The following is a 114,629-nucleotide window of genomic DNA, read 5'->3' as shown; positions in this document are numbered from 1 at the left end:
ACGGGGTGACCGGTGCCGTGCGGACGCTGCCGGGGCGGGGCGGCGTCGCGGCGCTCGGGGCGGCGGCGAGCAGCTCCACCTCGGGCCGGGTGCCGTGCCGGTGCTCGCGCTCGGGACGCGGGGCGGCCCGGAACCAGGCGGCCAGCGCGGAGGACCGGCGGTGCCTCCGGTGGTCGCGGTCCAGCTCGGCGGTGCCCCGGTAGCCGGAGCCCCGGGCGATGCGGTCGAGGCCGCCGAGAGCGACGGGGGTGCTCGCCATCAGGACGGCGGCCAGCTCGAGTCGGCGGAGGGCGAGGTGCTCGTCGAGGCCGAGCCCGTAGCAGCGGCGGAACCGCAGCCGCAGCAGCAGGGCGGGCATCCGCAGCTCGGCGGCGAGGTGGTGGACGGTGAAGCGCCGATCGAGGTAGCGCTCGTTGACGAGGGCGGCCGCCGCGATGGCGACGACGTCGAGCGGCCGGCGGGAGGCGGCGAGGCGAGGGGTGGGGGTTCGGGTGTCCAGGGGAGGCATGCACAGGAGACGCGCGAGGTCCCTGTTCGTGACGCGGAGGCGCGGAATGCGTTCGGGTGGCGCAGTGATCGGTGTCGGACCGGCTCGACCGGCAGGGGCTGTGCCATCGTCGGGAGGGAGCGGAGTCCCCGCCGATCCGGAACCGACACCCAGGAGACGACCGCATGGCGCACGCCGCGCTGATCATCCACAGCGCACGGAAGGTCGACGCGGCCGGGACGGTGGAGGACCACTGGCTCCTCGCGCGGGACGGCGCGATCACGGCGACCGGCACCGGCACCGGCTGGCAGGCGCAGGCGGAGGGGGCGGAGCTGCACGACGCGCGGGGCCTCACCGCTGTCCCGGGCTTCCTCGACCTCCACGTGCACGGAGGGGGCGGTCACGGCTTCGACGGAGGAGCGGAGGCGATCCGCGCGGGCCTCGCGCTGCACCGCTCCCGTGGCACCACGCGCTCGCTGGTCAGCCTGGTCTCGGCGCCGCTGGAGCAGCTGGAGTCCTCTCTGGACGCGGTCTCGGCCCTCGCGGCCACCGACCCGCTCGTGCTCGGCGCGCACCTCGAGGGCCCGTTCCTCGCGCCCTCGCGCAGGGGAGCGCACGACCCCGCGGCTCTCGTGCACCCCTCCTCCGGCGCGGTCGGCCGGCTGCTGGACGCCGCCCGCGGACGCCTCGCGCAGATCACGCTCGCGCCCGAGCTGCCGGGAGCCCTCGCCGCGGTGGAGCGGCTCGCCGGCGCCGGCACGGTGGTCGCGGTGGGCCACACCGAGGCGGACGCCGACCAGGCGCGGGCCGCGTTCGACCGCGGAGCCCGGCTGGTCACGCACGCGTTCAACGCCATGCGCGGGATCGGCCACCGCGCCCCGGGCCCGATCCCGGTGGCCCTGGGAGACGAGCGGGTCGCGCTCGAGCTGATCCTCGACGGCCGGCACGTGGACGTCGAGGTGGTGCGGCTCGCGTTCGCGGCGGCTCCCGGGCGGATCGCGCTCGTCACCGACGCGATGGCGGCGGCCGGGGCGGGTGACGGAGTGCACCGCCTCGGCCCGCTCGACGTCGAGGTGCTCGGCGGAGTCGCCCGGCTCGCGGGCACCGCTGTGCTCGCCGGATCCACGCTCACGCAGGAGGAGGCCCTGCGGCGGGCCGTCGGGCCCGGCCGGCTCGGGCTGCAGGCGTCCGTCGCCGCCCTCACCGCCGTTCCCGCCCGCGTGCTCGGCCGTGGCGACCTCGGCCTGCTGGCCCCCGGGTACCGCGCCGACGTCGTCCTGCTCGACGCGTCGCTCCGCGTGCAGCGGGTCTGGGCCGAGGGGCGCCCGTTCCCCGACTCCGCGGCCGGCGCGTCGCGACCCCGGGTCAGGGCGTCGGCGTGACGGTCCAGGTCCCCTCGGTCTGGACGGCCATGACGCCGGGCAGGTCGGCCTCGAACACCTCGGAGAAGGCGACGGAGTCGCCGAACAGCTGCGGCTGATCGGAGGTCGTGAACACGCGGCCGGAGAACGAGTCGTCCGGACCCGCGGGCGTGTAGTCGACCGTCACGCGCGGGACGTCGTCGGAGAAGAACAGGACGGCCGGGCCGGTGCCGGACTGCGCACCGCTCACCGTCGCGAGGTCGTTCCAGCTCTGCAGGCCGAGCGTCCACGGCCCGTCGGCTCGGACGATCACCTGCTGCTCGACGGGGTCGTCGCGGAAGATCCCGGTCAGGAACGACCCCGTCATCGGGGCGGCGGCCTCGCCGAAGGGCGTCATCCGGCCCGCGGCGGTGACGATCGCCGTGCCGGTGCAGGCCGAGCAGTCCAGGCTCAGGACGACCGCGAACTCGCCCTGCCGCTGGAACGACACGTCGGCCGGGCCGGTGCCCGAGACGGTGGCGGGGACTCCCTCGCCGACCGGCCCGGCGTCGACGACGGTTCCGACCGGCTCGGCGGTCGCCGGAGCGGAGGGGGTCGGGCTCGGAGTGATCAGGTCGGTGATGGCGGGTCTCGGCGTCCGCGAGGCGGGCGCGGACGCCGTGGCGCCCGCCTCGGCCCCGCCGCCGGCGGTGCACCCGCCCAGCAGCAGGAGCCCCGCCGCAGCCGTCGTCGCCACTGCCGCTGTCGTCCCCCGAGCCCTCATGCGTCCAGACTGCCAGGGCTGGTCCGGATCGTCGTCCCCGGAGGGAGTCAGAGGAGCAGGCCGCCGAGGCCCGCGGCGGCGAGGACGACGATCCACGGGGGCACGGTCCAGCGCGTCAGCGCCACGAAGGCGCCGATCGCGAGCGTCAGAGCGCCGGTCGAGCCGATGCCCTCGGTCAGCACCGGGTCGTAGAGGGCGGCGCCGAGCAGTCCCACCACGCCGGCGTTCACGCCGGCCAGCGCCCGCTGCGCGACCGGCAGGTGCCGCAGCCGCTGCCAGAACGGGAGCACGCCGACCACGAGCAGAGCGCCCGGCAGGAAGATCGCGACCAGCGCGATCGCCGCCCCCGCGACACCGTCCGGCGTCCCCGCGCCCACCGCGCCGAGGAACGCGGAGAAGGTGAAGAGCGGGCCGGGCACCGCCTGCGCCGCCCCGTATCCGGCCAGGAACTCGCTCTGCCCGACCGTGCCGGCGCCGACCGTCTGCGCCTCCAGCAGAGGCAGCACGACGTGGCCGCCCCCGAACACCAGAGCGCCCGCGCGGTAGAAGACGGAGCCGAGACCCGCCGCTCCCTCGCCGGTGAGAGCGGCGAGCAGGGGGAGGCCGGCCAGGAGGAGCCCCCAGAGGGCGAGGGCCGAGACCGCGAGCGCCGTCGGGATCCGGACCGCGAAGACCGGGCCCTCGTCCGGAGCCGCCTCCTCGCCGCGCAGCCACAGGACGCCGGCCAGGCCCGCCGCCGCGATCACCGCCACCTGCAGCGCGGGCTCCGGGGCGAGGAGGACGGCGATAGCCGCTGCGCCGGCGATCGTCGCGCGGCGGCGGTCCGGTGCGAGCGAGCGCGCCATCCCGAGCACGGCCTGCGCGACGACCGCGGCCGCCGCCGCCTGGAGGCCCAGGAGCCAGCCGGCGGAGGCGACGTCGCCCACACCGGCGACGAGCCCGGCGACGAGGACCAGGGCGATCGCCGAGGGGAGCGTGAATCCGCACCACGCGGCGACCAGTCCGGCGAGTCCCGCGCGCTGCAGGCCGACCGCCATCCCGACCTGGCTGGACGCGGGTCCGGGGAGGAACTGGCACAGCGCGACGAGGTCGGCGTACGCGCGATCGGTCAGCCAGCCGCGGCGCACCACGAACTCCTCGCGGAAGTAGCCGAGGTGCGCGATCGGCCCGCCGAACGAGGTCAGCCCGAGGCGGAGGAACACGAGGAGCACGGGGAGGGCGCCGCCCCGCTGCAGCCGACCCGTCTCCGACACGGGGGCATCCTGCCAGACGGCGGTGTCCAGCACGCGTCGTGTCACCGGAAAAGGGACGATAAGCGGCCGGATAAGCGATTCCTTCTTCTCCGGTTGATGAAACGGTGGGTAGAAATACTGAACCCCTTCTCATCCCCTCTGTTAGCCTGATCCGGCTTCCCTTTCCTTCTCGAGGAGAAGGTGATCCGCATCAGTAGCGCGAGCGCTGCCGCTCGTTCACTGAACGCCTTCTCCTCCTCTTTCGATCGGTGTACCCGGAACGGTGACGATCGGAAAGGCTCTCTCTTCCGTGACTCCTCAGGACACTGCCGTCGGCGACTCCGCCGACTCCTCCCGCACCGGCTCCCGATCGGGCGTCAAGGCCCTCTCCGCTCTCTCCCGCCGCACGATCCTCGCCGGATCCGTCGCCGGCGCGGGCGCGATCGCCTTCGCGACGCCGGCCCTCGCGGCCGGCGACCTCACCGCGGTGCCCCGACTGCCCGGCGAGGTCTCGCGCCTGTCCACCGCCACGTCGAAGACGGGCGGGAAGCGCTACGAGATCATCGACGTCGTCGTCGCGGGGGACCGGGCGCGCCTGTTCGTGCCGCACGCGACGCCTCCGTCGCAGACCAGGGGCGCATCGATGCTCTGGTACTACCACGCCCGCAACGGCACCCACACGGCGCTCTCGAGCGCCTTCGCGTACTCGGCCGACCTCGCCGTGGACCGCGGCATCGTCAGCATCTGCCCGACCTACGGCGGCAGCATCTGGTCGAGCCCGCGGGCGATCGAGATCCAGGCCGCTGTCGTCGCCTGGGCCTCGTCGGTATGGCGGATCGACGCGAGCCTCCTCCGCTCCGACTCCGGGGGCGGGCCGCTTCTGACCTGGGCCTACGGGAAGCGGATGGTGCCGAACATCCGGGGCGCGTACCTCTGCAACAGCTCCTACGACATGGAGGAGCGGGCGGCGAGCGAACCGGACCGGATCGGCCCCGAGTACGCCGACGCCGCGGCCATCGCCGCCACCAACCCGGCGCGGCTGCCCGCGTCGGTGTGGCGCGGTGCGCGGCTGAGGATCACCGGATCGCCCGACGACAAGGTCGTGCCGTTCGCCCTGCACGGCGCCGCCCTCCACGCCGCGGCCCTGCCCCTGGCGAAGGAGGCGACGGTCCGCACCCACCCGGGGGAGGGCACCGACGGGCACAAGGTCCCGAGCTTCACCAACAAGGAGATGCTCGACACCTTCCAGCGCTGGATCACCGAGGGCCCCGTGCCGCAGACGGAGCCCGAGCCCGAGACGCCACCCGTGTCCACGCTGCCCGGCGCGGGCACCTACGAGAACGGCGCCGCGCAGATCGTCACCACCGGCACCTGGACGACGCTGAAGGCCACCGCGGACAGCGGCGGGAGCATCGCCTACTCGACCAGCTCCGGCGCCTCCGCGACGCTCGCCTTCACCGGCACGAGCATCGCCTGGATCAGCCGACTCACGTCGTCCTCCGGGATCAACGACGTCGAGCTCGACGGTGTGAAGGTCGCCTCCGTCGACCGCTACAGCGCGTCCACCCGCTCGAAGCAGACGGTGTGGAGCAGCGGACAGCTCGCCGCCGGGCCGCACACGCTGACGATCCGCCGGGGGAGCGGCCGCAATCCGGCCTCGACCGGGACCAACCTGCTGCTCGACTCCTTCGTGGTCGGCGACGCGACGCCTCCGCCGGCGACGACGCTGCCCGGAGCGGGCACCTACGAGAACGGCGCCGCCCCGATCGTCACGACCGGCACCTGGTCGACGTTGAAGGCGAGCACGGACAGCGGCGGCAGCATCGCCTACTCGACCACCGCGGGCGCCTCCGCCACCCTCGCCTTCACGGGTACCAGCGTGAGCTGGATCAGCCGCCTCACCGGCTCGTCCGGCATCAACGAGGTCGAGCTCGACGGAGTCAAGGTCGCGTCCGTCGACCGCTACAGCGCCGCGACGCGGTCGAAGCAGACGGTCTGGAGCAGCGGACAGCTCGCGGCCGGGCCGCACACGGTGACCATCCGCCGCGGGAGCGGCCGCAACCCGGCCTCGAGCGGCACCAACCTGATCCTCGACGCGTTCGTGGTCGGCGACGCCGCTCCGGTCCCCACGGTCACCGTGCCCACGCCGATCGCGGAGTGGTCCTTCGCCGAGAGCGCCGCCCCCTTCGCCTCGGCCGTCGCGGGCGCTCCGGCGCTCCGGCAGGGCGCGGGCTCCTCCGCCCGCGCCGTCGCCACGCCGTTCGGCACCGGAGTCGCCCTCAACGGGACGACGGACCACCTGGTCGTCCCCAAGGACGAGGTCGGCCCGCTCAACCTGGGCGCCTCGACCGGCCAGGTGACGATCGCGGTGTGGGTGCTCAACTCCGACGCGGACGGCGCCTGCATCGCGGGCGTCTGGGAGGAGTCGACGGTCGGGCCGCTGCGCTCCTATGCGCTGTTCAACAACCTCCCCGAGTACGGCGGCTGGGAGCGCGTGTGCATGCACGTCTCGAAGCTCGGCGGGCCGACGCCCGGCTACCCGTACTCGCGCGACTACTCGGTGGAGCCCCGCCGGATCACGCGCGGCGTGTGGCAGCTGCACGTCGGGACGTATGACGGCGCAGTCGCGGTCTCGTACCTCGACGGCGCCGCCACCGCGTATCCGGTGTACACCGACAAGCTCGGCGCGATTTACGCCAAGAACCCCTACGTCTACCCCGACGGCCTCAACGCGGCTCCGGGCGACTTCGTGGTCGGAGCGGTCGGCCGGGACGGCACGATGATCAACCGCTTCGCCGGCTCCCTCGCCCGACTGCGGGTGTGGGACCGGGCGCTGACCGCGGAGCAGGTGAAGCAGCTCTACTCGGCCGAGAAGGGCGCTCTCGGCTGACGATCCGAGGGCGGTGACACGAGTCCGAGAAGCGGATGATCCGCTTCTCGGACAAGGCCGTTCGAGCGATAGCGGGCGTCCCTCTTTCGAGGGTGGTGTTATCGGCTGAATACAGATCGGCGGGCGGCCGCTTCACGGCTGCTCCGCCGTTCTCCGCCGCCTGTATGCGCTGCGCGGAATTCCGTACTCAGGCGGACGTGCGCTCCCGGAGGGCCGTACGGCGGGGGATCATCGCCCGGCGGCCGCGCAGCCCTGTCCCGGATCTCGGAGTGCGGCCCCGCGCCAGATGCGCACCGGCGCGACCACCTCCCAGCCGAGGGTGAGGTAGAGGGCGCGGCCGTCCGTGCTGGCGATGAGGAGACCGCTCCGTGCACCCTCGGACCGGGCCCAGGCGGTGAGGGCGTCGACGACCCGCCGTCCCAGCCCGCGTCGGCGGAACCGCGCATCGGTCTCGATCCGGTCCAGAACCGCGACCGTCCCGTGCACGGCGGCGGTGCCCTGAGCGGCGACGACTCCGTCGACCAGCAGCCGGACGCTCGCCACTCCGTCGGCGGCCTCGAGCACGGCTCCCGCGAGCAGGGCACCCTCGGCGGTGCGGCCCGGGCCGAGGAGCGCCGCCATCAGGCTCTCGTCGCCCGCGACGAGCTCCAGCCCGGCGGCGGGCGCGAGGCGGGCGTCGTCGCCCAGGCCGATGACCGTCAGCCACTCCCGGGGCCCGGCCACCCGCTCGGCGCCCGCCTGCAGCGCGGAGGGCGACGGATCGACCAGGATCCGCTCCCGCGTGCGCGACTCCGCTCCGACATCGACCAACCATGCCCCGTCCTCGCGGACGCGCTGCACGCCGCGTGCCCGGCACCAGCCCTCGACCCAGTCGTCCACCCGCTCCGTCGTCGTGATCACGCCCCGAGAGCAGCCGCGACCGGACGGGCGCGATCGTGGGAAGCGGGTTCTCCCGGCGGTGGCCGTCGATCCCCAGCAGGACCGCCCTCGCGCGGATCGCACCCCGCGCACCGCGATCCGCCGGGTCCTCCCGTTGTCAACCTCAGTGCCACGGCGCCGTCCCGGCCCTACCGTCGGCGCGAGACATCCGCTGCACCGCCGGGACCCTGACGGCCGTGCCGAGAGTGAGGGGCCGATCCGATGCCCAGGCAGGACGGCGACCCGCGGAGCACCACCCGAGTGCTGCGCGAGCTGGTCGCCGCGTTCGAGGATCCGGGGGCCGTGCACCCGGCGCTGGCGCGGCAGGTGCGGAGCGCCGCCCGCGAGCTGCTCGGCGCGTCGGAGCGGGAACCGCTGCGCCTGCGCGTGCGGATGCCGACCCTGATGGTCCCGCGCTCGGTCGTGGACGAGGTGCCCGATCCGCCCCCGGTGCCGCCCGCCGCGCTCTGACCCGACGGCGCTCGTACACTCGGACGATGCGACACGGCATCGTCATCCTCCCGCAGGACCCGTGGGCCGAGGCCCGCCGGAAGTGGCAGTCGGCCGAGGGCCTGGGCTTCGACCACGCGTGGACCTACGACCACCTCTCCTGGCGCTCCCTCGCCGACCAGCCGTGGCACGCGACCGTCCCCACCCTCACCGCTGCCGCGATGGTGACCGAGACGCTCCGCCTGGGCACGTTCGTGGCCTCCCCGAACTTCCGCCATCCGGTGCCGTTCGCGAAGGAGATCGCGACGCTGGACGAGATCTCGGGCGGTCGGACCATCCTCGGGGTCGGCTCGGGCGGCACGGGCTTCGACGCGCGCGTGCTCGGGCAGCCCGACTACTCGCCCCGGCAGCGGCACGAGCGCTTCACCGAGTTCGTCACAGCCCTCGACGCGCTGCTGCGCTTCGAGGAGCCCGGCTCGGGCGGAGCGGACCTCGAGGGGGAGTGGTTCACCGCCCGCTCGGCGCGCATGGTGGGCGAGCCCGTGCAGCGCCCCCGCGTCCCGTTCGTCCTCGCCGCGAACGGGCCGAAGGGCCTCGCGCTCGTCGCCGAGCGCGGGCAGGGATGGGTCACCACCGGCCCGGAGGGAGTGTCGAGCCAGGAGTGGTGGCGGGCGGTCGCGTCCCTCTCCCGGCGGCTCGATGCGGCGCTCGAGGCGGCCGGGCGCGACCCGCGCACCGTCGAGCGCCACCTCTCGCTCGACTCCGGGAGCGACTACTCCCTCGAGAGCGTCGCCCGGTTCGAGGACATGGCCGGCCGGGCGGAGGAGCTCGGCTTCACGGACGTGATCGCGCACTGGCCGCGGCGCGACGGCGTCTACGCGGGCGACGACGAGGTCCTCTACGAGGTCGCCTCGCGATTCTGACCGGGCCTCGGGGGCTCCGGAGCGGTCCTCAGACCGCGCGGGCGCTCCCGCGGTCGACGAGACGCGCGGGCAGGAGGCGGATCGACGGCTCCTCGCCGCGGGACGGCTGCTCGATCCGCTCGACGAGCGTGTCGACCAGGTGCGCGCCGAGCTCGGCGGCACCCGTCTCGACGTAGCTGTAGGGGAGCGAGAAGTCGCGGGCGAACTCGGCCGAGTACAGGCTCACGACGGACAGCTGCCCGGGCACGGCGACAGCGCGTCGGCCCAGGATCGCGGGAAGCATCGCGATGGTCCGGTCGCTGTGGACGACCAGCGCCGTGAGACCGGGGTTGTCGTCGAGGAACGCCGTGACCATCGGCTCGACGGCGTCGGCGGCGGTGGCGGCCGGGCGCAGCACCAGCTCGATCCCGAGCCGACCGGCGGTCTCGAGAGCCGACTCGCGGAACCGGAGCCCGTAGGTCCCTCCGCGGTCGAAGACGCGCTCAGGAGGGGTGACGAGACCGATGCTCCGATGCCCGAGGGCGCCCAGGTGCTCGATCAGCAGGCGGGCCGCGTCGCCGAAGTCGAGGTCGAAGACGTCCACCCCGGAGGCGTCCGCGGGCACGCCGAGGGCGGCACCGGGCCGCCGCGAGGCGCGCAGGACGGGCAGCCGGTCGTCGTCGTCCGCGACGCTCAGGAGGATCAGTCCGTCGACCTGACCGGAGCGCGTGAGCCGGCGGACGGCAGCCGCCCCGTCGGCCTCGGTGGCCAGCAGCACGTCGTAGCCGAGCTCGCGGGCGCGGGCCGTGATGGGGAGCACGTACTCGACCATCGCGGGCGCGAACTCGTCCGGGTCGAAGTGGACGAGCAGGCCGAGCGCCATGGTGCGGCGCGTCGCGAGCGCCCGTGCTCCGGCGTTGACCGTGAAGTCGAGCTCGGCGATCGCGTCCTCGATGCGCTTGCGCGTCTCGGGGGAGATGCTGCGCTTGCCGGAGAGGACGTACGACACCGTGCTGCGCGAGACCCCTGCCGCTTTCGCGACGTCTCCGATCGTGGCCATCTCCACCCCCGCTCGAACCGTGTCGAGAGTGGCAGTGCGGCGCGGCGCACGCAACTCGGGCGCCGCGTCCCCGGAGCGAGGACCGGACGCTGCGGCTCCGGCGCTCTGCTCGTCCACGGCGCGCTCGTCCCCGTCGGGGAACGTCCGGTCCCGACGACACGCCGACGCGGCCGGGCGCACGAGGTGCCCGGCCGCGTCAGGGCGTTCTGGACGGATCAGCCGCAGCGCGCCGCACCGTAGGCCGGTGCCGTGGATCCGCTCGCCGCAGCGCCGTCGACCGTCCCCGCGATCCGCACGTCGAGAGCGCCGGCTCCGACGCTCGCAGCGCGGGTGCTGAAGGCGGCTGAGACCGTCTTGCCGGGAGCGACCCCGGTGAAGGACTTCGTGCCCCAGGCCGACCCGATCGTGACGTCAGCGGCGACCGCGCTGGTGTTGGTCGCCGTCCCCGTGATCGTGACCTTCCCCGCGGTGCAGCGCGAGGCCGCCGTGCCGCTCACCGTCAGGCCCGTGGTCCGCCCGACGAAGGGCGTGACCGAGATCCTGTCGATGTTGGGCGCGTACTGCGAGGTGAGCAGGACGCCGGGGAAGGTGTCGGAGAGGTAGGTCGTCCCGTCGAAGCCCGGGAGCTCCTTCGAGGTGATCGCGATGGTGTTCGAGCCCTTCCTGAGCGTGACCGGCACGCTCAGGTTCCACAGCTGGTTCTGGTGGAACGTGTGCGGGAAGAGCACGCGCTGCGTCACTCCGTTGACCGTGATGTCCGCGTGGCGGGCGAGCGGGTCGGGGTTGTAGTGCGTCGCGGGGGACTGCTCCTCGTTGGAGTAGCGCAGCGTGAGCGCGTACGTCCCGTCCTGCTCAGCCTTCACGTCGCCGAAGGTCAGGGTCGAGTCGCCGTCGCGTCCGCCCCCGATGTTCCCGACGGCCTTGCCGCCCGACGCGAAGGACAGGTCGCGGACCGTGGCGGGGCCGGTGATCGTGGCCGCCTCCGCCTCATAGCTCGTCGTCGCGGGCGGGTTCGCGCTCGCTCCGATGACGATCCGATCGACGAGGAGCGTGCCGCTCGTGCCGACGACCTCGATCTTGTTCACGCCGCCCGAGAGGAAGACCTGACGGGTCGAGCTCGCGCCCACCGGCCCGACCTTCACATCGTTCACGTAGAGGTCGCCGGTGCCGCCGCCCAGGGTGTCCACGGTCACGGAGGACGGCGCGTCCTTCGCGGAGTAGCCCCAGACGGTGGTGGAGGCGCCGCTGGTGAGCTTCGCCGTGCCCGAGCCGGAGACGCCGGCGCGGGAGTAGTCGGCCGTCGCTCCGTTGTCGAGCGTGCCGGTCTCGGCCTCGTGGATCGAGGTCGCGGCGGCCGCGCTGGGGAGGGAGAGCTCGATCTTGTCGACGATCGCGTCGCCCACGGTCGACTTCGTGCCGGCGAGGTTCTTCGCGGCGAGCGAGATCGTGTGGGTGCCGGCGGTCAGCTTCACCTTGGTGTCCGCGTGGTCCCAGACCACGAACTTGTAGGCCAGCGGAAGGAGGATCTCCTGCTCCGCAGCGCCGTCGACGCTCAGGAACGCGTTGATCGGACCCTGTTGGGCGTTGGCGGCGTAGGTGTTGAGGGAGTTGGCGAAGACGCTGAGGTCGTACTCGCCGTCCTTCGGGACGGTGACCGCGAAGTCGAGCTTCAGGTCGCCGCCGGTGCGGATCCCGCCGACGTTGCGTCCGCCCGAGGTGTAGAAGCCACCGACGTTGGTCGGCGAGCCCTCGGGTCCGTTGAGGTTCCGCGATCCGGTGTAGCGGGCGTCCTCGGCCTCGTACTTCTGGCGGAAGTCGACGGGCGAGGCGGACGGCGACGACGCGTTGGCGCCCGGGGTCAGGACGACCTCGTAGGCGGAGTCGACGTCGAGTGCGGGGAGGGATCCGCCGAAGTCGAGCGAGAGGGCGCCGTCCACGACGGACGCGTCGAACTCCTTGACCGTCTGCGGGGCTCCCGAGTCGCCGACCTGGCCGGTCCAGCGGATCTCGCTGACCTCCACGTGGACCTTCGAGCCGAAGGTGGCGGCCGGGATGCGCTCGAACGCGACCTTCTGCGAGCCGCCGACGCCTCCGAAGAGGGCTCTCGCCTGCTTGGCCGCGGTGTCGAGGGTCGCGACGCCCTGGAGGGTGTAGCTCTGGCCGGGCTTGGGCGGCGTGACCGCGACGGTGTCGCCGGTCATCGAGGCGTAGGCGTTGAGGAGCCACCACTGGCCGTTGGCGCGGTTGGCCTGCACCGCGGAGTCGGAGAGGTTGCCGTCGATGTTCCAGTAGGCGATGTCGCCGTCGACCTTCTTGTCCTCGAGCGCGCTGATCCACTGGACCATCTGGCCGGGCACGGAGGTGTGGTAGTTGAAGGCGTACTCGTTGAGGTTCACCGGCAGGTGCTTCCCGGCGTAGGACGTGCCCGCGTACAGCTCGTCCTCCCAGGCCCGGAAGCGGTCGACGTTGGTGCGGATCTCACCCGGGGCGCTCAGCTCGTGCCAGGTCATCACGTCGGGGACGGTGTCCTGCTCGAGCGTGTGGGTCATGAATCCGCGGACCTGGTCGTAGAGGACGCTGGTGTTCGGTCCGGCGATGCGGGCGTCGGGCATCCTGTCGCGGATCAGCGCGTAGGTGCTGTCCCAGGCCGCGAAGAACGCGGTCGGGTCCTCCAGCCAGCTCTTCCCGTCGTAGCTCCACTTCCCGTTGCCGAACATGTTGCCCTCGGGCTCGTTGAACGGCACGAACACGATGTTGTCCTGGTACTCCTCGGGGAGCGCGAGCACCTGGTCGACCTGCGTGGCGATCTTCGCCTGGTAGTCGGCCAGCTTCTCCTGGGGAGTGCTGCCCGGCCACTCGTAGGGGAAGCCGCGGTAGATGTCCGTCATGTAGATGTAGGTGTCGCCGTCCGAGGTGTCGGCGACGGCCTTCGCGACGCTCAGCGCGTCCGCGCCCGGATGCTGCGGCCCGTCCTGCGCCTTGGTCGAGACCGTGCGCAGGTCGATCCCCTCGAGGAGGTTGTCGGAGGGGAGGCCCTCGCCGTAGACCCCGTAGAGGGTGCCGGATGCGCCGCCCATGAACTCCCCGGTGCTCGTGCCGAGGTCGATGGTCATCTCGTCGAGTGCGCGCACCGTGACGGTCGCCGTGACCGCGGTGCCGAGGCCGGTGACGGTGCCCTTCACGGTGAAGGTGCCGCGCTTCGCGTACGCGGAGGCGGGGACGCTCTCCCAGGTGACCGGGGCGTCACGGTTCACGCCGTCGGAGTAGGTGGCGGGGACCCCCGGCAGGGCCGGCGCGACGCCGATGCCGGTGGTGACCGCGACGCTCGTCGAGAGAACGCCGGTGACGGCCGGCGCGGCGTCGCCCGCCAGACCCCGGACCTGAGCGGCGGTCAGAGCCCGGTTGTAGACGCGGAAGTCGTCGATCGCTCCGTCGAAGTAGGGGTGCACGTTCCAGAGCGCCCGGCCGATGTTGCCGCTCTTGGAGGCGGAGGCGGAGTAGAGCTGCTTCGCGAGGTCGACGGAGGCGGGAGCCGTCGCGACCTGCAGACCGTTGAGGTACAGGGTCACGGTCGTGCCGTCCATCGTCGCGGTGACGTTGACCCACTGGTCCTTCTGCAGCGGCGAGGAGCTGGAGACTCCGGTCTCGCCGCCGTCCTTCAGCTGCTTGATGATCGCGCGGGCGCTGCCGCCGTCGAACGACGGAGCGAAGGCCGACGCGGCGTCGGGGCTGATGCCCAGGCACCACAGCCACTGGAAGCCTCCGGTGCCGGACCACTTCGTCCAGGCGGAGACGGTGGTCTGCGTCACGCCCTGGAAGAGCCCGTTCGGCACGGTCAGGTACGGCGCGGAGGTCGAGTCCGCCGCGCCCCCGGGAAGGTCGATCGCGGTCGTACCGGCCTTCCGACCCGCGACGTACGTCGCTCTCGCGCTGTTGACGACGGTGCCGTCGAGCTTCTTCGACGAGAGGTCGGCGACCGTGGATCCGGACACCTGCCCCTGCTCGAAGTCGTACTGGAGGATGAGCGCGTCGGCGGGGACGGAGGTGTCGGCCGCGGAGGCGGACTCGGCGCTCGGGAGAGCGACGGCGAGGGCGGCGAGTGTCGCGGCACTCAGCGCGAGGGCGAGGGAGCGGGTGCCGCGCCTCGGGGAGGACATCGTTGTCACGCTGGTCACTTTCTGTGGGGACAGCCGGCCGGACGACGGCGGGCGTCGGTCCGGGGTCGGAGCAACAGTGCTTCGAACCGGTTCGACAAAACTAGGTTCCGCGCCTGCGACACGCAAGAGGACCTGAGAAGTTCCTCGTCCGGCTCGCAGGTGCCGGCGGTCGCTCGGGCTCTCGCCGGGACCCGTCAGCCCGCCGGAGCGGCCGTCGCCGCGGAGATCGGCGACCGGCCCGCAGGAGGACGTCCTGGAGGCGGTCGAGGGGAGCCGCCCGGACTGGCTGAGCCCCGACGGCGTCCTCCCGCGGTGACCCGCAGGACCGCGGCGGCCTGTGCCGCGTGCGGGAGGATGAGGGCATGACGCTCCCTCCGCCGACGCTCCTCTCCCCGCCGCTCCAGGACCGGCTGGCCCGGTGGTTCGACGGGGAGGCGCCGCCGGCCCCCTCGGTGAGCTGGGCCCTGTTCGACCGCACCGGGCTGCTCGTCCACCACGGCCGCGGCGAGCACCGCCTCGACGGCGCCGCTCCCGGGCCCGGGACCGTGCACCGCATCGCCTCCATGTCGAAGAGCTTCGAGGCGGCGGCGGTGCTGATCCTGCGCGACCGCGGGCTGCTCCGCCTCGACGACCGCGTCGCCGACCACGTGCCGGAGTTCACCGACCCGCTCGACTCCGCGGGCCGGCCGCTGCCCGTGACGGTCAGGATGCTCCTCAGCAACTGCTCGGGGCTCCCGGAGGACAACGGCTGGGCCGACGACGTCATGGCTCTGACGCGGGAGGAGTTCCTCGAGGTCGTCAGCCGCGGGCTGACCTTCACGGAGCGGCCGGGTGAGGTCTACCAGTACTCCAACATCGGCTTCTGGCTGCTCGGCGTGCTCGTCGAGAACGTGACCGGGGAGGACTTCCCGTCCTTCGCGACGCGGACGATCCTCGAGCCGCTCGGCCTCCACGACACCCGCTACGACAGCGGCGACTACCCCGACGGCACCGACCTCGCGGCCGGCTTCAGCACCTTCGACGACGGAGCGACCTGGGTGCCCCGCCCCGTCACCGGCACCGGAGCGGGCGCCTGCGCCGCGAGCATGTTCAGCACGGTCGGCGACATCGCCCGCTGGAGCGGCTGGCTCTCCTCCGCGTTCGAGGGCGAGGACGGCGCGGACGACGACCCGGTGCTGAGCCGCGCCTCCCGCCGCGAGATGCAGCGCGGCTGGACGCCGGTCCCCGCGCTGAGCCCTCGCGCCGTCGAGAGCACGCTCGACGGCTCCGCGTACGGGTTCGGCCTCGTCGTCGAGCACGACGTCCGCTTCGGCGGGATCGCCCACCACTCCGGCGGCCTGCCGGGCTGGTCGTCGAACATGCGCTGGCATCTGGAGTCGGGCCTGGGGGCCGTGGTCTTCGCGACCGCGAACGGGGCGAAGCTCGCCGCCGCCGCGACGGGACTGCTCCGCGCCGCCCTCGAGGACACCGCTCCTCCGGCGCGGACCATCACCCTCCTCCCGTCGACGCTCGCCGCGGCCTCCGCCGTCGAGGCCGCGATCGTCGCGGGAGACCTCACCCGGGCGGGGGAGGCGGGCAGCGGCGCCCTGTTCAGCCCCAACCTGCTGAGCGATGTGCCGGCCGACGTGCGCGCCCGCCGCCTCGCCACGGCGATCGCGGAGATCGGCGGGCTCGCCGAGGACCCGACCGCGAGGCCGCTGGTGGAGCGGCTGCTCTGGAGCGCCTCCGCGGCGCAGGCGGCCTTCCTCCTGCCGGGCCGCGACGGAGAGCTCGAGTGCCGGCTCGAGACCACGCCGACCGTCCCGGCCCTGATCCAGCGCCTCGAGATCGTCGTGCGCGAGGCGCCGACGGCTGCCCTCCCGGTCGTGCGCTTCTACCGTCCTCGGGCCGGCTAGCGGTCGAAGACGAGGCGCGGACGCGGCGGACCTCGACGCTCCCGCACCGAGAACGGCGGGCGGCCCTCGAGGGACCGCCCGCCGTCACGCTCCCGCGGTCAGCGGATCGTCGTGCTCGCCGTGTCCGCGTTGCTGCGGATGGACGGGTCGGGCGTCTTCGTCGAGAACGCCGCCGCCAGCGCGGTCGCCGTGCCCGAGACGGCCGCCCTCACCGTGATCTTCTCCGACACGGTCCGCCCGTCCGCCAGGCCGGCCCGCTGGAACACCACGACGTTCCCGACCCTGGTGTACGAGCCGGTCGCCGAGACGAACTGCACACCCGCGGGCAGGACGACCTGCGAGAAGACCGACCCAGACGCAGCCGGACCGGCGTTCGTCGTGATGAGGGTGTAAGTGAGCGTCCTCCCCTTCACCGCCGAGGCCGGCCCGGAGAGGTCGACGCGCAGATCGGCCTTCGTCGCGACCTGCTTCGGCGAGACCGTCAGCGTGCTCGTCGCCCGAGCCGTGCCCGCCGAGTTCGCGGCCTGGATGCTGAAGGTGGTGGTCCCGGCCGTGGTCGGCGTCCCGGAGAGGCGCCCGGTCGCGTCGAGGGTGAGTCCGGCGGGCAGTGCGCCGGAGACCAGGGAGACCGACGGAGCGGGCGTGCCGCTCACCGCGTAGCGGAAGTCGTAGGCCGAGCCGACGACGCCGGCCGCGACCGTCCCGGAGAGGGTCGGCGCGACCGTCGGCGACGAGACGGTGACGGTGCTGGTGGTCTCCGCGGAGGCGGTGCCGGCGCGGGCCGCCAGCGTGAACGTGAAGGTGCCCGGCGCGGACGGAGTCCCGGTCAGGCGCCCGGCCGGAGTCAGGGTGAGGCCGGACGGGAGCGCACCGGAGGAGACGGCCACCGACGGCGCGGGGAAGCCGGAGACGGTGTAGCCGAAGTCGTAGGGGGTGCCGACGACGCCCGGCCCGGGGGTGCCGGAGATCGCCGGTGCAACGGCGGCGGGGGAGACGACGACGGTGCTGGTGGTCTCCGCGCTCCCCGCAGCGTTCGAGGCCCGCAGGGTGAAGGTGGAGCGTCCGTCGGCGGTCGGCGTCCCGGTCAGGCCGCCACGATCATCGAGGCTCAGGCCGGCGGGGAGCGTTCCGGAGACGAGCGAGACCGTCGGCGCCGGTGTGCCCGTCACGCTGTAGTCGAAGTCGTACGGGGTGCCCACCGTCGCGGCGGGCGGGTCGCCGGCCAGGGTCGGCGCGACCGTCGTCTCCGCCACGGCGAACGTGTGCGGGGCCCCGACGGTAGCGCCGAAGGGGTTCCGCGCGGAGACGGCGAAGGTGGACGTGCCCGCGGTCGTCGGCGTGCCGGAGAGGAGCCCGGACGCGCTGAGGGTCAGGCCGTCGGGGAGTGAGCCGGAGGCGATCGCGAACGAGGCGGGGCGGTCGGCCGCGAAGGTGTACGAGGCGGCCGCTCCGAGCGGCCCGGACGCGGGAGGAGCATCCGCCGTCAGGACCGGACGCGGGCCCCGGGCGAGCACGTGATCGGGTCCGGCTGCGAGAGCCGTCGTGCCGGCGAGGCCGGCGGGTGACTGCAGCTGCCCGGCCGAGCTCCGGCCCCAGCCGACGATCGTGCCGTCGCCCTTCAGCGCGAGGCTGTAGTCGGACGCGGCGGCGATCGCCACGACCCCGGACAGGCCTTCCGGCACCGTGGTCTGGCCGTAGTCGACGACGACCGAGTCGGAGCTCGCGCCCCAGGCGACGACGGTGCCGTCCTCCTTCAGCGCGAGGCTGTGGGTCTCTCCCGCCGCGACGGCCACCACGCCCTCGAGCCCCGCGGGGACGTCGGTCTGCCCGTAGAGGTCCCAGCCCCAGGCGACCACCCTCCCGCCGGACACGGCGAGGCTGTGGCGCTGGCCCGCGGCGATGGCCGTGACGCCTCCGAGGCCGGCCGGGACCAGGCCCTCGCCCAGCCCGTTGCTGCCCCACGACGTGACGGTGCCGTCGTTGCCGAGCGCGAGGCTGTTGTCGCGGGAGGACGAGATAGCAACGATCCCGGTCAGCGCGGCACTCCTCGACACCTGCCCGTCGCCGTCGTAGCCCCAGGAGACGACGGTCCCGTCGCTCTTCAGCGCATGGCTGCTGTAGTCGCCGGCGGAGACCGCGACGACCCCCGTGAGACCGTCGGGGACGCTGGTCTGCCCGTACGACCCGCGGCCCCAGGCGACGACCCCGCCGTCGCCTTTCGCGGCGAGGCTGTGGGTCCGGCCCGCGGCGAGGGAGAGGACGCCCTCGACCCCGGCCGGGACCGTGGTCTTCCCGTCGGTGCCGCTTCCCCAGGCCGCCACCCCGAGGACAGGGGCGGACGGAGCGGCGACCGCCGCGAGAGGAACGGCGGTGCCGACGAGGAGCGCGACGGCCGCGGTCAACCCGAGCAGACCCCGCCGGAGCCGCCGCGCCGCTCCTGGATCCCGCGGCTGCGACGTGCCGTCCTGGACGGCGGGCGGACGAGGGACGGTGCTGGAGCGCATGTGCTGCCTTCGATCGGGACGGCCCTCATCGGCCGTCCTCGAACCGTGGCACGGCCGTCCCGCCGCTGACAATGTCCTCTAGCGGCCCTGTCCGGAAGAGGGCGCCGCGGAGCTCCGCGGAGGGGACGTAGGCCCGGTCTCACTGCGGCCGAGCGCTCCCGCCGCGGGCCCGTGACGGTCAGCGCATCCCGAGGGACGCCGTCGCGTCCGGACCGCTCAGCGGGGTCGGAACGGGGACCCCGGCTCTCCCGCGTACGGGGCGTCCGCCTGGTCGAAGTCCCAGCGGCCCGCGGTGGACGGGCGGACGACGGGGGTCTTCGTCGGGGTCGGCGTCGCCGACGGCGCCGGCGCGGCGGCCAGCCCGGCGTGCCAGCGGAAGATCGCGTCGATGCCGTCCTGGTTCACCCACGACGGTGCGTTGTGGCCGAGCGCGTGCGTCCGGACGGTCGCCTCCCTGGCCGTGGCCGTCGCCTTCTTCACGAGGGCGAGCCCGTGCAGTGCCGGCGGCACGCTCGGGTCCGGGTGGGCCGTGTCGGACACCACCGCGCGGATGTTCGCGCCGGCCCAGGCGGAGGCGGGCAGCCGCTTCGGGTTGTGGGAGTCGATCTGAGCGGTGCTGCCGCCGAAGGCACCGCCGATCGAGAAGCGGCCCCGCGTCGTGCGGTCGTGGGTGTCGCGGAGGTCGTAGACGCCGTTGACCAGGTAGACGCCGTTGATGCCGGGGAAGACCCGCGCGCCGTAGTCCTCGCAGGCGAGCGCGCCGCCGGCCGACATCGCCCAGAGGTAGCTGGCGGCGATCGGGAACTGGCCGGAGAGGTAGGCGTAGCCGTTCCGCTGGTGCTTCTGCGCGGTGTCGTTGGTCCAGATCGTTCCGCCGAGCGTCTGGCAGATCGCGATGGCGCCCCGCTCGACGGCGAGCTCGGCCGGGTACGCGAAGACGCTGGACAGCGAGGTGTGGTCGGCTTGCGCGGAGTGGATGAACCAGATCACCGGTACCGCCGCGGCCTGCCGCGGCTTCACCGTCTGCGGCACGAAGATCCGCGCGAGGTCGCCCGCGATCGAGACCGTGAGGACGTCGTAGAGCACGCCGCGGTTCTTCGTCCTCACGTTGATCGTGCGGGTCCTCTCCCCGGGCAGGCCGGGCACGGGGGAGGCGGAGGCGGAGGCGGCCGGGAGCGTCGCCGCGCCCAGAGCGAGAGCACCCGTGAGGGCGCCGCCGATGACGGCGCGCCGCCGGAGGCCGGGAGTTCGAGAGGGGGGTACTGCTGAATCGTCGGGGGACACGGGGGCTCCTCGTGCAGGGACCGCGAACCGACGAGGTCGGCGGAGCGGTCCGGGTAGGCGGGGGGTGTGCCTGCAACGCTAGCCGGAGGACCGGCCGGACGACCCGTCGATGCGCGCCAGTCGCGGGACGGCGGAGGGACGACGCCGCACGGACGGAACGGTCGGCGGCTCGGCGACCGCATCGGCGGCGGATCGAGGCGCTCAGGAGGCGAAGGAGAGGCCCGTTCCTGATCGTCCGCCCCGCCGGTTCCGACCCTTTCGCCCCGTTCGGGAGCACTTCCCCGCACCGGTCTGGCCCCCCGGTGTGAAGGCTCCCAGGTTCCTCGCGCTCGTCGGCGGACCGGTGCCAGCGTGAAGGGACCGAGAAGCAGAAGGAGAAACGACCATGACTCTTCGACGAACTCTTGCCACCCTCGCCCTCACGGGCGCCATCGCCTCCGTCGGCGTCGTCGCTGTCGCGACGCCCGCCTCCGCGGCCGAGGTCGCGAACGGACAGTACGTGAGCGCCGGGAACTACGCGTGCGGAGCCCAGGAGGTGGCCACCGGCGCCACCCTCGGACCCGAGGGCGTCCTGCGCCAGCGCGCTCTCGTCTTCCGCAACTGCGGGTCGAGCACGATCGAGCGCAAGGCCGACATCATCGCCGACTTCGACGGCAGCTGCTACTCCGTGGCGCCGGGCAAGGCCCGAGTCCTCGACGCGCTGTTCGTGGCGGCGGGACGCAACACCTACCGCGCGTCCAAGGCCTGCTGAGGTCGCGTGCTCCGCCGGAGGGGCGGGTCGGGGACATCCCCGGCCCGCCCCTCCAGCTGTCCGGAACGACCACGCCGTCCGAGCCGTCCTCCCGTCGACCCGCCCGAGCATCACTCCAGCACAGGCCCCAGCTCCGCCAGGACCTCCGCGACCCGGGCCCGCGCCCGTGCACCGAGCCCGCGGACCGGACGCGGGAGGCAGCGCGCCTCGGCGAGACCGAGCTGCTCCGCCATCGCTGCGACCACGCGGTAGCTGCCGCCGTGCTCCGCGAAGAGGTCCCAGACGGGCTGCAGGCGTGCCGATCCCGCGATCGCGGCCGCCTCATCGCCCGACTGCGCCGCCCGGGCGATCGACAGCGCCGTCCGCGGGAAGATGCCGCCGATCACCGAGTACCAGGCGTCGCAGCCGCCGAGCAGCCCGCGCGCACCCGCGGCGTCCCCCGAGACCCCGACGGTGACCCCCTCCGGCACCCGCGCCCGGATCTCGCTGACGCGCGCCGCCGCGGCGCCCGGTCCCTCCGGCACGCCGGGGATCTTGAGGGAGGCGACCTGCGGCAGCCGGGCGACGGCCCCGTAGAGGTCGTCGGAGAAGGAGAAGCGCGTCGTCCCGGGGTTGTCGTACACGACGAGCGGCACCGAGAGCTGAGCCGTCACGTCTTCGTAGAGCCCCAGCACGTCCTCGTCCGTCAGCGGCTGGTAGCCGAGCGGCGCCAGGAGCACCGCGCTCGCTCCGGCGCTCTGCGCGTCCTCGGCGAGCGCCAGCACCTGCGAGGTGCGCAGCGCCCCGATCCCGACCACGACCGGCACCGGGCCGGCGCTGCGGACGGCGATCTCGGCGGCGCGCCGGCGCTCGCCGCGGTCCAGGTACGGAGCCGAGCCGGTCGAGCCCAGTGCGCCGATCGAGTCGACTCCCGCCCGCGCGAGCCGCTCGACGAGAGCGGCGAACGACCGCTCGTCGATGCTGTCGTCGCGGAGCGGAGTGAGGGGGAAGGCGCTGAGTCCGGTGAGCACGTCGGTCCGTTCGCTGGGGGCGGGAGGGGCCCGGCCAGTCTCCCCGGCGGCAGGGGCCCGGTCGAGGCCAGAACCGCCGGGGGCCGGGGGACCAGCCGTCACTCCGCGTCGAGCACCACTCGGGAGTGGAGTCCGAGCCGGTCGAGGAACGCCTCGTCGTGGCTGACGACGACCAGGCCGCCCCGCCAGGCGGCGAGAACGTCGACGAGGTGGTCGGTCGTGGCGAGATCGAGGTCGTTCGTCGGCTCGTCGAGCACGAGCAGCTGCGGAGCCGGCTGCGCCAGCACGAGCCCGGCGAGCGCGACGCGGAACCGCTCGCCGCCCGAGAGCGACGCGATCCTCCGATCGACCACGTCGCCGCGCACCAGGAGCCGCGCGAGGGCGTTCCGCAGCTCGACCGCAGGACGATCCGGCGCGGCCCGGGAGACGTGCTCCCGCACGGTGGCCTCCTCGTCGAGGAGTCCCTCGCGGCGCTGGGGGAGCCAGCCGACCCGCTCCGTCAGCGCTCGGGCCGTGGTGCCGGCGAGCGGATGCTCCCGCGCACCCGGCGCCCCGACGAGGTGCTCGAGCAGGGTCGTCTTCCCCGTCCCGTTCGCGCCGACCACGGCGATCCGCTCCGGCCCCTGGAGCACCGTCGTCCGGCCGCGCACCGTCACCTCCGCCAGCCGGCGCCCGGCCGCGACCCCGGGGTCCGGCAGGTCGAGGCGGACCCGGTCGTCGTCCCGGACTGCTCGCGACGCTGCGTCGACCTGCTCGCGCGCCCGCGCCTCCGCGGCCCCGTGCCCGGAGCGCAGCCGTCCCGCGGTCGCCTCGGCTCGTCCTCTCCGCGCGTTCGCGAGGATCGCGGGCATCGACTCCGCCGATCGCGCCCCCGCCCGCGCGCGGCGGGCGATGGTCGTCTCGGCCTCGATGCGCTGCCGCCGCTCGGCGCGGAGAAGCCGGTCGGCGTCGCGCAGATCGCGCTCCGCGGCCGCCTGCTCGAGGGCGAGCCGCTCCTCGAACGCCGAGAACGTCCCGCCGGAGGTGCGGACCGCCCCGTCGCGCAGCTCCGCGATCTCGTCGACGTGCTCGAGCAGCTCCCGGTCGTGGCTGACGAGCACGAGCGTCCCGCGCCACCGGTCGACCAGGTCGAGCAGAAGCCCTCGGGAGCGCCGGTCGAGGTCGTTCGTCGGCTCGTCGAGCACGGCGATCGGCCGACCGCGCAGCCGGACGCCGGTCACGGCCGTGAGGACGGCCTGCCCTCCGGAGAGGGTCGCGACCGGCCGCAGCAGGTCCGCCTCCTCCAGGTCGAGACCGGCGTCGCCGAGTGCGGCGAGCGCTCGGGCCTCGAGGTCCCAGTCGTCCGCGAGCATCTCGAAGTGCCGCGGATCCGCGTCGCCGCGGAGGATCGCGTGCAGAGCGTCCAGGCGATGCCGGATCCCGAGGAGATCGGCGACGGTGTCGTCGGGCCCTCGCCGGAGGCGCTGGGGCAGCAGGTCGACGGGTCCCGTCGTCGAGACGCTCCCGGCGGTGGGGGAGAGGCCGCCGGTGACGAGGCGGACGAGGGTCGACTTGCCGGCGCCGTTCGCGCCGACGAGACCGGTGCGCCCGCGTCCGAACGCAGCGGTGACGCGGTCGAGGACGACGGAGCCGTCGGGCCAGGCGAACGTGCAGTCGTGGAGGACGACGGCGGGCGGGGTGGTGCGGGAAGTGGAGGGCACGGTGCTCCAGGGGTCGGTGTCGGCGCACGACGACCACCGGACTCCGAGGGAGCAACGGCTCGCCCCTGAGGGGCGGGCACGGGGGACGTCAGTGCGAGAGCAGCTGCTGCGTCGTGGACGCAGTACCGGTGCTGGAGCGCAAGAGTCCGTCTTCCGTGCGGGGAGCCCCCGTGACCGCGAGCCGCTGGATCGGCCGGTATGGCGGCCGCACCGACGTCGCGGCTCGCGACGAGGTACGGGTCGACCGTACGTGCCCGTCGGACCCGCGCGCAACCGTGACCGACTGCTCGTCCGCGGCCTGCGTCCGTCGGCGCCGTCGCGCGGCTCGCGGCGGACGGCTCTCCACCCACGGCGGGACGGCCGGACCGCCCTGGTATGCACGCTGCTGCCCACCGGTCGAGGGGGTCGCCGGCGGGCCCTCCCGTCGCCGCGCCCTCACTACGCTGAGCCCATGGTGACCATTCGCGACGTCGCGGCCGATGCGGGGGTGGCCCGCAGCACGGTGTCCTACGTGCTCTCCGGCAACAAGAAGCTCCCGGAGGCGACCCGCCTGCGCGTGCTCGCGAGCGTGGAGCGGCTCGGCTACCGGCCCGACCCGATGGCGCGGGCCCTGGCGCTGCGGCGCACGAACATCCTCGGCTTCTTCGCCTCCGTCGATCCGGAGTCGCGGCAGACCGATGTCGACGTCTTCATGCGCTTCGTGCGGGCGGCGATGTACGCGGCCCGCGCCCGCGGCTTCGACCTGCTGATGATGGGCACGGGCGAGGGGGAGCTCGCGCGCGACGTCCTCGCCGATGCGCTCGTCGTGATGGACATCCGCCGGGACGACCCCCGGCTGCCGGTCCTCGCGAGCATCGGCCTGCCGACCGCGCTGGTCGGCTACCCGGGCGAGGGCAGCCCGTTCAGCGCGATCGACCTCGACTTCGACGGCGCGGCGCGGGTCGCCGTCGACCACCTCGCCGACCTCGGGCACGTCGAGATCGCGGTCCTCGGGATGGGCCCCGACGCCTACGAGAGCGGCTACGCCTTCGCCCTGCGGTTCCGCGAGGGCTTCCTCGACCAGTGCCGCCTGCGCGGCGTGCGGGGAGCCGTCATCCCCAGCACCGACGACGTCGACGACTGGTTCGAGCAGGCGCAGGAGCAGCTCCCCGGCCTGAGCGCCGTGGTCACGCACGGGCCGGGCGTGCTCGAGCCGTTCCTGCAGCGCCTCAGCGGCCTGGGCCTGCGCGTCCCGGAGGACTGCTCGATCATGACCATCGCCCCGGAGGCGGTGATGCGGCACGCCGACCAGCCGGTCACCGTGGTGGACCTGCCCGGCGACGAGATGGTCTCGCGGGCGGTCGACCTGGTGCTCGACGAGCTCGCCGGCACCGCGACTCCGGGAGTGACGGAGCTGCTGCCCGCGGTGGTCGTGGACCTCGGCACCACCGCGCCCTTCTCGCCGGGCACCAGCCGCGGCGTCGTCCCGTCGTGGCGGCGGGCGCGCGGCTGACGACGACCGGGTCGCCCGGGGCGTTCCGCGGGCGATCGGTGAACCGGTTCTCCGAAATCTATTGAACCGGTTCTCCGACTCGGTTAGGCTCGCCACGACTTCCGGACGGACCGCCTCAGCGGGCGCCCCCGGAGGGTCTTCCCGGCGCGAGCGCTCCGCTCGTCCCGACCGTATTCAGAGAGGAATACCGTGAAGAACAGCATCCGACGGGCCGCAGGCGCCGCCTCCCTCGTCCTCATCGCCGGAGTCGCCCTCAGCGCGTGCAGCGCACAGGGAGCGGGCGACGACTCGTCGAAGTCGCTCACTCTCTGGGACAGCTTCACCCAGTACGACGCGTCCTCCCCCTACGGCCAGCTTCTGGCCGGCTGCGAGGCCTCGACCGGGATCACCCTCGAGCGCACCTCCGACCCCGACCTCACCACCAAGCTCCTGCAGTCGGCCGCGTCGAAGACCACGCCGAACCTGGTCGTCCTCGACAACCCCAACGTCGCGAAGTTCGCCGACACCGGCCTGCTCGTCGACAACGCCGCCTCCGGGCTCGACACCAGCGACGTCCTCCCGAACGTGCTCGCCGCCGGCCAGCTGGCCGGGAAGACCTACGGCTCGTCGATCGGCTCGAACACCCTCGCGCTCTTCTACAACAAGGCGCTCTTCGAGGCCGCCGGCGTCACTCCGCCGACGACCTGGGACGAGCTGACCACCGCCGCGAAGGCCCTCACCGCGGGCGACGTCACCGGGCTCGGCTTCTCCGCGATCGGCACCGAGGAGGGCACCTTCCAGTTCCTGCCCTTCTTCTGGGGCTCCGGTGCGACCCTCGAGGACATCTCCTCCGACGACGCCGTCTCGGCGCTCGCGCTCTGGACCGACCTGGTGAAGAGCGGCTCGGCCTCGCAGGCGAACGTCAACGCCAACCAGCAGGACGTCCGCGACCAGTTCCTCGCGGGCAAGCTCGGGATGATGGTCAACGGCACCTGGCAGCTCTCCGCCCTCGACGAGGCGGGCATCGACTACGGCGTCGTGCCGATCCCGGCGAAGGACGGGGGAGCGGCACCGAGCCCGCTCGGCGGCGAGTTCGTCGAGGTGGTCGCCTCCGACGCCGCGAAGCAGACCCTCGCCACGGAGTTCGCGCAGTGCGTCATCCAGCCCGACAGCCTGAAGGCCTGGGCGGCCGGCCAGTCGTACATCATGCCGTACGCCGACGCGGCCGCCGAGCAGGCGACCGAGGACCCCGCGCTCCAGCCGTGGGTCGAGGCCATCTCGGTCGCGCAGGGACGCACCAGCGACCTCGGCGTCGCCTACCCGGACACCTCGAAGGCGCTCTGGACCGCGATCCAGGAGTCGCTGACCGGCTCGAAGACGCCGCAGGCGGCCCTCGACGACGCCGCGGCGAGCCTGAAGTAGCGGCCGCATGACCGACCCCGCCGTGCTCACGGCGCCGGTCGCGGGCGGGGCGGCCACCAGGCCGCCCGCCCGCCGCCGACCCCGCTCCCACCTCCGCCTCGCCGCCGCCGCCTTCATGGCGCCCGTGGTGATCTTCCTCGCCGTCTTCTTCGTCTACCCGATCATCCGCGGCGTCGTCCTCAGCCTCCAGGACTTCGGACCGTCGTCCTTCGTGACCGGGATCGCCCCCTTCGTCGGCTTCGACAACTACGTCACGGTCGTCACCGATCCGATCTTCGCGAGCATCGCCTGGCACACCGTGGTCTTCACCGTGGTCTCGCTGGTGGGCCAGTTCACGATCGGCATGGCCCTGGCGCTGTTCTTCAGCCGCCGGTTCCCGCTCTCGGCGACGTTCCGCTCCCTCATCCTGCTGCCGTGGCTCCTGCCGCTGATCGTCTCGGCGACGGCCTGGCGCTGGATCTTCGACCAGCAGTTCGGCATCCTGAACGCCGCGATCGGCACGCCGGTCGGCTGGCTGACCGATCCGTCCGTCTCGCTGTGGGCGGTCATCATCGCCAACATCTGGCTGGGCATCCCGTTCAACATGGTGCTGCTGCACGGAGGCCTGCAGGGCATCCCCGAGAGCCTCTACGAGGCCGCGGCACTGGACGGCGCCTCGCGCTGGCGGTCCTTCTGGAGCATCACCTGGCCGCTGCTGCGACCGGTGACCTCCGTCACGCTCCTCCTCGGCCTCGTCTACACGATCAAGGTGTTCGACGTCATCTGGATCCTCACCAAGGGAGGCCCGGCCAACAGCTCGCACACCCTCGCGACCTGGGCCTACGAGCAGTCCTTCACCGACCTGCAGTTCGGAGTCGGTGCGGCGGCCGGCCAGATCCTCGTGATCGTCGCCCTCGTCTTCGGCGTGATCTACATCCGCGCCCAGCGCAAGGAGGACCTCGGATGAACCGGCACACCACAGGGCTGCGCCGCGGGATCGACGTGGTCATCGCGATCGTGCTCTGCGGCTTCCTCCTCTTCCCGCTCTACTGGATGGTCAACGTCTCGCTGACCAAGCCGCAGAACCTGATCCAGACCCCGCCGAGCCTGTTCCCCGGCGACCCGACCCTCGACGGGTACGTGCAGGCGTTCTCGACGCAGCTGCCGAACCTCATCACGAGCCTCGTGATCTCGATCGGCTGCGTGATCCTGACCCTGGCGATCGCTCTGCCCGCCGCTTTCGCGATGGCGAAGTTCCGGGTGCGGGGGACCGGCGTCGTGATGTTCGTGTTCCTCCTCGCCCAGATGATCCCCGGGATCGTCCTGGTCACCGCGCTGTTCGCGATCTACAACGCGCTGGGGCTGCTCAACACCTATCCGGGCCTCATCCTCGCCGACGCGACCGCCTCCGTGCCGTTCGCGGTGATCATCCTCCGGGCCTTCATGCTCGGCATCCCCGACGAGCTGATCGAGGCCGCGCGGATCGACGGTGCGAGCAACTGGCGCTCCTTCGTCTCGATCGTCATCCCGCTGAGCCGGAACTCGATCGTGACCGCGGGCCTGTTCTCGTTCCTGTTCGCCTGGGCCGACTTCCTCAACGCGAACTCGCTCACCTCGGGCAACAGCATCGTGCCGTTCACCCTCGGCCTCTACCGCTACATCGGATCGACCACCACCAACTGGAACGGGATCATGGCGACCGCCGTGATCGCCTCCATCCCGGCCGCCGTGCTGCTGATCGTGGCCCAGCGCTACGTCGCCGCCGGGGTCACCGCCGGCGCGGTCAAGGACTGAGCGCCGTGCCCGACTCGAGGAAGCAGGAGCACATGGACACCGACGCGTTCGCGCTCGAGGGGGACCGCCTCGTCTGGCGCGGCGACGGCGAGACCGTCGTCGTCGAGCCGTGGGGGAGGGACAGCGTCCGGGTCCGCGCCCGCCGGTCCGGGGAGGTCCTCGACACCGACTGGGCGCTGATCGCCCCCGAGCGCCGCGCGCCGGAGGTCTCGATCGAGGGACCGCGGGCGACGCTGCGCGCCGGCGGCATCACCGTCGTCCTCGAGCAGCAGGAGGGCTACGGGTACCAGACCGGCTACCACGAGCTCTCCTGCTCCCTCTCCTTCTACGACCGTCGGGGGGAGCTGCTCTTCCGAGAGCTCGGGAGCGGGGGAGCGCTCAAGCTGCGCGCCCGCGAGCAGCGTCCGCACCTGGGCGGCGACTTCCGGCTGACCGCGCTGTTCGAGACGTCCCCCGAAGAGAAGCTGTACGGGATGGGGCAGTACCAGCAGGACATCCTCGATCTGAAGGGCTGCACGCTCGAGCTCGCGCACCGCAACTCCCAGTCGAGCGTCCCGTTCGTGCTGTCGAGCCGCGGCTACGGGTTCCTCTGGCACAACCCCGCGATCGGCCGCGCGACTTTCGCAGCCAACCGCACGGAGTGGTCCGCCGAGTCCTCCCAGCAGCTCGACTACTGGGTGACCGCGGGGGAGACCCCGGCCGACATCACCCGGGCCTACGCCGACGCGACCGGGCACGTCCCGATGATGCCCGAGCACGGCCTCGGCTTCTGGCAGTGCAAGCTGCGCTACTGGAACCAGGAGCAGCTGCTCGAGGTCGCCCGCGAGCACCGGCGCCGCGGCCTGCCGATGGACGTGATCGTGGCCGACTTCTTCCACTGGCCGCACATGGGCGACTTCCGCTTCGAGGAGGAGTTCTGGCCGGATCCGTCCGCCATGGTCGCCGAGCTGCGCGAGCTCGGGATCGAGCTGATGGTCTCGGTCTGGCCGCAGGTGTCGGTCGAGTCCGAGAACTACATCGCGATGAAGAAGGGGAACCTCCTCGTCAAGGCCGAGCGGGGCCTGGACCTGCACATGCAGTTCGAGGGTCCGAGCGCGTTCTACGACGCGACGAGCCCCGCCGCCCGGAGGTTCGTCTGGGAGGCGTGCCGGCGCAACTACGGCGAGCACGGGATCCGGCTCTTCTGGCTCGACGAGGCCGAGCCCGAGTACGGCGTCTACGACTTCGACAACTACCGCTACGCCGCCGGCCCCGCCGTCCAGGTCGGCAACCTCTACCCGCAGGCGTTCTCCCGCGGATTCTTCGAGGGGCAGAGCGAGGGCGGGGAGACCGCGATCGTGAACCTCGTCCGCACCGCGTGGGCGGGCAGCCAGCGCTACGGCGCGCTCGTGTGGTCGGGCGACATCCACTCGACCTTCGCGGACCTGCGCCACCAGATCACGGCCGGCATCCACATGGGCGTCGCGGGGATCCCGTGGTTCACGACCGACATCGGAGGCTTCGCCGGGGGAGACCCGTCGGATCCGGAGTTCCGTGAGCTCCTCGTGCGCTGGTTCCAGTTCGGCGCGTTCAGCCCGGTGATGCGCCTCCACGGCGACCGCGCGCCGTCGGCCCCGGTCACGGCCGCCGACGGGAGCCGCCGCGCCGCGACCGGAGCCGCGAACGAGGTGTGGAGCTTCGGCGAGGAGGCCACGCCGATCCTCACCCGCCTGCTGCATCTGCGCGAGACCCTGCGCCCGTACACGCGCGAGGCGATGCGGGAGGCGCACGAGCTGGGCCAGCCCGTGCTGCGCGCGGTGTTCCACGAGTTCCCGGGGGACCCGGAGGCCTGGGATCTGGCCGACCAGTACCTCTTCGGCTCGGACCTGCTGGTGGCTCCGGTCACGCACGCCGGAGACGTCTCCCGACGGGTCTACCTGCCCGCCGGGGCGCGCTGGACGGAGCTCTCGACGGGCGCCGAGCACGAGGGCGGGCAGTGGATCGTCGCCGACGCGCCGCTGGCCGTCATCCCGGTCTTCGCGCGCGACGGCCGGCAGGCGCACCTCGTCGGGCAGCTCTGAGCGGAGGCTCCCCGCTGACCGGAGGGTTCCGCCGGGAGGAGCGCCCCGCGTCAGCCCGTCCCCGCGAGCCAGAAGTCGACCGCGTCGGGGGACGGGCGCCCGGCGACCCGGACGACGTCGCCGAACTCGAGCATTCTGTCCGGATCCTCCTGGACGGCCGGCCACCGCTCGCGGCCGGCGGCGTCCGGATCGCCGTGGGAGACGAACGCGAGCCAGCGCGCGGTCATCTCCTGCTCGAGCCGGCGGTCGACGTCCGTGTAGTCGGCGTCGCCGTCCGCCCCGAGGTTCCCGTACGCGTACATCACCTCGGCGCCGTGGTACGCGCCGAACCGCTCGAGTCCGCTCTCCGGGGGAGTGCGCGTGAAGATGTAGGCGTGGACGCCCGCCCGCCCGGTCCGGGCGGCCGTCAGCGCCCAGAGCCGCATCGGGGCGGTCATCGTCCGGTCGCTGTCGGCGCGCAGCCGGGAGTCGACGACCTGGTCCTCGACGGCACCCGGGTACAGCGCGAGGAATCGGTCCGCGTCGTCTCCGTGCTCCCGGCGCACCTCCTGCTCGTAGGCGTCCGGATCCGGGTCGACGCCTCCCAGCAGATCGAGCGAGGTCTCGTCGGAGTTGCTGCCGAGCAGGAGGGGGACGTCGTTCTGCCGACCGGCCTCGTAGACGGCGAGCGGCGTGTCGGGGAGGACGACGCCGTCGATCGAGGGCCACCAGTGCTGCGAGAGGCCCGCGGCGGCCGCGACGATGCGCTCGGCCGGCAGGGCTCTCATCTCGGCGAGGCTCGCCCCGCCGAGGGCCTCGCTCAGGCGCGCAGCCGCCTCCCGTGCGGTGGCGGCGTCGTCGTAGAGGTCGCCGGCCTCGCGATCTCCCGCCGACCCCAGGCATCCTCCGCTCTCCCCGATGATCCCGTGGAGGAGGCCGGCCGCGAGGGGCGAGGCCCCGAGGATGCAGGCGCTGCCGGAGCCGGCGGACTGGCCGGCGACCGTCACCCGCCCCGGGTCCCCGCCGAAAGCGGCGATGTTGTCCTGCACCCACTGCAGAGCGGCGACCTGGTCGAGCAGTCCCTGATTCCCCGGGGTGCCGCCGCCGAGCACATCACCGGCGAGGAAACCGAGGACGCCCAGACGGTAGGCGACGGTGACGACTACCGCGCCCCGGGAGGCGAGCGCCGCGCCGTCGTAGGCGGGGAGGGCGCCGGACCCCGAGACGAACGCGCCGCCGTGGAGGTAGACGAGGACCGGGCTGGAGTCGCCCGCCCCGCCGGCCGGCGTCCAGATGTTCAGGCGGAGGCTGTCCTCGTCCGTCGCGTACCCGCCGAGGAGCGTCTCCTCCAGCGGCAGGTCGAGCACGCGGGTCGCCGCTCGGGAGAGGAACGTCGGCTCCGGCTGAACGGCGGAGGGGCCGAAGTCGTCGGCCACGAGGGTCGCCGACCGCTGCGGGGCCGGGCGGGGCGCCTCCCAACGCAGCGGGCCGACCGGGGGAGCGGCGTAGGGGATCCCCGCGAAGGCGTCGACCCCGGCCGCGGCGTCATGCACACCGACGACGTCGCCCTGCCGGGTCGTGACCGGGGCGGTGTGCGGACCGGCGAGCGTCCGCGTCGCCGGGAGAGGACCCGCGGCGAGCGCGACGGCTCCGACGAGCCCTGCGGACGCGACCCAGGCCGCCGTACGCAGCATCCAGTGCCGGTGCCGCCAGCTCCTCGAGACGGCCGCGATCAGGACCGCGGCCGCCGCGACGACGAGCCACCCCCACCACTCCACCCGGTTCAGCCAGGCGAGGACCGCCCCGATGAGCACGACGGTTGCGGTCGGCAGCCACGGGGACCGTCGCCGTCGAGGTTCGGGCGTTTCAGTTTTCGATACGGTATGCATTGAAAACGAAACGTACTGAAAAGGCCCATTCAGCGCAAGGATCCGAATAGGCTGGGGGCGTGGTCACAGGCGAGCAGGCTCCGGTCCGGCGGAGGAGCGAGACGCGACGACGTCTCCTCGCCGCGGCCGCCGAGCTCTTCGAGAGCACGGGCACCATCGGCCAGCGCGTCGAGGACATCTGCGCGCAGGCGGGCTTCACCCGCGGCGCGTTCTACTCGAACTTCGCCGGTGTCGACCAGCTCTTCCTCGCACTCCACGAGGAGCAGGCCGCGAGAGTGTGGGGGAGCCTGCAGGAGGCCCTCGACGTCCAGCTGCAGGAGGAGCACCGCGCGGCGACCCTCGACGGCGCCGTCCGCTCCCTCCTCGACGCGCTCCCGTCCAGCCGCGAGTGGTTCTCCCTGCGGTCGGTGCTCCTGGCACGCGCTGCCGCGGACCCGGAGTTCGCCGAGCGGATGATGATCGACGACGACCGCGTCTCGCGCGAGCTGGGCGAGCGCTTCGCCACCCTCGCGGCCGTGCACGGCCGCGTCCCCGCCGTCGAGTCCGCCGTCCTGGCGAAGGCGGTCGTCGCGGCGCACGTCGGGTCGGTGAGCCAGTGGCCCGTGGACACCAGCGCCGAACTCACGCAGCGCATGGTCGTCGCCGCGGTGATCCGAGGCCTCACCGTCGAAGCGCCCGGTCTGCCATCGGAGCGCGGCGGCGATCGATGACGTCCTGTCGCAGGAGCGTTGAGGGGAGCCGATCGCCATCCCTGCCGAACGGGACTTCGGTCGAACTGACATAATGTGCATTATCGGATAACGGCGGAAGGGCCGGACGGACCGGGACTGAGGCCGCCCGACGGTCCGGCACGTCATCAGCGGAACGGCGAATGCTCCACCCACGGCTCGACGTCCTCGTACCAGCACGTCTCGGTCGGAGTGTCGAAGCGCGTGACTAGCCGCAGCCGCGGATCGACGGTCACCGTGCCGCGGACACCGTCGTCGGCCTGGTGTCGAAGACGGATCACGGTGAGCGCGCCGTCGATCGACGCGCCGGTCATCCGGTACCCGTCGCTCGGCCGTCCCCAGACCGGCAGGTTCAGCGGGAAGGCCAGGCGGGCCGCCAGCGGCTCCGGCAGCAGCTGCCATCGGTCCAGCGGACGCTCCTCGCCCCCGGAGACGTACCGGCCGGTCGGGGCGTCGTACGCGTCGACCGTCCCGGTGCGCTCGTCGACGCAGGAGAACGACGCCCCGACGGGCCGCACCTCCAGTCGGTAGGTCTCGGTCCTCTCGGGCGTCCGCCGGAAGGCGCGGCACCGGAAGGGCGAGCGCCTCCTCCAGTTCGCCATCACCGCGACGGCGTCGAGGAGGATGCTCGTCTCGCCGTCCCTGTCGAGATCGCCGCTCCGCCCGGCGGCCGCCGCTACCGATGTGCGGAACCCGTCGGCGCGGACGGACTCCCCCGATGCCGGTCCGCTGCCGTCCATCGGAGTCATCCGTCGAGGATCGCAGACCCGCGCGCCGGGGTCATTCCGCGAAGGCGATCAGGCGAAGTCGGAGATGTCGCCGACGAGGCGGGTGTTGTCCGCGGGGATCGGCTCGACGGCCGCCAGAGCGACCTCGGCCGCGAACTCCTGCACGTTGTAGAGCTTGCCGGCCGACTCGCGACGCGAGCTGATCGCGCCCGGGTTCGCGCGCTCCAGCAGGGTCGCGGTGATGGTGCCCTCGATCATGTCGCCCGAGACGACGACGAACTCGATCCCGCGCTCGGCGAGCTCACCGATCCGCTCGCGCAGGGCGTCCTCGCCGGCGCGCTTGGAGAGCGCGACGGGCTCGTACTCGGGCATCGTGGGCGTGGTCCGGATGAAGTGCGCCTGGTGGCTCGTGACGAACACGACACGGGAGCCCTCGGAGAGCAGCGGCAGCGCCGCGTCGAGCACGGCGACCTGCGAGTCGCGGTTGAGGACCATCGCGTAGTCCTCCCCCATGTTGCTCTCCATGCCGCCGGAGGCGTTCAGGACGAGCACGTCCAGTCCTCCGTACTCCTTCTCGATGCGGGAGAAGAGCTCGGCGCGCGAGTCGGCGTCGGTGAGATCGGCGCCGACGGCGATGGCGGTGCCGCCGGCCTCGACGATCTGCGCGACGAGCTTGTCGGCGCGCGGCGCCTTCGAGCGGTAGTTGACGACGACGCGGGCTCCGGCCTCGGCCAGGTAGCGGACCGTGTCGGCGCCGATGCCGCGGGACGACCCGGTGACGAGAGCGCGCTTGCCGTCGAAGGAGCCGGGGGCGAGGGGATTGGACACGGGTATTCCTCCAGAACGCCGGCTCGGAGACCGGATCGGGCACGATGACGGGCCACGGCCCGACGGAGGAGTCTACCAAGGGCCTCGAGATCGTCGGCGCACCCCCTCTCCCAGCCCTCGTCCGGGGGGCGTTGATAGCCTGGGAATGCTCGTCGAGGGGAAGGAGCACACAGCATGGACGCTGTCACCCAGTATGCATGGATCCTCTGGCTCGCGCTGATCCTCATCTTCGTGATCGTCGAGATGATCACTCTCGAGTTCACGTTCCTGATGCTCGCCGTCGGCAGCATAGGCGGACTGCTGACCGGGCTGGTCGGGGCTCCCTTCTGGGTCCAGGTCCCCGTCGCGGCCGTCCTCGCCGCCCTCCTGCTGTTCTCCGTCCGTCCGCCGCTGCTGCGGCTGCTGAAGCGGGGCGGCGATCCCACCCCCAGCGGAGCGGACGCTCTCCTCGGGCTCTCCGGCAGCGTCGTCCTCGCCGGCCCCGGAGCCGGCCAGGTCAAGCTCGCCAACGGCGAGACCTGGACCGTCCGCCTGTCCCCGCTCGTCGAGGACCGCACACTCGGAGTCGGCGAGAGAGTCGTCGTCACCGCCATCGAGGGCGCGACCGCGGTCGTCGTCCCCGCCGAAAGGAGCACACCGTGACACCGTCCTCCGTCGTGACGATCGTCGTCGTCGCCGCCGTCGTCCTCTTCGCCCTGGTCGTCCTCTTCCGAGCGGTCCGCATCATCCCCCAGGCCACCGCCGGGGTCGTGGAGCGCCTCGGCAAGTACCACAAGACCCTGCTGCCGGGCCTCAATCTCGTCGTGCCGTTCATCGACCGGGTCCGCCCGCTGATCGATCTGCGCGAGCAGGTCGTCTCGTTCCCGCCCCAGCCCGTGATCACGGAGGACAACCTCGTCGTCTCGATCGACACGGTCGTCTACTTCCAGGTGACGGACGCCCGGGCGGCGACCTACGAGATCGCCAACTACCTCGGCGCGGTCGAGCAGCTGACCACCACCACGCTCCGCAACGTCGTCGGCGGCCTGAACCTCGAGGAGGCGCTGACCTCCCGCGACAACATCAACGGGCAGCTGCGCATCGTCCTCGACGAGGCCACCGGCAAGTGGGGCATCCGCGTCGGACGCGTGGAGCTCAAGGCCATCGACCCGCCCCTCTCCATCCAGGACTCGATGGAGAAGCAGATGCGCGCCGAGCGCGACCGTCGAGCCGTGATCCTCACCGCCGAGGGCACCAAGCAGTCCCAGATCCTGAACGCCGAGGGTCAGCGCCAGGCCGCGATCCTCGCGGCGGAGGGCCAGGCGAAGGCGGCGGTCCTGCGCGCCGAGGGTGAGGCCAAGGCGATCACCACCGTCTTCCACGCCATCCACGAGGGCCGCCCCGACAGCGAGCTGCTCGCCTACCAGTACCTCCAGACGCTCCCCAAGATCGCCGAGGGCAGCGCGAACAAGCTCTGGGTCATCCCGAGCGAGCTCACCGAGGCGCTGAAGGGCATCGGAGGAGCGCTCGGCCAGCGCGGCCAGTCCGCCCCGGCGGTCCGCCCGCAGGACGCGGTACCCACGTCGGCGCCTGCGGCTTCCGCGCCTGCCGCATCCGGGTCCGTCGGCTCCACGCCTGTCGTGCCCGGATCCGACACGTCCGCCCCCGCGGCGCCCGCGACGACCGACGGAACCCCGGACTCCGCGCCCACTCCCCCGCCGCCGGCCGTCTGAGCCGCGGACCCGGTCCGCGATGCGCGCCTCCGAGCCACCCCTCGTCCTGAGCGGGCCGATGCCCCGGGTGATCGCGCATCGTGGATTCGGCCCGCCGGCCGAGGGCAACACGCTCGCCGCCTTCGAGCGCGCCCTCGCCGCGGGTGCGGACCTCCTCGAGACGGACGCGCGCGCGTCCCTCGACGGGGTCGCCGTGCTCGTCCACGACGCCGAGGTGATCGACCGCTCCGGCCGCCGCCACGTCGTCGCCGCCACCCGGTGGGAGGAGCTCGCGGACCTCCGGCTGGCGGGCGGCGCCCGGCTCGCCTCTCTCGAGCAGGCCCTCGCCGCACTCCCCCGCGCGCGCTTCAATGTCGATGTGAAGTCGCGGGACGCGATCGGTCCGGTTGTCGCGGCGGTGTCCGGCGCCGCCGCCTCGGAGCGCGTCCTGATCACCTCGTTCTCCGAGATCCGTCGAGCAGCGGCCCTCCGCCGTCTTCCCGGCGCCGCGACCTCGGCGTCGGCGGTCCGCTTCGTCGTCGCCCTGGTCGCCGCCCACCTCGGCGCCGCCCTCCCCGTGCGTCTCGCTCTCCGCGGCATCGACGCGCTCCAGGTGCCCGAGAGCGCGCTCGGCCTCCGCGTCGCGGAGCCGCGGATCCTCGCCCGGCTGCGGGTGACAGGCTGCGAGATCCACCTCTGGACCATCGACGATCCGGAGCGGATGGAGCAGCTCCTCGCGCTCAGGATCGACGGGCTCGTGACCGACCGCACCGACCTCGCCCGAGCGGCCGTCGACGCCTTCCTCAGCGCCCGTCGGCCACGCCCTCAGGAGCCGCGGAATACGCCTCCGACCTGAGGGTTCTCTGGCAATGGCAGGGACGGGAAGACCACCTCCAGGTACGACGTTGACACTGGGGAAGCACAGCGAGAGGAGACCACACAATGGCAGATCGAAGCTTGCGAGGAATGCGGCTCGGATCCCAGAGCCTGCAGAGCGAAGAAGGCGTCGTCTTCTCCCCGCGATCGACGTACGAGTACCACTGCGCGAACTGCGGCCACGACACCGACATGGTGTTCTCGGCCGACGCGGAAGCACCGGAGACCTGGGAGTGCCGCTCCTGCGGTCACGAGGCCACTCTGATGGTGGACTCGAAGCCGGTCGTCGTGGACAAGGGCGAGCAGAAGGCTCCGCGCACCCACTGGGACATGCTGCTCGAGCGTCGGACCCGCGCGGAGCTGGAGGAGCTGCTCGAGGAGCGGCTCGCCTATCTGCGCGCCAGGCGCGGCGAGCACAAGATCGGCGCGTAGCGCCGGTCAGCGGTAACGGCGTCGCGGCTCGCGCGTCCTGAGGACGAACGAGACCATGCCGATGAGACCGGCGGCCAGGAAGTACCAGCCGAGGTCTCGCGCCCACACCAGAGCCGGGGTCGTGGTGGAGCTGAGGGGGACCTCGTCCACCATGGCACCCGGCTCGAACCATGTCAGGGAGTCGATCGTCGCGCCGTCCGGCCCGATGATCGCACTCGTCCCGACGGTCGAGATGTTGACCACGCTGCGCCCGGTCTCGATGGCCCGCAGGCGAGCGATCGCGAGCTGCTGGACGCTCTCGTCGGTCCGGCCGAAGTCGGCGTTGTTGGTCTGCCCGAGGATGACCTGGGCTCCCCCGTCGACCATCGCGTTCGTCAGCGCGTCGTCCGAGATGTCGAAGCAGATCGCGATGCCTGCGAGGACGCCGTTCACGTCGAAGACGTTGGGACGGGTGCCGATCGAGTAGTCGCGGCTCACCAGGTCGACCAGGTCCGGAGCGAACATCCGCCAGAACGCCCGGTCCGGCATGTACTCGGCGAACGGGACGGGATGCACCTTGTCGTAGACCTGCGTCGCCCCCTCCCCCGCCTTCCAGAGCAGCGAGCTGTTGTAGAAGACGTCGTCCGAGGGGTTCGTGATCGTGCCCACGACGAACGGCGCGTCCATCGTCCGGCTGAGGTAGTCGAGGACGGCGGCCGACTGGGCGTTCCGGGTCGGATCGATGTCGACGCCGTTCTCGGGCCACACCACCATGTCGACGTCCTGATCGAGGATCGGCAGCGTCGCCGAGGTGTGGTCCTCGAGGATCTGCCCGCGGTAGCTCTGCGAGAACAGGCCCGCATCGGAGTCGCCCTGGACGGCGGCGATCCGGGTCGTGCCCTCCGTCGGTGCCGGCCAGGCGGGGAACACCAGCGCCACGATCGCGAAGCCCGCGAGAGCGCTGACGCGAGAGAAGGCCGGGACGGACATCTCGCGGACGGCCTGCGCGAGCACGGCCGCGAGGAACGCCACCACGAAGCCGAGGCCGGCGAAGCCGATCCACGCCGCGAGACCGGCGAGCGGGCCGAGGGACTGCGAGATCGCGAGGCGGCCCCAGGCGAAGCCGCCGTAGGGCCAGACGCTGGTGATCGACTCGCGCCCGATCCAGAGCGCCGCCAGGAGGGCGGGGAGGCCGACCATCCGGCCGAGCGGTCCCGTCCAGACGCGGTGGCCGCGCGTGGAGACGACCGCCATCAGCCCCGCGGAGAGCGCGAAGAAGATCGCCTGCAGGCCGGCGAGGGCCGCCCACGGGACCGGGCCGAGGTAGAGGGTCAGCCACTCGATGTGGACGCCCCAGAAGACCGCTCCGCCGACGAGGCCGACGAGGCTTCCGCTCCAGAAGCCGCGCCCCCCCAGCGCGAACAGGATCGCCGCGGCGCCCACGATCGCCAGCGGCCAGACGTCGGAGTCGGGGAAGCCGCGGTCGAGCACGGCGCCGCCGAGGGCGGCGAGGGGCAGCGCCACCCACAGCGGAACGGTCCGCCCGTCGGGCGGAGGAGCGATCGGCGTCATGCGACCGTCGAGTACGCGACGATGCCGCGGCGGACCAGGTCGAGGGCGGTCCGGGCCGCGCGGCCGACCTTGCCCTCGGCGACGACGGAGAGCTGGTCGAGGAGGTCGATGGTCTGCTTCGCCCAGCGCACGAAGTCGCCGGCGGCCATGTCGGACTCGCGGAGCACCATGTCGAGCGGCATGCCCTTGGCCCACATGTTCATCGACAGCGCCAGGCTCGTCGAGATCGGGTTGCTGCCCGGCAGGCGGTGCTCCCGCTCGACGTCGTCGAGCCGGGCCCACAGAAGCTGGGTCCTCTCCAGCGCCTCGGGGAACGCGCCGCGGGGCAGGAACTGCTCGCCGAGCGTCCCCTCCTCGCGTCGCGGCTCGAAGACCAGGCAGCACGCCATCGCCGCGAGGCCGGCCGGATCGAGCTCCGTCCACGCCTGCTTCCGGAGGCACTCGGCGACGAGCAGGTCCCGCTCCCCGTAGATCCGGCGGAGCGTGCGACCGTTGGGCGTCAGCGAGAGCTCGCCGACCTCGTCCCGGCGGAAGTAGCCGAGCTCGAGCAGCACGTCCGTGATGTGGTCGAAGATGCGGGCGACGGCGCCGGTGCGCGAGCGGATCTGGCGCTCGATCTCGTCGGTCTCGCGGCGCAGCTTCCACCAGCGCTCGGCCCAGCGCGCGTGCTGCTCGCGGTCGGAGCAGGCGTGGCACGGGTGCGCCTTCATCCGACGCCGCAGGCTCGTGAGCTGTCCCTGGCGCTTCTCGCGCTCGGCGTGGGAGGCCGACTCGCCGCGCACCGCGCCCCGGCGCTCGAGGTCGCCGATCTCACGGCGGATCGCCGCGTACTGCTCGAAGTCGCCCAGGTGGCACTGCATCGCCGTGACGTAGCCCGCCATCGACTCCTCCTGCTGGCGGACCCGGCGGGCGAGATCGACGACGGACCGGTCGGCCTGGAACTGCGCGAACGACGACTCGAGGATCTCGCGCGTGCGCACCCGCCCGAACTGCTCGATCAGGTTCGCGGCCATGTTGTAGCTGGGGCGGAAGCTGGAGTTGAGCGGGTAGGTCCGCCGGGAGGCGAGGGACGCGACCGCCTGAGGGTCCATCCCGCCGCGCCACTGGATCACCGAGTGGCCCTCGACGTCGATGCCGCGTCGGCCCGCCCGGCCGGTGAGCTGGGTGTACTCCCCCGGTGTGATCGGGACGCGCGCCTCGCCGTTGAACTTCTCGAGCTTCTCGAGGACGACCGTGCGGGCCGGCATGTTGATGCCGAGCGCGAGCGTCTCGGTCGCGAAGACCACGCGCACGAGCCGGCGCAGGAACAGCTCCTCGACGACCTCCTTGAAGGCGGGGAGCATCCCGGCGTGGTGCGCGGCGACGCCCCGCTGGAGTCCGTCGAGCCACTCCCAGTAGCCGAGCACCGCGAGATCCTCGTCGCGGATCGTCCGGCACCGCTCCTCGACGATCGCGCGGATCTCGTCGCGCTCGTGGCGCTCGGTGAGGCGCACGCCCGACCGCAGCACCTGGCGCACGGCCTGGTCGCAGCCCGCACGGCTGAAGACGAAGAAGATCGCGGGGAGGAGGTTCTTGCCGCGGAGGATCTCGACGACCTCCGAGCGCAGCACGAGCTCCTCGGTGCGCTGCTCCGGGTAGCGGCCGCGACCGCCTCGGCCGTTGCGGCCGCCCCTGCCGCCGCGCTCGACCCGGGAGCCGCCCTGGGCCATGCGGGCGAGCTCGGGGTTCACCCGGTTCGTCGCCGCCCGACCGGAGGAGTCGAAGAGATCGACCAGCTTGCCGCCCACCAGGACGTGCTGGTCGAGCGGGACGGGCCGCTCCTCGGAGACGATGACCTCGGTCTCGCCCCGGACGGTCTGGAGCCAGTCGCCGAACTCCTCGGCGTTCGACACGGTCGCGCTGAGCGAGACCAGCCGCACGCGCTGCGGGAGGTGGATGATGACCTCCTCCCAGACGGCGCCGCGGAAGCGGTCGGCGAGGTAGTGCACCTCGTCCATCACGACGTAGGCGAGGTCGCGCAGGAGGTCCGAGTCGGCGTACAGCATGTTGCGCAGCACCTCGGTCGTCATCACGACGATGCGGGCGCGCGCGTTGACGTTCGAGTCGCCGGTCAGCAGGCCGACCTCGGAGGCTCCGTAGTCCTCGACGAACTCCTGGAACTTCTGGTTGCTCAGCGCCTTCATCGGCGTCGTGTAGAAGACCTTGGCCGTCGGGTCCTGCATGGCCAGGTGGATCGCGAACTCGGCCACCGCGGTCTTGCCGGCGCCGGTGGGCGCGGCGACGAGGACGCTGTGGCCGTCGTCGAGCGCGCTGCAGGCCTCGTACTGGAAGGGGTCGAGGTCGAACGCGAGGGTCGAGCGGAACGCCTCGACCCTCGCGTGGCCCTGGCGCGTCCGGAACGCGGCGAACCGCTCGGCGGGAGACGGTCCGGTCACGCGGGCAGGTCGGAGGGGCTGCCGTCGAAAACCAGCTGGCGCTTGGCGGCGCGCCGGTCGTGCAGGATCGCGATCCCGCAGGCGAGGAAGAACAGGAAGATGATCGGGATGGCCAGGAGGAACATCGAGATCGGGTCGGCCGCGGGGGTCGCGATCGCCGTGAAGAGCACGATCGCCATGATCGCGATGCGCCACGACTTGAGGATCAGCATGCCGGGGAGGATGCCGAGGAAGTTGAGGAGCACCAGGAAGACGGGCAGCACGAAGGCGATGCCGACGACCAGCACGAGCTTGAGAACGAACTCGTAGTAGATCTTGGCGTCGAGGAAGCTCGCCGCGTTGCTGCCGGTGAAGCTCGTCAGGAGCTCCACGATGTGCGGGAACACGAACCAGCCGGCCGCGCAGCCCGCGAAGAACAGCGGGATGGCGGTGAGGATGAAGCCGAGGCCGTACCGCATCTCCTTGCGGGTCAAGCCCGGGACGAGGAACGCCCAGATCTGGTACAGCCAGACCGGGCTTGCCAGGACGATGCCCACCGTGATGGCGATCTGCAGCCGCAGGTCGAAGGCACCGGCGATCGTCGGGAAGTTGAGGATCGCCTCCTTGCCCTGGGTGGAGGCCACCTCGGAGATCGGAGCCTTGAGGGCCTCGAAGACCCACTCCGAGACGAACCACCCCGCGACGCACGCGATGACGATCGCGATCGCCGACTTGAAGAGCCTGTTGCGAAGCTCGACGAGGTGCGCCCCGAGCGACATGCGCCCGTCGGGGTTCTTCGTCCGCTTCGTCCGTGGCTTCTTCGGTGCCACGGACGTCATTACTTGAGCGGGGACTCGGGCGGCGTGGTGGTGCCGGTGCCGGTGGTCGTGCCGGTGGATCCGGCGACGGTGCCGGTGGTCCCCTCGGTCGACTCACGGCGCTCGGTGCCGTCCTCGTCCTTCATGGTCTTGACCTCGCTCTTGAAGATCCGCATCGACTGCCCGACACTGCGGGCCAGCTGCGGGAGCTTGGGCGCACCGAACAGGAGGAGGATCACGGCGAGGATGATGAGGAGGTGCCACCCCTGGAGGCCAGCGAACATTGCAGACTCACTTCACTTGTCGGTTGCGGTGTACGAGGAGCTTACCCTGTTCGACCCGTTCTGACCGGCGGAGATCGATCCTGTCGCGACGTGCGTCACGCCGGCCCTCGTGCGCACGCCTCACGTCGTCGCGATCGGCGAACAGCGACGAGGACGGCCGGGGCGGCAGGTCGTCCGTCATTCCAGGACTCAGTGTCTCGAGTTTCGCGGTGACCTCGGACAGCTGTCCGAGGAGCACCTTCCCCTTGCGCCAGTAGGAGAGGGCGAAGAGGACCAGCATCGCCAGAGCGCCCAGCGCGAGGCCGAGCCAGATCAGGATCCACGACCACCAGGTCACGACGGCTCCCCCTCGTTCGCGGCGAGCGCGGAGGCCGCCCAGAGCGCGACCGCGGTGCGCGCCTCGGGGGGTGCCACCACGGTGACGAGACCCGCCAACGACGCCACCAGGCGCGTCAATCCCTCCAGATGGGCGACGCGGAGACGGACGAGGACACCGTGGTCCTCCTCCCCCGGCACGGGATCGGGGAACTCGGCGTCGGCCGCGTAGTCGCCCAGCAGCACGACGGCGCTGGGGGCGACGCGCAGGTCCACGACGAGATCGGAGGCGGAGGCCTCGAAGAGCCGTTCCGAGAGGGTCACCTCGTTGCGGCGCCGGACGATCGGCGTCCCCGTGTCGCGGAGGGAGCGCATCCTGTCGACCCGGAACGTCCTGACGCCCTCGCGGAGGTGGTCCCATCCGCGCAGGTACCAGTCCCGATCGACCGATTCGAGCACGAAGGGGTCGACGAGCCGGGACTCGGTCTCGCCGCGGGCGCTGCGGTAGTCGAAAGCGACCTGCGTCGCCGAGCCCATCGCTGTCCGCAGGAGCGCCACAGCGCTGTCCGCGCCCGTGCCGCGCGAGACCGCGACCGCGCTCGGGGCCGAGGAGGCGCCGCGTGCGAGCTTCCCCATCAGCGAGGCGATCCGGTCGTTGCCCTGGTTCTCGGGCAGCGCTGCGAGGTACTGCATGCCGGCGATGAGGGCGGCGGCCTCCCGCGCCGAGAACCTCGGCGAGTCGTCGATCGCGACCTGGTGGGTGAGGACGACGTGGTCGTTCTCCTCGAAGTCGTCCCAGCCGATGTCGAAGAGGTCGTTCGCCTGGTACTGCGCGGTCTCGCCGGGGATGCCCGAGACGGCGATGAGGCGCACCGCGCGGCGCACCTCCTCCTCCGGGATCTCGAAGTGCGCGGCGACCTCGGCGACGGAGACGCGGCCCCGGTCGAGCAGGTAGGGAACGAGGGAGAGGAGGACGGCCAGGCGGTCGCGCGCCTGCAGGGAGCGGGGTCTAGCCACGGGGATCCCCTCCATGGTCGTCCAGGGTGCGGCGGAGGCGGTCGAGGACGCGGCGGCGGAGCTCCTCCGGCTCGAGCACCCGCACCTCGGGACCGTGACCGGCGAGCTCGTCCGCGAGCACGTCCGGGTCGGTGTAGTGCAGGCGCAGCAGGCCCTGGCCCTCGCCCTCGGCCTCGGCACGCCCGCCGAGACGGAGGGCGGCGTCGGAGTCGGGGGCGACGCGCAGGAGCGCGCTGTTGCGCTGCAGGATCTCGTCGAGCTGGGCGAGAGCGGTCGCCGCGTGGTCCCCCTCCACGAGAGGCGCGGTGCGGCCGGTGGACGCGACCGGCCCGACGATCCGCGACAGGAGGAAGGTCCGCGTGCCCTCGGCGCCCTCGTCCCAGCCGTGGAGGTGCCAGCGCCCCTGGTGGTTCACCAGGGCGCGGGGCTGCACGGTGCGCACGCGCGGCTCCTCGCCGCCGGGCTTCAGATAGGGGAAGCGGACGACCTGGCCGCGGTCGAGCGCAGCGTTGAGCGGCTCGAACGAGGCCTCGCGGACCCGGATCGAGGGGCTGATGCCGATGACGGGGTCGACGGACTCGACCCCGATCGAGCGCAGCTTGATCAGCGCGCGCCGCGACTCCGCCGAGAGCGTCCCCTCGCGCCAGACCGCCCCGGCCAGGCGGAGCAGCGCGAGCTCCTCCGGGTCGAAGGTCAGGTCGGCCGGGAGGTCGTAGCTGCGCTTCGCGATGCGGTACCGGACGGTCTGGGTGTTGCCCGGGTCGCCCGGGGCGTCGACCGTCTCGATCGGGATGCCCAGCTCGCGCAGGTCGTCCTTGTCGCGCTCGAACTGGCGCTCGAGCGAGGTCCGGTCGCCCCGGCCCACCCGCTGCCGGTAGCCCTGCACCGTGGAGAGGACGTCGGCCTTCGTCAGTCCGTTCTCGGCCGCGACGAGCGCGAGCACGAGGTTGAACAGACGCTCCTCGGCCGGGACGCGGCTCGAGGACGGGGCGTCGGAAGGCACGCCCTCCAGTCTAGGGCCGGGCCCGGTCAGACCTTTCCGAGGATGTCGGCGACGAAGATCAGCGTCGCGCCGCCGGGGATCCCGCCCTGAGGGGAGCCCTGGTCGCCGTAGCCCTGGTCCGGCGGGATGACCGCGATGACCTGGGATCCGACGGGCTGGCCGATGAGGGCGTCGGCGAATCCGGCGATGACTCCGCCCTGGGTGGTCGAGCCGTCGGCGGCAGTGAACACGGCGGGAGCGCCCTTCTCCCAGCTGGAGTCGAACACCTTCCCGTCGCTCCACTGCCAGCCGGTGTAGGCCACGACGACCTGGTCGCCCTCGGCGACGACGTCGCCGTCGCCCTTCTTGAGCTGGGCGATGCGGAGGTCGGACGGTGCGTCGCCCGAGGGCTTCGCGAGCCCCGGGCGTCCGTCGTCGCCGAGCGTCACCGTCGGGAAGCCGTCGGGCGCGGGCTGGGCGGCGCCGTTCGCGCGGGCCAGCGAGGCCTCGCGGACGTCCGCGACGAGCACGAGCGTGTCGTCCTCCGAGATGCCGAGCTGCGACGAGGACTGGCCGAAGCCGTCCTCGGGGGCGATCGCGATGGCGACGCGCGAGCCGACCTGCGTGCAGAGGAGGCCCTCGTTCAGGCCGACGAGCCCGGCTCCGCCGACGCCGAAGCGGGCGGTGCTCGACCCGTCGTAAGGCGAGGTCTCGAGGACCGTGCCGTCCGCGCCGTTGACCAGGGTGTAGTCGATGGTGACGAGCTGGCCCTTCTCGAGCGGTGCGCCCGAGCCCTCGATGAGGGTGCTGACCTGCGTGCCATCCGCCTTCAGCGGAGTCGGGACGCTGACGTCCGGCTTCGCTCCGAAGTCGCCCGTGGCGCTGACCGCCGCCGAGGAGTCGCCGGAGGAGAACGGAGCGTCGCAGTCCGCCTGCGAGGAGGACGCGGTGCATCCGGTGAGAGCGGCGACGATGCCGATGCCGGCGATGAGCGCGGTGGTCCTGCGCACGGGTCCTCGATTCGAGAGAAGGGGAGCGGTGACGCCCGGGGTGGAGACGGCCCGGAGGCCGGGAACAGCTTAGAGGATGCCCTCGTCGTCGGGCTCCGCGGTCTCCTCGCCGAACCCGCGGGCCCGGGAGAGCTCGGCGCTGGTGGCGGACTCGCGGACCCGCTTGCGCAGGCTCTTGGGGCTCACGGCGCGCTCGCCGAGCGCGCCGGGGGTCCAGGCCTCCACGTCCTCGTCGCTGAAGTCCGTCTTCGACGGGCGACGCTTGAGCTCGGGGAGCACGGTGTCCGGAGCGAGCCGGCGAGCGGTGATGAGGAAGCCGGTGTGGCCGATCATCCGGTGGTCCGGCCGGACCGCGAGGCCCTCGACGTGCCAGCCGCGGACCATGGTCTCGTTCGACGACGGGTTCGTGAACAGGCCCGAGGCGCGGATCGCCTCCGCCGTCCGCGAGAGCTGCGTGACGGTGGCCACGTAGCAGAGGAGCACTCCCCCGGGCGTGAGAGCCTCGGCGGCGACGTCGAGGCACTCCCAGGGCGCGAGCATGTCGAGCACGACGCGGTCGGCCTCGCCGGACGGGACCGTGCCGGGCAGCGCCTCGACGAGGTCGCCGACGGTGACGCTCCAGTTGTCGGGCGTGTAGCCGAGGAAGGTCTCGATGTTCGCCCGTGCGACATCCGCGAACTCCTCGCGCCGCTCGAACGACGACAGCCGGCCGGTCGGACCCACCGCCCGCAGCAGCCAGAGCGAGAGCGCGCCGGAGCCGACACCGGCCTCGACCACGCGGGCGCCGGGGAAGACGTCGGCGAGGGCGAGGATCTGGGCCGCGTCCTTCGGGTACACGATCGCCGCGCCGCGGGGCATCGACATCACGAAGTCGGCGAGGAGAGGGCGCAGCGCGAGGTGCTCGACGCCGACGGTGTTGGTCACCACCGAGCCGTCGGGCAGCCCGATCACCGTGTCGTGCTCGATGCCGCCCCGGTGCGTGTGGAACACCTTGCCGGGAACGAGCGTGATGGTGTTCATCCGCCCCTTGGGTCCCGTCAGCTGGACGCGGTCCCCCGCGCGGAAGGGTCCGGAATGCTGCAGTGCCTCACCGGTCATCGGCGGGCCTCCGTCTCGGTCGTGGCCGGGCCGGAGCCGCGGTGCTCGGAGGACACCGTCGCGAGGTCCGCGACGGTGCGGCCCGCGAGAGTGGGCCAGAGGGCGTAGGGGGCGGCGGGATCCAGCTCCAGCTGGTGCGGGACGCCGATCGCCGCGGCTCCGGAGGCGACGGCCGCGCCGAGGCCCGTGAGGGAGTCCTCGATCGCGACGCATGCGGTGATGTCGACACCGAGGGTGCTCGCGGCGAGGAGGTACGCCTCGGGGTGGGGCTTGCTGCGCTCGACCATGTCGCCGCTGACGACGGCGGCGAAGGCGGGGAACGGGATCCGGTCCACGACGGCCGCGGCCATCCGCGAGATCGACATCGTGACCAGCGCCTGCGGCACACCCGCCTCGGACACCGCGTGCAGCAGCTCGAGCGCGCCCGGTCGCCACGGGATGCTCACGGCCAGCTGGTCGACGACCTCGTCGGTCATCCGGTCGATGATCGCGTCGACGGAGAGGTCGACGCCCTTGCCCTGCAGGATGCGGGCGGCGGCGGGCAGGCCCGAGCCGACGAGTCCCATCGCGTCCTCGTGGGTCCACACTCCGCCGAAGGAGGAGACGAGCGCGTGCTCCGACGCCATCCAGTACGGCTCGGTGTCGACGAGCGTCCCGTCCATGTCCCAGAGGACGGCGGCGGGGGCGGACGCTCCTCCGAGCGGCTCGGAGGACAGCGGCCGGGCGGAGGTCTCGGGAGTCACGAGCGACCATGGTACCGGCAGGGCCGCGCCCCTCCCCGGCCGCGGGCCGAGAGCGAACAGCGCGGCCGATCCCGCCGGACGGGACGGGCGCGGCCGGGGGCGGTCCTATCCTGGACGGAGGGACAGGCGCGGTGTGCGCTCCCCGCACATCGAGCCGAACGCGGAGATCCTGCCTATGAACGTGATCACGGGGAACGTCCTGGTCGTGGCCTTCGAGGGCTGGAACGACGCCGGGGACGCCGCCAGCGGCGCGCTGCGGCTGGTCAAGGACGCCGGGGAGTACGTGCCCCTCTTCGCCGTCGACGCCGAGCAGTACTACGACTTCCAGTACACCCGCCCCATGCTCTCGATCGGCGAGGACGGCCGCCGCAGCCTCGCCTGGCCCGGCACCCAGATCTTCGGCCCGGCCGACACCTCGGTCGACGCCGAGAGCGCGCTGTACCTCATGATCGGCACCGAGCCCTCGCGCAGTTGGAAGAGCTTCGCCGCCGAGGTCGTCGACGCCATGCTCGCGATCGACATCTCCGCCGTCGTCTTCCTCGGCGCGATGCTCGCCGACGTCCCGCACACCCGGCCGATCTCGATCTTCGCCTCGAGCGAGAACGCGGAGCTGCGGAGCTCGTTCGAGCTCGAGCGCTCCAGCTACGAGGGGCCGGTCGGCATCCTCAGCGTGATCGGCGAGGCCGCGCAGAAGGTCGGCATCCCCGCCGTCTCGGTCTGGGCCTCCGTCCCGCACTACGTGCACAACGCGCCCTCGCCCAAGGCGATGCTGGCGCTGCTCGAGAAGCTCGAGGAGGTCGTCGGCCTGGCGATCCCCCGCGGCGACCTCGTCGAGGAGGCGGAGGAGTGGGAGCGCGGCATCGACGCCCTCGCCGCCGAGGACGAGGAGATGGCGTCCTACATCGCCCAGCTCGAGCAGGCGCGCGACACCGTCGACTCGCCCGAGGCGAGCGGCGAGGCGATCGCCCAGGAGTTCGAGCGCTACCTGCGCCGCCGCGGCGACGGCCGCTCCGGCGAGGAGCCCTGGCGGCCGTAGCCTCCGCCGGCGCCCGCTCGTCCGAGACGGTCGTCGATCACGGGACCGCTGCCGGCCGATGCCCCTCCCGGCCGCCCTGACGGGACTCGAGCCATTCGGGACTCGAGCCTGACGGGGTTCAGGCCGGGCGCACCCCGAGCAGGGCGTCGACCGCGTCGCGCAGGAGCGACGGGTCGTCCACGCCCTCGGTCAGTGCGGCGTCGACGACGGCGAGGGCGGCCGGAGTGCCGAGGTCGTCGGCCAGCGCCTCGCGCAGCTGCGCCAGCACCTCGAGCGCCGAGCGCGGTCCGACGGCGGCGAGGGCCGCCTCCCAGCGCGCCAGGCGCGCCTCGGCCGACGGCAGGTCCTCGGGCAGCCACTCCCAGTCGGAGCGGTAGTGGTGCGCGAGGAGCGCGAGGCGGATCGCCCGCGGGTCCGCGCCCTCGCTCCGCAGACGGGAGACCAGCACCAGGTTCCCGAGCGACTTGCTCATCTTCTCGCCCTGGTAGGCGACCATCCCGGCGTGCGCGTAGGCGCGGGCCAGAGGACGGCCGGACAGCGACGCGGCGTGGCCGGCGCTGAACTCGTGGTGCGGGAAGACCAGGTCGCTCCCGCCGCCCTGCAGGGTGAACTCGGGTCCGAGCCGGTCGAGGGCGATCACCGAGCACTCGATGTGCCAGCCCGGACGGCCGCGGCCGACCTCGGCGTCCCAGGCGGGCTCGCCGGCGCGCTCGGCCCGCCAGAGCAGCGGATCGAGGGGGTCGCGCTTGCCGGCGCGCTCCGGGTCGCCCCCGCGCAGCGCCGAGAAGCGGGCCATCGACTCCGCGTCGAGCCGGCTCTCGCTGCCCAGGTGCCAGACGGCGCTCTCGGCCGCGGCGATGTCGTAGTAGAGGTCGCTCGCGCCCTCCTCCGCCGCGTCCGGAGCAGCGACGCGGTAGGCGACGCCGTCGCGCTCCAGGCGGGCGACCGCCTCCGCGATGGGATCCACGGTCTCGGTGACTCCGACGTAGTGCTGCGGAGGCAGGACGCGCAGGGCGGCCATGTCGCCGCGGAACAGCTCGACCTGCTCCTCGGCGAGGTCGCGCCAGTCGACACCGGTGGCCGTCGCACGCTCGAGCAGCGGGTCATCGACGTCGGTCACGTTCTGGGCGTACTCGACCGTGTAGCCCGCGTCGAGCCAGACGCGCTGGACCGTGTCGAAGGCGAGGTAGGTCGACGCGTGCCCGAGGTGGGTGGCGTCGTAGGGCGTGATGCCGCAGACGTAGAGGCTCGCGACTCCGCTGGGCGCGTCGAGCTCGACGGGGCCGGCGGTCGCGGTGTCGTGCAGGCGCGGTGCGCTCCCCCGGCCGGGCAGGGCGGGGACGTCGGCGGCGGTCCAGGCGCGCATCTAGGCGGCGATCAGGCCGGTGGCGAGCGCGACCATGAGGACGACGCCGAGGACGATGCGGTACACGACGAACGGGAGGAAGCTGCGGCGGGAGATGTAGCTCATGAAGAACGCGATCACGACGAAGCCGACCACGAACGCGACGATGGTCGCCACGAGAGTCTCGAGCCCGCCGACCTGGACCTGGTTCGGGAGCACGACCGGGTCGCTGATGCTCTTGTACAGCTGGTAGAGACCGCTGCCGAACACCGCGGGGATCGCGAGGAGGAAGGAGTAGCGCGCCGCCGCCTTGCGCTCGTAGCCGAGGAAGAGGCCCGCGGTGATGGTGCCTCCCGAGCGCGAGACGCCGGGGATCAGGGCGAGTGCCTGCGCGCCTCCGAAGATCAGGCCGTCGCGGACGCCCAGGTCGCGCAGGCGGCGCTTCTTCGCGCCGACCGCGTCGGCGATGCCGAGCAGGATGCCGAAGAGGATGAGGGTGGTGGCCACCACCCACAGAGAGCGGAGGGTCGTCTCGATCGCGTCCTGGAAGACGAGGCCGAGGACGATGATCGGAAGGCTGCCCAGGATGATGAGCCAGCCCATGCGGGCGTCCGGGTCCGAGCGCGGGATCCGGCCGACGAGGGAGCGCGCCCAGTGCGACACGATCCGCACGATGTCGCGCCAGAAGTAGATGATGACGGCGGTCTCGGTGCCCAGCTGCGTGATCGCGGTGAAAGCGGCTCCGGTGTCGCGGCCGCCGAGACCGGGCAGCAGCTCGCTGACGATCCGGAGGTGGGCGCTGGAGGAGATGGGGAGGAATTCGGTCAGACCCTGGACGAGTCCCAGGATCAGCGCGTCGAGCAGGCCCATGCGTCACTTTCGAGGAGGGCTGGGGCGTCGTCGGCCAGCAGTCGGTCGGGATCGGTCGGTGCTGACCCGGTCCGCGGCGCCGTCAGGAGCTCAGCAGGAGATCGGTCAGGACCTTCCTGCCAAACACTAGTGCGTCCAGTGGAACGCGCTCGTCGACCCCGTGGAACAGCGCCGGGAAGTCCAGGGACGACGGCAGCTGGAGCGGCGCGAACCCGTATCCGGTGATGCCGAGCGTCGAGAGCGCCTTGTTGTCGGTGCCTCCGGAGAGCAGGTACGGGAGGACCTCGGCGCCCGGATCGAAGCGGCGGATCGAGGCGGCCATGCTCTCGACGAGGGGGCCGGCGAAGGGCACCTCGAGTCCGATGTCGCGGTGCTGGACGAGGATCTCGACGTGCTCGCCCGCGAGGACCTTCAGGCGCTCGAGCACCGCGTCCTCCTCGCCGGGGAGGACGCGCACGTCGATGGTGGCGTCCGCGGTGTCCGGGATGACGTTGGCCTTGTAGCCGGCCGACAGCATCGACGGATTGGCGGTGGTGCGCAGCGTCGCGGCGATGAAGCGCGAGGCGGTGCCGGTGGCGAGTGCCAGCTCCTCCGGAGTGCTGCGCTGAGGGTCGTGGCCGAGCAGGCGGGCGACCTCGTCGAGCAGCTCGCGCGTGGTGTCGGTGAGGCGGGTGGGCCACTCCTCGCTTCCGATGCGGGCGATCGCCTGCGCCAGCCGGGTGACGGCGTTCTCGGAGTTGATCTGCGAGCCGTGCCCCGCCGTGCCGTGCGCGCGGAGGGTCAGCCACATCAGCGCCTTCTCGCCCGTCTGCACGAGATAGGCCCGCTTGCCGGCCAGCTCGATCGAGTAGCCGCCGACCTCGCTGATCGCCTCGGTCGCTCCGGCGAACAGCTCGGGCCGCTCACGGGCCAGGAATCCCGATCCCCGCACACCGCCCGCCTCCTCGTCGGCGAAGAAGGCGATGACGAGGTCGCGGGAGGGGCGCCTCCCCTCACGGAGGATGTCGCCGAGCGAGGCGAGGATCATCGCGTCCATGTTCTTCATGTCGACCGCGCCGCGGCCCCAGAGCATGCCGTCCTTGATCTCGCCGCCGAACGGGTCGACGCTCCAGTTGTCGGCGATGGCGGGCACCACGTCGAGGTGCCCGTGGACGACGAGGGCGCCGCGCTCGCGGTCCTCCCCGGCGACCCGCGCCACGACGCTCGTGCGTCCCGGGTCGGAGTCGATCAGCTCGGGCTCGAGGCCGAGGTCGCGCAGCTTCGCCGCGACGTACTCCGCGGCCGGGCGCTCCGGCTCCGCCTTCCCGTCGCCGTAGTTGCTGGTGTCGAAGCGGATGAGATCGCGCGCGATGAGCGCCGTCTCGTCGAGGGTGCTGTCGGTCACGGGCGCGCTGTCGATGCTGTCGGACATGCGGGCAACGGTACCGGCGCGGGCTCGACGGCGCGCGGAGGCCGGTGGGCCGGGAGGTGGCGTGAGAGGCCCCGGAACCGTGCTAATGTCTTCTTCGGCCGCGGAAACGCAGGTCGAAGGAAACACTCGTCCGGGTGGCGGAAATGGCAGACGCGCTAGCTTGAGGTGCTAGTGCCCGTATAGGGCGTGGGGGTTCAAGTCCCCCCTCGGACACACTGATCGGAACCCCTCGTCTCTCCTCGGAGAGGCGGGGGGTTCCGTCGTTTCCGGCACCTCCCTCCTCGTGTCGGTGGGAGGGATGCGGCGGGCGGAGAGAGCAGACGCCCCGCTCTTTCCCGAAGAGGCGGGGCGTCTCCTGCAGTAAACGGGCGCTCCTGCAGTAAAGGGGCGCTCCTGCACCGCACGGGCGCTCCTGCACCGCAGGGCCCTCCTGCACAGACCGTGCCTCGGCGTCAGACGCCTGCTGTCGCCGGCGACCAGCCGAGAGCCGGAGCGATCGATTCCACGACAGTGCGCAGGAGCCGCGCGTTGTACTCGACCCCGAGCTGGTTGGGAAGGGTGAGCAGCAGCGTGTCCGCCTCCTGCACGGCGGCGTCCGCAGCGAGCTCGGCGGCGACGGCGTCCGGCTCGCCCGTGTAGCTGCGGCCGAATCGGGCGCGGACGCCCTCGAGGGTGGCGACCTGGTCCTGCTCGCCGCGGCCGCCGAAGTACAGCCGGTCGAGATCGGTCGTGATCGGAAGGACGCTGCGCGACACGGAGACGCGCGGGGTGCGCTCCCAGCCCGCCTCGCTCCACGCGGCGCGGTACTCGCGGATCTGGCGGGCCTGCAGCTCGTCGAAGGGCACGCCCTCCTCCTCCAGGAGCAGGGTCGACGACTGCAGGTTCATGCCCTGCTCGGCTGCCCAGCGCGCGGTCGCGAAGCTGCCGGCACCCCACCAGATCCGGTCCTCGAGGCCGGGCGAGCGCGGCTCGATCGAGAGCGGGAGCGACTGGCGCGTCATCGCCGGATCCGACTGCGCGACCGGCGCTCCGGCGAGCGCCTCCCGGAGGATGCGCACCTTCTGCCGGGCGAGGTCGGCGTCGGTCATCCCCTCCGGGGGGACGAAGCCGAACGCCTCGGACCCGCGCAGGGCGGTCTCGGGCGATCCCCGGCTGACCCCGAGCTCGAGCCGGCCGTCGGAGATCAGGTCGGTGGCGGCCGCCTCCTCCGCCATGTAGAGCGGGTTCTCGTAGCGCATGTCGATGACCCCGGTGCCGATCTCGATGCGGCGGGTGCGCGCGGCGATCGCCGCCAGCAGCGGGAACGGCGAGGCGAGCTGCGGCGCGAAGTGGTGCACGCGGACGTAGGCGCCGTCGATGCCGATCTCCTCCGCCGCCTCCGCGAGCTCGATCGTCTGGAGGAGGACGTCGCGAGCCGAGCGGGTCTGAGACCCGGGGACGGACTGGTAGTGGCCGAAGGAGAGGAAGCCGATGCGCGAGACCATGCCTGCCTCAGCGCTCGGGGGTCCCCCGCTATTCCCGGAGGGTGTGCACGGCGGACGCCGAACCGCGACAGCGCTCCCGAGGAGTCCTCAATACACGTATGGTGGTCGCGTGCCCGCTGATCGGGGCGGAGAGGGGTCGTCGTGGAGCCGATGGTCGGTCGCCTCGGGGCGACTCTCGGGGTCGCCATGCAGACGATCAGCGGGTCGCAGGTGCAGGCATGCGCTCTCCGTCCGCAGCGGAACCGGTCGCCCGGTCGCGTCTCCGCGTCAGTGCGCCTCGAAGTCGGCGGAGACCGAGGCGGTGACCTCGATGTCCTCCGGCTTGAGGGCCAGCGGCTCCTCAGGAGAGGAGAACGCCTTGGCGCGGCTCATCATCGCCGAGCCGCCCTCGATGCGCGTGTGCGGCCGCAGTCCCGGCTCGAAGAGGGTCAGCACCCGCACCTCGGTCAGGCCGAGGGCCGCCGCATAGGCCTCGGCCCGCTCGCGCGCGTCGCGCACGGCAGCGGTGCGGACCTCGCGCTCGATGCCCGCCCGTCGCGCCGCCGTCACGTCCCAGTCGATCCCCGAGATCTGGATCCCCGGCACCTCCGAGATCGAGCCGACCCAGCGCCCGAGAGCCGCGAAGTCCCGGTACTTCACCCGGACCCCGGCGGCCGCGACATGGAACAGCTGCGTGACGTCCGAGTCCTTGATGTACCGGCGGATCGAGGAGACCGAGATCTGATCGGAGGACCACCAGGTGGCGGCGCCGGACGCCTGCTCGGCGGCCGCCTCCTCACGGACCCGCGCGTGCAGGGCGGTGACCTCGGCGAGCGCCTGGGGCCGGGATCGCGACTCACGCCGGATCTCGAGGCGGACGGTGCCCCGCTCGGCGGGGTGGAAGTGCTGGGCGAGACCGGCGACGGTGATGGTGACCATGGCCCCATCGTGCCGTACGCACCCCGTCAGCTCCGAGCGGCGAGCATCTCCCGGATGCGGTCGGCGAGGGCCCGCTCCGTCGTCAGGTTGCTGACCAGCTGGGCTCGGTGCCCCCCGCAGGCGCCTGGGAGGGGATCTCCGGTGCTCGGGTCGACCCGGCCCAGCAGTGCCCGCTCCCCCTGGGCGATCGAGGCCTCGAGCAGGGCGAGCCGCCGCTCGAGCCGCTCGATCTCGAAGCTCTCGGGCGTGATGTCGGACTCGCGGAAGTGGCCGGCTGTGGAAGTGGGGACGCTCATCGATGATCCGTTCCGTCGGGGGCGCCCAGGAGCGGCGCCATCACCAGGAAGACACCGGAGAACGGCGATCATGACGCGAAGGCGCGAAATGCACTGAGACGTGGCGCGCCACCGGCGGTCAGGAGCGGAAGACGGCCAGGTTCTCGTTCTCCACGATGGCGAGGGTGCGGACGAGGCGGGTGTAGCGCTCGACGAGCTCGCCCTCCCCCGCGCCCTGCCCCAGCAGGGCCGAGATGCTCTCGGCGGGGAAGAGGGAGACGATCTCCATCGCGACGGCCCGAGCGTGCTCGGAGGAGAGAGTGCGCGCGTACTCCAGAGCGCGGGTCAGCTGCGGCCTCTCCTCCCCCTCCGGACTCGCCGACGGCGCCGTCGTGGCGGCATGGCCGAGGACCGCCACGAAGACGCGGGCGATCTCGTCGACCCGGAGTGCGCGGACCAGGGTCAGCAGACGCGAGGAGACGCGGGAGACGCCGCGCGCGAGGAGCTCTCCGCTGAGGGCGCGCACCTCGATCACGTCGCCGCCGCCGAACTCGCCGGAGACGCGCTTGATGCCCGAGGCGAACAGGCTCGAGCCGGCTCCGATGCTCCGCTCGGCCTCGAGGTTGATCTCGACGCGGCCGCGGCCGGTGGCCACTCCGGAGATCCAGCGCTGCTCCACGGGCGGATGCGCGTGCACGGCGCGGACGAGGGTGCCCGGGCCCGGCCCTCCCAGGGCGCCCAGGATGACCTCGGGGGTGCGCGCCCCGGCGATCCTGGTCGAGACGCCGTTGTGCGCGGCGAGCTCGGCGGCCCGCAGCTTGGAGCGGATGCCCCCTCGGCCGGTACCGCCCTTCTGCACGCCGATGCGGCGCAGCTCCGAGATGCCCAGCTCCTCGAGGTGCACGCCCTCGGCGATGCTGCCGGCGAAGACGCCGGGGACGTCGGTGAGCAGCAGCAGCAGGTCCGCGCCGAGGAGCATCGCCAATCCGCCGGCGACGCCGTCGTTGTCCGAGCCGGCGGAGTCGATCGTGTCGTTGCCGTTGACCACGGGCACGACTCCGGCGTCGAGGGCGTGGCGGATCGCCTCGGCGACGTGTGCCATCTGCCGGGGAGAGGCGAGGTCGGACTCGCCGATGAGGATCTGCGCGACCAGGGCGCCCGAGAGCTCGGCCACCGAGCGGTAGAAGCCCATCAGGACGGTCTGGCCCACCGCTGCCGCCAGGCGGGCGCTGATCGGCTCCTCCTGCGAGCGGGCGAAGAGCGCCCGGCCCGAGGAGACGGCGCCGGAGGAGACCAGCACGACGTCCCAGCCCAGCGCGCGGGCGGCGAAGGCGCTCTCGAGCGCGCTGGCCAGGAGAACGGGATCCGGACCCGACTGCTTGGTGACCGAGCTGGACCCCATCTTGACCACGAGGGTCCTTCTGCGCGGCGCGGCCGGGGCGGTGGCGTCGGAGTCGGCGGGGTCGAGCAGGGCGTCGGACATGGCTCCCATGGTAGAGGCGCGGCAGGAGGCCCTTCCTCGCCGAGACCCGGTGGAGAACGCCCCCGGACGGGGATGTCGGGGGCGGATGCGAGACTGCCCGGGACGTCTGTTACCTCCTCCTCAGTGCGCCTCGCCGGGCGGTCGCGGAAGGGTCCGAGCGGCTCGCCGGTGGATGTCGGTGGCGATTGACATACTCGAACACATGTTCGAACATGGGCAGATGAGCCCCCCTTCACCCCTCGTCTCCGCGGAGACGGCCGAGGCCGCAGAGCCCCTTCTGCGGCAGCTCGCGTCGGTGAAGGAGCTGCAGTCCCGCATCCGGGACATGCAGGCGACCACTCTCGAGACCAGGAGCCTCGCCACCCTGCCGGCCTTCTCCTCCGTGCTCCCGGGCGGCTCGCTCAAGCAGGGTGCCGCCTACTCGGTAGAGGGCTCGATGAGTCTGGCGATGGGGCTGCTCGCCGGCCCGTCCGCCGAGGGCTCGTGGTGCGGCGTGGTGGGCGTCCCGGAGTTCGGGGCCGAGGCCGCGGCCGGCATGGGGATCGACCTCGAGCGTCTGGTGCTCGTGCCCGCACCGGCCGAGCACTGGCTCACCGTCACCGCCGCTCTGGTCGATGTGCTGACCGTCGTGCTCACCCGTCCGCCCGCCTCCGTCTCCTCGGCCGACGTCTCGCGTCTGGGAGCACGACTGCGCCAGCGGGGTGCCGCGCTCGTGGTCCTCGGCGAGTGGCCCCAGGCCGAGGCGCGGCTCAGCATCCGCAGCAGCCGCTGGGAGGGGCTCGGCGACGGCCACGGCTACCTGCGCTCCCGGGAGGCGATGGTCGATGTGGTCGGCCGGGCCGGCACCCGGGTGCGCACGGTGCGGATGAGCATGCCCGGCGTCGAGAGCGCCTTCGGCTCCCGGGTCGAGCACGGCCGCCTGCACGAGCGGGCGGTCTGAGATGGCGAGCGCACCCGAGCTGCGGCGGACGATCCTCGTCTGGTGCCCCGACTGGCCCCTCCTCGCGGCCGCCGCCGACGCCGGCCTCGGCGACGAGCACCCCCTGGCTCTCACGGAGAAGAGCCTGGTCTTCGCCTCCTCCCCCGCTGCCCGGGCGGAGGGGGTCCGGCGGGGCATGCGCGTGCGCGAGGCGCAGTCCCGTTGCACGGGTCTCGCCGTCCTCCCGTACGACCCGGTGCTCGACCACCGGGCGTTCGAGCCGCTCATCCAGGCGCTCGAGGAGATCACCCCGGGCGTCCAGCTGATCCGGCCCGGTCTGTGCGCGATCCGCGCCCGCGGTCCGCGCCGCTACTACGGGAGCGAGCAGAGCGCGGCCGAGGCGATCCTGCAGCGCCTGGCCGAGCTGGGTCTCCCCGACGCCCGCATCGGGATCGCCGACGGGCTCTTCGCCTCCGAGCTCGCCGCGAAGCACTCCGGCCGCCCCGTCGCCGTCGTGCCCCCAGGAGCAGCGGCAGGCTTCCTCGCTCCTCTCCCGCTCGACGCCCTCGAGACCGAGTCCGTCGCAGCCCCTGCCCGTGTTCCCCGCCGGGGGGACGACCTGGTGGCGCTCCTGCGCAGACTCGGCGTCCGCACCCTCGGCGCCTTCGCCGCCCTCCCTCGCGAGGACGTCGCCGCCCGGTTCGGACCGGAGGGCGCCCACGCGCACCTCCTCGCCGCCGGTGCGGAGTCGGAGACGGTGGTGCCCCGGCTCCCGCCGGGGCGTCTCGACCGGGCGATGGAGTTCGAGCCCCCTCTGGACCGCATCGACCAGGCCGCCTTCGCCTTCCGCGTCCCCGCGGAGGAGTTCGTCGCCGGGCTCACCCGCGCACAGCTGGTCGCGACCGCCATCCGCATCGAGGTCGTCAGCGAGCGCGGTGAGGTCTCCTCCCGGAGCTGGCTGCACCCGAGATGGTTCACCCCGGGCGACGTGCTCGACCGGGTCCGCTGGCAGCTGCAGGGCAGCGGGGAGATCGACACCGGTCTCGGAGCGCCGATCTCGCGGCTGTGCGTCGAGCCCGAGGCGGTCGACGCGATCGGCAACCACGAGCAGGGTCTCTGGGGCACCGCTCCGGAGGAGCGCGTCCACCACGGGCTGAGCCGCGTGCAGAGCATGCTCGGGCACGAGGCCGTGATGACCGCGTCGATCGGAGGGGGTCGATCCCTCCGCGACCGCCAGCACCTGATCCCCTGGGGCGACCGGGAGCCGGGCGACGCACGGCCGAGGACCCTGCCCTGGCCCGGCTCCCTGCCGCCGCCCCTCCCGCCGACGGTCTTCGCGGAGCCCGCGGCCGTGCTCGTCCGCGGACCGAGGGGCGAACCCGTCGCGGTCGACGAGCGCGGCGCCCTCAGCTCCGTGCCCGCCTACTTCACCCCCGGGACCTCTCAGGCACGCCTGGAGCCCCTCGCCGGATGGGCGGGTCCCTGGCCGATCGACGAGCGCTGGTGGGATCCGAGCACCGCCGTCCGCTACGACCGCTTCCAGGTGGTCGACGCCGCCGGTGTCGCCTGGCTGCTGCTCTGCCTCGACGGGGTCTGGGCAGCCGAGGCCCGCTACGACTGAACCGGAGCATCCCTCCACCACCGCGAACGAGCATCGAAGGAGCCCCGATGGGCTGGAACAACCCGCCGATCCCCTGGTCGGAGTTCGAGCGCCGCCTCTCCAGCGGCAAGCGCGCCGACGGCACCGTCGTCCGGGGCGACGGCGGCGACAGTCCGGCCTGGTCGCACAAGCGCCCCGCCTACGTGGCAGGGGACGACGTCCGGCCGCCGGCTCATCCGGTGCCCTACGCCGAGCTGCACGCCCACTCCCACTTCAGCTTCCTCGACGGGGCGAGCAAGCCGGAGCAGCTGGTCGAGGAGGCGGTCCGGCTCGGCATCGACACTCTCGCGCTCACCGACCACGACGGCCTCTACGGCATCGTGAGGATGGCCGAGGCCGCGCAGGGGCACGCCGTCCGCACGGCCTTCGGAGCCGAGCTCTCGATCGGGCTCACCTCGCCTCAGAACGGGGTCGCCGATCCGGAGGGGACCCACCTGCTCGTCCTCGCGCGCCGCGAGGAGGGCTACCACCGCCTCGCCCGTGCGATCACCACCGCCCAGCTCGCCGGAGCCGAGAAGGGCAAGCCGAGCTACGACCTCGAGGAGCTCGCGCGCGCCGCCGACGGCCACTGGATCGTGCTGACGGGCTGCCGCAAGGGAGCGGTCCGTCAAGCGCTCGCCGCCGCAGGAGTGGCCGCGGCCGAGCAGGAGGTCCGCGAGCTCGTCCGGCTCTTCGGTCCCGCCAACGTCCTCGTGGAGCTGTACGACCACGGGGATCCCCTCGCCTCGCGCGCCAACGACCAGCTGGCGGCGATCGCCGAGAAGCTCCGGCTGCGGACGGTCGCCACCGGGAACGTGCACTACGCCCGGCCGGAGGAGCGCCCCCTCCAGACGGCCCTCGCCGCGGTCAGAGCACGCCGGAGCCTCGACGAGATGGACGGCTGGCTCCCCGCCGCGGGCGGCGCCCACCTGCGCTCCGGAGCCGAGATGGCCGAGCGCTTCGGCCGCTACCCCGGCTCCGTGGAGAACACGGTGCGCGTCGCCGACGAGATCGCCTTCGAGCTCGGCCGAGTCCGGCCCCGGCTGCCGCGCCAGGAGGTCCCCGAGGGGCACACCTCGATGAGCTGGCTGCGCGCGCTCGTGCGCGAGGCCGTGCCGGCCAAGTACCCCCGCACCGACGCCGACGTCCTCGCGCGCCTCGAGAAGGAGCTCGCGGTGATCGAGCAGAAGGACTTCCCGGGCTACTTCCTGATCGTCCACGACATCGTCCACTACTCCAAGCGGAACGGCATCCTCTGCCAGGGACGCGGCTCGGCCGCCAACTCGGCGGTCTGCTACGTCCTGGGCATCACGGCGGTCGACTCGATCTTCTACGACCTGCCGTTCGAGCGGTTCCTCTCCAGCATCCGCGACGAGGAGCCCGACATCGACGTCGACTTCGACTCGGAGCGGCGCGAGGAGGTGATCCAGTACGTCTACCGGAAGTACGGACGTCTGAACGCGGCCCAGGTCGCCAACGTCATCACCTACCGGCCCAAGTTCGCCGTGCGCGACATGGCCAAGGCCCTCGGATACAGCGCCGGGCAGCAGGACGGCTGGTCGAAGCAGGTCGAGCGGTGGGGGTCCGTCACCGAGAGCACCGACCACGACATCCCCGAGGACGTGGTCGCCCTGACCACCCGGGTGCTGGGCACGCCCCGGCACCTGGGCATCCACTCCGGCGGCATGGTGCTGACCGACCGGCCCGTGGGCGAGGTCTGCCCGATCGAGCCCGCCCGGATGGAGGACCGCACCGTCCTGCAGTGGGACAAGGACGACTGCGCCTGGATGGGCCTGGTCAAGTTCGACCTCCTCGGGCTCGGGATGCTCGCCGCCCTGCAGTACACGTTCGACCTCGTCGCCGAGCACGTCGGCGAGAAGTGGGACCTCTCCACCCTCCCCCGGGAGGAGAAGGGCGTCTACGACCAACTCTGCCGCGCCGATTCGATCGGGGTGTTCCAGGTCGAGAGCCGGGCGCAGATGGGCACCCTCCCCCGGCTGCAGCCGCGCCGCTTCTACGATCTGGTGATCGAGGTAGCGCTCATCCGCCCCGGCCCCATCCAGGGCGGTGCGGTCCACCCCTACATCCGCCGCAAGCTCGGCGAGGAGCCGGTGACGTACCAGCACCCCCTCCTCGTGACGCCGCTCAAGCGCACCCTCGGCGTGCCGCTCTTCCAGGAGCAGCTCATGCAGGTGGCCGTGGCCGTCGGCGACTGCAACGCGGAGGACGCCGACCTGCTGCGCCGGGCGATGGGGTCCAAGCGCGGGACCGAGAAGATCGAGACCCTCCGCGAGCGGCTCTACCAGGGGATGGCCCGTAACGGCATCACGGGCGAGGTCGCGGACGACATCTACCTCCGGATCCAGGCCTTCGCGAACTTCGGCTTCGCCGAGAGCCATGCGATCAGCTTCGCCCTGCTGGTCTACGCGAGCGCCTGGCTCCGCCTGCACTACCCCGCCGCGTTCACCGCCGCGCTGCTGAGGGCGCAGCCCATGGGCTTCTACGCCCCGCACACCCTGGTCGCCGATGCCCGGCGTCACGGAGTGGAGGTCGTCTCGCCCGACGTCAACCGCTCGCTGGCGCCTCCCGGGCTCGAGGCGAAGGAGGACACCCCCGCACGCCGGAGGGGCGGTGCCGCCTACGGGAGCGACGACTGCCTCCGCGCCGATCAGCCGCCCACGGGGCTGTTCGACCGCACCGAGCACTTCCACACGGACGACCACAGGCGCGACAGCGGCTTCGTGATCAGGCTCGGGCTGGCCGGGGTGAAGGGCATCGGCACCTCGCTCGCCGAGCACATCGTCGCCGAGCGCGAGCGCGGCGGACCCTACGCGAGCATGGCCGACCTCTCGCGTCGGGTCGGCACGACCGCGGCTCAGCTGGAGGCCCTCGGTGCCGCGGGCGCCTTCGACACGCTCGGTCTGCAGCGCCGGCAGGCACTCTGGGAGGCCGGCACCGCCGCAGGTGACCGCGAGGAGTTCCTCGCCGGCTCCACGGTCGTCGTGCAGCCCCCGCTCCTGCCGATGCTCTCCCCTCAGGAGCGCGTGGTCTTCGACTTCTGGGCCACCGGCATCTCGCCCGACGACCATCCGCTGCGCCACCTCCGCGAGGGACTCGCTCGCCGCGGCGCCCGCTCCTCGGCCGATCTCCCCGCCATCCCCTCGGGGACCCGGATCGAGGTCGGCGGGGTCGTGATCCACCGCCAACGTCCCTCCACAGCCGGTGGAGTGACCTTCCTCAACCTCGAGGACGAGCACGGGATCCTCAACGTGATCTGCTCCGTCGGAGTATGGAACCGCTACCGCCGCGTGGCCCGCGAGGCACCCGCCCTGCTGGTCAGGGGGATCCTCGAGCGCTCCGACGAGGGGGTGACGAACCTCCTCGCCGACAGGTTCGAGACCCTCACGGTCGGCGCTCGCACCACCTCCCGCAACTTTCGATGACCCCTCAGCGGCACCGCCCGCTCGCCCCACGAGAAAGCGACACCATGACCACTCTCGACCACGCCGCTCCCGCTCCGCACCTCGATGCGCCGCTCCTGAACGACCGCGAGCTGCGCGAGCGCGTCTCCTCGCTGATCGGACCGGCCTACCGCCGGGCGCTGTGGCCGATCTTCCTCGACCGCGACGGCGTGCAGCTGCCGATCCTCTACCCGGTGGACGGACTCCCCGTGCACCCCGACGAGGAGAAGACCGAGCGGATCGTCGCCACCCTCGCCAAGGCCGTGGCGCACCAGGACGTGGGCTCGCTCGCCTTCGCCCTGGAACGTCCCGGGCGCGCCTTCCTCGGCGAGACCGATCGGGTCCTCGCCCGTCACCTGGCGGCGGCGTGCCACAAGCGGGCCATCCCCCTCCGCGCGCTCCTGCTCGTCCACGACGAGGGAGTGCGGGTCGTGACCGCGACGGAGTACGCCGCGGTCACGCTCTGAGCGCTCGGGCCCGAGGCGGCCGTTCAGGACAGCGGCGGCCGGCCACCTGAACAGCCGGCCGCCACTGACCTCAGGCGCTCAGGCGCTCAGGCGCTCAGCGTCACCAGCAGCGAGGAGGCGCCGAGATCCACCTCGGTGTCCCCGGGCTGCACCGCGTACTCCCCGACGCCGAGCAGCGTCTCCGCCACCTCCGGCAGGGCGATGCGGGCGGCGGACTCGCCGACGTTGATCGCCACGGTCACCCGACCGCGGCCGAGAGTCAGCCAGCGGGCATCCTCGTCGAACTCCACGCGGAGCGACCCGAAGCGCGGGTCCGTCAGCTCGGGGTAGCGGCGGCGGATCGCCGCCAGCTCGCGGTACACCTCGAGGGTGCGGGCGTGACGCCCCTCCCCGACCTCGGACCAGTCGAGCCGCGAGCGCAGGAACGTCTCCGGGTCCTGCGGGTCGGGCACGACCTCCGGATCCCAGCCCATCTTCGCGAACTCCTCGATGCGGCCCTTCGCCGTCGCCTCGCCCAGATCCTTCTCCGGGTGCGAGGTGAAGAACTGCCACGGGGTCGACGCCGCCCACTCCTCGCCCATGAACAGCATGGGAGTGAAAGGGCCCAGCAGCGTCAGAGCAGCGGCGATCGCGAGACGGCCCTCGTCGAGGGACGCCGTCAGACGGTCGCCGACAGCCCGGTTGCCGATCTGGTCGTGGTTCTGGCTGCAGACCACCAGGCGCCAGGTCGGCATGTGCTCGGTGTCCACCGGACGGCCGTGCTGACGGCCGCGGAACGTCGAGAGGGTGCCGTCGTGGAAGAAGCCCCGGGTCAGCACCTTCGCGAGGGCGCCGAGCGGCGCGAAGTCCTCGTAGTAGCCCGTGGTCTCCCCGGTCAGCGCGACGTGGACCGCGTGGTGGAAGTCGTCGCTCCACTGCGCGTCGAGCCCGTAGCCGTGCGCCTCCCGCGGAGTGATCAGCGTCGGGTCGTTGAGGTCGGACTCGGCGATCAGCGTCAGAGGGCGCCCGACGTGGGCCGACAGCACGGCCACCTCGCTCGCCATCTCCTCGAGCACGTGCACGGCCCGCTCGTCCGAGAGGGCGTGCACCGCGTCCAGGCGCAGGGCGTCGACGCGGTAGTCGCGCAGCCACATCAGAGCGTTGTCGATGATGTACCCGCGGACGGTGTCCGAACCCTCGCCGTCCAGGTTGATCGAGCTGCCCCAGGTGTTGGCCTTCTCGTTCTTGAGGTAGGGGCCGAACTCCGGCAGGTAGTTGCCGCTCGGGCCGAGGTGGTTGTAGACGACGTCCTGGACCACGCCGAGGCCGGCGCGGTGGGCGGCGTCCACGAAGCGCTGGTACGCCTCGGGTCCGCCGTACGGCTCGTGCACGGCGTACCAGAGGACGCCGTCGTAGCCCCAGTTGTGCGTTCCGTTCACCGCGTTGACCGGCAGCAGCTCGACGAAGTCCACGCCGATCGAGCGCAGGTGCTCGAAGCGCTCCGCCGCCGCGTCCAGGGTGCCCTCGGGTGTGAACGTGCCGAGGTGCAGCTCGTAGATGACGGCGCCGGCGAGCTCGCGCCCGGTCCAGGCGAAGTCGCCCCACTCGTGCGCCGAGGGGTCGAACGTGCGCGAGAGCTCGTGCACGCCCTTCGGCTGGCGGCGCGAGCGGGGGTCCGGCAGCGGACCACTGCCGTCCACCCGGTACCCGTAGTCGACCTCGCCGGTGGCCGGGGCCGACGCGGGCGCCCGCCACCATCCGTCGTCTCCGTGGCGGGTCATCGTCAGCGACGAGTCGTCGCCGAGAAGGAGCTCGACCGTCGAGGCCTCGGGGGCCCAGACGTCGAACCGCTCGGGACCGGTCGTCGGGAGTGCGTAGCGGTAGGGAGTCGTGCTGATCACTGCTGTCTCCAGGAGGGGTCGTATCGGTCTGCGGTGCGGTGGCGGAACCGGTCAGGAGACCGGGGCGAGCAGTGCCACGGGGTAGTCGGCGAGGATCTCGGCGACCGGAGTCACTCCTCCCGCGAAGGTGCGGCCGGTGAGGACGTCCTCCATCGGGTGCCCGGGCAGGACCACGACCGTGCCGTTCCACCCGCCCGAAGCGGCGAGGCCCTCGGGGAGCCGGGTCGCGACGGTCAGCGCGCCGCCGCGGTCGAAGGCGATCGCGTGCTCGGCGGCGGGCCCGATCGCGGGGACGGCGGCGTAGCGGGTGAACAGCTCGGGGCGGTCGCGGCGGAGCCGGAGGGCGCGCGAGGTGACGAGGAGCTTCGCGGCTCCCTCGGCGTCGATCGCGGGCTTCCAGCCGCCGTCGATCCGCTCCAGCAGCGCCCGACGCTGCCCGAAGTCGACCTCGCGGCGGTTGTCCGGGTCGACGAGGGAGGTCTCCCAGAGCTCGCTGCCCTGGTAGACGTCCGGGATGCCCGGGGCGGTGATCTGCACGAGCTTCGCGGCGAGGCCGTTCGACCAGCCGGCGGCCGACACCCGCTCGACGGTCTGCTCGACCAGCCGGCGGACGGCGAGCTCGTCGAACGCCGCGTCGATCGCCGCGTGCATCCGCTTCTCGAACTGCTCGTCAGGAGCGGTCCAGTGCGTCGAGTCGTCGGCCTCGCGCGACGCCTTCTCGGCGTAGGCGTGCAGGCGCTCGCGGCTCGCGGGCCAGGTCCCCACGACGGCCTCCCAGAGCAGGTGCTCGATCGGGCCGTCGCCGAAGCCGACGAGGGCGTGGAGCTCGCGGAGCGTCGCCGCCCACGCCTCCGGGTCCTCGGCCAGTGCGGTGATGCGGGCACGGGTGTCCTCGCCGCGCTTCGTGTCGTGGGTCGAGAGCGTGGTGAGCGAGGCGGGGAACGAGGCCTGGCGCACGGCCTGGCGGCGGTGGAACTCGACCAGGTCGATCGCGAACTCGTCCGGGTCCGCTCCGACCTCGTTCAGCGAGGTGAGGCGGCTGAAGCGGTAGAACGCCGTGTCCTCGACGCCCTTCGCCATCACCATGCCGGAGGTCTGCTGGAAGCGCACGGACACCGGCGTGCCGGTCTCGCCGAGCGCCGCGGCGACCTCGTCGATGGTCGCGCGGATCTCGGGACGGCGGCGCACGGCGTCGACGCGGGCGTGCTCGAGGTGCTCCGCTCCGTAGGGGAGGTAGCTGCGGTAGACCGGGTAGGTCGCCAGGAGCTCCGCCAGCGCGTCGTCCGCTCCCTCGATGCCGGGGATCAGGCGGGCCAGCCGCAGGACCTCGGAGCGGAGGATGCCGTCGGCGATGCCGCGCTTGGTGTCGTGGATGAGGTCGGCCCACTGCAGCGGGGCGCCCTTCCCCGTGAGCTCGGCGTCGAGGCCCTCCAGCACGGGGCGGGCGTCGGGGTCGACCAGGATGCGGTCGACGTCGGCCAGGGCGTCGTAGCCCGTGGTGCCGACGGTCGCCCAGTGCGGCGGGAGCTCCTCGTCGCCCTCGAGGATCTTCTCGACCCAGACCGGGGCGCCGCCGATCGCGCGGGCCAGGTCGTCGAGGTATCCGCCCGGGTCGGCCAGGCCGTCCGGGTGGTCGACGCGCAGGCCGTCTGCGAGCCCCTCGGTGAACCAGCGGACGATCTCGGCGTGCGAGGCGTCGAACACCTCGGGCCGCTCGACCGTGATGGCGGCGAGGGTGTTCACCGCGAAGAAGCGGCGGTAGTTCAGCTCGGCGTCGGCGCGGCGCCAGTTCACGAGCTCGTAGCTCTGGCGCGCGTGCACCGTGCGGCCGGAGTCGCCGGGCTCGGCGGTGCCGGGCGCGATCGGCAGGCGGTTCTCGTAGTAGTGCAGCTCGTCGCCGACGACCTCGAGCGCGTCGAGTTCGCTGTCGCTGTCGCCCTCGCTCGCACCGTCGCCGAGGATCGGCACGCGCAGCTTCCCGCCCCCCGCCTCCCAGTCGATGTCGAAGGCGGTGGCGTAGCGGGAGGACTTCCCGTTCCTCAGCAGGTCCCACCACCACGAGTTCTCGCTCGGGGTCGCGACGCCCATGTGGTTGGGGACGATGTCGATGAGGACGCCGAGGCCCTCCGCCCGCGCCGCGGCCGAGGCGTTCGCCAGGCCGGCCGCGCCACCGCGGTCGGGATCGACCTCGGTGTGGTCCACCACGTCGTAGCCGTGGTCCGAGCCGGGCTCGGCCTTCAGCAGCGGCGAGAAGTACAGCCAGTCCGCTCCGAGCGCGCGCACGTAGTCGGCGACGCGGGCGGCGTCGTCGAGGTCGAACGCCGACCGGATCTGGAGGCGGTAGGTGGAGGCGGGCAGACGCACGTCAGGCTCCTGTCGAGGGTGCGGTCGCGGAGTCGGTCGACTCGGCGTGGGGGCTGGTGGGTCCCGTCGAGGAGACGATCGGGATGGCCGAGGTGGCCGCCAGGGACGCGAGCGAGGCGGCGACCGAGTGGTCGACCTCGGGCTCGGGGGTGCTGTGCTCCTGGAGGATGACGAGCGACTTCGCCTGGACGGTGAGCATCGCCCCCGCCGGACGCGGGATCGAGTCCGCCTCGGCGCCGGCGGTGTCGACGAGGACGCTCCACTCGAGCGCGTACTCGTCGCTCGGGATCGCGAACTCGACGTCGACGTCGTCGGCGTTGAAGTACAGGAGGAAGCTGACGTCGGTGACGGGGCGCCCGCGCTGGTCGCGCTCGCGGATCCCGTTGCCGTTGAGGTAGATGCCCACCGATCGGCCGAGACCGGAGTCCCAGTCGGACGGGGACATCTCGGTGCCGGCGGCGGTGAACCAGACGATGTCGGGCAGGGGCTCGCCGTCGCCGCGCAGCACGGGGCGGCCGTCGAAGAAGCGCATGCGGCGGAAGGTCGGGTGCTCGGCGCGCAGGCGGATGAGCGCCGCGGTGAACTCGAGCAGCGGCCGGTCGGCGTGCGCCCAGTCGATCCAGGTCAGCTCGCTGTCCTGGGCGTAGGTGTTGTTGTTGCCGTTCTGGGTCCGGCCCAGCTCGTCGCCGTGGAGGATCATCGGGACGCCCTGGGAGATCAGCATCGTCGCGAGGAAGTTCCGCTGCTGGCGCGCCCGGAGCGCGAGCACCCGCGAGTCGTCCGTGGGCCCCTCCACGCCGTGGTTCCAGGAGCGGTTGTGCGACTCGCCGTCGTTGCCGTCCTCGCCGTTGGCGTCGTTGTGCTTCTCGTTGTACGAGACCAGGTCCCGGAGGGTGAAGCCGTCGTGCGCCGTGACGAAGTTGATCGAGGCGACCGGGTAGCGGCCCGAGTGCGCGTAGAGGTCGGCCGAGCCGGTGAGGCGCGAGGCGAACTCCCCCAGCGTCGACGGCTCGCCGCGCCAGAAGTCGCGGACCGTGTCGCGGTACTTGCCGTTCCACTCCGTCCACTGGGGCGGGAAGTTTCCCACCTGGTAGCCGCCGGGCCCGACGTCCCACGGCTCGGCGATCAGCTTCACCTGCGAGACCACCGGGTCCTGCTGGACGAGCTCGAAGAAGGTGGAGAGCCGGTCGACGTCGTAGAACTCGCGTGCCAGCGCCGAGGCGAGGTCGAAGCGGAAGCCGTCGACGCGCATCTCCGTCACCCAGTAGCGCAGCGAGTCCATGATCAGCTGGAGCGAGTGCGGGTGTCGCACGTTCAGGGTGTTCCCGGTGCCGGTGTAGTCCATGTAGTAGCGCTTGTCGTCGTCGACGAGGCGGTAGTACGCCTCGTTGTCGATGCCGCGGAACGACAGGGTGGGGCCGAGGTGGTTGCCCTCCGCCGTGTGGTTGTAGACCACGTCGAGGATGACCTCGATGCCGGCAGCGTGGAGCGCCTTCACCATGCTCTTGAACTCCTGGACCTGCTGGCCCTGGTCGCCCGTGGAGGAGTAGGTGTTCTGCGGAGCGAAGAAGCCGATCGTGTTGTAGCCCCAGTAGTTCGAGAGGCCCTTGTCCATCAGCGTCGAATCGTTCACGAACTGGTGCACGGGCATGAGCTCGATCGCCGAGACGCCCAGGTGCTTGAGGTGGTCGATCACCGCGGGGTGGGCGACTCCGGCGTAGGTGCCGCGGAGCTCCTCCGGCACGTCGGGGTGCGTCTTGGTGAGCCCCTTCACGTGCGCCTCGTAGATCACGGTGCTGTCGTAGGAGGTGCGCGGGCGGCGGTCACCGGCCCAGTCGAAGAAGGGGTTGATGACGACGCCCATCATCATGTGCGGCGCCGAGTCCTCGTCGTTCGTCGAGTCCGGGTCGCCGAAGGTGTACGAGAAGAGGGACTGGTCCCAGTCGATCTCCCCCGAGATCGCCTTCGCGTAGGGGTCCAGCAGCAGCTTGTTCGGGTTGCAGCGGTGGCCGGCATCGGGGTCGTACGGTCCGTGGATGCGGAAGCCGTAGCGCTGGCCCGGCTGGACCTGCGGGAGGTAGCAGTGCCAGACGTAGGCGTCCGACTCCTGGATCTCGACGCGCGTCTCGGTGCCGTCCTCCTCGAAGAGGCACAGCTCGACGCGCTCGGCGATCTCGCTGAACAGGGCGAAGTTCGTGCCGCTTCCGTCGAACGTCGCGCCCAACGGGTAGGCGGTTCCGGGCCAGGTCTCCACGAGACTCCTCAGGGGATTGTTCTCGGGCAGTCCGGGAGACGCCGATGTGCGGTCTGCGGATGCCCGACGTCGGGGGTGATGGTCCGTCACTTCCGCGACGGACCGACTGCTCAGCTTAGCGAGCGTGTCTCGAGCATTCCCCTGACGGTCAGCGCTCATCGCGCGGTCCTCCTCCGGTGGTCACGACCGGCGGCCGGAACCGCCGTCCGGTTCGTCCTGCGGGCGCGTAAGCGGGCAGGTCGTTCCGGTGGGTCACGCTCGAACAGTACGGTCGCGCCCGGTCCGCCGGGGAGGGCTGGCGCCGCGCCGGGTGCATCGGCTAGAACGCGGCGGGGGGACTGTCCGGTGCACGCGGAGGGGACGGCCGGGCTGGGCAGGAGCAGCGATCGGCCCCGTCGTCGGGGCCACGGCGCCACGCACCGGGGCGCCGCACCGCGATCAGTGCGAGCCGAGCCTGCGCCGCAGGAGGTCGATCCGCGCCTGCAGCTGGGTCACGCTCGCCTGCGCCACCGCGGGTCCGCCGCAGAGCCGGCGCAGCTCGGTGTGCACCTGGCCGTGCGACTCGCCCGTCCCCCGCGCCCACAGACCGACCAGGGAGTTGAGCAGGCTGCGCTGCTCCTTGAGCGTGCGGTAGAGCGGCGCCGGGATCTCGCTCGCCGGCTCGGCCGGGGCCGCCGCCCCCGCGCGGCTGCCGGCGCGCTTGGCCTGCCGCTGCTGCCGGTGCTGGAGCAGCTCCCGCACCTGGTCGGGCTCGAGGAGCCCCGGCAGGCCGATGAAGTCGAGCTCCTCCTCGCTCTCGACCTCGACCTCCATCCCGAACTCGGCGCCCTCGTAGACGACGCGGTCGAAGGTGGCGGCCGAGCCGATCGACTCGAAGCGGCCCTCCTCCAGGAGATCGGAGGACGCCTTGTCGCTGCGCTCGGCGTCGGCCATCAGGTCGGCCTCGGGGTACTCCTCGTCGTCGGAGGTCCTGCGGTCGAGGGCGTGATCGCGCTGCAGCTCCATCGAGCCCGCCAGCGCGAGCAGGCCGGGCACGTTCGGGAGGAACACCGAGGCGGTCTCGCCGCGGCGCCGCGCGCGCACGAAGCGGCCGATCGCCTGGGCGAAGAACAGCGGAGTCGACGCCGATGTCGCGTAGACGCCGACGGCGAGCCTCGGCACGTCGACGCCCTCGGAGACCATGCGGACCGCGACCATCCAGCGACTGGTGTCCTTCGCGAACTCCTCGATCCGGTCGCTCGCCTCCTTCTCGTCGGAGAGCACGACGGTGACGGTCTCGCCGCTGATCTCGCGGAGCATCGCGGCGTAGGCGCGCGCGGTGTAGTGGTCGGTCGCGATGACCAGGCCGCCGGCGTCGGGCACGGCGCGCCGCACCTCGGTGAGGCGGGTGTTGGCGGCGCGGAGGACCGAGGGGATCCAGTCGCCCTTCGGGTCCAGCGCGGTCCGCCAGGCCTGCGAGGTGATGTCCTTGGTGTTGCCCTCGCCGAGCCGCGCCTCCATCTCGTCGCCGGCCTTCGACTTCCAGCGCATCTGCCCGGCGTAGACCATGAACAGCACCGGCCGGACGACGCCGTCCGCGAGCGCGCGGCCGTAGCCGTAGGCGTAGTCGGTGAGCGAGGTGCGGATGCCCTCCTCGTCCGGCAGGTAGCTGACGAACGGGATCGCCGCCGTGTCCGAGCGGAACGGCGTCCCGGTCAGCGAGAGCCGGCGGACCGCGGGCTCGAAGGCCTCGCGCACCGCGTCGCCCCAGCTGAGGGCGTCGCCGGCGTGGTGCACCTCGTCGAGGATGACGAGGGTGCGCCCGGACAGGGTGAGCTCGCGGTGGAGCTCGGCGCGGACGGCGACCTGCGCGTAGGTGACGGCGACGCCGTGGTAGTGGCGGGCGTGGCGGCCCATGCGGTTGGTGAAGGTCGGGTCCAGGCGGATGCCGACGCGGTGCGCGGCCTCGGCCCACTGGCGCTTGAGGTGCTCCGTCGGCGCGACCACGGTGATCCGGTCGACCGTGCGGTTGTGCAGCAGCTCGGCGGCCAGCCGCAGCGCGAAGGTGGTCTTGCCCGCGCCCGGGGTCGCGGCGGCCAGGAAGTCGCGCGGCTCGTGCTGGAAGTAGGCCTCGAGCGCCTCCGCCTGCCAGGCGCGGAGCTTGTTCGCGGTACCCCACGGCGCCCTGCCCGGGAACGACGGGGACAGGTGCTCAGCGGCGGAGGTGCCGACCTGATGACCGAAGCTCGAGGGACTGTTCACGTGGACCGAATCTAGCCGACGCCTCCGACAGCGGCTCGGTCTCCGCGGCCCGCCGGGAGGCGCACGGCGTGTCGCGCCGTGCCACCGGCGGCCGGGTGCGGAGCATGATGGAGGGATGGTCGAGCAGCGTCATCCGTGGTCCCGCTACGTCGCCCTGGGCGACTCCTTCACCGAGGGGATCGGCGATCCCGAGCCCGGCAGCCCCGGCGGGCACCGCGGCTGGGCGGACCGCGTGGCGGAGGTCCTGGGCAGCCAGAACGAGGACTTCGCCTACGCCAACCTGGCGGTCCGCGGCCGCCTCCTGCAGCAGATCGTCGACGAGCAGGTCGAGCCCGCCCTGGAGCTGCGCCCCGACCTCATCACCATCTCCGCGGGCGGGAACGACGTCATCCGCCCGGGGACCGACCCCGACGACATCGCGTCCCGCTTCGAGTCGGGCCTCGCCCGGCTCCGCTCCGACGGGGCGACCGTCGTCCTCTTCACCGGAGTGGATGTGGGCTTCTCCCCCGTGTTCGGGCGGATCCGCGGGAAGGTCGCGATCTACAACGAGAACCTGCGGGCGCTGGCCAAGCGGTACGACTGCATCGTCGCCGACCAGTGGTCCCTCCAGGAGATCCAGGACGTGCGGATGTGGGCGCCGGACCGCCTGCACCTCAACCCGCACGGCCACCACGAGGTCGCGCGCATGGTCCTCGAGTCGCTGAACGTCGAGAACGACCTGCGCCCCCTCGCCCCGGAGCCGCTGCACGCCCGCACGTGGCGTGCCGCCCGCACGGAGGACATCCAGTGGGCGCGGGAGTACCTCGTGCCCTGGGTGCTGCGCCGAGTCCGCCACCAGTCCTCCGGCGACTTCATCACCGCCAAGCGGCCCTCCGCCGAGCGCTGGAGCATCGATCCCGCGGCCTCGGAGCCGGGCTCGGTCGTGCCGGGCAACGCGACGCCGGAGGAGGTCGCCGAGGACATCGCGACCGCCGGCGTGCGGATCATCGGCGATAGGGCCGCGGATCCCCTGGCCTGATCCGCTCCCGGGAGGCGGCGGCTCGCCCCGCGCTCAGCCGAACAGCTCGGCCGGGTGGCCGAGGCGCCAGGCGAAGCCCGGGTCCTCGATCGACCCGTCGGCGACGAGGGGAAGCTCGTACGGGGTGCCGTTGACGTCGACGGTCGCGGTCCCCACGCGCTCGCCGTCGGCGACGGTCTCGAGCGGATCGAGGGCGACCGTGGTCGTCGTCGAGACCGCGCCCCACACCAGCACGGACCGCGCCTCCGCGGTCTCGGCCGTCGCCGTCTCCCCCCAGGCGCTCGTGAGGGTGCCGTAGTCCTGGCCCTCGACGGTCAGCGGGACGGTCCGGAAGCCCGCCTCGACGGTCGGGACGAGGGTCAGCACGTCCGCGGCGAGCTGCGGGTGCGTGCGCGCGCCCACCACCACGCCGACCAGGGTGACCGGCCGGCCCTCGACGGTCGAGTCGAGCGAGAACAGCAGGCACGAGCCCGCCTCGTCGGTCGTCCCCGTCTTGATCCCGTCCACTCCCGAGCGGCCGAGGAGCGAGTTGGTGTTGTCGACCTCGCCGACCCCCGGGATGACCGCGGTCGGCATCGCGACGATCGGAGCGAGCACCGGGTCCGCGATCAGCAGCTCGCCCAGGCGCACCATCTCGGCCGTCGTGCTGACCGTCGCCGGCGAGAGCCCGCTGGTGTCGGCGAGGGAGGTCCGCTCGAGCCCCTGCCCGTCGAGCCAGCCGCGCGCCGCGGCGAGGAAGGCGTCCTCCGAGCCGTACGCCCAGATCGCGAGCGACTTCGCGTAGTTGTTCGCGGACGGGAGCATCATGGCGGTCAGCGCCTCCCGCTCGGTCAGCTGCAGACCCGCGGTGACCGGAGCGTTCGAGCCGTTCTCGGCCAGGGTGTCGTTGTAGTACTGCACGTCCGCGCTCGTGAAGGTGATGGTCTCCCCGTCCGTCCCCGCCGCGATCGGCTTCGCCGCGAGGACGACGAGAGCGGTGACGACCTTGGCGATGCTCCCCGTCGGCACGGTTCCGGTGGAGCCGTAGCGGGCGAGCAGCCCGTCCTCCTCCGTCCCGTCGATGCCCACGGCCGCCACGGCGCCGGAGCCGTAGGCAGGCCAGGCCGGAGCGGGCGCGTCGACGGTGCTCGAGACGGGGTCCACCGCGACGGCGCTCGCCGTCGGCAGCTCCGCGGTCGCCGCGTTGGTCGCGTAGGCACCGCCTCCGCCGACCAGCACGGTCGCGGCGACGAGACCGGCGACGACCGCCCCGCGCCGTCGACGCGGTCGCGGCTCCGGCGCGGCGGGCTCCCCGAACAGGTCGAGGGCGTCGTCGGATCGGGTCGGGGAGGTCACCCCGTCATCGTACGGGCGGGCCTCTCACCCGTCCCGGACGCCGCCCCGTCGTCGGACGCGGCGGGTGACGCGCGGCACCGACCCCGATCCAGCGTCGGGAGCGTCAGCAGCAGGTCACCGCGGGGCCGCCGAGCGCCGGAGCCGGGCGGTCAGCGCCCGCGGGTCAGCGCCCACAGTGCGACGGCGCTCGCCGAGGCCACGTTGAGCGAGTCGACGCCGTGCAGCATCGGGATGGTGACGACGGTGTCCGAGGCGTCCAGCGCCGCGCGGCTGAGCCCGTCCCCCTCGGCGCCCAGGACGATCGCGACGCGCTCGGGGCGAGCCGCCGCGTACTCGTCGAGCGGCACCGCGTCCGGAGCGAGCGCCAGCGCGGCGACCGAGAAGCCGGCCTCCTCCAGAGCGCGGCGAGCCGGTGCCCACTCGGGGGTGCGCGTCCACGGCACCTGCAGGACCGTTCCCATGCTCACCCGGACGCTGCGCCGGTACAGGGGGTCCGCGCACCGCGGCGTCACGAGGATCGCGTCCGCGCCCATGCCGGCCGCGGCGCGGAAGACGGCGCCGACGTTGGTGTGGTCGACCAGGTCCTCCAGGATCACGACGAGGCGCGCGCCCTCCAGCAGCTCGGCCATCGGCCGCACCGGCGGACGGTGCATCGAGGCGAGCGCTCCGCGGTGGAGGTGGAACCCGGTCAGCTCCTCGATCAGCGGATCCGGCGCCACGAAGACCGGCACCTCGGGATGACGCTCGAGCACCCCGGCCGCGTCCGGCAGCCGCTTCTCCTGCACCAGGACCGAGCGGGGACGGTGCCCGGCGTCGAGCGCCCGCTCGATCACCTTGGCGGACTCGGCGATGTACAGACCGCCCTCCGGCTCCAGCACCCGCCGCAGCGCCACGTCGGTGAGGCGGTGGTAGTCGGCGAGGAGCGGGTGGTCGAGGTCGGTGATGTGCACGATCGGCATCCCGGCAATCTAGGGCACGGCGCGGACTAAACTCGTCCAGGGGCCGCTCGAACGGCCCTCGAAGGAGGCGCGGATGGAGTCGAGTCCGACACCTGTCGCCGAGGGCCCCGAGGCGCTCGCGGTCGAGCAGGCCATCGAACTCCTCAGCGGGCGCCGCATCGCCGCCGTCACCGGCGCGGGCATGAGCACCGACTCGGGCATCCCCGACTACCGCGGAGCCGGGGCACCGGTGCGCAGCCCGATGACCTACTCCCAGTTCGTCGCCGATCCCGACTACCGCCGCCGGTACTGGGCCGGCAGCCAGCTCGGCTGGCGCCGCTTCACCAGCACGCTCCCCAACGACGGCCACCGGGCCCTGGCCCGGCTCGAGGAGCGCGGCCTGCTCACGGGCGTCGTCACCCAGAACGTCGACGGCCTGCACGTCCGGGCCGGCTCGCGCCGCGTCGTGGATCTGCACGGCTCGGCGGACCGCGTGCGCTGCATGACCTGCGGCCAGTACTTCGCGCGCGACGCGGTGGCCGAGCGGATCGAGGCGCTCAACCCCTGGCTCGACGACCCCGACGTCTCCTCCCTCAACCCCGACGGCGACGCCGAGGTCCACGACGTCTCGGCGATGACCGTCCCCGAGTGCACGGTCTGCGGCGGGATCCTGAAGCCGGACATCGTCTTCTTCGGCGAGTTCATCCCGACCGAGCGGTTCGAGGAGGCGCGCGCCATCGTCGCGGGCGCCGACGCCCTGCTCGTCGCCGGCTCGTCGCTCGTGGTCAACTCCGGCATCCGCTTCCTCGAGATCGCCCGGCGCGCCCGGATGCCGATCGTGATCGTCAACCGCGGCACCACCAAGGGCGACTCGCGGGCAAGCATCAAGATCGACGGAGGCACCAGCGAGGTGCTCCGCGAGCTCGCCGAGCGCCTGCCCGCGCGCCGCACCGCCGCCCTCTGAGCTCCCGCCCGCTCCGCACCCGACCTCCCGAGAGGCCCCTGTGACCCAGCTCACCCTCGTCCGCCACGGCCAGACCGACTGGAACGCCGCCCGGCGCATCCAGGGCAGGAGCGACATCCCGCTCAACGCGACCGGGCGCGCCCAGGCGCGGGCGGCGGCGCGGCTGCTCGCCGACCGGCGCTTCGACGCCGTGGTCGCCAGTCCGCTGCAGCGCGCCTTCGACACCGGAGCGATCATCGCGCGCGGTCTCGGCCTCGACGAGCCGCTGGCGGCGCCGGGCCTGGCCGAGCGCGCCTACGGCGAGGCGGAGGGGATGACCGGTCCCGAGCTCGCCGAGCGCTTCCCCGGAGGCATCGAGCGCGCGCCGATCCCCGGCTGCGAGACCCGCGCCGAGGTCGTCGAGCGGGCGACCGCCGCGCTGCTCGAGGTGGCCGAGCGCTTCCCCGACGCGTCCGTCGTCGTCGCCACGCACGGTGCGGTCATCGGCAGCCTGATCCGCGCGCTCAGCAGCGAGGACCTCCCCGCGCACGGCGTCTCGGTCGGCAACGGCTCCCGGCACGACTTCGCGATCGTCGACGGGGCTCTGCGCATCGTCGGCGTCGACGACTCCGGCGACGTGGTCGTGGCGGACGTCGACCTCGACGACGTGCTCAGCCCGGCCCCGGGAGCCTGACGGCCCCGCCTCCCGGCGGCGGTCCGATCGCCGGCCCCGCGTCAGCGCCGGCCGAGATCCTGCAGGAGCCCGAAGAGCACCCGGGCGGAGTCGCGCCAGGAGAAGGCCGCGGCCCGCTCCGTCGCCCGGGCCGAGTGCGTCCGCCACACGGCGCCGTCCTCGAGCGACCGCACGCCGTCCGCGATGCCCTTCGCGCTCGACGGGTCGACGTACACGGCGGCGTCCTGGGCGATCTCGCGGAAGATCGGGATGTCGCTCACCACGACCGGCGTCCCGAGCGCCATCGCCTCGACCAGCGGGATCCCGAAGCCCTCGTCCCTGCTCGCCGTCACGAGAGCGGTCGCCCGCGCGAGCACCGCACGGTACTCCGCGTCCGGCGCCCCCTGGTGGAACACCAGCTTCGCGGTCGGCGCCAGGGCCCGGAGCGTCTCGACGGTCTCGTCGCTCGCCCGGCTCATCAGGTGCAGCTCGTAGTCGGGCAGCAGCCGCATCGCGCGCGCGAGCGTCTCGACGTTCTTGTAGGGCATGAACGAGCCCATGTAGACGAGCGAGCGCGCGGCCGACCGGTCGGGCAGCGATCCCGCCAGAGCGGCGCTCGCCTCGTCGGGCTCGGTCGCCGCGTTCGGGACGACGACCACCGGCCGGGTGGTGAGGCGGTGGGAGCGGATCAGGTCGCGGGTCGTCTCCGAGACGGTGACGACCGCGTCGGCGCGCTGGAGGAGCCTCCGCTGCGGCCACCAGGCGAGGTGGTAGAGCCGCCAGAGCGCGCGCACGGGAGCGGCCAGGTCGCGCGGCGGGGTGCGGTGGCGGTAGTAGATGAGGTCGTGCACGGTCAGGACGAGCCGGTAGCGGCGGCCGAGCGAGCCCATGGTCTGCATCGGCGAGAAGACCACGTCGGGCCGCAGCCGGTTCACCAGCAGCGCGACGAACGGCTCGAACGGGCTGGTCGGCCCGGTCACGCGCTCCCACGGGAGCGACGGGAGCATCGCGAGCTGGCGGCGGTCGCTGATCAGCATGGTCACGTCGTGCAGCTTCGCGAGCTCGCGGACGAGCTCCGCGGTGTAGCGGCTGATCCCGTCGTGCCGCTCGAGCCGGGTGTACCGGCAGTCGACGACGATCCTCATCGGTCGATCCCCTCCTCGAGGGCCGTCCGCAGCACGGCGGCGGCCTCGTCCGGCGTCTCGTAGTGGATCAGGTGGCCGACTCCGTCGATGACGTGCAGGCGGGCGTGCGGCAGCCTCTCGAGCAGGCGGTACTGCGCCGGGAGCGGAGTGATGTCGTCCTGCGCCGCGGCGATCAGCTGCGTCGGCACGCCGATCCGGGAGGCGTACTCGCCGACGTCGTGCGAGACGGAGGCGCGGAACGCCTCGAGGACCGTGTCGCGGGAGGCGAAGGCGCTGAAGTAGCGGTCGTGCTGGTCGTGCACGAAGCGTCGCAGCGCCGGCTCCTTCGTCTTCACCATCGCCAGGCTCATCACCCGCACGATCAGCGGGTCGCTGAGCAGGCGGCGTCCGAGGGGCCCCGGCAGGAGCGCGCCGAGCCGGTAGTAGAGGACGGCGAGCCTGGTCAGGACGCCGCGCGGACCCTGCAGGGCGGGCGCGCCGATCGGGTTGACCAGCACCAGGAGCGGAGCGGGCAGCCCGTCGGCGACGGCCGCGGCCGCGACGATCGAGCCGAAGGAGTGGCCGAGGACGGCCGCCTCGCCGCGGAGCCCCAGCGTGTCGAGGAAGGAGCCGAGCCAGGAGGCGTAGCCGTCCACGTCGTGCGGCAGGCGCGTCATCGGGGTCGAGGCGCCGAAGCCGGGCAGGTCGGGAGCGACGACCCGCACGTCCGCTCCCCCGGCGAGCAGACGGGCGACGACGGGCTCGAGGCCGTGGTGCTCGCCGCGGAACCCGTGCACCAGCACGAGGACGGTCGAGGCGTCCGGAGCGCCGTAGGTCCAGTAGGCGGTGCGGGATCCGGCGACGTCCACCGCGGCCTCGCGGACGGGGACACGGCCGAGATCGGAGGCGTAGGGGGAGGGAGTGGTCATCGCGTTCCTTATCGTAGGGAAAGCCCGTCGAAGATCTGGCCGCAACGCCTTGCGTGGCCTCGATCCGAGCCGGGAGCATGATCACGCGCTCGCAACACGGCGCACCGCCCACCCGTCTCGCGAGACGGTCATCCGCTCAGGCAGCAGCAGAAGGAGCACCGTGAGCTTCACGTCGCCGATCCAACTCCCCGGACTCGCCCTCGACCCCCAGTGGTACCGCCGGGCGGTGTTCTACGAGGTGATGATCCGGTCGTACTACGACTCCAACGGCGACGGCGCCGGCGACATCAACGGGCTCGCCTCCAAGCTCGACTACCTGCAGTGGCTCGGGATCGACGCCCTCTGGCTCCCGCCGTTCTACATGTCGCCTCTGCGCGACGGCGGCTACGACGTCTCCGACTTCAAGGCGATCCTCCCCGAGTTCGGCACGATGGAGGACTTCCGCGACCTCGTCCGGAAGGCCCACGAGCGCAACATGCGCATCGTGATGGACTTCCCGCTCAACCACACCAGCGACCAGCACGAATGGTTCCAGCAGTCCCGGTCCGACCCCGACGGCCCCTACGGCGACTTCTACGTCTGGAACGACACCGACGACAAGTGGCCGGACATCCGCATCATCTTCGTCGACACCGAGGACTCGAACTGGGCCTTCGACGCCGAGCGCCGCCAGTTCTACTTCCACCGCTTCTTCTCCCACCAGCCGGACCTCAACTTCGAGAACCCCGCCGTGCACGAGGCGATCCACGACGTGGTCAAGTTCTGGCTCGACCTCGGCGTCGACGGCATCCGGCTCGACGCGATCCCCTACCTCTACGAGTCCGACGAGGGCAACGGAGAGGGCGAGCCGCCCACCCACGAGTTCATCAAGAACCTCCGCACCATGGTCGACCGCGACTACCCCGGCCGCATCCTGATCGCCGAGGCGAACCAGTGGCCGCGGGAGGTCGCCGCGTTCTTCGGCACGGAGGAGGAGCCCGAGTGCCACATGGCGTTCGACTTCCCGGTCATGCCGCGCATCTTCTACTCCCTCCGCGCGCAGACGGCGAACGAGCTGAAGAAGGTGCTCTCCGAGACGTTCGACATCCCCAGCGGCGCCGCCTGGGGCGTGTTCCTCCGCAACCACGACGAGCTCACGCTCGAGATGGTGTCCGAGGAGTACCGCCAGGCCATGTACGGCTGGTACGCCTACGACCCGCGGATGCGCTCCAACATCGGCATCCGCCGCAGGCTCGCGCCGCTGCTGGACAACTCGCGCGCCGAGCTCGAGCTGATCAACGCCCTGCTCTTCTCCCTCGCCGGCAGCCCGTTCCTGTACTACGGCGACGAGATCGGCATGGGCGACAACATCTGGCTCAACGACCGCGACGCGTCGCGCACGCCGATGCAGTGGACGCCCGACCGCAACGCCGGCTTCTCGGCCGCCGACCCCGGCAAGCTCGTGCAGCCGATCGTCCAGTCGCTCGTCTACCACTACAACCAGGTCAACGTGGAGGCGCAGCTGGCGCAGTCCCGCTCCCTGCTGCACTGGATGCGGAACGTCCTGCACGTGCGCCGCGGCCACCCGGCGTTCGGCCTCGGGTCGATGCGCGTCCTCGAGACGGACCACGAGTCGGTGCTCGCTTTCGTGCGGGACTACGCCGGCTCGGGCTCCGAGATGGGCGACCAGCCCGAGGAGGTGCTCTGCGTCTTCAGCTTCAACCACAACCCGGTCTCGGTCACGATCACCGACCCGGAGAATCCCGGATCGACGCTGAGCGACCTGTTCGGCGGCGGCCGCTTCCCCGGATTCTCGGACGACGGCACGCTGACGATGACGCTCGGCACGCAGGGCTTCTTCTGGCTCCACGTCGCCAAGGCGCACGAGGCCCGCTGACCCGGCAGCACGCCGAGGGGCCTCCGGCCGATGTCAGAGGCCCCCTTTAGGCTGTCGGCGTGAGCACCACCGGAACGACCGAGACGCAGACCGAGCCGATGCTGTTCGACGACGCCGAGCGGGCGCTCGTCCCCTCCGAGGGGGCGCGGTGGTTCGACCTGCTGGCCGTGTTCGACCTCGAGACCACCGGCATCGACGTCCGCACGAGCCGCATCGTCACCGCGCACGTCGGCGTGATCGACGCGGCGGGCGAGCCGATCGAGGGCATGACCTGGCTCGCCGATCCCGGGGTCGAGATCCCGGCCGGCGCCTCCGCCGTCCACGGGATCAGCACCGAGCACGCCCGCGCGCACGGCCGCCCCGCCGGCGAGGTCGTGGCCGAGATCTCCGAGGCGCTGCGCTCGCTCCTCGCCCGCGGCATCCCGGTCGTCGTCTACAACGCCCCCTACGACCTCTCGCTCCTCGCCCACGAGGCGCGCCGCTGGGGCGTGCCCGTGCTGCTCGACCCGAGCCCCGTCGTCGATCCGCTCGTGATCGACAAGGCGGTGGACCGCTACCGCAAGGGCAAGCGCACCCTGACCCTCGCCGCCGAGCACTACGGCGTCGCCCTCACCGAGGCGCACGACGCGGGCGCGGACGCGATCGCGGCGGGTCGGGTCGCCCAGGCGCTGGGCCGCGCCTTCGCCGACGAGCTCGGAGTCGGCGCGGAGGCCCTGCACGCGCTCCAGGTCGACTGGTGCCGCACCCAGGCCGAGTCCTTCCAGGAGTACATGCGCCGCGTCCGCGACGAGTCCTTCGTCGCCGACGGGGGCTGGCCGGTCCGCCACTGACCCCTCAGGTCAGCGTGCGCCCCTCGCGCAGGAGCGCCACGTACTCCGCGATCCGCCGCTCCCGCGTCGCCGCCCGCTTCAGCTGCGAGAGGCGGAAGAGGAACGCGAAGCGCTTCTGCCCGCCGACGGTCGCGAAGAAGGCCAGGGCCTGCGGATCCGCGTCGAGCGCCCGCTGGAAGTCGTCCGGCACCTCCGCATCGCGCTGCCGGTAGGCCGCGTCCCAGCGCCCGTCGGCGCGTGCCCGCTCGACCTCGGCCCGCCCGCCCGGCAGCATCCGGCCCTCCGCCAGCAGCCGTGCGACGTGATCGCGGTTGACCTTGGACCACGGGCTCGCGCGACGCCGCGGGGTGAAGGCCTGGAGCTTGAACTGCTCGTCGAAGGCTCCCGCCTGACCGTCGATCCAGCCGTGGCAGAGCGCGATGTCGAGCGCCTCGGCGTAGGTGATCCCCGGATCGACGGCGGCCTTCTTCCGCAGCTTCAGCCGGACTCCGTCCGGGTCGGGCTCGCCGCGGAGGTAGGCGTCCCACTCTTCAGGAGTCGTGAACGGCAGGATCGGCTTGTCGGCGAAGGACACCATGCCGGGACGCTACCGCGCCGGCTCCCCGACGGCCACGGCCCGCCCGTCGGCGCAAGCCCTCGCTCCGCGGACCGCGGCGCTGTGGGATCGGGTGAGCACGTGTTCCCCCTCCCCCCTCTCGCAAGGAGAAGTCATGCCCACGATCCGCACGGTCACCGTCCTCGGCAGCGGAGTGCTCGGCTCCCAGATCGCCTTCCAGTCGTCCTTCCACGGCTTCGCCGTCACCGTCTACGACCTCTCCGACGACGTCCTCGAGTCGGCGCGCGAGCGGCTCCGCGGTCTCGCGGGCGTCTACGAGTCGCTGCCCGGCGGCGTCGCCGGCGGACCGCAGGAGGCGCTCGACTCCCTCCGCCTCACCTCCGACCTCGCGGAGGCTGTCGCCGACGCCGACCTCGTGATCGAGGCCGTCCCCGAGGACCTGGGCCTGAAGCAGGAGCTGTACGGCCGCCTGGGTGCGCTCGCTCCCGAGCGCACGGTCTTCGCGACCAACTCGTCCACGCTGCTCCCCAGCGACCTGAAGGCCTCGACCGGCCGACCCGACCGGTTCCTCGCGCTGCACTACGCCAACCACGTCTGGGCGCAGAACACGGCCGAGATCATGGGGACGGCGGACACGGACCCCGCCGCGGTCGACGCCGTCGTGGAGTTCGCCGTCTCCAGCGGCCTCGAGCCCATCAGGCTGCAGAAGGAGAAGGCCGGCTACGTCCTGAACTCGCTGCTGGTGCCGCTCCTCAACGCCGCGTCGGGTCTGCTCATGGGCGGCTACGCCGACCACGAGACCATCGACAAGACCTGGAGGATCGGCACCGGCGCCCCTCTCGGACCCTTCCAGATCTTCGACGTCGTCGGTCTGCGGACCGCCTACAACATCGCCGCCGCGGCCCCGGACGAGGCCTCCCAGGCGTTCGCCGCCCACCTGAAGACGGAGTACCTCGATCGCGGCCGCCTCGGAACGGCCACCGGAGAGGGCTTCTACCGCTACTGAGGACCGCCCCGCGGGAACGACGAAGGGCCCCCGACCGTGAGGTCGAGGGCCCTTCGAGGAGTGCTACTTGCCGAAGTTCTTGTAGCGGCTGTTGAACTTCTCGACGCGGCCGGCCGAGTCCATGATGCGCTGCTTGCCCGTGTAGAACGGGTGTGAGGCGGAGGAGATCTCGACGTCGATGACGGGGTAGGTCACGCCGTCGAGCTCGATCGTCTTGCTGCTCTTCGCGGTCGAGCGGGTGAGGAAGGTCTCACCGGACGCGAGGTCGCGGAAGACGATCGCGGAGTACTCGGGGTGGATGTCGGTCTTCATGGTCGTGTCCTGTCGTCGATGGTCCTGAACCGCACCTGTCGTCGACGGGAACGGGTGGATGAGGGCGGGCGCACCGCGAACGGGCCCGAACCAGCTACCGAGAATACCAGACCGGCAGCGCGCGCAGAAGTCGCGCCGCGCCCGGACCCCGGAGCCGGGGTCAGCCGCGGGCGCGGGCCGAGAAGCGCCCGTTCTCGCGGGTGAGAGCGATGTCGAGCCCGAAGGTCTCGGCGAGCGTCGCCTCGGTCAGGGACTCGGCCAGCGGGCCCGCCGCCACCACCGCTCCGTCGCGGAGGAGCAGGGCGTGGGTGAAGCCGTCGGGGATCTCCTCGACGTGGTGGGTCACCATCACGATCGCGGGCGACGCCGGGTCCTTCGCGAAGCCGCCCAGCAGCTGGACGAGCTCCTCGCGGGCGCCGAGGTCGAGGCTCGCGGCCGGCTCGTCGAGCAGAAGCAGCTCGGGGTCGGTCATGATCGCGCGGGCGATCTGGACGCGCTTCTGCTCGCCGTCCGAGAGCGTCCCGAAGGTGCGCTCGGCGAGGTGCTCGAGCTTCCACTCGGACAGCACGCGGCGGGCGCGGCGCTCGTCGATCGCGTCGTAGCCCTCGTTCCAGCGGCCGGTGACGGCGTAGGCGGCGGTCATCACGACGTCGAGCACGCTCTCGCCGGCCGGGAGGCGGCGCGCCATCGCGGTCGAGGCGTAGCCGATGCGCGGGCGCAGCTCGAACACGTCGACCCGGCCGAGGGTCTCCTCGAGCAGGTGTGCGGCACCGGTCGAGGGGTAGTTCTGCGCGGCGGCGATCTGCAGGATCGAGGTCTTGCCCGCCCCGTTGGGGCCGAGGATCACCCAGCGCTCGTCCTCGGCCACGTCCCACGACACGTGGTCGAGGATCCGCTTGCCGTTCCGGACGAAGGACACATCGACGAACGAGACAACGCTGGGCATGGGAGCCATTCTAAAGGAGGCGGCCGGGAGGCTCAGACGAGCGAGTCGTAGATCGCCCGGGTGTCCCGCGCGATCTGCGTCCAGCTGAAGTGGCTCTGCGCGCGCTCGCGGCCCGCGGCGCCCATCCGCTTCGCCGTCTCCGGGTCGGCGACGACCTCGGCGAGGGCGGCGGCCAGATCGGCGACGTAGCGCTCCGGGTCCACGGGGGTGCCGGTGCCGTCGGTGACCTGCTCGATCGGGACGAGACGGCCGGTCACGCCGTCGTCGACGACCTCCGGGATGCCGCCGGTCGCCGTCCCGACGACCGCCGCACCGCAGGCCATCGCCTCGAGGTTGACGATGCCGAGGGGCTCGTAGATCGAGGGGCAGACGAACGTGGTCGCGTTCGTCAGGACCGCGGAGAGCTGGTGGCGCGGCAGGTGCCGGTCGATCCAGACGACGCCGGTGCGCTCCTCCTGGAGGCTGCGGACGAGGGAGGTGACCTCGGCCATGATCTCGGGGGTGTCGGGGGCGCCCGCGCAGAGCACGAGCTGCACCTCGGGAGGCAGGGTCGCCGCGGCGCGGAGCAGGTAGGGCAGGCCCTTCTGCCGGGTGATGCGGCCGACGAAGACCACGGAGGGGCGCGAGGGGTCGATGCCAAGCTCGGCGAGGACGGCCTCGTCCTCGACCGGGTGCCAGGCGTCGAGGTCGATGCCGTTGTAGACCACGTGGACCTTCGCCGGGTCCAGGGCCGGGTAGGAGCGGAGGATGTCCTCGCGCATGCCGCCGGACACCGCGATCACGGCGTCGGCGTTCTCGTACGCCTCCCGCTCGATCCAGCTCGAGACGCGGTAGCCGCCGCCGAGCTGCTCGGCCTTCCACGGACGCAGCGGCTCGAGGCTGTGCGCCGAGACCACGTGCGGGATGCCGTGCAGGAGCTGGGCGAGACGCCCCGCGGCGTTGGCGTACCAGGTGTGGGAGTGGACCAGGTCGGCCCCCGCCGCGTCCTGCGCGATCTGCAGGTCGACCCCGAGGGTCTGCAGCGCGCCGTTCGCCTCGGCGAGCTCCGCGGGGACGGAGTACGCGAACGTGCCCTCCTCCTCGCGCGGCGCGCCGAAGCAGCGCACCACGACCTCCAGGTCGCTGCGCAGCGCCTTGGTGAGCTCGGCCACGTGGACACCGGCTCCCCCGTACACCTCGGGCGGGTATTCCTTGGTCAGCAGATCGACTCGCACCCCCGAACCGTAGTACAGGGCGCTCCCCCGGCGACAGCCGGGGTCCACGGGGAAGCCCGAGCCCCTACTGTGGTGCCATGCAGTCAAAGAAGATCTTCGGCATCGTCCTCGCCGGCGGCGAGGGAAAGCGCCTCATGCCCCTCACGGCGGACCGGGCCAAGCCCGCGGTGCCGTTCGGCGGGCAGTACCGGCTGATCGACTTCGCGCTGTCCAACCTGATCAACTCCGGTCTCACTCAGATCGTCGTGCTGACGCAGTACAAGTCGCACTCGCTCGACCGCCACGTCTCGCAGACCTGGCGCCTCTCCGGGCTCCTGAACTCCTACGTCGCCTCGGTCCCCGCGCAGCAGCGCCTGGGCAAGCGCTGGTTCAGCGGCTCGGCCGACGCGATCCTGCAGAGCCTCAACCTGATCCGCGACGAGAAGCCCGACATCGTCGTCGTGGTCGGCGCCGACCACGTCTACCGCATGGACTTCTCGCAGATGATCGACGCGCACATCACGTCCGGTGCGAAGGCGACCGTCGCGGCCATCCGCCAGCCGATCGAGCTCGCGGACCAGTTCGGCGTCATCCAGCTCGCCGGTGACGAGGCGGGCGACGGCATCGTCCCGACGATGATCTCCGAGTTCCTCGAGAAGCCCAAGGACGCCGTCGGCCTGGCCGACTCCCCGCACGAGGTCCTCGCCTCCATGGGCAACTACGTCTTCGACGCGGACGCCCTGATCGACGCGGTCATCCGCGACGGCGAGTCCTCCACGTCTGACCACGACATGGGCGGCGACATCATCCCCGACTTCGTCGCGCGCGGCGAGGCGGGCGTCTACGACCTCAAGCTCAACGACGTCCCCGGCTCGACCGACCGCGACCGCTACTACTGGCGGGACGTCGGCACCATCGACTCCTTCTTCGAGGCCCACCAGGACCTCATCTCGGCGCTGCCGGTCTTCAACCTCTACAACCAGCAGTGGCCGATCTTCTCGTCGCAGCTGAACTCCCCGCCGGCCAAGATCGTCCGCGACGGCAAGGGCAACATGGGATCGACGGTCGACTCGGTCGTCTCGCTCGGCACCGTGATCTCGGGCGCGCACATCGAGCGCAGCGTCGTCGGGCCCTGGACGGTCATCGAGTCGAACGCGACGGTCACCGACTCGGTGGTCTTCGACAAGGTCCGCATCGGCCCGGACGCGCTGGTCGTCCGCGCTATCCTCGACAAGGACGTCGTCGTCGAGCCCGGTGCTCGAGTCGGCGTGGACCACGACCGCGATCGCGAGCGCGGGTTCACCGTCACCGAGTCGGGCATCACCGTCGTCGGCAAGGGCGTCGTCGTCCACCCGTAGCACCCCCGCGGGTCGAGCTCTGCGCCCCGGCGCGCCCACCCGACCGATCGGACCGACCCATGAGTGAGCGTCCTGCGACGCCTGCCCGCTTCCTCGTCGTCCTCGACGCGGACTCCACCCTCCTCCAGGACGAGGTGATCGAGCTCCTCGCGGTGCACGCCGGCTCCGAGGAGCGCGTCGCCGCCGTCACGGAGCGGGCGATGCGCGGCGAGCTCGACTTCGGCGAGAGCCTCCGCGAGCGGGTCGCCACTCTCGCCGGGGTCCCGGAGTCGGTGCTCCCCGGTGTGAGCTCGGGCGTCCGCGTCACGCCCGGCGCCGCCGAGCTCGTGGCCGGCGTCCACGCCGCCGGCGGCCGCGTCGGTGTGGTGTCCGGAGGGTTCCACGAGGTCCTCGACCCGGTCGCCGGTGCGCTCGGCCTCGACTTCGTCCGGGCCAACCGCCTCTGCTGCGGGGACGGCCTGCTGACCGGAGCGGTCGACGGGGCGGTCATCGACGCCGCGGCCAAGGCGGAGGCGCTCCGCGAGTGGGCGGCGGTCTCGGGCGTCCCGCCGCAGCGCACGATCGCCGTCGGCGACGGTGCGAACGACCTGGAGATGATGGCGGTCGCCTCCCTCGCGGTCGCCTTCAACGCCAAGCCCCTGGTGCGGGAGCGCGCCGACCTCGTCGTCGGCGGCCTCGACCTGTCGCAGCTGCTGCCTGTCCTCGGCCTCCGCGGCTGAGGCCCGCCTCCCCCGGCCTCAGGAAGGTCAGCGGCCCGCGATCGCGACGAGTCCGGCGCAGCCGAGCGCCAGCGCCCAGCTGACGAGCGAGCCCACCAGGAAGTACTCCGCCTTCTCGCCGCTGCCGCCGTCGCGGGAGATCTCGGGGAAGCGCACGATCCCCTTGGCCGCGAGCACGGCACCGGCGAGGCCGATCGCTCCGGCGAGCGTGAGGCCGGCGATCAGCAGCCGCTCCAGCGGTCCGATCGTGCGCCCGCCCTGGAGGTCCGGCAGGCGGGCGTCGGCCGGCTCCCGACGCGCGAACCGCTCGCTCCAGCGCGGACGCGGCGCGGGCTCGGCCTGCGGGAGCTCGCGGAACAGTGCCGCCCGCACGATCACGTTGCCGCTCTCCAGCAGGAAGAGCCCGGCTCCGACCGCCAGAGCGAGCTGCTCGATCGGAGGGAGCGTGCTCGCGACGATGGTCGGCGCGAGCGGCCCCGTCGGGACGCCGGTGGCGCGGTCGACAGCGGTCAGCACCAGGACCGCCGCGACGAGGGCGACGGCCGGACGCAGACCCCCGGGCGGCCGCGCGTTCTCGACGGTCGTGGTCGTCAGCAGCCAGGCTCCGGCCAGGACGACGACGATCGCCGCACCGAGCGGCGGGGCTCCGACGAGGAGCGCTGCGGTCACGGCTGCGGCGGCGAGCACGGGGATCGCGAGGAGGGCCCCACGGCGGCGGAGGTGCGTGCGCGCGAGGTCGCCGAGGCCGATCACGGCGAGCAGCAGCGCCGTCAGCACGTCTCCTCCAGCAGGCGCGCGCCGACGAGGAGGGCGCCCGCTCCCGCACGCCGCAGCGCCTGCGAGACGGCGGGCTGCGAGATCGACTCCTGCTCGCCCAGCTCCTTCTGCGACGCTCCGCGCAGGCTCCCCAGCACGAGCCGGCGATCGCGCGCGCTGAGCGCTCCGACCAGGGCGTCGCGGGAGAGGAGGTAGGCGTTGACCGCCGCCTCGCCGGAGTCCCCGTCGGCGTCCCCGGCGACGAACCATCCGCGGGCCGTGGGCACGGCACCGTCCTCGAGCGCGTGGGCGCGATCGATGGCCTCGCGGGCGTGCCACCAGCCGGACCCGTCCTCGAGGTCCCCGGCGATCCCCGACCCGACCACCCGCACCTCGCCCAGGCCGATGCCCGCGCGGCAGTCGACGCCGGCCGGGAGCGAGAGGCGCGCCTGCAGCGTCGCCCGGAGCGCGGCGTGGACGGAGGGGTAGATCGCCTGGAACTCGTCGCCGACCGTCGGGTGCAGGGGCTGGATCGCCGGGACCGCGGCCTCCACCTCGGCGAAGCCCCGCTCGATCTCGCGCTGAGCACCCGCGCGGTCGACGAGGGAGCGGGAGGTCACCAGGTCCAGGAGCACGGCGACGACATCGGAGGAGGTCATCGCATAAGCCTAGAGCTTATATCTGTCGGATATAAGCCCAGGGCTTATCGGTCAGTGGCCCATCCCGAGGCCGCCGTCGACCGGGATCACGGCACCCGAGATGTACGCCGCCTCGTCGCAGGCCAGCCAGCGCGTGACCTTCGCGACCTCGGCAGCGGTGCCGTAGCGGGCGAGCGGGATGCTCTTCCGGTACTCCGCCTGCTGCTCCGGCGAGAGCTCCGCGGTCATGTCGGTCTCGATGAAGCCGGGAGCGACGACATTGGCGGTGATGTTGCGGGCGCCGAGCTCGCGGGTCAGCGAGCGGGCGAAGCCCACGAGGGCGGCCTTCGACGAGGAGTAGTTGATCTGGCCCGGCGACCCGTAGAGGCCGACCACGCTGGAGATGAGGACGACGCGGCCGAAGCGCTGCTTGAGCATCCCCTTCGATGCGCGCTTGACGACGCGGAACGCCCCGGTGAGGTTCGTGTCGACGACGGACGTGAAGTCCTCCTCCGTCATGCGCAGCAGCAGGGTGTCGCGGGTGATGCCCGCGTTCGCCACCAGGATCTCGACCGGGCCCAGCTCGGCCTCGACCTGCGTGAACGCGGCGTCGATGGAGGCGGCGTCGGTCACGTCCGCGACGACGGTGAGGGAGCCCTCCGGACCGGAGCCCGAGCGCGCGGTCACGGCGACCCGGTGACCGGCGGCCACGAACTCCTGGGCGATGGCGAAGCCGATCCCCCGGTTGCCCCCGGTGACGAGGACGGTGCGCGGCGTGGTCATGATGTCCCTCCTGCCGGCGCTCGTGCGGCGCCGGGCGACCCGTACATCCTAGAGGCGCGTCGCGCAACAGAATCCGGGATGAGGCCCTCCCGGCCTGCACCCGCCCGCCGCGACGTAGGCTTGCAGGGCTGTGAAACCACGCGAGACACTCACCTCCCTACCGCCGTCGCCGAGCGCCGAGCGGCGCTCCCGCGCGATCAAGTACTCGATCGCCATGGGCATCAGGATGCTCTGCGTCATCTGCCTGCTCTTCGCCCACGGCTGGTGGCTGCTGTTCTTCGCCATCGGCGCCGTGGTCCTGCCCTACTTCGCCGTCGTGCTGGCCAACGTCGGCAGTGCGGGCGAGCGCGGCAACGTCGAGCGGCCGGGTGCGATCGTCCTCCCCCGGCCGGTCCCACCGCCCCCCGCCCCCGACTCCGAGGCGCCGACCGGCCCCGAGGGCGGCGACCCGCGAGGAGGCCGGCCGTGATCCCGCTCGGCCGGGTCCCCGACGCGCACGCCTGCTCCCGAGCGGGCTGCCCGCGGACGGCGACGTTCGCGATCGCGTGGCGGAACCCGAGGATCCACGCGGAGGACCGTCGGAAGACCTGGCTGGCCTGCGGCGAGCACCTGGAGTTCCTGCGCGAATTCCTCCTCGCCCGCGACTTCCCGCTCGAGGTGAAGCCGCTCTACACGGTCGATCGCGGAGCGGACCGATGAGCGGCGACGCGCCCCGTCCCTCCTGGCGCTTCGTCTTCTCGCGACGCTGGTTCGGCTACCTCGCGCTCGCGATCGTCTTCGCCGTCGCCTGCGTGCTGCTCTCGCGCTGGCAGGTCGCGCGGCTCGACCAGGCCGCCTCGACCAACCGGCTGGTCACCGCGAACTGGACCGCCGACCCGGTGGCGCTCGACGGGCTGCTCCCCGCCGACTCCACGTGGGACGACGCGCTCGAGTACCGCCCGGTCGAGGTCACCGGCGTCTACGAGACGGAGGGGCAGACCCTCGTCCGCAACCGGCCCTACAACGGCAACCCCGGCTTCGAGATCCTGACGCCGCTGCGGCTCGACGACGGCAGCGTGTTCGTCGTCGACCGCGGCTGGGTCCCCGTCGGCTCGACCCAGGACTCCCCCGACGCGATCCCCGCGCCGCCCGAGGGGGAGGTGACCGTCGTCGCCCGCCTGAAGCCCACGGAGGGACGGATCGACGGACGCTCCGCACCGGCCGGCCAGATCGCCACGATCCAGCTCGACGACCTGTCGACGCAGCTGGACGAGCCCCTGCGGACCTCGGCGTACGGCCTGCTGGTCGCCGAGGCGCCGGCGCCGGTCGACGCTCCCCCGCTGGCCGCGATCAAGCCGGTCGCCGACGAGGGCCTGCACATCAGCTACGCCATCCAGTGGGTGCTGTTCGCCGTCATGGGCTTCGGCGGGCTCGGCTGGGCGATCCGCCACGAGTACCGCATCCGCAACGCCGACGACCCCGAGGTCGTGGCGGCCGAGGAGCGGCGCGAGGAGCGCCGTCGACGCCGCGGCCGCAGCGACTCCGAGGTCGAGGACGAGCTGCTCGACGCCCGCTAGGCGAGCGTGATCAGGTCGAGGTAGTCGGCCGCCCAGTGGTCCTCGGTGCCCTCCGGCATGATCAGGACGCGCTCGGGGTTCAGCGCCTCGACGGCTCCCTCGTCGTGGCTGACCAGGACGACCGCGCCCTCGTAGTGCGCGAGCGCGTCGAGGATCTCCTCGCGGCTCGCGGGGTCGAGGTTGTTGGTGGGCTCGTCGAGCAGGAGCACGTTCGCGCCCGAGACCACGATCATCGCCAGGGCGAGACGGGTCTTCTCCCCGCCGGAGAGGACCCCGGCCGGCTTGTGCGAGTCGTCGCCGGTGAACAGGAACGAGCCCAGGACCCGGCGGGCCTCGGTCTCGGTGAGGTTCGGGCTGGAGGAGACCATGTTCTCGAGCACCGAGCGCTTGACGTCGATCGTCTCGTGCTCCTGCGCGTAGTAGCCGATCCGGAGGCCGTGCCCGGCCTCGATCACTCCGGTGTCGGGCTGGTCGACGCCGCCCAGGATGCGCAGGAGCGTCGTCTTGCCCGCTCCGTTGAGCCCCAGGATGACGACCTTGGAGCCGCGGTCGATCGCGAGGTCGACGGCGGTGAAGATCTCGAGTGAGCCGTAGCTCTTCGACAGGTTCTGAGCCTGCAGAGGGGTGCGACCGCAGGCGGACGGGGTCGGGAACCGGAGCTTCGCGACGCGGTCGACCGCACGGACCTCCTCGAGCCCGCTGAGCATGCGCTCGGCACGCGCGACCATCTGGTGCGCCGCTGCGGCCTTCGAGGCCTTCGCGCCGAACTTGGCGGCCTGCAGCTGGAGGGCGCCGGCCTTCTTCTCGACGTTGACCCGCTCCTTCTTGCGGCGCTCCTCGTCGGCGGCGCGCTGGCGCTGGTAGTTCTTCCAGTTCATGTTGTAGACGTCGATGACCTGGCGGTTGGCGTCGAGGTAGAAGACGCGGTTCACGGTCTCGCCGACCAGCTCGATGTCGTGGCTGATCACGATGAAGCCGCCGCGGTAGTTCTTGAGGAACTCGCGGAGCCAGACGACGGAGTCGGCGTCGAGGTGGTTCGTCGGCTCGTCGAGGATCAGCGTGCTCGCGTCGGAGAAGAGGATGCGCGCGAGCTCGATGCGGCGCCGCTGGCCACCGGAGAGCGTCTTGAGCGGCTGGTCGAGGATCCGGTCGGGGAGGTTGAGGTTGCTCGCGATCGACGCGGCCTCCGCCTCAGCCGCGTATCCGCCGAGGGAGAGGAAGCGGTCCGTGAGGTTGCCGTACTTCTTCATGCCGGCCTCGCTCACGGAGGTGTCGCTGCTCGACATCGCGACCGTCGCCTCCTGCATGCCGAGCACCAGCTGCCCCAGCCCGCGGGCGTCGAGGATGCGGGTGCGCGCGAGCTCCTCCGGGTCGCCGGAGCGCGGGTCCTGAGGGAGGTAGCCGATCTCGCCGCCGCGGTCGACCGTGCCCTTCGACGCGATGAGGTCGCCCGCGAGGACCTTGGTCAGCGTCGTCTTCCCCGCCCCGTTGCGGCCGACGAGGCCGACCTTGTCGCCGTCGCCCACCCGGAAGGAGACGTTCTCCATCAGGAGTCGGGCGCCGACTCGGAGTTCGAGGTCGTGCACGCTGAGCACAGTGCTGTCCGTTCCCGCCAAGAAATGGCGTTCGGTTCGGGAGGAGTGGGGCAAGGGGCCGCGATGCGGCAGCCCCCTAGTATATTTCCTGAGCCGCGGGGCGGATCCACGTCCGCTCACCGCGGACGCGCTCGCTCCTCGCTCTCGGGCGACCAGGACTCTCGGAGATCACCCATGTCCCCTTCCTCTTCCGCCCTCCCGCGCCCGGTCCTCGCCGACCGGCTCGTCACCCGCTCCGTCGCGACCGACGCCCTGCTGGTGCTCGCGGGTGCAGGTCTCACCGCAGCGATGGCGCAGCTGTTCATCCCGATGTGGCCGGTCCCCTTCACGGGCCAGACCTTCGCGGTCCTCCTGGTCGGCACGACGCTCGGCGCACTCCGCGGCGCGCTCTCCATGCTCGTGTACGCGCTCGTCGGCGCTCTCGGCGCCCCGGTCTTCACCGAGGGCTCGCACGGCTGGGCGGTCCTCGCGGGTCCCACCGGCGGCTACATCGTCGGCTTCGTCCTCGCGTCGATCGTCACCGGGTGGCTCGCCCAGCGGCAGTGGGACCGTCGCGTCCTCGGCACGCTGGTGACCTTCCTCGCCGGCACCGCCACCATCTACCTCGTCGGCCTGCCCTGGCTGGCCGCCGCCCTCGCCTCGCTGGGGCTGCCAGCCGACCTCGGCTCCGTCCTCTCCGCGGGACTCGTGCCCTTCCTGGTCGGCGACGCGCTCAAGGCGCTGGTCGCTGCCGCGCTGCTCCCCACCACCTGGGCGATGCTCTCGCGACGCTCGCGCTGAGCGGTCGCACGGACGCCGAAGGCCGGGAGGACGATTCCTCCCGGCCCTTCGGCGTCCGGCAGAGGTCGAGCCGCGCGGTCCTCCTGCTCGACCTCGGTGGGCACCTCCACCGACTCGACCGGCGGGGACGACGACGGCCCTCGACGCCGGAGTCGACCCGTCCGGCCGTTCCGACTCCACGATGGACTGCGACAGGCTGAAGACGACAGGAACGCCGAAGGGCCGGGAGGACGACTCCTCCCGGCCCTTCGGCGTCGGTGTGCAGCGGCTAGATCGAGAAGCCGAGTGCGCGCATCATGTCGCGCCCGTCCTCGGTGATCCGGTCGGGACCCCACGGCGGCATCCAGACCCAGTTGATCCGGAACGCCTCGACGATGCCGTCGAGCGACTCGGCGGTCTGCTCCTCGAGCACGTCGGTCAGCGGGCAGCCCGCCGAGGTGAGGGTCATGTGGATGACGAGGGCGTCGTTCTCGTCGTCCCAGCCCAGGTCGTAGATGAGTCCCAGGTCGACCACGTTGACCCCGAGCTCGGGGTCCATGACGTCCTTGAGGGCCTCCTCGACCTGGTCGAAGAGCTTCGGCTCGAGAGTGGTGACCGCCATGATCAGACCGTCGCCGAGGTCAGGAAGCGGTCGTAGCCCTCGTCCTCGAGCCGGGTCGCGAGCTCCTTGCCGCCCTGCTCGGCGACGCGGCCGGCGACGAAGACGTGGACGAAGTCGGGCTGGATGTAGCGGAGGATCCGCGTGTAGTGCGTGATCAGCAGCACGCCGAGACCTGTGCTCTGGTGGGCGCGGTTGACGCCCTCCGACACGATCTTGAGCGCGTCGACGTCGAGGCCGGAGTCGGTCTCGTCGAGGACGGCGAACTGCGGGGCGAGCAGCTCGAGCTGGAGGATCTCGTTGCGCTTCTTCTCGCCGCCCGAGAAGCCCTCGTTGACGTTGCGCGCCGCGAAGGACGAGTCCATGCGGAGGTTCGCCATCGCCGACTTGACGTCCTTCGTCCACGTGCGGATGGCGGGCGCCTCGCCGGCGATCGCGGTCTTGGCAGTGCGGAGGAAGTTGGTGTTGGTCACACCGGGGATCTCGACCGGGTACTGCATGGCGAGGAAGAGGCCCGCGCGGGCGCGCTCGTCGACGGACATGTCGAGGACCTCGACGCCGTCGAGGGTGATCGAGCCGCCGTCGACGTGGTACTTGGGGTGTCCCGCGATCGTGTACGCGAGGGTGGACTTGCCGGACCCGTTGGGGCCCATGATCGCGTGGATCTCACCCTGGTTGATGGTGAGATCGACACCGCGGAGGATCTGCTTGGTCCCCTGCTCGGTCTCGACACTGACGTGGAGATCGCTGATCTGGAGAACGGACATTCAGACTTCCTTCGTGACGGTCGGGTCGATGTAGACGTCGCCGTCGATGATCTCGACGACGAAGACGGGGACCGGCTCGTAGGCCGGGAGGTTCAGGGGGGTGCCGGTGCGGAGGGAGAACTGGGAGCCGTGCGCCCAGCACTCAAGGCTGTCGCCCTCGACGAAGCCCTCGGAGAGCGAGATCTCGCCGTGGGTGCAGGTGTCGCCGATGGCGTGGATCTCGCCGGCGGAGTCCTGCACGACCGCGATCGCGACTCCGTCGACCTCGACCCGCATGGCCTGGTTGGGGATCAGCTCGGAGACCGAGCAGATCATCGCGGCGTTGCTCATGCGGTGACCGCCGCTCCGCGGGAGGAGCCGGTCTGGCCGGCGCTGCCGGCGAGCTCCGCCTCGATCGCGAGCTGCAGTCGGTCCTCGAGCTCGGCGACCTTGATCTGCTGCACGATCTCGCTGAGGAACCCGCGCACGACCAGGCGTCGCGCCTCGTCCTCGCGGATCCCGCGGGACTGCAGGTAGAAGAGCTGCTCGTCGTCGAAGCGGCCGGTCGCCGAGGCGTGCCCCGCTCCGGCGATGTCACCGGTCTCGATCTCGAGATTCGGGATGGAGTCGGCGCGCGTGCCGTCCGAGAGGACCAGGTTGCGGTTCTGCTCGTAGCTGTCGGTGCCGGTGGCGCTGTTGCGGATCAGGACGTCGCCGATCCAGACGGTGCGCGCGCCCTCGCCCTGCAGCGCGCCCTTGTAGGTCACGCGGCTGCGGGTGTCGGGGGCGTCGTGGTCGACGTACACCTGCTGCTCGAGGTGCTGGCCGCCGTCGGCGAAGTACAGACCGAAGAGCTCGCCGTCCGCTCCGCGCTCGACGAGGTGCGCCGAGGGGTTCACCCGGACGATGGAGCCGCCGAGGGTGACCACGATGTGCTTCACCTTCGCGTCGCGTCCGACCCGCACGAAGTGGTTGGCCAGGTGCCGGGCGTCGTCCGCCCACTCCTGCACGGTGACGACGGTGAGCTGCGCGCCCTCGCCGACGAGGATCTCCACGTTCTCCGCGAGGGAGGCCTCCCCCTCGTTCTGCAGCACGACGACGGCGCGGGCGTAGGGCGCCGCCTCGATGATCGTGTGCGCGGCGCGGGGTGCGGAGCCGAGGCTCGAGCGGACGAGGGTGGCGACCTTCTCGTCCTCGCCCGTCACGCGGACGGCGAGGGCCTTCTCGAAGCTCGACCAGGCGTTCGCGGCGGCGCGGTCCTCGGGGAGGCCGGCGGTGCCGATCCGCTGGTCGTCGCGGCCGACCCACGAGACGTCGACACCGTCCACCGCCGCGTGCTCGAGGGGGGCGGGCGAGCCGTCGAGCGCGCCGTCGATCAGATCGCCGAGGCGGGCGACGGGCGTCAGCTTCCAGGCGATCTCGCGGCCGGTGACGGCCTCGAAGGCCTCGACGTCGGCCGACGCGAAGCGCTCGGAGCGCGTCTGCACGGGCGTGAACGCCCCGTCGGAGTGGGCGCTGATGCCCAGGCGCTCAGCGGCGGCCGCGCCGTCGATCTCGGGGGTCGCGGCGCTCGTGGGGACCGTCATCTGGCGGTGGTTCCTTTCGATGGGTGCGGGGCGCCCCGTCCGGGCGCCCCTTCGAGGGGGGAGGCGGGCGTCAACCGACGCTGCCCTCCATCCCCATCTCGATGAGCTTGTTCAGCTCGAGGGCGTACTCCATGGGCAGCTCGCGCGCGATCGGCTCGATGAAGCCGCGGACGATCATGGCCATCGCCTCGTCCTCCGGCAGGCCGCGCGACATCAGGTAGAAGAGCTGCTCCTCGCTGACCTTCGACACCGTCGCCTCGTGGCCGAGCTGCACGTCGTCGACACGGATGTCGATCGCCGGGTAGGTGTCGGAGCGCGAGATGGTGTCGACCAGGAGGGCGTCGCAGCGCACGGTGTTCGCCGAGTGGTGCGCGTTCGCGTCCACCCGGACCTCGCCTCGGTATCCGGCGCGACCGCCGCCGCGGGCGATCGACTTCGAGACGATCGACGACTGCGTGTACGGCGCCATGTGGACCATCTTCGCGCCGGCGTCCTGGTGCTGGCCGGGGCCCGCGAACGCGACGGACAGGGTCTCGCCCTTGGCGTGCTCGCCGACCAGGAAGATCGACGGGTACTTCATCGTGACCTTGGAGCCGATGTTGCCGTCGATCCACTCCATCGTCGCGCCCTCGTGCGCGATCGCGCGCTTGGTGACGAGGTTGTAGACGTTGTTCGACCAGTTCTGGATCGTCGTGTAGCGCACGCGGGCGTTCTTCTTCACGATGATCTCGACCACGGCCGAGTGCAGCGAGTCCGACTTGTAGATCGGAGCCGTGCAGCCCTCGATGTAGTGGACGTAGCTGTCCTCGTCCGCGATGATCAGGGTCCGCTCGAACTGGCCCATGTTCTCGGTGTTGATCCGGAAGTAGGCCTGCAGCGGGATGTCCACGTGGACGCCCTTGGGGACGTACACGAAGGAGCCGCCGGACCAGACCGCGGTGTTCAGCGCCGCGAACTTGTTGTCGCCCGCGGGGATGACGGTGCCGAAGTACTCCTCGAAGATCTCGGGGTGCTCGCGCAGCGCCGTGTCGGTGTCCATGAAGATGACGCCCTGCTCCTCCAGGTCCTCGCGGATCTGGTGGTAGACGACCTCGGACTCGTACTGGGCCGCGACGCCGCCGACGAGGCGCTGGCGCTCCGCCTCCGGGATGCCGAGCTTCTCGTACGTGTTCTTGATGTCGTCCGGGAGGTCGTCCCAGGTCTGCGCCTGCTTCTCGGTGGAGCGGACGAAGTACTTGATGTTGTCGAAGTCGATGTCCGACAGGTCGGCGCCCCACGTCGGCATGGGCTTGCGCTCGAAGAGCTTCAGGGCCTTCATGCGGCGGTCGCGCATCCAGGCGGGCTCGTTCTTGAGCGCGGAGATGTCGGAGACTACCTCGGGCGAGATGCCGCGTCGCGCGGAGGCTCCGGCGGAGTCCGAGTCGGACCAGCCGAACTCGTAGACGCCCAGGCTCTCGAGCTCGGGGCGGTCGATCAGGATGTCTGACATGTGTACCTCGTTTCCTACCCACTGCTAACCGGTCGGGTCCCGGAGTCATTCCCCCGGGGGTGGCCCGCGGGTGCTCTCCGGCCGGTCGCGCGATCGATCTGATGCGCGGAGCGGATGATGTGCGTCCCTGGATTCCGGAGGTGTGCGTCGGCGCTCCATCGGGCCGTGTGCGGATCACGTGCGCAGGGTGCGTCGAACCGTGACCAGCTTCTCATTCTACCGGCGTCCGCCGTTCAGCGGAACCTCCGCACCTGGGTGTCGGCCGGGCACCGGTGACGTGCCTCCAGACGCGCATGGCCATACCAGTGTCGGTGGTCCGTGATTCGGTTCCAACATGACGAACGACGCATCGACCCCGATCCCCGCACGACTCGTGACCGCACTGGTGGGCGCCGGCCTGCCGACCGGTCCCGCACGGGCGTTCGGCCCTCTCGCCCGCGCGATCGCGGCCGACCTCCCGCTGCGGGCGCTCCCCCGCGTGCTCCTGCGCCTCCGGCGGCACCTGCTCTCCGCCGAGCCGGAGCCCGCGGTCAGGCGGCGGGCTGGAGCTCCTGGGCGGCGTCCCGGCGCTGGGCGCGCACGGTGAACAGCCTCGGGTTGACGTCGAGCAGCACGCGGACCGCGCCGACCCAGATGAGCGCCGAGCCGAGCAGGTGCACCGCGACGAGCGTCTCGGGCAGCGCGGTGAGCGACTGCGCGACCCCGACCAGCGCCTGCAGCACGACGACCACGAGGAAGGCGACCACGCGCCGCCGGGCGAGTTCCGAGCCCGCCGCCCGCGACAGTCGCAGGAGCAGCGCGGCGCCCACGACGAGCACCGCCGTGCCGAGCACGCCGTGGACGACGGTCACGCTCTCCCAGTGGAACTGCATGCGGGGCACCTCCGCGGAGTCGCCGGCGTGCGGGCCGGTCCCCGTCACGAGGGTCCCCACGAGGATCACGAGGAGCGTCAGGCCGACGAGCCCGATGCTGAGCGCCCGCGTCGGGCGGTCAGGCTCGAAGGCCACGGACTGCGAGCGGTGGGCGCGGTGCCACGTCAGTGCGGTGGTGGTGAGGAGGGCGATGGCGAGAACGAAGTGCCCGGCCACGATGTACGGGTTGAGGCCCGAGTGGACGGTCGCGCCGCCCGCGAGGGCGTTCGCGACGACGAGCCAGAACTGCGACCAAGCGAGCCGGGTCATGGTGCGGTCGCGCGGCTTCTGCAGGCGCGCGGCCGTGATCGCCCAGCCCACCGCGACCACGAGGACGCCGGTGAACGCGCGGTTCGTGAACTCGATGAAGCCGTGGATCCCGAGCTCGGGTGTCGAGGTGAGCGAGCCCGGCTCGCACGCCGGCCAGGTGGGGCAGCCGAGGCCCGAGCCGGTCAGCCGGACGACGCCCCCGAAGAAGATGATCAGGATGCTCGCGACGAGCGCCGCGGTGGTCCCCCAGCGCAGTGCGCGCGGACCGAGGGTCACCCGCTCGGCGAGCAAGGAGAACGGCGTCACCATCAGAAGGGCAGCAGCGGGTCGATGCCGACGGCGAGGAAGAGCAGGGTGAGGTATCCGATGGACCCGTGGAACACCCGCATCGGCGAGACGTGCTCGTGACGGATAGCGAGGCTGTAGAGGCGGTGCGTCTCGGCGATGAACCAGACTCCGCTGCCGAGCGCGACCACCGTGTAGAGCACCCCCATGCCGGCGACGGGGATCAGCAGGAGCGAGCAGGCGACGGTGGCCCAGGCGTAGAGGATGACCTGGAGCCCGACGATCGTGCGTCCGCGCACGACGGCCAGCATCGGCACGCCGGCGGCCTGGTAGTCGTCCCGGTACTTCATCGACAGCGGCCAGTAGTGCGGCGGCGTCCAGAGGAAGATGACGGAGAAGAGGATGACGGGGGCCCAGTCGAGCGAGCCGGTGACCGCCGCCCAGCCGATCAGCACCGGCATGCAGCCCGCGATGCCGCCCCACACGATGTTCTGCGGCGTCCGGCGCTTGAGGAAGAGCGTGTAGAACACGACGTAGATGAGGATCGCGGCGAGCGAGAGGCCCGCGGAGAGCCAGTTGGCCGTGAGGCCGAGCCAGACGATCGACAGGACGCCGATCGTGGTCGCGAAGACGAGCGCGGACCGGTCCGAGATCTCTCCGGTCACGAGCGGCCGGTTCTTCGTCCGGTTCATGATCCGGTCGATGTCGCGGTCGAAGTAGCAGTTGAACGCGCCCGCCGACCCGGCGCTCAGGGCGCCGCCGATCAGGACGTTGAGGACCAGCAGCAGGTTCGGGATCCCGCCCTGCGCCAGGATCATCGTCGGAGCGGTCACCACGAGGAGCAGCTCGATCACGCGCGGCTTCGTCAGAGCGACGAAGGCCTTCACCTTGCGCGAGAGGGTCGTCGGCGACGCCCCGTCCCGCTCGACGGCGGTGGTCTCCACGACTGCGTCCATTGCTCCTCTAACGATTCGATGATCCCGAACGAGTGTAATGCGCCCGTCCGGGAGCCGGGCCCGGCGTGCACGCTTGTCCAATCGGACGCAGACATATGCGACCACGCAACCCCCGGTCAGCGGCGCACCCCCCTCCGTATACTCGGGACTGCTCGCCAGAGCGCCCGGCACGCACCCGAGCCCGCCCGACGATCGTCGGCACGGGGCCGAGAGGGCCGTCGCCGGAGCATCGTGTCGAAGTCGTCATGCGGCGTGCTCCACCATGCGAGAGGGCGGACGGTCCCCGTCTGCCCCACGTCTCGAGAAGGGTCAGTACCAAGTGTCAGAACTGCAATGGGAATCCATTGACGAGAAGGCAGTCGACACGGCGAGGGTTCTCGCCGCGGATGCGGTCGAGAAGGTCGGCAACGGCCATCCCGGAACCGCCATGAGCCTCGCGCCCGCCGCCTACCTCCTGTTCCAGAAGGTCATGCGCCGCGATCCGTCCGACGCGACCTGGATCGGCCGCGACCGGTTCATCCTGTCGGTCGGCCACTCGTCGCTGACCCAGTACGTCCAGTTCTACCTGGGCGGCTACGGACTCGAGCTCGACGACCTCAAGGCGCTGCGCACCTGGGGCTCGAAGACCCCGGGCCACCCGGAGTACGGCCACACCGACGGCGTCGAGATCACCACCGGGCCGCTCGGCCAGGGCCTCGCCTCCGCCGTGGGCTTCGCCTACGCCTCGCGCTTCGAGCGCGACCTGTTCGACCCGGAGGCCGCCGCGGGCACCTCCCCGTTCGACCACTTCGTCTACGTGATCGCCGGCGACGGCGACCTGCAGGAGGGCGTCACCAGCGAGGCCTCCTCGCTGGCCGGCCACCAGAAGCTCGGCAACCTGGTCGTCATCTACGACTCCAACCAGATCTCGATCGAGGACGACACCAACATCGCCTTCACCGAGGACGTCAAGGCGCGCTACGAGGCCTACGACTGGCAGGTCCAGGTCGTCGACTGGAAGAAGACGGGCGAGTACCACGAGGATGTCGCCGAGCTGCACGCCGCGATCGAGGCCGCGAAGGGCGAGACCGACAAGCCGTCGTTCATCATCCTGCGCACCATCATCGGCTGGCCGTCGCCGAAGAAGCAGAACACCGGCAAGATCCACGGCTCCGCCCTGGGCGCCGACGAGCTCCGCGGACTCAAGGAGGTGCTCGGCTTCGACCCCGAGAAGACCTTCGACGTCGCCGACGAGGTCATCGAGCACACCCGCAAGGCCGTCGAGCGCGGCCAGGCCCAGCACGCCGAGTGGGACGAGCAGCTCGCCGCCTGGGCGTCCGCGAACCCCGAGAAGAAGGAGCTGCTCGACCGGGTCCTCTCGGGCGAGCTGCCCGAGGGCGTCCAGGAGGCGCTCCCCGTCTTCGAGCCCGGCAAGGAGGTCTCGACCCGCGCTGCATCCGGCAAGGTCATCAACGCCCTCGCCGGCGTGATCCCCGAGCTGTGGGGCGGCTCCGCCGACCTCGCCGAGTCGAACAACACGACGATCGAGGGAGCCGGCTCCTTCGTCCCGACGGAGTTCTCGACCCACGAGTGGACCGGGAAGAAGGGCGGCCGCGTGCTGCACTTCGGCATCCGCGAGCACGCCATGGGCGCGATCCTCAACGGGATCGTCCTGCACGGCAACACCCGCCCCTTCGGCGGCACCTTCCTGATCTTCTCCGACTACATGCGCCCGGCGGTCCGTCTCGCCGCGCTCATGAAGGCGCCGGCCATCTACGTCTGGACCCACGACTCCGTGGCGCTCGGCGAGGACGGCCCGACGCACCAGCCGGTCGAGCAGCTGTCGACCCTCCGCGCGATCCCGGGCCTGGACATCGTCCGCCCCGGCGACGCGAACGAGGTCGCCTACGCCTGGAAGACCATCCTCGAGCGCCGCGAGGGCCCCGCCGGCCTCGCGCTCACCCGTCAGAACATCCCGGTGTTCGAGCGCGGCGAGGGCGACGCGGAGGGCGAGACCTTCGCCTCCGCCGCGAACGTCGCCCGTGGTGCCTACATCCTGGCCGAGGCGCCGGGCGGCACCCCGGACGTGATCTTCATCGCGACCGGCTCCGAGGTCCAGATCGCCGTCGAGGCGCGCGAGGCCCTGAGGAGCGAGGGCGTCAACGCCCGCGTCGTCTCGGCTCCGTCCCTCGAGTGGTTCGAGGAGCAGGACGCCGAGTACCGCGAGAAGGTCCTGCCCTCCTCGGTGAAGGCGCGCGTCTCGATCGAGGCCGGCCTGAGCCTGGGCTGGCAGAAGTACGTCGGCGACGCCGGCCGCTCCGTCTCGATCGAGCACTTCGGCGCCTCGGCCGACTACAAGACCCTGTTCCGCGAGTTCGGGATCACCACCGAGGCGGCACTGTCCGCCGCCAAGGAGTCGCTCGCAGCCTCCTGACCCGAAGGCCGCGTCCACCACGGACGCGGCCTTCGCCGTCGGAGCAGCGGCTCCCCCTCACACCACGCACCACCTACGCAGAAGAAGAAGAGACATGACCGAGAACACCCCCACCGCAGAGCTCTCCGCCGCCGGCGTCAGCATCTGGCTCGACGACCTCTCCCGCTCGCGCATCTCCACCGGAGGGCTGCAGAAGCTCATCGAGGAGAAGAACGTCGTCGGAGTCACCACGAACCCCACGATCTTCGCCGCGGCCCTGACCAACGGCGAGTCCTACGACGCCCAGGTGCGCGAGCTCGCCTCCGCCGGCACCTCGGTGACCGACGCCGTCTTCGAGATCACCACCGACGACGTCGCCGCGGCGTCCGACATCTTCCGCCCGATCTACGACGCGACCAACGGCTACGACGGCCGCGTGTCGATCGAGGTCGAGCCCGGCCTGGCGCACGACGCCCAGGGCACCATAGAGCAGGCCAAGGCCCTCTGGGCCAAGGTCGACCGCCCCAACGCGATGATCAAGATCCCCGCGACCGTCGAGGGCCTCGAGGCCATCACGGAGGTCATCGGCTCCGGCATCTCGGTGAACGTCACCCTGATCTTCTCGCTCGCCCGCTACCGCGCCGTCATCAACGCGTACCTGGCCGGCCTCGAGAAGGCCAAGGACGCCGGCATCGACCTGTCGACCATCCACTCCGTCGCCTCGTTCTTCGTCTCGCGCGTCGACACCGAGATCGACAAGCGCCTCGAGGCCGTCGGCACCGACGAGGCCCGCGCCCTCAAGAGCAAGTCCGGCGTCGCCAACGCGCAGCTGGCCTACGAGGTCTTCGTCGAGGCGTTCGCCACCGAGCGCGCCCTGCTGCTCCAGGAGTCCGGCGCCAACCGCCAGCGCCCCCTCTGGGCCTCGACCGGCGTCAAGTCGACCGACCTCCCCGACACCCTCTACGTGACCGAGCTCGTCGCGGCCGGCGTGGTCAACACGATGCCCGAGAAGACCCTCGAGGCGACCTTCGACCACGGCGTCATCACCGGCGACACCGTCACGGGCTCGTACGCCGACGCGAACGCCGTCCTCGACGCCGTCGCGGCGCAGGGCGTCTCGTACGCCGACGTCACCGAGCTGCTCGAGAAGGAGGGCGTGGAGAAGTTCATCGTCTCCTGGAACGAGCTGCTCGACACCGTCACCGCGGCGCTCGAGGGCGCGAAGGCGCAGGCCTGATCATGGCCATCCAGATCCACGTCAGCGGAGACGCCGAGAAGGCCGTCGACCGCGTCGTCCCGGAGCTCGTCGCCGACGAGGTCGCCTCCGGCATCACCGCCCAGGTCCCCACCCTGTGGGGCGCCGCGGCGGAGGAGGAGGCGGCCAAGCGCCTCGGGTGGACCGAGTCGACCACCGTCTCCCGCCCCCTGATCCCCCAGATCCTCGCCCTGCGCGAGGAGTTCCAGGCCAAGGGCGTCGACCACATCGTCCTCGGCGGCATGGGCGGCTCCTCGCTCGCGCCCGAGGTCATCACCCGCACCGCCGGCGTCGAGCTCACCGTGCTCGACTCGACAGCGCCCGGCCAGGTGCTCGCGGCCCTGAACGACCGGCTCGCGTCGACCGCGGTCGTCATCTCCTCGAAGTCCGGCTCGACCGTCGAGACCGCGAGCCAGAAGAAGGCCTACGAGAAGGCGTTCACGGAGGCGGGCATCGATCCGCTCGACCGCATCGTCATCGTGACCGACCCGGGCTCGCCCCTGGACACCTCCTCCCGCGAGGCCGGCTACCGCGTGTTCAACGCCGACCCGAACATCGGCGGGCGCTTCTCGGCGCTCTCCGCGTTCGGCCTCGTGCCGTCCGGGCTCGCCGGCGCCGACATCGAGGCCCTCCTCGACGAGGCGGCCGAGGCCTCCCTCGGGCTCGCCGTGGACTCCCCCGAGAACCCGGGCCTGATCCTCGGAGCGGCGATCGCCGCGACCAGCCCGCGCCGCGACAAGCTCGCGATCGTCGCCGACGGGACCGACATCGTCGGCTTCGCCGACTGGGCGGAGCAGCTCATCGCCGAGTCCACCGGCAAGGACGGCACGGGCATCCTCCCCGTCGTCCTCGGCACGCTGGCCCCCGAGCTCTCGGAGGACCTGCCCGACGTGCAGGTCGTCCGCCTGGTCGAGGACGCCACGGCGCTGCACCTGTTCCCGCGCGACCGCCACGAGGGCGAGATCCTCCTCTCCGGCTCGCTCGGCGCTCAGATGCTCACGTGGGAGTACGCCGTCGCCGTCGCGGGTCGCCTCCTGGGCATCAACCCGTTCGACCAGCCCGACGTCGAGTCGGCGAAGGTCGCGACCCGGGCCCTGCTCGAGAAGCGCCCCGAGCCCGAGGCGCCCGCGTTCACCGACGCGGGCATCGAGGTCACCGGCAGCAGCAGCGTCACCGAGGGCGTCTCGACCGTCGCCGCCGCTGTCGACCGCCTCCTCGCGCAGCTGGGCGACGGCGGCTACGTCTCGATCCAGGCGTACGTCGACCGCCTCGCGCTCCCGCAGCTCGAGGGCGTGCGCGACCTCCTCGCCGCGCAGGCCCAGCGCCCCGTCACCTTCGGGTGGGGCCCGCGCTTCCTGCACTCGACCGGGCAGTACCACAAGGGCGGGGCGCCGACCGGCGTGTTCCTCCAGATCACCGAGCGCTCCGACGTGGACCTCGAGATCCCGGACAGCCCGTTCACCTTCGGCCAGCTCATCCTGGCGCAGGCCGCCGGCGACGCGAGCGTGCTCGCCGAGCACGGCCGGCCGGTGCTGACCCTCACGCTGACCGACCCCGAGGCCGACCTCGAGGCGCTCTTCGAGGCCCTCAACACCTGATCCGACGGGCACGCCGCCGCTGCGCTCTCGAGCGCGCGGCGGCGTGCCCGCGGTCGTCCCGCGACCACTTCCCGGGGCAGCAGCCGGGCCCGCCCGCTCCTCCCCCTCTCTCACCGATAGCAGTGCGCCGGTCCCACCGGCACACAGAAGGACACTGCACATGTCTGTGGACATCACCCCCGAGTTCAATCCGCTGAGGTTGAGCTTCGACCGCCGGTTGAACCGGATCGCCGGGCCCAGCGGCCTCGTCATCTTCGGCGTGACCGGCGACCTCTCCCGCAAGAAGCTCATGCCCGCGGTCTACGATCTCGCCAACCGCGGCCTCCTGCCTCCCGGCTTCGCCCTCGTCGGATTCGCCCGGCGCGACTGGGACGACCAGGACTTCGAGCAGGTCGTCCACGACTCCGTGAAGAAGCACGCCCGCACCGAGTTCCACGAGGAGGTCTGGGCGCAGCTCGCGCAGGGCATCAGGTTCGTGCAGGGCGAGTTCGACGACCCCGAGGCGTTCGCCCGCCTGAAGACGACCGTCGACGACCTCGACCGCGAGCGCGGCACGAACGGCAACTTCGCCTTCTACCTCTCGATCCCCCCGAAGTCCTTCCCGCAGGTCACCGAGCAGCTGCGCAGCTCCGGCCTCGCCGAGCAGAAGGACGGCCAGTGGCGCCGCGTCGTCATCGAGAAGCCGTTCGGCAGCGACCTGAAGACGGCTCGCGAGCTGAACGACGTCGTCGAGTCGGTCTTCCCGCCCGACTCCGTCTTCCGGATCGACCACTACCTCGGCAAGGAGACGGTCCAGAACATCCTGGCCCTCCGCTTCGCCAACATGATGTACGAGCCGCTCTGGAACTCGAACTACGTCGACCACGTGCAGATCACCATGGCCGAGGACATCGGCGTGGGCGGGCGCGCGGGCTACTACGACGGCATCGGAGCGGCGCGCGACGTCATCCAGAACCACCTGCTGCAGCTGCTCGCCCTGACCGCCATGGAGGAGCCGATCTCGTTCGACGCGGCCGACCTCCGTGCGGAGAAGGAGAAGGTCCTCGCGGCCGTCCGCCTCCCCGCCGACCTCTCCACCGCGACCGCCCGCGGGCAGTACGCCGGCGGCTGGCAGGGCGGCGAGAAGGTGCTCGGCTTCCTCGAGGAGGACGGCATGAGCCCCACCTCGACCACCGAGACCTATGCCGCCATGCGCCTGGACATCGGCACCCGACGCTGGGCCGGCGTGCCGTTCTACCTGCGGGCCGGCAAGCGCCTCGGCCGCCGCGTCACCGAGATCGCGGTCGTGTTCAAGCGGGCACCGAAGCAGCTCTTCGCCGAGAGCCAGACCACGTCGCTGGGCCAGAACGCGCTCGTCATCCGGGTCCAGCCCGACGAGGGCGTCACCATGCGCTTCGGCTCGAAGGTGCCCGGCGCCGGCATGCAGGTGCGCGACGTGACGATGGACTTCGGCTACGGCCACGCGTTCACCGAGGCGAGTCCCGAGGCCTACGAGCGTCTCATCCTCGACGTCCTCCTGGGCGAGCCGCCGCTCTTCCCCCGGCACGAGGAGGTCGAGCTGTCCTGGAAGATCCTCGACCCGATCGAGGAGTTCTGGGCCACGCAGGGCCAGCCCGAGCAGTACCGCCCCGGAACCTGGGGCCCCGATTCCGCCGACGAGCTCCTCGCCCGCGACGGCCGCACCTGGAGGCGTCCATGATCGTCGATCTGCCCGACACCACGACGAGCGAGGTCTCGAAGACCCTCGTCAAGATCCGCGAGGAGGGCGGCGCCGTCGCCCTCGGCCGCGTCCTCACCCTCATCATCGCGACCTCCCGGGGTCACGAGGAGGAGGCCATCGAAGCCGCGAACGACGCGTCCCGCGAGCACCCGATGCGCGTCATCGTGGTCTCGAAAGACGACGGCACCACCACGGTCCCGGTCGACGCGACGGCGCGGGTCGACGCGCAGATCCGGGTCGGAGGCGACGCCGGCGCGAGCGAGGTCGTCGTGCTCCGTCCCTACGGGGACGCGGCCGAGGACGAGGAGAGCCTGGTCACGGGCCTGCTCCTCCCCGACGCCCCCGTCGTGGCCTGGTGGCCGAACAGCGCTCCGGACAACGCCTCCGCGTCCCCGATCGGCCGGATCGCCACCCGGCGGATCACCGACGCGTCGGCCCAGTCGAACCCGGCGGAGGCGCTGCACCACCTCGCCTCCACCTATGCCCCCGGCGACACCGACTTCGCCTGGACCCGCCTCACCCTCTGGCGCGCGCAGCTCGCAGCAGTGCTCGACCAGCCGCCCTACGAGCCGATCACGGCCGTCGAGGTCTCGGGCGCGCCCGACTCCCCCTCGACGATCCTGCTCGCCGCCTGGCTGCAGCTCGAGCTCGACATCCCCGTCGACCACGAGCTCACGATCAGCGCCACCGGGTCCAGCGGGATCCACGGCGTGCGGCTCATCCGCGACTCCGGAGTGATCGAGCTCGAGCGCTCGGTGCCCAACGTCGCGACGCTCACGCAGCCCGATCAGCCGGTCCACGACATCTCGCTCCCCCGCCGCAGCCTCCGGGACTGCCTGGCGGAGGAGCTGCGCCGGCTCGACCCGGATGACCTGTACGGTGAAGTGATCTCGCGCGGGGTCGACATGCTCACTGAGAAGGCCGAGGCCCGCAGCGCCTCCTGAGGCGTGGGCGCCCGTCCAGGGCGCCCACGCCTCAGAGCTTCCCGACACGGAGCCGAACCCCGCCGATCGGCACCCGAACCCGAAGGAGTCCCCTGAGATGACCACCGAACGCCGCGTGCTGGTCCACCGCGACAAGCAGACCCTCGCCGGCTCGGTCGCCGCCCGGTTCCTCACCAAGACGATCGACGTCCTCGACGACCTGGGTTCGGCGAACGTCGTGCTCACCGGAGGGACGATGGGAGCCGCCACGCTCAAGGAGATCGGCTCCTCCTCCGCCGCCGGCAACGTGGACTGGTCGCGCGTGCACTTCTGGTGGGGCGATGAGCGCTGGGTGCCCCGCGGCCACGAGGACCGCAACGACGTCCAGGCGGGGGACCTCTTCAGCGTCCTCGACGTGCCGGCGGCGAACGTGCACTCTTACCCGGCCTCGGACGAGGGTCTGGACCTCGACGGCGCCGCCGCTGCCTACGACGCGGAGCTGCGCGAGCACGCCTCCGAGGGGCGCGACTACCCGCGCTTCGACATCACCTTCCTCGGTGTCGGGCCGGACGGGCACATCGCGTCGCTGTTCCCCGAGCGCTCCGCGATCCGCTCCACGACTCCCGGCGTCCTCGCCGTCCGCAACTCGCCGAAGCCGCCGCCGGAGCGCCTCACCCTCACGCTGCCGCTGATCAACCAGTCGGACCGCATCTGGATGGTGCTCGCCGGCGCCGACAAGGCCTCGGCCCTGGGCCTCGCGCTCGCGGGTGCCAGCACGAACGAGGTGCCCGCGTCGGGCGCGTTCGGTCGCAAGCGCACGGTGTTCTTCGTCGACCAGGAGGCTGCGGCCGAGGTCCCCGAGTCGCTCATCGCTCCGAGCTACTGAGGCCGGTCCGGAAACGACGGAAGGCCCGTCCCCTGAGGGGGCGGGCCTTCCGTCATTCGTCGTGCGGTGAGGATCAGGACGGGGTCGCGGTGCCTCGTCGGGCGCGCAGCTGCTGCAGCGCCTCCTCGAGGAGCTGAGCCGCCTCGGCCTCGGTGCGGCGCTCCTTCACGTAGGCGAGGTGCGTCTTGTAGGGCTCGGTCTTCGCGACCTGGGGCGGGTTCGCCCGGTCGCGGCCCGCGGGGAGACCGGACTGCGGGGAGTCGATCACCTCGGGTATCTCGTCCTCGGGGAGGGCCGCCGAGAAGTGGCGCACCGTCTCATTGCCGAGAGCGTCCCAGTAGGAGACCGCGACGCGCTCCGCGTGGAAGCCCCGGTCCTGCTCGCCCATGGGTCCTGCGCCGACGCGCGAACCGCGGATTGCACTGCCGCCTGATGCCATTGCGAGTACCCCTATGCTCCGGTGGTGAACTTGGTGATGAGTCCGAGCACCACGATGCAGGCCAGCCAGACGACGCCCAGGATCACGGTGATGCGGTTGAGGTTGCGCTCGGCGACGCCCGACGCGCCGAGGTTGGAGGTGACTCCGCCCCCGAACATGTCGGACAGACCGCCGCCGCGCCCCTTGTGGAGCAGGATCAGCATGGTGAGCAGGAGGCTCGTGATGCCCAGGATGACCTGGAGCACGACCTGGAGGATGTCCACGCGGTACCTTTCGAAGTTCTGGCGCGTTGCGCGCCCCGACGAGTATAACGGCGCCTGCGAATCCGCGAGGAATGCGTCGTCCCGTGTTCGGGGCGATGTATACGAGTGTCCGTCGAGGGGCGGAGCGGGTGGCCTCGTCGCGGTGCCCTCGACAACCTCTTCAGTCGCCGGACCGCGAGCCTGTGATCCACGTACCAGCGGACCGATCGAGCCGAACGCGCCACTCTCTCGGAGAGCACCCCGCGACGAGCCGACAGCACCGCACCGGCCAACGCGCGAAGCCGGTGTGGGATCTCCGAGGCGAACCGGCGATCCGCGTCCCAGCGGATCTCCGTAGCCGAACGCATCCCGCTCTCGGAACCCCGCCCCGTCGCGAAGCCGACCCCGCCACGCCGCGCGGGGAGCGGCGTGGACGAAGCGAGGCGAACCGGCGATCCGCGTCCCAGCGGATCGACGTAGCCGAACGCATCCCGCTCTCGGAACCGCGCCCCGTCGCGAAGCCGACCGCGCCACGCCGTGCAGGGAGCGGCGTGGACGACGAGAGGGCGGGCCCGATGGGCCCGCCCTCTCGTCGCAGCAGCTCAGACCCCGACGTGGTTCCGGAATCGTGCGATCGCCGCGAACTCGTCGACCTGGAGGCTGGCGCCTCCGACGAGTGCTCCGTCGACGTCGGGCTCGCGCATGAAGCCGGCGATGTTTCCGGACTTCACGGAGCCGCCGTAGAGGATGCGGGTCTTCGCGGCGGTGTCGGCGCCGAGGACGTCGGCGACGACTCCGCGGAGCGCCTTGCAGACCTGCTGGGCCTGCTCGGGCGTCGCGGCCTGTCCGGAGCCGATGGCCCAGACCGGCTCGTAGGCGACGACGAGGTCGGCGTCCGCGGGGAGGCCGGTGAGGGCCTCCTTCAGCTGGGCGACCGGCACAGCCGACGGGCCGTGCTTCTCGAGGTCCTCCGCGGTCTCGCCGACGCAGATGATCGGAGCGACGCCGTGATTGACGGCCGCGGCCGACTTGGCGGCGATGTCCGCGTCCGTCTCGCCGTGGAGCGTGCGACGCTCCGAGTGGCCGACGATCACGTAATCGCAGTCGAGCTGCTTCAGGAACTGGCCCGAGATCTCACCGGTGTAGGCGCCGCTGTCGAACTTCGAGACGTCCTGCGCGCCGTACTTGAGCGGCAGCTTGTCCGAGTCGACGAGGATCTGCACGGGCCGGAGGTCCGTGAAGGGCGGGAACACCGCGACCTCGACACCGTCGAAGTCGTGGTCGGCGTCCTTGAGGCTCCACGCCAGCTTCTGCACGAAGGCGATGGCCTGGAGGTGGTCCAGGTTCATCTTCCAGTTGCCGGCGATGAGCGGGGTGCGGGCGGCGGTGTCTACCATCCGAGGACCTCCAGTCCGGGGAGGCGCTTGCCCTCGAGGAATTCGAGGCTCGCTCCGCCTCCCGTCGAGATGTGGCCGAACTGGTCGTCGCGGAACCCGAGGGCGCGGACGGCCGCGGCGGAGTCGCCTCCGCCGACGACGCTGAGGCCGTCGACCTCGGTGAGCGCCTGCGCGACGGTCTTGGTGCCCGCCGCGAACGGCTCGAGCTCGAAGACGCCCATGGGGCCGTTCCAGAACACCGTCTCGGACGCCGCGATGATCTCGGCGAAGTGCGCGGCGGTGTCCGGTCCGATGTCCAGGCCGAGGCCCTTCTCACCGAAGGGCGTGCCCTCGATCGCGTCGGCCGAGGCGACCTGGTGCTCGGCGTCGGGGCCGAACTCCGACGCCACGACGACGTCCGTCGGCAGGACGATCTCCACGCCCAGCTCCTTCGCCTTCGCGAGGTAGCCGAGCACGGTGTCGACCTGGTCCGCCTCCAGCAGGCTGGCGCCGACCTCGTGGCCCTGGGCCTTGAGGAAGGTGAACAGCATTCCGCCGCCGATGAGGATCGAGTCGACCTTCGGCAGCAGGTGCTCGATCACGCCGAGCTTGTCCGAGACCTTCGAGCCGCCGAGGACGACCGCGTAGGGGCGCTCGGGCTTCTCGGTGAGCCGCTCCAGCACCTCGAGCTCGGCCGCGATCAGCGTGCCGGCGGCGCTGGGGAGAAGCTCGGCGAGCTCGTAGACGCTCGCCTGCTTGCGGTGCACGACGCCGAACCCGTCGGAGACGAAGGCGTCGCCGTAGGCGGCCAGCTTCTCGGCGAAGGTGCGGCGCTCGGCTTCGTCCTTGCTCGTCTCGCCGGCGTTGAACCGGAGGTTCTCGAGGACGACGACCTGGCCGTCCTCGAGGGCGTCGACGGCGGCCGAGGCCGCCTCCCCGACGGTGTCCTCGGCGAAGGCCACCGAAGCGTCGAGCAGCTCGCCGAGGCGGGCGGCGACGGGAGCGAGGCTGTACTTCGCCTCGGGCTTCCCCTCGGGGCGCCCGAGGTGGCTCACGACCACGACTCGGGCGCCCTCGGAGACCAGACGCTGGAGCGTGGGCACCGACGCGCGCACGCGGCCGTCGTCCGTGATCGTTCCGTCCTTCAGGGGGACGTTCAGATCGCAGCGGACGACGACGCGCTTGCCTGCGAGGGAGCCCAGTGAGTCCAGAGTGCGGAACGTCACTGCGCGCAGCCCTTAGAGCTTGCCGGCGACGAACTCGGTGACGTCGACGAGGCGGTTGGAGTAGCCCCACTCGTTGTCGTACCAGGAGGCGACCTTGACCTGGCTGCCGATGACCTTCGTGAGGCCCGCATCGAAGATCGACGAGTGCGGGTCGGTCACGATGTCGCTCGAGACGATCGGGTCCTCGGTGTACTTGAGGATGCCCTTGAGGTCTCCCTCGGAGGCCGCCTTGTACGCCGCGTTGATCTCCTCGACGGTGGCGGGCTTGGTCAGCTCGACGGTGAGGTCGGTGATCGAGCCGGTCGGGACCGGGACGCGGAGGGCGTAGCCGTCGAGCTTGCCGACGAGCTCCGGGATGACCAGGCCGAGCGCCTTGGCGGCACCGGTCGAGGTCGGGATGATGTTGACGGCGGCGGCGCGGGCGCGACGCAGGTCGCTGTGCGGGCCGTCCTGGAGGTTCTGGTCGGCGGTGTACGCGTGGACCGTGGTCATCAGGCCGCGCTCGATGCCGAAGTTGTCGAGCAGCACCTTGGCGAGCGGCGCGAGGCAGTTCGTGGTGCAGGACGCGTTCGAGATGATGTCGTGCGTCGCGGGGTCGTAGGTGTTCTCGTTCACGCCGAGGACCAGGGTCGCGACGTCGCTGCCGGTGGCGGGAGCGGAGACGATGACCTTCTTGGCACCCGCGGTGATGTGCTTGCGCGCGTCCTCCGACTTGGTGAAGCGGCCGGTCGACTCGATGACGACGTCGACTCCCAGCTCGCCCCAGGGGAGGTTCGCGGGGTCGCGCTCCTCGAGGACGATGATCGGCTTGCCGTTGACGACGATGCGGTCGCCGTCGAGCTCGACGGTCGCGTCGAGGCGGCCCGTGATGGAGTCGTACTTCAGGAGGTGCGCGAGGGCCTTGTTGTCGGTGAGGTCGTTGACCGCGACGATCTCGAGGTCGCTGCCCTTGGCGAGGGCTGCACGGAAGAAGTTACGGCCGATACGGCCGAAGCCGTTGATGCCGATCTTGACGGACACAGATATCTCCTGGTGAGGAAAGGCACCTCGACGGTGCAGTGGAGGGGTGGAAGCCGACGACAGGGCGTCCCGGACGCGGGGCCCGGGACGCCGAGATCGCTACGACAGTAGCAGCAGGCCCGAAGTCTTCTCGCGGGCCTTCTCGAAGCGCGCGGAGACGTCGGCCCAGTTCACGATGTTCCAGAACGCCTTGACGTAGTCGGCCTTCACGTTGACGTAGTCGAGGTAGAAGGCGTGCTCCCACATGTCGAGGAGGAGGACCGGGACGGTCGCCGCGGCGAGGTTGCCCTGGTGGTCGTAGAGCTGCTCGATGATGAGCTTCTCGCCGAGCGAGTCCCAGGCGAGGATCGACCAGCCGGAGCCCTGGATGCCGAGGGCCGAGGCGGTGAAGTGGGCGCGGAACTTGTCGAACGACCCGAAGTTGTCGTCGATGGCCGCGGCGAGCTCGCCGACGGGCTTGTCGCCGCCGTCCGGCGAGAGGTTGTTCCAGAACACGGTGTGGTTCACGTGACCGGCGAGGTTGAAGGCGAGGTCCTTCTGGAGCTTGTTCACGTTCGCGAGGTTCTCGCTGTCGCGAGCCTCCTGCAGCGAGGCGAGGGCGGTGTTCGCCCCGGCCACGTACGTCGCGTGGTGCTTGTCGTGGTGGAGCTCCATGATCCGCCCACTGATGTTCGGCTCGAGGGCCGAGTAGTCGTAGGGCAGTTCGGCGAGCGTGTAGTCAGCCATGTGCGATCTCCTGTTCGTGGTCGTCGCTCCCGTGCGACCCGCCGGCGTCTCGGCGTCCTCCGCGAGGCGGAGGAGGAGGGCCGGGAGTGTCCTGAGCGACCCGATCAGTCTAGCGAGGGGGCCCCTCCGCGTTCGGAGGGCTTGCGTTGTTCGACCAGGAGACACTCAGCGTTCGCCGGGCGGGGCGCGCCGTGCGGCCGGGCCTACAGGTCCTGCAGCTCTGCCGGGAGGTTCGCGTCGGTGCCCGGGATGTCGAGGTCGGACGCGCGCTTGTCGGCCATCGCGAGGAGGCGGCGGATGCGGCCGGCGACGGCGTCCTTCGTCATCGGCGGATCGGCGTGGTGGCCGAGCTCGTCGAGGCTCGCGTCGCGGTGGGCGAGGCGCAGGCGCCCGGCGTAGCGGAGGTGCTCGGGGATGTCGTCGCCCAGGATCTCCATCGCGCGCTCGACGCGGGCGCACGCCGCGACGGCGGCCTGGGCGGAGCGGCGGAGGTTCGCGTCGTCGAAGTTGACGAGGCGGTTCGCGGTCGCCCGCACCTCGCGGCGCTGGCGCAGCTCCTCCCAGCTCGCGACGGTCGCGGTCGCGCCCATCAGGGTGAGCA

Annotated in this window: 99 protein-coding genes and 1 tRNA gene (2 of these 100 cut by a window edge); 40 read left to right on the top strand and 60 right to left on the bottom strand. The window is 72.1% G+C overall.

Annotation, left to right across the window (positions count from 1 at the left end):
* On the bottom strand, positions 1–508 hold the 5' portion of the coding sequence (locus C5D09_RS04175) for a hypothetical protein (protein ID WP_104268670.1). Its footprint begins 17 nt before the window's first position; the window shows 508 of its 525 coding nt (coding positions 1–508); the start codon lies at positions 506–508; its stop codon lies off the left edge, out of view.
* Positions 509–672: 164 nt separating this feature from the next.
* Between C5D09_RS04175 and C5D09_RS04170 the strand changes: the two genes are divergently transcribed.
* Entirely contained in the window at positions 673–1,869 is a 1,197-nt protein-coding gene (locus C5D09_RS04170) for an N-acetylglucosamine-6-phosphate deacetylase (RefSeq protein WP_104268669.1), read from the top strand.
* Here C5D09_RS04170 and C5D09_RS04165 read toward each other — a convergent pair.
* Together C5D09_RS04165 and chrA are read right to left on the bottom strand one after the other, a co-directional pair.
* Entirely contained in the window at positions 1,853–2,584 is a 732-nt protein-coding gene (locus C5D09_RS04165) for a hypothetical protein (RefSeq protein ID WP_104225243.1), read from the bottom strand. The genes C5D09_RS04170 and C5D09_RS04165 overlap by 17 nt on opposite strands.
* 74 nt (positions 2,585–2,658) lie before the next feature.
* Positions 2,659–3,864 (bottom strand): chromate efflux transporter, encoded by a 1,206-nt coding sequence (gene chrA, locus C5D09_RS04160; protein WP_258066908.1) that lies wholly within the window; start codon positions 3,862–3,864, stop codon positions 2,659–2,661.
* Positions 3,865–4,153: 289 nt separating this feature from the next.
* Here chrA and C5D09_RS04155 point away from each other — a divergent pair, with 289 nt between their 5' ends.
* Positions 4,154–6,733, top strand: coding sequence for a LamG-like jellyroll fold domain-containing protein (locus C5D09_RS04155; RefSeq protein WP_104268668.1), 2,580 nt, complete (start codon positions 4,154–4,156; stop codon positions 6,731–6,733).
* 228 nt (positions 6,734–6,961) lie between these two features.
* On the opposite strand, the gene C5D09_RS17685 is transcribed toward C5D09_RS04155, so the two are convergent.
* Positions 6,962–7,633: a GNAT family N-acetyltransferase gene (locus C5D09_RS17685; protein ID WP_219813045.1), complete on the bottom strand. Its 672-nt coding sequence runs from the start codon at positions 7,631–7,633 to the stop codon at positions 6,962–6,964.
* 240 nt (positions 7,634–7,873) lie between these two features.
* On the opposite strand from C5D09_RS17685, the gene C5D09_RS04145 reads away from it, so the two are divergent.
* A complete protein-coding gene (locus C5D09_RS04145) occupies positions 7,874–8,122 on the top strand; it encodes a hypothetical protein (RefSeq protein WP_146078454.1) in 249 nt (82 codons plus the stop codon).
* A 26-nt stretch (positions 8,123–8,148) separates the two neighbouring features.
* Positions 8,149–9,024, top strand: a complete 876-nt coding sequence (locus tag C5D09_RS04140) for an LLM class flavin-dependent oxidoreductase (protein ID WP_104268667.1) — start codon at positions 8,149–8,151, stop codon at positions 9,022–9,024.
* A gap of 28 nt (positions 9,025–9,052) precedes the next feature.
* On the opposite strand, the gene C5D09_RS04135 is transcribed toward C5D09_RS04140, so the two are convergent.
* A complete protein-coding gene (locus tag C5D09_RS04135; protein WP_104246852.1) occupies positions 9,053–10,063 on the bottom strand; it encodes a LacI family DNA-binding transcriptional regulator in 1,011 nt (336 codons plus the stop codon).
* 215 nt (positions 10,064–10,278) lie between these two features.
* Positions 10,279–14,220, bottom strand: a complete 3,942-nt coding sequence (locus tag C5D09_RS04130) for a LamG-like jellyroll fold domain-containing protein (protein ID WP_104268666.1) — start codon at positions 14,218–14,220, stop codon at positions 10,279–10,281.
* A gap of 362 nt (positions 14,221–14,582) precedes the next feature.
* Here C5D09_RS04130 and C5D09_RS04125 point away from each other — a divergent pair, with 362 nt between their 5' ends.
* On the top strand, positions 14,583–16,115 hold the full coding sequence (locus C5D09_RS04125) for a serine hydrolase (protein ID WP_104268665.1): 1,533 nt from the start codon (positions 14,583–14,585) through the stop codon (positions 16,113–16,115).
* A gap of 98 nt (positions 16,116–16,213) precedes the next feature.
* On the opposite strand, the gene C5D09_RS04120 is transcribed toward C5D09_RS04125, so the two are convergent.
* Positions 16,214–18,619: a putative Ig domain-containing protein gene (locus C5D09_RS04120; RefSeq protein ID WP_104268664.1), complete on the bottom strand. Its 2,406-nt coding sequence runs from the start codon at positions 18,617–18,619 to the stop codon at positions 16,214–16,216.
* Positions 18,620–18,835: 216 nt separating this feature from the next.
* Positions 18,836–19,903: a hypothetical protein gene (locus C5D09_RS04115; RefSeq protein ID WP_104246834.1), complete on the bottom strand. Its 1,068-nt coding sequence runs from the start codon at positions 19,901–19,903 to the stop codon at positions 18,836–18,838.
* 385 nt (positions 19,904–20,288) lie between these two features.
* Here C5D09_RS04115 and C5D09_RS04110 point away from each other — a divergent pair, with 385 nt between their 5' ends.
* The gene (locus tag C5D09_RS04110) at positions 20,289–20,654 is read left to right on the top strand and encodes a hypothetical protein (protein ID WP_104268663.1); all 366 of its coding nucleotides are present in this window, start codon (positions 20,289–20,291) and stop codon (positions 20,652–20,654) included.
* Between the two features lie 110 nt (positions 20,655–20,764).
* Here C5D09_RS04110 and C5D09_RS04105 read toward each other — a convergent pair whose 3' ends face one another.
* On the bottom strand, positions 20,765–21,664 hold the full coding sequence (locus C5D09_RS04105) for a dihydrodipicolinate synthase family protein (protein WP_104268662.1): 900 nt from the start codon (positions 21,662–21,664) through the stop codon (positions 20,765–20,767).
* Between the two features lie 98 nt (positions 21,665–21,762).
* A complete protein-coding gene (locus C5D09_RS04100) occupies positions 21,763–23,364 on the bottom strand; it encodes an ABC-F family ATP-binding cassette domain-containing protein (RefSeq protein WP_104268661.1) in 1,602 nt (533 codons plus the stop codon).
* A gap of 451 nt (positions 23,365–23,815) precedes the next feature.
* Between C5D09_RS04100 and C5D09_RS04095 the strand changes: the two genes are divergently transcribed.
* The 5 genes from C5D09_RS04095 (at position 23,816) to C5D09_RS04075 (ending at position 30,090) form a co-directional block, all read left to right on the top strand.
* On the top strand, positions 23,816–24,856 hold the full coding sequence (locus C5D09_RS04095; RefSeq protein WP_104222050.1) for a LacI family DNA-binding transcriptional regulator: 1,041 nt from the start codon (positions 23,816–23,818) through the stop codon (positions 24,854–24,856).
* 189 nt (positions 24,857–25,045) lie between these two features.
* On the top strand, positions 25,046–26,257 hold the full coding sequence (locus C5D09_RS04090; RefSeq protein WP_104268660.1) for an extracellular solute-binding protein: 1,212 nt from the start codon (positions 25,046–25,048) through the stop codon (positions 26,255–26,257).
* A gap of 7 nt (positions 26,258–26,264) precedes the next feature.
* Entirely contained in the window at positions 26,265–27,203 is a 939-nt protein-coding gene (locus tag C5D09_RS04085) for a carbohydrate ABC transporter permease (RefSeq protein WP_104225253.1), read from the top strand.
* Positions 27,200–28,030, top strand: coding sequence for a carbohydrate ABC transporter permease (locus tag C5D09_RS04080; protein WP_104222044.1), 831 nt, complete (start codon positions 27,200–27,202; stop codon positions 28,028–28,030). The genes C5D09_RS04085 and C5D09_RS04080 overlap by 4 nt, the downstream gene beginning before the upstream one ends.
* A gap of 32 nt (positions 28,031–28,062) precedes the next feature.
* A complete protein-coding gene (locus tag C5D09_RS04075) occupies positions 28,063–30,090 on the top strand; it encodes a TIM-barrel domain-containing protein (RefSeq protein ID WP_104268659.1) in 2,028 nt (675 codons plus the stop codon).
* A gap of 50 nt (positions 30,091–30,140) precedes the next feature.
* On the opposite strand, the gene C5D09_RS04070 is transcribed toward C5D09_RS04075, so the two are convergent.
* Positions 30,141–31,883 (bottom strand): carboxylesterase/lipase family protein, encoded by a 1,743-nt coding sequence (locus C5D09_RS04070; protein WP_219813044.1) that lies wholly within the window; start codon positions 31,881–31,883, stop codon positions 30,141–30,143.
* 134 nt (positions 31,884–32,017) lie between these two features.
* Here C5D09_RS04070 and C5D09_RS04065 point away from each other — a divergent pair, with 134 nt between their 5' ends.
* On the top strand, positions 32,018–32,668 hold the full coding sequence (locus C5D09_RS04065; RefSeq protein WP_104246829.1) for a TetR/AcrR family transcriptional regulator: 651 nt from the start codon (positions 32,018–32,020) through the stop codon (positions 32,666–32,668).
* A 146-nt stretch (positions 32,669–32,814) separates the two neighbouring features.
* On the opposite strand, the gene C5D09_RS04060 is transcribed toward C5D09_RS04065, so the two are convergent.
* Positions 32,815–33,435, bottom strand: coding sequence for a hypothetical protein (locus tag C5D09_RS04060; protein WP_146085599.1), 621 nt, complete (start codon positions 33,433–33,435; stop codon positions 32,815–32,817).
* 48 nt (positions 33,436–33,483) lie between these two features.
* On the bottom strand, positions 33,484–34,242 hold the full coding sequence (locus C5D09_RS04055) for an SDR family oxidoreductase (RefSeq protein ID WP_104222036.1): 759 nt from the start codon (positions 34,240–34,242) through the stop codon (positions 33,484–33,486).
* A 174-nt stretch (positions 34,243–34,416) separates the two neighbouring features.
* On the opposite strand from C5D09_RS04055, the gene C5D09_RS04050 reads away from it, so the two are divergent.
* The 4 genes from C5D09_RS04050 to C5D09_RS04035 all read left to right on the top strand — a co-directional run bounded on the left by C5D09_RS04050 (position 34,417) and on the right by C5D09_RS04035 (position 37,241).
* Complete coding sequence (locus C5D09_RS04050) at positions 34,417–34,884, top strand: NfeD family protein (RefSeq protein ID WP_104260699.1); 468 nt, start codon at positions 34,417–34,419, stop codon at positions 34,882–34,884.
* A gap of 14 nt (positions 34,885–34,898) precedes the next feature.
* Entirely contained in the window at positions 34,899–35,954 is a 1,056-nt protein-coding gene (locus C5D09_RS04045) for an SPFH domain-containing protein (RefSeq protein ID WP_374953801.1), read from the top strand.
* Between the two features lie 58 nt (positions 35,955–36,012).
* The gene (locus C5D09_RS04040) at positions 36,013–36,789 is read left to right on the top strand and encodes a glycerophosphodiester phosphodiesterase family protein (RefSeq protein ID WP_258066906.1); all 777 of its coding nucleotides are present in this window, start codon (positions 36,013–36,015) and stop codon (positions 36,787–36,789) included.
* A gap of 86 nt (positions 36,790–36,875) precedes the next feature.
* Positions 36,876–37,241, top strand: coding sequence for an RNA polymerase-binding protein RbpA (locus tag C5D09_RS04035; RefSeq protein WP_068207052.1), 366 nt, complete (start codon positions 36,876–36,878; stop codon positions 37,239–37,241).
* Positions 37,242–37,247: 6 nt separating this feature from the next.
* On the opposite strand, the gene lnt is transcribed toward C5D09_RS04035, so the two are convergent.
* The 10 genes from lnt to C5D09_RS03985 all read right to left on the bottom strand — a co-directional run bounded on the left by lnt (position 37,248) and on the right by C5D09_RS03985 (position 47,473).
* A complete protein-coding gene (gene lnt / locus C5D09_RS04030; RefSeq protein WP_104268654.1) occupies positions 37,248–38,792 on the bottom strand; it encodes an apolipoprotein N-acyltransferase in 1,545 nt (514 codons plus the stop codon).
* Entirely contained in the window at positions 38,789–41,227 is a 2,439-nt protein-coding gene (locus C5D09_RS04025; RefSeq protein ID WP_104222026.1) for an RNA helicase, read from the bottom strand. Before C5D09_RS04025 ends, lnt begins: the two co-directional genes overlap by 4 nt.
* Positions 41,224–42,045: a twin-arginine translocase subunit TatC gene (gene tatC, locus C5D09_RS04020; protein ID WP_374952911.1), complete on the bottom strand. Its 822-nt coding sequence runs from the start codon at positions 42,043–42,045 to the stop codon at positions 41,224–41,226. Before tatC ends, C5D09_RS04025 begins: the two co-directional genes overlap by 4 nt.
* Positions 42,045–42,308 carry a Sec-independent protein translocase subunit TatA gene (tatA, locus tag C5D09_RS04015; RefSeq protein ID WP_104222022.1) on the bottom strand — a complete coding sequence of 88 codons (264 nt, stop codon included), beginning with the start codon at positions 42,306–42,308 and terminating at the stop codon, positions 42,045–42,047. The genes tatC and tatA overlap by 1 nt, the downstream gene beginning before the upstream one ends.
* A 7-nt stretch (positions 42,309–42,315) precedes the next feature.
* A complete protein-coding gene (locus C5D09_RS04010; protein WP_104222020.1) occupies positions 42,316–42,645 on the bottom strand; it encodes a hypothetical protein in 330 nt (109 codons plus the stop codon).
* Positions 42,642–43,640, bottom strand: a complete 999-nt coding sequence (locus C5D09_RS04005; RefSeq protein ID WP_258059235.1) for a YafY family protein — start codon at positions 43,638–43,640, stop codon at positions 42,642–42,644. The genes C5D09_RS04010 and C5D09_RS04005 overlap by 4 nt, the downstream gene beginning before the upstream one ends.
* A complete protein-coding gene (locus C5D09_RS04000; protein WP_104222016.1) occupies positions 43,633–44,643 on the bottom strand; it encodes a YafY family protein in 1,011 nt (336 codons plus the stop codon). Before C5D09_RS04000 ends, C5D09_RS04005 begins: the two co-directional genes overlap by 8 nt.
* A gap of 26 nt (positions 44,644–44,669) precedes the next feature.
* The gene (locus C5D09_RS03995; RefSeq protein ID WP_104237455.1) at positions 44,670–45,632 is read right to left on the bottom strand and encodes an FKBP-type peptidyl-prolyl cis-trans isomerase; all 963 of its coding nucleotides are present in this window, start codon (positions 45,630–45,632) and stop codon (positions 44,670–44,672) included.
* A 69-nt stretch (positions 45,633–45,701) separates the two neighbouring features.
* Positions 45,702–46,730 carry a tRNA (adenine-N1)-methyltransferase gene (locus tag C5D09_RS03990; protein WP_104222012.1) on the bottom strand — a complete coding sequence of 343 codons (1,029 nt, stop codon included), beginning with the start codon at positions 46,728–46,730 and terminating at the stop codon, positions 45,702–45,704.
* Positions 46,727–47,473, bottom strand: a complete 747-nt coding sequence (locus C5D09_RS03985) for an HAD family phosphatase (protein ID WP_258066905.1) — start codon at positions 47,471–47,473, stop codon at positions 46,727–46,729. The genes C5D09_RS03990 and C5D09_RS03985 overlap by 4 nt, the downstream gene beginning before the upstream one ends.
* A 175-nt stretch (positions 47,474–47,648) precedes the next feature.
* Here C5D09_RS03985 and C5D09_RS03980 point away from each other — a divergent pair, with 175 nt between their 5' ends.
* Positions 47,649–48,509, top strand: coding sequence for a proteasome assembly chaperone family protein (locus tag C5D09_RS03980; protein WP_104268685.1), 861 nt, complete (start codon positions 47,649–47,651; stop codon positions 48,507–48,509).
* A 118-nt stretch (positions 48,510–48,627) separates the two neighbouring features.
* Here the strand turns inward: C5D09_RS03980 and mshC are convergent, their stop codons facing one another.
* From mshC to C5D09_RS03965, 3 genes are all read right to left on the bottom strand, one after another.
* Positions 48,628–49,875: a cysteine--1-D-myo-inosityl 2-amino-2-deoxy-alpha-D-glucopyranoside ligase gene (mshC, locus tag C5D09_RS03975; RefSeq protein WP_104225264.1), complete on the bottom strand. Its 1,248-nt coding sequence runs from the start codon at positions 49,873–49,875 to the stop codon at positions 48,628–48,630.
* Complete coding sequence (locus tag C5D09_RS03970) at positions 49,876–50,724, bottom strand: undecaprenyl-diphosphate phosphatase (protein ID WP_104222008.1); 849 nt, start codon at positions 50,722–50,724, stop codon at positions 49,876–49,878.
* Between the two features lie 82 nt (positions 50,725–50,806).
* Positions 50,807–52,135 (bottom strand): M20/M25/M40 family metallo-hydrolase, encoded by a 1,329-nt coding sequence (locus C5D09_RS03965; protein WP_181068004.1) that lies wholly within the window; start codon positions 52,133–52,135, stop codon positions 50,807–50,809.
* Positions 52,136–52,263: 128 nt separating this feature from the next.
* Between C5D09_RS03965 and C5D09_RS03960 the strand changes: the two genes are divergently transcribed.
* Positions 52,264–52,348: transfer RNA gene (locus C5D09_RS03960), tRNA-Leu, on the top strand.
* Between the two features lie 239 nt (positions 52,349–52,587).
* On the opposite strand, the gene C5D09_RS03955 is transcribed toward C5D09_RS03960, so the two are convergent.
* From C5D09_RS03955 to proB, 4 genes are all read right to left on the bottom strand, one after another.
* Positions 52,588–53,619 (bottom strand): LLM class flavin-dependent oxidoreductase, encoded by a 1,032-nt coding sequence (locus C5D09_RS03955; protein WP_104268653.1) that lies wholly within the window; start codon positions 53,617–53,619, stop codon positions 52,588–52,590.
* Between the two features lie 267 nt (positions 53,620–53,886).
* A complete protein-coding gene (locus tag C5D09_RS03950; RefSeq protein WP_104222004.1) occupies positions 53,887–54,537 on the bottom strand; it encodes an SIMPL domain-containing protein in 651 nt (216 codons plus the stop codon).
* A 26-nt stretch (positions 54,538–54,563) separates the two neighbouring features.
* Positions 54,564–54,833: a hypothetical protein gene (locus C5D09_RS03945; protein ID WP_104222002.1), complete on the bottom strand. Its 270-nt coding sequence runs from the start codon at positions 54,831–54,833 to the stop codon at positions 54,564–54,566.
* 118 nt (positions 54,834–54,951) lie between these two features.
* Complete coding sequence (gene proB, locus C5D09_RS03940) at positions 54,952–56,295, bottom strand: glutamate 5-kinase (RefSeq protein WP_181065651.1); 1,344 nt, start codon at positions 56,293–56,295, stop codon at positions 54,952–54,954.
* Positions 56,296–56,515: 220 nt separating this feature from the next.
* Here proB and C5D09_RS03935 point away from each other — a divergent pair, with 220 nt between their 5' ends.
* From C5D09_RS03935 to C5D09_RS03920, 4 genes are read left to right on the top strand one after another with little or no spacing between them, the layout of a single operon-like run.
* A complete protein-coding gene (locus C5D09_RS03935) occupies positions 56,516–57,235 on the top strand; it encodes a hypothetical protein (RefSeq protein WP_104225270.1) in 720 nt (239 codons plus the stop codon).
* 1 nt (position 57,236) lies between these two features.
* The gene (locus C5D09_RS03930; RefSeq protein WP_104268651.1) at positions 57,237–58,835 is read left to right on the top strand and encodes a DNA polymerase Y family protein; all 1,599 of its coding nucleotides are present in this window, start codon (positions 57,237–57,239) and stop codon (positions 58,833–58,835) included.
* A gap of 47 nt (positions 58,836–58,882) precedes the next feature.
* Entirely contained in the window at positions 58,883–62,296 is a 3,414-nt protein-coding gene (locus C5D09_RS03925) for an error-prone DNA polymerase (RefSeq protein ID WP_104268650.1), read from the top strand.
* Between the two features lie 44 nt (positions 62,297–62,340).
* Positions 62,341–62,781 carry a hypothetical protein gene (locus tag C5D09_RS03920; protein WP_104221992.1) on the top strand — a complete coding sequence of 147 codons (441 nt, stop codon included), beginning with the start codon at positions 62,341–62,343 and terminating at the stop codon, positions 62,779–62,781.
* Between the two features lie 86 nt (positions 62,782–62,867).
* Here C5D09_RS03920 and treZ read toward each other — a convergent pair whose 3' ends face one another.
* The 4 genes from treZ to C5D09_RS03900 form a co-directional block, all read right to left on the bottom strand.
* The gene (gene treZ / locus C5D09_RS03915) at positions 62,868–64,661 is read right to left on the bottom strand and encodes a malto-oligosyltrehalose trehalohydrolase (RefSeq protein WP_258066904.1); all 1,794 of its coding nucleotides are present in this window, start codon (positions 64,659–64,661) and stop codon (positions 62,868–62,870) included.
* Between the two features lie 51 nt (positions 64,662–64,712).
* Entirely contained in the window at positions 64,713–67,025 is a 2,313-nt protein-coding gene (treY, locus tag C5D09_RS03910; RefSeq protein WP_104268649.1) for a malto-oligosyltrehalose synthase, read from the bottom strand.
* Position 67,026: 1 nt separating this feature from the next.
* Positions 67,027–69,279, bottom strand: coding sequence for a glycogen debranching protein GlgX (gene glgX, locus C5D09_RS03905; protein ID WP_104268648.1), 2,253 nt, complete (start codon positions 69,277–69,279; stop codon positions 67,027–67,029).
* 438 nt (positions 69,280–69,717) lie between these two features.
* Entirely contained in the window at positions 69,718–71,520 is a 1,803-nt protein-coding gene (locus tag C5D09_RS03900) for a DEAD/DEAH box helicase (protein WP_104237466.1), read from the bottom strand.
* A gap of 115 nt (positions 71,521–71,635) precedes the next feature.
* Between C5D09_RS03900 and C5D09_RS03895 the strand changes: the two genes are divergently transcribed.
* Positions 71,636–72,538: an SGNH/GDSL hydrolase family protein gene (locus C5D09_RS03895; RefSeq protein ID WP_104246814.1), complete on the top strand. Its 903-nt coding sequence runs from the start codon at positions 71,636–71,638 to the stop codon at positions 72,536–72,538.
* Positions 72,539–72,571: 33 nt separating this feature from the next.
* On the opposite strand, the gene C5D09_RS03890 is transcribed toward C5D09_RS03895, so the two are convergent.
* Positions 72,572–73,873 carry a D-alanyl-D-alanine carboxypeptidase family protein gene (locus tag C5D09_RS03890; protein ID WP_104268647.1) on the bottom strand — a complete coding sequence of 434 codons (1,302 nt, stop codon included), beginning with the start codon at positions 73,871–73,873 and terminating at the stop codon, positions 72,572–72,574.
* A gap of 149 nt (positions 73,874–74,022) precedes the next feature.
* Complete coding sequence (locus tag C5D09_RS03885; protein ID WP_104268646.1) at positions 74,023–74,832, bottom strand: RNA methyltransferase; 810 nt, start codon at positions 74,830–74,832, stop codon at positions 74,023–74,025.
* 73 nt (positions 74,833–74,905) lie between these two features.
* On the opposite strand from C5D09_RS03885, the gene C5D09_RS03880 reads away from it, so the two are divergent.
* Together C5D09_RS03880 and C5D09_RS03875 are read left to right on the top strand one after the other, a co-directional pair.
* Complete coding sequence (locus C5D09_RS03880) at positions 74,906–75,775, top strand: Sir2 family NAD-dependent protein deacetylase (protein WP_104268645.1); 870 nt, start codon at positions 74,906–74,908, stop codon at positions 75,773–75,775.
* A gap of 40 nt (positions 75,776–75,815) precedes the next feature.
* Positions 75,816–76,448, top strand: coding sequence for a histidine phosphatase family protein (locus tag C5D09_RS03875; RefSeq protein ID WP_104260686.1), 633 nt, complete (start codon positions 75,816–75,818; stop codon positions 76,446–76,448).
* A 41-nt stretch (positions 76,449–76,489) separates the two neighbouring features.
* Here C5D09_RS03875 and C5D09_RS03870 read toward each other — a convergent pair whose 3' ends face one another.
* Both C5D09_RS03870 and C5D09_RS03865 read right to left on the bottom strand, forming a co-directional pair.
* Positions 76,490–77,572 (bottom strand): glycosyltransferase family 1 protein, encoded by a 1,083-nt coding sequence (locus C5D09_RS03870; protein ID WP_104260685.1) that lies wholly within the window; start codon positions 77,570–77,572, stop codon positions 76,490–76,492.
* On the bottom strand, positions 77,569–78,480 hold the full coding sequence (locus C5D09_RS03865; protein WP_104267330.1) for an alpha/beta fold hydrolase: 912 nt from the start codon (positions 78,478–78,480) through the stop codon (positions 77,569–77,571). The genes C5D09_RS03870 and C5D09_RS03865 overlap by 4 nt, the downstream gene beginning before the upstream one ends.
* A gap of 160 nt (positions 78,481–78,640) precedes the next feature.
* On the opposite strand from C5D09_RS03865, the gene treS reads away from it, so the two are divergent.
* Together treS and C5D09_RS03855 are read left to right on the top strand one after the other, a co-directional pair.
* Complete coding sequence (treS, locus tag C5D09_RS03860) at positions 78,641–80,356, top strand: maltose alpha-D-glucosyltransferase (protein WP_104268644.1); 1,716 nt, start codon at positions 78,641–78,643, stop codon at positions 80,354–80,356.
* A 98-nt stretch (positions 80,357–80,454) separates the two neighbouring features.
* The gene (locus tag C5D09_RS03855; RefSeq protein ID WP_104268683.1) at positions 80,455–81,186 is read left to right on the top strand and encodes a 3'-5' exonuclease; all 732 of its coding nucleotides are present in this window, start codon (positions 80,455–80,457) and stop codon (positions 81,184–81,186) included.
* A 4-nt stretch (positions 81,187–81,190) separates the two neighbouring features.
* Here C5D09_RS03855 and C5D09_RS03850 read toward each other — a convergent pair whose 3' ends face one another.
* Complete coding sequence (locus C5D09_RS03850; protein WP_104262939.1) at positions 81,191–81,763, bottom strand: YdeI family protein; 573 nt, start codon at positions 81,761–81,763, stop codon at positions 81,191–81,193.
* Positions 81,764–81,896: 133 nt separating this feature from the next.
* Between C5D09_RS03850 and C5D09_RS03845 the strand changes: the two genes are divergently transcribed.
* Complete coding sequence (locus C5D09_RS03845) at positions 81,897–82,748, top strand: 3-hydroxyacyl-CoA dehydrogenase (RefSeq protein ID WP_104268643.1); 852 nt, start codon at positions 81,897–81,899, stop codon at positions 82,746–82,748.
* Between the two features lie 63 nt (positions 82,749–82,811).
* Here the strand turns inward: C5D09_RS03845 and C5D09_RS03840 are convergent, their stop codons facing one another.
* The 3 genes from C5D09_RS03840 to glgA all read right to left on the bottom strand — a co-directional run bounded on the left by C5D09_RS03840 (position 82,812) and on the right by glgA (position 85,220).
* Complete coding sequence (locus tag C5D09_RS03840) at positions 82,812–83,060, bottom strand: type B 50S ribosomal protein L31 (protein WP_068253003.1); 249 nt, start codon at positions 83,058–83,060, stop codon at positions 82,812–82,814.
* A gap of 160 nt (positions 83,061–83,220) precedes the next feature.
* Positions 83,221–84,006 carry an ABC transporter ATP-binding protein gene (locus tag C5D09_RS03835; protein WP_104221964.1) on the bottom strand — a complete coding sequence of 262 codons (786 nt, stop codon included), beginning with the start codon at positions 84,004–84,006 and terminating at the stop codon, positions 83,221–83,223.
* Positions 84,007–84,038: 32 nt separating this feature from the next.
* On the bottom strand, positions 84,039–85,220 hold the full coding sequence (glgA, locus tag C5D09_RS03830; RefSeq protein WP_104225282.1) for a glycogen synthase: 1,182 nt from the start codon (positions 85,218–85,220) through the stop codon (positions 84,039–84,041).
* 77 nt (positions 85,221–85,297) lie between these two features.
* Here glgA and C5D09_RS03825 point away from each other — a divergent pair, with 77 nt between their 5' ends.
* On the top strand, positions 85,298–86,557 hold the full coding sequence (locus C5D09_RS03825; protein WP_104221960.1) for a glucose-1-phosphate adenylyltransferase: 1,260 nt from the start codon (positions 85,298–85,300) through the stop codon (positions 86,555–86,557).
* A 59-nt stretch (positions 86,558–86,616) separates the two neighbouring features.
* Positions 86,617–87,276: a phosphoserine phosphatase SerB gene (serB, locus tag C5D09_RS03820; protein WP_104262940.1), complete on the top strand. Its 660-nt coding sequence runs from the start codon at positions 86,617–86,619 to the stop codon at positions 87,274–87,276.
* Positions 87,277–87,303: 27 nt separating this feature from the next.
* Here serB and C5D09_RS03815 read toward each other — a convergent pair whose 3' ends face one another.
* From C5D09_RS03815 to C5D09_RS03805, 3 genes are read right to left on the bottom strand one after another with little or no spacing between them, the layout of a single operon-like run.
* Entirely contained in the window at positions 87,304–88,053 is a 750-nt protein-coding gene (locus C5D09_RS03815) for a hypothetical protein (protein WP_104268642.1), read from the bottom strand.
* Positions 88,047–88,691: a SatD family protein gene (locus C5D09_RS03810; protein ID WP_104268641.1), complete on the bottom strand. Its 645-nt coding sequence runs from the start codon at positions 88,689–88,691 to the stop codon at positions 88,047–88,049. Before C5D09_RS03810 ends, C5D09_RS03815 begins: the two co-directional genes overlap by 7 nt.
* Before the next feature lie 51 nt (positions 88,692–88,742).
* Entirely contained in the window at positions 88,743–89,453 is a 711-nt protein-coding gene (locus C5D09_RS03805) for a beta-ketoacyl-ACP reductase (protein ID WP_104268640.1), read from the bottom strand.
* Between the two features lie 130 nt (positions 89,454–89,583).
* Between C5D09_RS03805 and C5D09_RS03800 the strand changes: the two genes are divergently transcribed.
* The 3 genes from C5D09_RS03800 to C5D09_RS03790 are packed head-to-tail and all read left to right on the top strand — an operon-like array spanning position 89,584 to position 91,009.
* Entirely contained in the window at positions 89,584–89,922 is a 339-nt protein-coding gene (locus C5D09_RS03800; RefSeq protein WP_104268639.1) for a DUF3099 domain-containing protein, read from the top strand.
* Positions 89,919–90,152, top strand: coding sequence for a hypothetical protein (locus C5D09_RS03795; RefSeq protein ID WP_104268638.1), 234 nt, complete (start codon positions 89,919–89,921; stop codon positions 90,150–90,152). Before C5D09_RS03800 ends, C5D09_RS03795 begins: the two co-directional genes overlap by 4 nt.
* Positions 90,149–91,009: an SURF1 family protein gene (locus C5D09_RS03790; protein ID WP_104268637.1), complete on the top strand. Its 861-nt coding sequence runs from the start codon at positions 90,149–90,151 to the stop codon at positions 91,007–91,009. The genes C5D09_RS03795 and C5D09_RS03790 overlap by 4 nt, the downstream gene beginning before the upstream one ends.
* On the opposite strand, the gene C5D09_RS03785 is transcribed toward C5D09_RS03790, so the two are convergent.
* Positions 91,006–92,604: an ABC-F family ATP-binding cassette domain-containing protein gene (locus tag C5D09_RS03785; RefSeq protein WP_104221943.1), complete on the bottom strand. Its 1,599-nt coding sequence runs from the start codon at positions 92,602–92,604 to the stop codon at positions 91,006–91,008. The two genes, C5D09_RS03790 and C5D09_RS03785, sit on opposite strands and share 4 nt — an antisense overlap.
* A 174-nt stretch (positions 92,605–92,778) precedes the next feature.
* On the opposite strand from C5D09_RS03785, the gene C5D09_RS03780 reads away from it, so the two are divergent.
* A complete protein-coding gene (locus C5D09_RS03780; RefSeq protein WP_104232632.1) occupies positions 92,779–93,384 on the top strand; it encodes a biotin transporter BioY in 606 nt (201 codons plus the stop codon).
* A gap of 268 nt (positions 93,385–93,652) precedes the next feature.
* Here the strand turns inward: C5D09_RS03780 and C5D09_RS03775 are convergent, their stop codons facing one another.
* From C5D09_RS03775 to C5D09_RS03745, 7 genes are all read right to left on the bottom strand, one after another.
* Complete coding sequence (locus C5D09_RS03775) at positions 93,653–93,985, bottom strand: metal-sulfur cluster assembly factor (RefSeq protein ID WP_104221939.1); 333 nt, start codon at positions 93,983–93,985, stop codon at positions 93,653–93,655.
* 2 nt (positions 93,986–93,987) lie between these two features.
* Positions 93,988–94,749: a Fe-S cluster assembly ATPase SufC gene (sufC, locus tag C5D09_RS03770; protein ID WP_104221937.1), complete on the bottom strand. Its 762-nt coding sequence runs from the start codon at positions 94,747–94,749 to the stop codon at positions 93,988–93,990.
* Positions 94,750–95,079, bottom strand: coding sequence for a non-heme iron oxygenase ferredoxin subunit (locus C5D09_RS03765; protein WP_077222834.1), 330 nt, complete (start codon positions 95,077–95,079; stop codon positions 94,750–94,752).
* Positions 95,076–96,314, bottom strand: coding sequence for a Fe-S cluster assembly protein SufD (gene sufD / locus C5D09_RS03760; RefSeq protein ID WP_104268636.1), 1,239 nt, complete (start codon positions 96,312–96,314; stop codon positions 95,076–95,078). Before sufD ends, C5D09_RS03765 begins: the two co-directional genes overlap by 4 nt.
* A 70-nt stretch (positions 96,315–96,384) precedes the next feature.
* Complete coding sequence (sufB, locus tag C5D09_RS03755; protein ID WP_104221933.1) at positions 96,385–97,803, bottom strand: Fe-S cluster assembly protein SufB; 1,419 nt, start codon at positions 97,801–97,803, stop codon at positions 96,385–96,387.
* A gap of 530 nt (positions 97,804–98,333) precedes the next feature.
* Positions 98,334–99,293, bottom strand: coding sequence for a heme A synthase (locus C5D09_RS03750; protein ID WP_104246804.1), 960 nt, complete (start codon positions 99,291–99,293; stop codon positions 98,334–98,336).
* The gene (locus C5D09_RS03745) at positions 99,293–100,225 is read right to left on the bottom strand and encodes a heme o synthase (protein ID WP_104232635.1); all 933 of its coding nucleotides are present in this window, start codon (positions 100,223–100,225) and stop codon (positions 99,293–99,295) included. The genes C5D09_RS03750 and C5D09_RS03745 overlap by 1 nt, the downstream gene beginning before the upstream one ends.
* A gap of 319 nt (positions 100,226–100,544) precedes the next feature.
* Between C5D09_RS03745 and tkt the strand changes: the two genes are divergently transcribed.
* The 6 genes from tkt to pgl all read left to right on the top strand — a co-directional run bounded on the left by tkt (position 100,545) and on the right by pgl (position 108,999).
* Positions 100,545–102,638 (top strand): transketolase, encoded by a 2,094-nt coding sequence (tkt, locus tag C5D09_RS03740; RefSeq protein WP_104268635.1) that lies wholly within the window; start codon positions 100,545–100,547, stop codon positions 102,636–102,638.
* A gap of 94 nt (positions 102,639–102,732) precedes the next feature.
* The gene (gene tal / locus C5D09_RS03735) at positions 102,733–103,854 is read left to right on the top strand and encodes a transaldolase (RefSeq protein ID WP_104221924.1); all 1,122 of its coding nucleotides are present in this window, start codon (positions 102,733–102,735) and stop codon (positions 103,852–103,854) included.
* 2 nt (positions 103,855–103,856) lie between these two features.
* Positions 103,857–105,470, top strand: a complete 1,614-nt coding sequence (locus tag C5D09_RS03730) for a glucose-6-phosphate isomerase (protein ID WP_104221922.1) — start codon at positions 103,857–103,859, stop codon at positions 105,468–105,470.
* A gap of 160 nt (positions 105,471–105,630) precedes the next feature.
* A complete protein-coding gene (gene zwf / locus C5D09_RS03725) occupies positions 105,631–107,169 on the top strand; it encodes a glucose-6-phosphate dehydrogenase (RefSeq protein ID WP_104246802.1) in 1,539 nt (512 codons plus the stop codon).
* A complete protein-coding gene (locus C5D09_RS03720) occupies positions 107,166–108,134 on the top strand; it encodes a glucose-6-phosphate dehydrogenase assembly protein OpcA (RefSeq protein WP_104232638.1) in 969 nt (322 codons plus the stop codon). Before zwf ends, C5D09_RS03720 begins: the two co-directional genes overlap by 4 nt.
* 97 nt (positions 108,135–108,231) lie before the next feature.
* A complete protein-coding gene (pgl, locus tag C5D09_RS03715; RefSeq protein WP_104221917.1) occupies positions 108,232–108,999 on the top strand; it encodes a 6-phosphogluconolactonase in 768 nt (255 codons plus the stop codon).
* A gap of 73 nt (positions 109,000–109,072) precedes the next feature.
* Here the strand turns inward: pgl and C5D09_RS03710 are convergent, their stop codons facing one another.
* The 7 genes from C5D09_RS03710 to whiA all read right to left on the bottom strand — a co-directional run.
* Entirely contained in the window at positions 109,073–109,438 is a 366-nt protein-coding gene (locus C5D09_RS03710; RefSeq protein ID WP_055791968.1) for an RNA polymerase-binding protein RbpA, read from the bottom strand.
* 11 nt (positions 109,439–109,449) lie between these two features.
* The gene (gene secG / locus C5D09_RS03705; protein ID WP_104221915.1) at positions 109,450–109,701 is read right to left on the bottom strand and encodes a preprotein translocase subunit SecG; all 252 of its coding nucleotides are present in this window, start codon (positions 109,699–109,701) and stop codon (positions 109,450–109,452) included.
* Between the two features lie 581 nt (positions 109,702–110,282).
* Entirely contained in the window at positions 110,283–111,077 is a 795-nt protein-coding gene (gene tpiA, locus C5D09_RS03700) for a triose-phosphate isomerase (RefSeq protein ID WP_104221913.1), read from the bottom strand.
* On the bottom strand, positions 111,071–112,282 hold the full coding sequence (locus C5D09_RS03695) for a phosphoglycerate kinase (protein ID WP_104268634.1): 1,212 nt from the start codon (positions 112,280–112,282) through the stop codon (positions 111,071–111,073). Before C5D09_RS03695 ends, tpiA begins: the two co-directional genes overlap by 7 nt.
* Positions 112,283–112,294: 12 nt before the next feature.
* Positions 112,295–113,302 carry a type I glyceraldehyde-3-phosphate dehydrogenase gene (gene gap / locus C5D09_RS03690; RefSeq protein ID WP_104221909.1) on the bottom strand — a complete coding sequence of 336 codons (1,008 nt, stop codon included), beginning with the start codon at positions 113,300–113,302 and terminating at the stop codon, positions 112,295–112,297.
* Between the two features lie 99 nt (positions 113,303–113,401).
* Positions 113,402–114,028, bottom strand: a complete 627-nt coding sequence (locus C5D09_RS03685; RefSeq protein ID WP_104221907.1) for a superoxide dismutase — start codon at positions 114,026–114,028, stop codon at positions 113,402–113,404.
* Between the two features lie 203 nt (positions 114,029–114,231).
* A protein-coding gene (whiA, locus tag C5D09_RS03680) for a DNA-binding protein WhiA (RefSeq protein ID WP_104221905.1) crosses the window boundary here: on the bottom strand, positions 114,232–114,629 show its 3' end. The gene runs 583 nt beyond the window's last position; only the last 398 of its 981 coding nucleotides appear in the window; the start codon falls outside the window, past its right edge; the stop codon is at positions 114,232–114,234.

The organism is Rathayibacter sp. AY1C9 (assembly GCF_002932315.1).
In the GTDB taxonomy this organism is placed as follows: Bacteria; Actinomycetota; Actinomycetes; order Actinomycetales; family Microbacteriaceae; genus Rathayibacter.
This window is presented reverse-complemented; position numbering and strand designations above follow the sequence as displayed.

Excerpts from the sequence above, each read along its gene's own strand:
- C5D09_RS04170 (WP_104268669.1), top strand. The coding sequence starts at position 673 with ATGGCGCACGCCGCGCTGATCATCCACAGCGCACGGAAGGTCGACGCG.
- C5D09_RS04145 (WP_146078454.1), top strand. The coding sequence starts at position 7,874 with ATGCCCAGGCAGGACGGCGACCCGCGGAGCACCACCCGAGTGCTGCGC.
- C5D09_RS04140 (WP_104268667.1), top strand. The coding sequence starts at position 8,149 with ATGCGACACGGCATCGTCATCCTCCCGCAGGACCCGTGGGCCGAGGCC.
- C5D09_RS04135 (WP_104246852.1), bottom strand. The coding sequence starts at position 10,063 with ATGGCCACGATCGGAGACGTCGCGAAAGCGGCAGGGGTCTCGCGCAGC.
- C5D09_RS04130 (WP_104268666.1), bottom strand. The coding sequence starts at position 14,220 with ATGTCCTCCCCGAGGCGCGGCACCCGCTCCCTCGCCCTCGCGCTGAGT.
- C5D09_RS04125 (WP_104268665.1), top strand. The coding sequence starts at position 14,583 with ATGACGCTCCCTCCGCCGACGCTCCTCTCCCCGCCGCTCCAGGACCGG.
- C5D09_RS04120 (WP_104268664.1), bottom strand. The coding sequence starts at position 18,619 with ATGCGCTCCAGCACCGTCCCTCGTCCGCCCGCCGTCCAGGACGGCACG.
- C5D09_RS04110 (WP_104268663.1), top strand. The coding sequence starts at position 20,289 with ATGACTCTTCGACGAACTCTTGCCACCCTCGCCCTCACGGGCGCCATC.
- C5D09_RS04095 (WP_104222050.1), top strand. The coding sequence starts at position 23,816 with ATGGTGACCATTCGCGACGTCGCGGCCGATGCGGGGGTGGCCCGCAGC.
- C5D09_RS04085 (WP_104225253.1), top strand. The coding sequence starts at position 26,265 with ATGACCGACCCCGCCGTGCTCACGGCGCCGGTCGCGGGCGGGGCGGCC.
- C5D09_RS04080 (WP_104222044.1), top strand. The coding sequence starts at position 27,200 with ATGAACCGGCACACCACAGGGCTGCGCCGCGGGATCGACGTGGTCATC.
- C5D09_RS04075 (WP_104268659.1), top strand. The coding sequence starts at position 28,063 with ATGGACACCGACGCGTTCGCGCTCGAGGGGGACCGCCTCGTCTGGCGC.
- C5D09_RS04060 (WP_146085599.1), bottom strand. The coding sequence starts at position 33,435 with ATGACTCCGATGGACGGCAGCGGACCGGCATCGGGGGAGTCCGTCCGC.
- C5D09_RS04050 (WP_104260699.1), top strand. The coding sequence starts at position 34,417 with ATGGACGCTGTCACCCAGTATGCATGGATCCTCTGGCTCGCGCTGATC.
- C5D09_RS04040 (WP_258066906.1), top strand. The coding sequence starts at position 36,013 with ATGCCCCGGGTGATCGCGCATCGTGGATTCGGCCCGCCGGCCGAGGGC.
- C5D09_RS04035 (WP_068207052.1), top strand. The coding sequence starts at position 36,876 with ATGGCAGATCGAAGCTTGCGAGGAATGCGGCTCGGATCCCAGAGCCTG.
- lnt (WP_104268654.1), bottom strand. The coding sequence starts at position 38,792 with ATGACGCCGATCGCTCCTCCGCCCGACGGGCGGACCGTTCCGCTGTGG.
- tatC (WP_374952911.1), bottom strand. The coding sequence starts at position 42,045 with ATGACGTCCGTGGCACCGAAGAAGCCACGGACGAAGCGGACGAAGAAC.
- tatA (WP_104222022.1), bottom strand. The coding sequence starts at position 42,308 with ATGTTCGCTGGCCTCCAGGGGTGGCACCTCCTCATCATCCTCGCCGTG.
- C5D09_RS03990 (WP_104222012.1), bottom strand. The coding sequence starts at position 46,730 with ATGACCGGTGAGGCACTGCAGCATTCCGGACCCTTCCGCGCGGGGGAC.
- C5D09_RS03980 (WP_104268685.1), top strand. The coding sequence starts at position 47,649 with ATGAACGTGATCACGGGGAACGTCCTGGTCGTGGCCTTCGAGGGCTGG.
- mshC (WP_104225264.1), bottom strand. The coding sequence starts at position 49,875 with ATGCGCGCCTGGACCGCCGCCGACGTCCCCGCCCTGCCCGGCCGGGGG.
- C5D09_RS03970 (WP_104222008.1), bottom strand. The coding sequence starts at position 50,724 with ATGGGCCTGCTCGACGCGCTGATCCTGGGACTCGTCCAGGGTCTGACC.
- C5D09_RS03965 (WP_181068004.1), bottom strand. The coding sequence starts at position 52,135 with ATGTCCGACAGCATCGACAGCGCGCCCGTGACCGACAGCACCCTCGAC.
- C5D09_RS03955 (WP_104268653.1), bottom strand. The coding sequence starts at position 53,619 with ATGGTCTCGCGCATCGGCTTCCTCTCCTTCGGCCACTACCAGTCCGTC.
- C5D09_RS03950 (WP_104222004.1), bottom strand. The coding sequence starts at position 54,537 with ATGGTCACCATCACCGTCGCCGGTCTCGCCCAGCACTTCCACCCCGCC.
- C5D09_RS03945 (WP_104222002.1), bottom strand. The coding sequence starts at position 54,833 with ATGAGCGTCCCCACTTCCACAGCCGGCCACTTCCGCGAGTCCGACATC.
- proB (WP_181065651.1), bottom strand. The coding sequence starts at position 56,295 with ATGTCCGACGCCCTGCTCGACCCCGCCGACTCCGACGCCACCGCCCCG.
- C5D09_RS03935 (WP_104225270.1), top strand. The coding sequence starts at position 56,516 with ATGAGCCCCCCTTCACCCCTCGTCTCCGCGGAGACGGCCGAGGCCGCA.
- C5D09_RS03930 (WP_104268651.1), top strand. The coding sequence starts at position 57,237 with ATGGCGAGCGCACCCGAGCTGCGGCGGACGATCCTCGTCTGGTGCCCC.
- C5D09_RS03925 (WP_104268650.1), top strand. The coding sequence starts at position 58,883 with ATGGGCTGGAACAACCCGCCGATCCCCTGGTCGGAGTTCGAGCGCCGC.
- C5D09_RS03920 (WP_104221992.1), top strand. The coding sequence starts at position 62,341 with ATGACCACTCTCGACCACGCCGCTCCCGCTCCGCACCTCGATGCGCCG.
- C5D09_RS03895 (WP_104246814.1), top strand. The coding sequence starts at position 71,636 with ATGGTCGAGCAGCGTCATCCGTGGTCCCGCTACGTCGCCCTGGGCGAC.
- C5D09_RS03885 (WP_104268646.1), bottom strand. The coding sequence starts at position 74,832 with ATGCCGATCGTGCACATCACCGACCTCGACCACCCGCTCCTCGCCGAC.
- C5D09_RS03880 (WP_104268645.1), top strand. The coding sequence starts at position 74,906 with ATGGAGTCGAGTCCGACACCTGTCGCCGAGGGCCCCGAGGCGCTCGCG.
- C5D09_RS03870 (WP_104260685.1), bottom strand. The coding sequence starts at position 77,572 with ATGAGGATCGTCGTCGACTGCCGGTACACCCGGCTCGAGCGGCACGAC.
- C5D09_RS03865 (WP_104267330.1), bottom strand. The coding sequence starts at position 78,480 with ATGACCACTCCCTCCCCCTACGCCTCCGATCTCGGCCGTGTCCCCGTC.
- C5D09_RS03855 (WP_104268683.1), top strand. The coding sequence starts at position 80,455 with ATGCTGTTCGACGACGCCGAGCGGGCGCTCGTCCCCTCCGAGGGGGCG.
- C5D09_RS03850 (WP_104262939.1), bottom strand. The coding sequence starts at position 81,763 with ATGGTGTCCTTCGCCGACAAGCCGATCCTGCCGTTCACGACTCCTGAA.
- C5D09_RS03845 (WP_104268643.1), top strand. The coding sequence starts at position 81,897 with ATGCCCACGATCCGCACGGTCACCGTCCTCGGCAGCGGAGTGCTCGGC.
- C5D09_RS03840 (WP_068253003.1), bottom strand. The coding sequence starts at position 83,060 with ATGAAGACCGACATCCACCCCGAGTACTCCGCGATCGTCTTCCGCGAC.
- C5D09_RS03835 (WP_104221964.1), bottom strand. The coding sequence starts at position 84,006 with ATGCCCAGCGTTGTCTCGTTCGTCGATGTGTCCTTCGTCCGGAACGGC.
- C5D09_RS03825 (WP_104221960.1), top strand. The coding sequence starts at position 85,298 with ATGCAGTCAAAGAAGATCTTCGGCATCGTCCTCGCCGGCGGCGAGGGA.
- serB (WP_104262940.1), top strand. The coding sequence starts at position 86,617 with ATGAGTGAGCGTCCTGCGACGCCTGCCCGCTTCCTCGTCGTCCTCGAC.
- C5D09_RS03810 (WP_104268641.1), bottom strand. The coding sequence starts at position 88,691 with ATGACCTCCTCCGATGTCGTCGCCGTGCTCCTGGACCTGGTGACCTCC.
- C5D09_RS03805 (WP_104268640.1), bottom strand. The coding sequence starts at position 89,453 with ATGACCACGCCGCGCACCGTCCTCGTCACCGGGGGCAACCGGGGGATC.
- C5D09_RS03790 (WP_104268637.1), top strand. The coding sequence starts at position 90,149 with ATGAGCGGCGACGCGCCCCGTCCCTCCTGGCGCTTCGTCTTCTCGCGA.
- C5D09_RS03780 (WP_104232632.1), top strand. The coding sequence starts at position 92,779 with ATGTCCCCTTCCTCTTCCGCCCTCCCGCGCCCGGTCCTCGCCGACCGG.
- C5D09_RS03775 (WP_104221939.1), bottom strand. The coding sequence starts at position 93,985 with ATGGCGGTCACCACTCTCGAGCCGAAGCTCTTCGACCAGGTCGAGGAG.
- sufC (WP_104221937.1), bottom strand. The coding sequence starts at position 94,749 with ATGTCCGTTCTCCAGATCAGCGATCTCCACGTCAGTGTCGAGACCGAG.
- C5D09_RS03765 (WP_077222834.1), bottom strand. The coding sequence starts at position 95,079 with ATGAGCAACGCCGCGATGATCTGCTCGGTCTCCGAGCTGATCCCCAAC.
- sufD (WP_104268636.1), bottom strand. The coding sequence starts at position 96,314 with ATGACGGTCCCCACGAGCGCCGCGACCCCCGAGATCGACGGCGCGGCC.
- sufB (WP_104221933.1), bottom strand. The coding sequence starts at position 97,803 with ATGTCAGACATCCTGATCGACCGCCCCGAGCTCGAGAGCCTGGGCGTC.
- C5D09_RS03750 (WP_104246804.1), bottom strand. The coding sequence starts at position 99,293 with ATGGTGACGCCGTTCTCCTTGCTCGCCGAGCGGGTGACCCTCGGTCCG.
- C5D09_RS03745 (WP_104232635.1), bottom strand. The coding sequence starts at position 100,225 with ATGGACGCAGTCGTGGAGACCACCGCCGTCGAGCGGGACGGGGCGTCG.
- tal (WP_104221924.1), top strand. The coding sequence starts at position 102,733 with ATGACCGAGAACACCCCCACCGCAGAGCTCTCCGCCGCCGGCGTCAGC.
- C5D09_RS03730 (WP_104221922.1), top strand. The coding sequence starts at position 103,857 with ATGGCCATCCAGATCCACGTCAGCGGAGACGCCGAGAAGGCCGTCGAC.
- zwf (WP_104246802.1), top strand. The coding sequence starts at position 105,631 with ATGTCTGTGGACATCACCCCCGAGTTCAATCCGCTGAGGTTGAGCTTC.
- C5D09_RS03720 (WP_104232638.1), top strand. The coding sequence starts at position 107,166 with ATGATCGTCGATCTGCCCGACACCACGACGAGCGAGGTCTCGAAGACC.
- pgl (WP_104221917.1), top strand. The coding sequence starts at position 108,232 with ATGACCACCGAACGCCGCGTGCTGGTCCACCGCGACAAGCAGACCCTC.
- C5D09_RS03710 (WP_055791968.1), bottom strand. The coding sequence starts at position 109,438 with ATGGCATCAGGCGGCAGTGCAATCCGCGGTTCGCGCGTCGGCGCAGGA.
- tpiA (WP_104221913.1), bottom strand. The coding sequence starts at position 111,077 with ATGGTAGACACCGCCGCCCGCACCCCGCTCATCGCCGGCAACTGGAAG.
- C5D09_RS03685 (WP_104221907.1), bottom strand. The coding sequence starts at position 114,028 with ATGGCTGACTACACGCTCGCCGAACTGCCCTACGACTACTCGGCCCTC.